The sequence below is a fragment of the Streptomyces sp. NPDC054047 genome, assembly GCF_055585065.1.
The window spans coordinates 1076104-1177813 of sequence record NZ_JBVJKV010000002.1 but is presented as its reverse complement, the minus strand read 5'-3'; the positions used below and the strand labels follow the sequence as shown (position 1 = coordinate 1177813).

At 71.5% G+C, this 101710-nt stretch carries 81 protein-coding genes, 1 tRNA gene and 3 pseudogenes (1 of these 85 cut by a window edge); 38 read left to right on the top strand and 47 right to left on the bottom strand.

Annotation, left to right across the window (positions count from 1 at the left end):
- Positions 1-159 (top strand): annotated as a pseudogene (locus ACZ6ZP_RS11745) (electron transfer flavoprotein subunit alpha/FixB family protein); the annotation flags it as partial.
- A gap of 129 nt (positions 160-288) precedes the next feature.
- On the opposite strand, the gene ACZ6ZP_RS11740 reads toward ACZ6ZP_RS11745, so the two are convergent.
- The gene (locus ACZ6ZP_RS11740; RefSeq protein WP_469406541.1) at positions 289-2286 is read right to left on the bottom strand and encodes an AfsR/SARP family transcriptional regulator; all 1998 of its coding nucleotides are present in this window, start codon (positions 2284-2286) and stop codon (positions 289-291) included.
- Positions 2287-2401: 115 nt separating this feature from the next.
- On the opposite strand from ACZ6ZP_RS11740, the gene ACZ6ZP_RS11735 reads away from it, so the two are divergent.
- A complete protein-coding gene (locus tag ACZ6ZP_RS11735) occupies positions 2402-3280 on the top strand; it encodes an alpha/beta fold hydrolase (RefSeq protein WP_469406540.1) in 879 nt (292 codons plus the stop codon).
- 106 nt (positions 3281-3386) lie between these two features.
- Here ACZ6ZP_RS11735 and ACZ6ZP_RS11730 read toward each other — a convergent pair whose 3' ends face one another.
- Positions 3387-4028: a TetR/AcrR family transcriptional regulator gene (locus ACZ6ZP_RS11730; RefSeq protein WP_469406539.1), complete on the bottom strand. Its 642-nt coding sequence runs from the start codon at positions 4026-4028 to the stop codon at positions 3387-3389.
- Positions 4025-5422, bottom strand: a complete 1398-nt coding sequence (locus tag ACZ6ZP_RS11725) for a M14 family zinc carboxypeptidase (protein ID WP_469406538.1) — start codon at positions 5420-5422, stop codon at positions 4025-4027. Before ACZ6ZP_RS11725 ends, ACZ6ZP_RS11730 begins: the two co-directional genes overlap by 4 nt.
- A 185-nt stretch (positions 5423-5607) precedes the next feature.
- Here ACZ6ZP_RS11725 and ACZ6ZP_RS11720 point away from each other — a divergent pair, with 185 nt between their 5' ends.
- Both ACZ6ZP_RS11720 and ACZ6ZP_RS11715 read left to right on the top strand, forming a co-directional pair.
- Positions 5608-7269 carry a sigma-70 family RNA polymerase sigma factor gene (locus ACZ6ZP_RS11720; RefSeq protein WP_383827135.1) on the top strand — a complete coding sequence of 554 codons (1662 nt, stop codon included), beginning with the start codon at positions 5608-5610 and terminating at the stop codon, positions 7267-7269.
- Between the two features lie 114 nt (positions 7270-7383).
- Positions 7384-8172: a VOC family protein gene (locus tag ACZ6ZP_RS11715; protein WP_351173760.1), complete on the top strand. Its 789-nt coding sequence runs from the start codon at positions 7384-7386 to the stop codon at positions 8170-8172.
- Between the two features lie 47 nt (positions 8173-8219).
- On the opposite strand, the gene ACZ6ZP_RS11710 is transcribed toward ACZ6ZP_RS11715, so the two are convergent.
- Positions 8220-9176: a GlxA family transcriptional regulator gene (locus tag ACZ6ZP_RS11710; RefSeq protein WP_469406537.1), complete on the bottom strand. Its 957-nt coding sequence runs from the start codon at positions 9174-9176 to the stop codon at positions 8220-8222.
- Positions 9177-9267: 91 nt separating this feature from the next.
- Between ACZ6ZP_RS11710 and ACZ6ZP_RS11705 the strand changes: the two genes are divergently transcribed.
- Positions 9268-9963, top strand: coding sequence for an MBL fold metallo-hydrolase (locus ACZ6ZP_RS11705; RefSeq protein ID WP_469406536.1), 696 nt, complete (start codon positions 9268-9270; stop codon positions 9961-9963).
- 35 nt (positions 9964-9998) lie between these two features.
- Here ACZ6ZP_RS11705 and ACZ6ZP_RS11700 read toward each other — a convergent pair whose 3' ends face one another.
- The 10 genes from ACZ6ZP_RS11700 to ACZ6ZP_RS11655 all read right to left on the bottom strand — a co-directional run bounded on the left by ACZ6ZP_RS11700 (position 9999) and on the right by ACZ6ZP_RS11655 (position 20469).
- Positions 9999-10832 (bottom strand): DUF1206 domain-containing protein, encoded by an 834-nt coding sequence (locus tag ACZ6ZP_RS11700; RefSeq protein ID WP_351173752.1) that lies wholly within the window; start codon positions 10830-10832, stop codon positions 9999-10001.
- 97 nt (positions 10833-10929) lie between these two features.
- Positions 10930-11631 (bottom strand): hypothetical protein, encoded by a 702-nt coding sequence (locus ACZ6ZP_RS11695; protein ID WP_469406534.1) that lies wholly within the window; start codon positions 11629-11631, stop codon positions 10930-10932.
- Between the two features lie 43 nt (positions 11632-11674).
- Complete coding sequence (locus tag ACZ6ZP_RS11690; protein ID WP_469406533.1) at positions 11675-12082, bottom strand: hypothetical protein; 408 nt, start codon at positions 12080-12082, stop codon at positions 11675-11677.
- Positions 12083-12233: 151 nt separating this feature from the next.
- Positions 12234-13256: a hemolysin family protein gene (locus tag ACZ6ZP_RS11685; RefSeq protein WP_351173743.1), complete on the bottom strand. Its 1023-nt coding sequence runs from the start codon at positions 13254-13256 to the stop codon at positions 12234-12236.
- Entirely contained in the window at positions 13253-14596 is a 1344-nt protein-coding gene (locus ACZ6ZP_RS11680; protein WP_469406573.1) for a hemolysin family protein, read from the bottom strand. Before ACZ6ZP_RS11680 ends, ACZ6ZP_RS11685 begins: the two co-directional genes overlap by 4 nt.
- 192 nt (positions 14597-14788) lie before the next feature.
- Complete coding sequence (locus ACZ6ZP_RS11675) at positions 14789-15613, bottom strand: ABC transporter permease (RefSeq protein ID WP_469406532.1); 825 nt, start codon at positions 15611-15613, stop codon at positions 14789-14791.
- The gene (locus tag ACZ6ZP_RS11670) at positions 15610-16569 is read right to left on the bottom strand and encodes an ATP-binding cassette domain-containing protein (protein ID WP_361473729.1); all 960 of its coding nucleotides are present in this window, start codon (positions 16567-16569) and stop codon (positions 15610-15612) included. The genes ACZ6ZP_RS11675 and ACZ6ZP_RS11670 overlap by 4 nt, the downstream gene beginning before the upstream one ends.
- Before the next feature lie 225 nt (positions 16570-16794).
- Positions 16795-17472: a response regulator transcription factor gene (locus ACZ6ZP_RS11665; RefSeq protein WP_351173734.1), complete on the bottom strand. Its 678-nt coding sequence runs from the start codon at positions 17470-17472 to the stop codon at positions 16795-16797.
- Positions 17469-18809: a sensor histidine kinase gene (locus tag ACZ6ZP_RS11660; protein WP_469406531.1), complete on the bottom strand. Its 1341-nt coding sequence runs from the start codon at positions 18807-18809 to the stop codon at positions 17469-17471. The genes ACZ6ZP_RS11665 and ACZ6ZP_RS11660 overlap by 4 nt, the downstream gene beginning before the upstream one ends.
- Positions 18810-18915: 106 nt before the next feature.
- Positions 18916-20469: a serine hydrolase domain-containing protein gene (locus ACZ6ZP_RS11655; protein WP_469406529.1), complete on the bottom strand. Its 1554-nt coding sequence runs from the start codon at positions 20467-20469 to the stop codon at positions 18916-18918.
- Positions 20470-20581: 112 nt separating this feature from the next.
- On the opposite strand from ACZ6ZP_RS11655, the gene ACZ6ZP_RS11650 reads away from it, so the two are divergent.
- On the top strand, positions 20582-21208 hold the full coding sequence (locus ACZ6ZP_RS11650; protein ID WP_351173725.1) for a TetR/AcrR family transcriptional regulator: 627 nt from the start codon (positions 20582-20584) through the stop codon (positions 21206-21208).
- Between the two features lie 9 nt (positions 21209-21217).
- On the opposite strand, the gene ACZ6ZP_RS11645 is transcribed toward ACZ6ZP_RS11650, so the two are convergent.
- The 9 genes from ACZ6ZP_RS11645 to ACZ6ZP_RS11605 all read right to left on the bottom strand — a co-directional run bounded on the left by ACZ6ZP_RS11645 (position 21218) and on the right by ACZ6ZP_RS11605 (position 31455).
- Positions 21218-21604 (bottom strand): hypothetical protein, encoded by a 387-nt coding sequence (locus ACZ6ZP_RS11645; protein WP_351173722.1) that lies wholly within the window; start codon positions 21602-21604, stop codon positions 21218-21220.
- A 105-nt stretch (positions 21605-21709) separates the two neighbouring features.
- The gene (locus ACZ6ZP_RS11640) at positions 21710-22498 is read right to left on the bottom strand and encodes an endo alpha-1,4 polygalactosaminidase (protein WP_366464464.1); all 789 of its coding nucleotides are present in this window, start codon (positions 22496-22498) and stop codon (positions 21710-21712) included.
- Complete coding sequence (locus tag ACZ6ZP_RS11635; RefSeq protein WP_351173717.1) at positions 22495-23160, bottom strand: spherulation-specific family 4 protein; 666 nt, start codon at positions 23158-23160, stop codon at positions 22495-22497. The genes ACZ6ZP_RS11640 and ACZ6ZP_RS11635 overlap by 4 nt, the downstream gene beginning before the upstream one ends.
- Complete coding sequence (locus tag ACZ6ZP_RS11630) at positions 23157-24113, bottom strand: NAD-dependent epimerase/dehydratase family protein (protein ID WP_351173715.1); 957 nt, start codon at positions 24111-24113, stop codon at positions 23157-23159. Before ACZ6ZP_RS11630 ends, ACZ6ZP_RS11635 begins: the two co-directional genes overlap by 4 nt.
- Before the next feature lie 7 nt (positions 24114-24120).
- The gene (locus ACZ6ZP_RS11625) at positions 24121-24834 is read right to left on the bottom strand and encodes a nucleotidyltransferase family protein (protein ID WP_351173713.1); all 714 of its coding nucleotides are present in this window, start codon (positions 24832-24834) and stop codon (positions 24121-24123) included.
- A gap of 101 nt (positions 24835-24935) precedes the next feature.
- The gene (locus tag ACZ6ZP_RS11620; protein WP_351173710.1) at positions 24936-25937 is read right to left on the bottom strand and encodes an SDR family NAD(P)-dependent oxidoreductase; all 1002 of its coding nucleotides are present in this window, start codon (positions 25935-25937) and stop codon (positions 24936-24938) included.
- A gap of 141 nt (positions 25938-26078) precedes the next feature.
- A complete protein-coding gene (locus tag ACZ6ZP_RS11615) occupies positions 26079-27518 on the bottom strand; it encodes a hypothetical protein (RefSeq protein ID WP_469406526.1) in 1440 nt (479 codons plus the stop codon).
- Positions 27515-29053, bottom strand: coding sequence for a GT4 family glycosyltransferase PelF (gene pelF, locus ACZ6ZP_RS11610; protein WP_351173704.1), 1539 nt, complete (start codon positions 29051-29053; stop codon positions 27515-27517). The genes ACZ6ZP_RS11615 and pelF overlap by 4 nt, the downstream gene beginning before the upstream one ends.
- Positions 29054-29295: 242 nt before the next feature.
- On the bottom strand, positions 29296-31455 hold the full coding sequence (locus ACZ6ZP_RS11605; protein WP_383827179.1) for a hypothetical protein: 2160 nt from the start codon (positions 31453-31455) through the stop codon (positions 29296-29298).
- Positions 31456-32294: 839 nt separating this feature from the next.
- Here ACZ6ZP_RS11605 and ACZ6ZP_RS11600 point away from each other — a divergent pair.
- From ACZ6ZP_RS11600 to ACZ6ZP_RS11540, 13 genes are all read left to right on the top strand, one after another.
- On the top strand, positions 32295-34271 hold the full coding sequence (locus ACZ6ZP_RS11600) for a hypothetical protein (protein WP_469406524.1): 1977 nt from the start codon (positions 32295-32297) through the stop codon (positions 34269-34271).
- Positions 34272-34325: 54 nt separating this feature from the next.
- Positions 34326-35015, top strand: coding sequence for an alpha/beta fold hydrolase (locus ACZ6ZP_RS11595; RefSeq protein WP_351161655.1), 690 nt, complete (start codon positions 34326-34328; stop codon positions 35013-35015).
- Positions 35016-35111: 96 nt separating this feature from the next.
- Positions 35112-36401: an NAD(P)/FAD-dependent oxidoreductase gene (locus ACZ6ZP_RS11590; RefSeq protein WP_469406522.1), complete on the top strand. Its 1290-nt coding sequence runs from the start codon at positions 35112-35114 to the stop codon at positions 36399-36401.
- On the top strand, positions 36395-37141 hold the full coding sequence (locus tag ACZ6ZP_RS11585) for a DUF1365 domain-containing protein (RefSeq protein WP_399974401.1): 747 nt from the start codon (positions 36395-36397) through the stop codon (positions 37139-37141). Before ACZ6ZP_RS11590 ends, ACZ6ZP_RS11585 begins: the two co-directional genes overlap by 7 nt.
- On the top strand, positions 37138-38421 hold the full coding sequence (locus ACZ6ZP_RS11580; RefSeq protein ID WP_399974285.1) for a class I SAM-dependent methyltransferase: 1284 nt from the start codon (positions 37138-37140) through the stop codon (positions 38419-38421). Before ACZ6ZP_RS11585 ends, ACZ6ZP_RS11580 begins: the two co-directional genes overlap by 4 nt.
- On the top strand, positions 38418-39230 hold the full coding sequence (locus tag ACZ6ZP_RS11575) for a DUF1295 domain-containing protein (RefSeq protein WP_469406520.1): 813 nt from the start codon (positions 38418-38420) through the stop codon (positions 39228-39230). Before ACZ6ZP_RS11580 ends, ACZ6ZP_RS11575 begins: the two co-directional genes overlap by 4 nt.
- Positions 39231-39547: 317 nt before the next feature.
- Complete coding sequence (locus ACZ6ZP_RS11570) at positions 39548-40297, top strand: ANTAR domain-containing protein (RefSeq protein ID WP_399974279.1); 750 nt, start codon at positions 39548-39550, stop codon at positions 40295-40297.
- A 330-nt stretch (positions 40298-40627) separates the two neighbouring features.
- On the top strand, positions 40628-41398 hold the full coding sequence (locus ACZ6ZP_RS11565; protein ID WP_469406518.1) for a GntR family transcriptional regulator: 771 nt from the start codon (positions 40628-40630) through the stop codon (positions 41396-41398).
- Positions 41399-41474: 76 nt separating this feature from the next.
- Complete coding sequence (locus ACZ6ZP_RS11560) at positions 41475-41702, top strand: 4Fe-4S dicluster domain-containing protein (RefSeq protein ID WP_190086068.1); 228 nt, start codon at positions 41475-41477, stop codon at positions 41700-41702.
- A gap of 14 nt (positions 41703-41716) precedes the next feature.
- The gene (locus ACZ6ZP_RS11555; RefSeq protein ID WP_469406516.1) at positions 41717-43081 is read left to right on the top strand and encodes an ABC transporter substrate-binding protein; all 1365 of its coding nucleotides are present in this window, start codon (positions 41717-41719) and stop codon (positions 43079-43081) included.
- On the top strand, positions 43078-43914 hold the full coding sequence (locus tag ACZ6ZP_RS11550) for an ABC transporter permease (RefSeq protein WP_469406514.1): 837 nt from the start codon (positions 43078-43080) through the stop codon (positions 43912-43914). The genes ACZ6ZP_RS11555 and ACZ6ZP_RS11550 overlap by 4 nt, the downstream gene beginning before the upstream one ends.
- A gap of 4 nt (positions 43915-43918) precedes the next feature.
- A complete protein-coding gene (locus ACZ6ZP_RS11545) occupies positions 43919-44725 on the top strand; it encodes an ABC transporter ATP-binding protein (RefSeq protein WP_361460973.1) in 807 nt (268 codons plus the stop codon).
- A gap of 14 nt (positions 44726-44739) precedes the next feature.
- Complete coding sequence (locus ACZ6ZP_RS11540) at positions 44740-47442, top strand: fumarate reductase/succinate dehydrogenase flavoprotein subunit (RefSeq protein ID WP_469406511.1); 2703 nt, start codon at positions 44740-44742, stop codon at positions 47440-47442.
- Between the two features lie 261 nt (positions 47443-47703).
- Here the strand turns inward: ACZ6ZP_RS11540 and ACZ6ZP_RS11535 are convergent, their stop codons facing one another.
- Entirely contained in the window at positions 47704-49806 is a 2103-nt protein-coding gene (locus ACZ6ZP_RS11535) for a glycoside hydrolase (RefSeq protein ID WP_469406510.1), read from the bottom strand.
- An 86-nt stretch (positions 49807-49892) separates the two neighbouring features.
- Between ACZ6ZP_RS11535 and ACZ6ZP_RS11530 the strand changes: the two genes are divergently transcribed.
- Together ACZ6ZP_RS11530 and ACZ6ZP_RS11525 are read left to right on the top strand one after the other, a co-directional pair.
- A complete protein-coding gene (locus ACZ6ZP_RS11530) occupies positions 49893-51428 on the top strand; it encodes a hypothetical protein (protein WP_469406509.1) in 1536 nt (511 codons plus the stop codon).
- A gap of 472 nt (positions 51429-51900) precedes the next feature.
- Positions 51901-53181: a YeeE/YedE family protein gene (locus tag ACZ6ZP_RS11525; protein ID WP_469406507.1), complete on the top strand. Its 1281-nt coding sequence runs from the start codon at positions 51901-51903 to the stop codon at positions 53179-53181.
- A gap of 68 nt (positions 53182-53249) precedes the next feature.
- Here ACZ6ZP_RS11525 and ACZ6ZP_RS11520 read toward each other — a convergent pair whose 3' ends face one another.
- The 4 genes and pseudogenes from ACZ6ZP_RS11520 to ACZ6ZP_RS11505 form a co-directional block, all read right to left on the bottom strand.
- Positions 53250-53948, bottom strand: coding sequence for a HEAT repeat domain-containing protein (locus ACZ6ZP_RS11520; RefSeq protein WP_469406505.1), 699 nt, complete (start codon positions 53946-53948; stop codon positions 53250-53252).
- Between the two features lie 151 nt (positions 53949-54099).
- A complete protein-coding gene (locus ACZ6ZP_RS11515) occupies positions 54100-54729 on the bottom strand; it encodes a TetR/AcrR family transcriptional regulator (RefSeq protein WP_351161627.1) in 630 nt (209 codons plus the stop codon).
- A gap of 14 nt (positions 54730-54743) precedes the next feature.
- Positions 54744-56393, bottom strand: coding sequence for a DHA2 family efflux MFS transporter permease subunit (locus ACZ6ZP_RS11510; RefSeq protein ID WP_469406503.1), 1650 nt, complete (start codon positions 56391-56393; stop codon positions 54744-54746).
- Positions 56394-56403: 10 nt separating this feature from the next.
- A pseudogene (locus tag ACZ6ZP_RS11505) lies at positions 56404-56700 on the bottom strand (chorismate-binding protein); the annotation flags it as partial.
- Positions 56701-57527: 827 nt separating this feature from the next.
- On the opposite strand from ACZ6ZP_RS11505, the gene ACZ6ZP_RS11500 reads away from it, so the two are divergent.
- Positions 57528-58094, top strand: coding sequence for a hypothetical protein (locus ACZ6ZP_RS11500; protein WP_469406502.1), 567 nt, complete (start codon positions 57528-57530; stop codon positions 58092-58094).
- Positions 58095-58115: 21 nt separating this feature from the next.
- Positions 58116-60581, top strand: a complete 2466-nt coding sequence (locus ACZ6ZP_RS11495; protein ID WP_469406500.1) for a hypothetical protein — start codon at positions 58116-58118, stop codon at positions 60579-60581.
- Between the two features lie 335 nt (positions 60582-60916).
- Here ACZ6ZP_RS11495 and ACZ6ZP_RS11490 read toward each other — a convergent pair whose 3' ends face one another.
- Positions 60917-61369, bottom strand: a complete 453-nt coding sequence (locus ACZ6ZP_RS11490; protein WP_469406497.1) for a hypothetical protein — start codon at positions 61367-61369, stop codon at positions 60917-60919.
- A gap of 181 nt (positions 61370-61550) precedes the next feature.
- On the opposite strand from ACZ6ZP_RS11490, the gene ACZ6ZP_RS11485 reads away from it, so the two are divergent.
- Together ACZ6ZP_RS11485 and ACZ6ZP_RS11480 are read left to right on the top strand one after the other, a co-directional pair.
- Positions 61551-65111: a WD40 repeat domain-containing protein gene (locus ACZ6ZP_RS11485; RefSeq protein WP_469406495.1), complete on the top strand. Its 3561-nt coding sequence runs from the start codon at positions 61551-61553 to the stop codon at positions 65109-65111.
- Positions 65112-65391: 280 nt separating this feature from the next.
- Positions 65392-65619 (top strand): annotated as a pseudogene (locus tag ACZ6ZP_RS11480) (tyrosine-type recombinase/integrase); the annotation flags it as partial.
- Positions 65620-65718: 99 nt separating this feature from the next.
- Here ACZ6ZP_RS11480 and ACZ6ZP_RS11475 read toward each other — a convergent pair.
- Positions 65719-65792: transfer RNA gene (locus ACZ6ZP_RS11475), tRNA-Pro, on the bottom strand.
- 108 nt (positions 65793-65900) lie between these two features.
- Here ACZ6ZP_RS11475 and ACZ6ZP_RS11470 point away from each other — a divergent pair.
- From ACZ6ZP_RS11470 to ACZ6ZP_RS11460, 3 genes are all read left to right on the top strand, one after another.
- Positions 65901-66416 (top strand): DUF309 domain-containing protein, encoded by a 516-nt coding sequence (locus tag ACZ6ZP_RS11470; protein WP_469406493.1) that lies wholly within the window; start codon positions 65901-65903, stop codon positions 66414-66416.
- Positions 66417-66446: 30 nt separating this feature from the next.
- Positions 66447-67247: a precorrin-6A synthase (deacetylating) gene (gene cobF / locus ACZ6ZP_RS11465; RefSeq protein WP_469406492.1), complete on the top strand. Its 801-nt coding sequence runs from the start codon at positions 66447-66449 to the stop codon at positions 67245-67247.
- 88 nt (positions 67248-67335) lie between these two features.
- Entirely contained in the window at positions 67336-69420 is a 2085-nt protein-coding gene (locus ACZ6ZP_RS11460) for an MDR family MFS transporter (RefSeq protein WP_469406491.1), read from the top strand.
- Positions 69421-69477: 57 nt separating this feature from the next.
- Here ACZ6ZP_RS11460 and ACZ6ZP_RS11455 read toward each other — a convergent pair whose 3' ends face one another.
- The 6 genes from ACZ6ZP_RS11455 to ACZ6ZP_RS11430 all read right to left on the bottom strand — a co-directional run bounded on the left by ACZ6ZP_RS11455 (position 69478) and on the right by ACZ6ZP_RS11430 (position 77619).
- Positions 69478-70245, bottom strand: coding sequence for a sulfite exporter TauE/SafE family protein (locus ACZ6ZP_RS11455; RefSeq protein WP_383823556.1), 768 nt, complete (start codon positions 70243-70245; stop codon positions 69478-69480).
- A 79-nt stretch (positions 70246-70324) separates the two neighbouring features.
- The gene (locus ACZ6ZP_RS11450) at positions 70325-71842 is read right to left on the bottom strand and encodes a long-chain-fatty-acid--CoA ligase (RefSeq protein ID WP_469406490.1); all 1518 of its coding nucleotides are present in this window, start codon (positions 71840-71842) and stop codon (positions 70325-70327) included.
- Positions 71843-71958: 116 nt separating this feature from the next.
- Positions 71959-73146, bottom strand: a complete 1188-nt coding sequence (locus ACZ6ZP_RS11445; protein ID WP_351161577.1) for a thiolase family protein — start codon at positions 73144-73146, stop codon at positions 71959-71961.
- A gap of 341 nt (positions 73147-73487) precedes the next feature.
- A complete protein-coding gene (locus tag ACZ6ZP_RS11440) occupies positions 73488-74708 on the bottom strand; it encodes an FAD-dependent oxidoreductase (RefSeq protein WP_469406489.1) in 1221 nt (406 codons plus the stop codon).
- Positions 74705-76150, bottom strand: a complete 1446-nt coding sequence (locus ACZ6ZP_RS11435; protein ID WP_469406486.1) for an FAD-dependent oxidoreductase — start codon at positions 76148-76150, stop codon at positions 74705-74707. The genes ACZ6ZP_RS11440 and ACZ6ZP_RS11435 overlap by 4 nt, the downstream gene beginning before the upstream one ends.
- A complete protein-coding gene (locus ACZ6ZP_RS11430) occupies positions 76147-77619 on the bottom strand; it encodes an FGGY family carbohydrate kinase (protein ID WP_351161569.1) in 1473 nt (490 codons plus the stop codon). Before ACZ6ZP_RS11430 ends, ACZ6ZP_RS11435 begins: the two co-directional genes overlap by 4 nt.
- 244 nt (positions 77620-77863) lie before the next feature.
- Here ACZ6ZP_RS11430 and ACZ6ZP_RS11425 point away from each other — a divergent pair, with 244 nt between their 5' ends.
- A complete protein-coding gene (locus ACZ6ZP_RS11425) occupies positions 77864-78856 on the top strand; it encodes a hypothetical protein (protein WP_351161566.1) in 993 nt (330 codons plus the stop codon).
- A gap of 88 nt (positions 78857-78944) precedes the next feature.
- A complete protein-coding gene (locus tag ACZ6ZP_RS11420; protein ID WP_351161563.1) occupies positions 78945-80474 on the top strand; it encodes an amino acid permease in 1530 nt (509 codons plus the stop codon).
- Positions 80475-80520: 46 nt separating this feature from the next.
- On the opposite strand, the gene ACZ6ZP_RS11415 is transcribed toward ACZ6ZP_RS11420, so the two are convergent.
- The 4 genes from ACZ6ZP_RS11415 to ACZ6ZP_RS11400 all read right to left on the bottom strand — a co-directional run bounded on the left by ACZ6ZP_RS11415 (position 80521) and on the right by ACZ6ZP_RS11400 (position 83940).
- Positions 80521-81075 carry a GNAT family N-acetyltransferase gene (locus tag ACZ6ZP_RS11415; protein ID WP_361461099.1) on the bottom strand — a complete coding sequence of 185 codons (555 nt, stop codon included), beginning with the start codon at positions 81073-81075 and terminating at the stop codon, positions 80521-80523.
- Positions 81076-81146: 71 nt separating this feature from the next.
- On the bottom strand, positions 81147-81896 hold the full coding sequence (locus ACZ6ZP_RS11410; protein ID WP_469406482.1) for an SDR family oxidoreductase: 750 nt from the start codon (positions 81894-81896) through the stop codon (positions 81147-81149).
- Positions 81897-81985: 89 nt separating this feature from the next.
- Positions 81986-82876: an NAD(P)H-binding protein gene (locus ACZ6ZP_RS11405; protein WP_366462777.1), complete on the bottom strand. Its 891-nt coding sequence runs from the start codon at positions 82874-82876 to the stop codon at positions 81986-81988.
- On the bottom strand, positions 82873-83940 hold the full coding sequence (locus ACZ6ZP_RS11400) for a saccharopine dehydrogenase NADP-binding domain-containing protein (RefSeq protein ID WP_469406481.1): 1068 nt from the start codon (positions 83938-83940) through the stop codon (positions 82873-82875). The genes ACZ6ZP_RS11405 and ACZ6ZP_RS11400 overlap by 4 nt, the downstream gene beginning before the upstream one ends.
- 82 nt (positions 83941-84022) lie before the next feature.
- Here ACZ6ZP_RS11400 and ACZ6ZP_RS11395 point away from each other — a divergent pair, with 82 nt between their 5' ends.
- Positions 84023-84637, top strand: coding sequence for a TetR/AcrR family transcriptional regulator (locus ACZ6ZP_RS11395; protein ID WP_469406479.1), 615 nt, complete (start codon positions 84023-84025; stop codon positions 84635-84637).
- On the opposite strand, the gene ACZ6ZP_RS11390 is transcribed toward ACZ6ZP_RS11395, so the two are convergent.
- Complete coding sequence (locus ACZ6ZP_RS11390) at positions 84634-85986, bottom strand: radical SAM protein (RefSeq protein WP_351161546.1); 1353 nt, start codon at positions 85984-85986, stop codon at positions 84634-84636. The genes ACZ6ZP_RS11395 and ACZ6ZP_RS11390 overlap by 4 nt on opposite strands.
- Positions 85987-86167: 181 nt before the next feature.
- Between ACZ6ZP_RS11390 and ACZ6ZP_RS11385 the strand changes: the two genes are divergently transcribed.
- Complete coding sequence (locus ACZ6ZP_RS11385) at positions 86168-87517, top strand: CAP domain-containing protein (RefSeq protein WP_469406478.1); 1350 nt, start codon at positions 86168-86170, stop codon at positions 87515-87517.
- A gap of 71 nt (positions 87518-87588) precedes the next feature.
- On the opposite strand, the gene ACZ6ZP_RS11380 is transcribed toward ACZ6ZP_RS11385, so the two are convergent.
- The 6 genes from ACZ6ZP_RS11380 to ACZ6ZP_RS11355 all read right to left on the bottom strand — a co-directional run bounded on the left by ACZ6ZP_RS11380 (position 87589) and on the right by ACZ6ZP_RS11355 (position 94073).
- Positions 87589-88602: a Gfo/Idh/MocA family protein gene (locus tag ACZ6ZP_RS11380; protein ID WP_351161542.1), complete on the bottom strand. Its 1014-nt coding sequence runs from the start codon at positions 88600-88602 to the stop codon at positions 87589-87591.
- A complete protein-coding gene (locus ACZ6ZP_RS11375; protein ID WP_469406476.1) occupies positions 88599-89651 on the bottom strand; it encodes a Gfo/Idh/MocA family protein in 1053 nt (350 codons plus the stop codon). The genes ACZ6ZP_RS11380 and ACZ6ZP_RS11375 overlap by 4 nt, the downstream gene beginning before the upstream one ends.
- 60 nt (positions 89652-89711) lie before the next feature.
- Entirely contained in the window at positions 89712-90629 is a 918-nt protein-coding gene (locus tag ACZ6ZP_RS11370) for a carbohydrate ABC transporter permease (RefSeq protein WP_366462783.1), read from the bottom strand.
- Positions 90622-91572: a carbohydrate ABC transporter permease gene (locus ACZ6ZP_RS11365; protein ID WP_351161534.1), complete on the bottom strand. Its 951-nt coding sequence runs from the start codon at positions 91570-91572 to the stop codon at positions 90622-90624. The genes ACZ6ZP_RS11370 and ACZ6ZP_RS11365 overlap by 8 nt, the downstream gene beginning before the upstream one ends.
- Positions 91569-92825, bottom strand: coding sequence for an ABC transporter substrate-binding protein (locus ACZ6ZP_RS11360; RefSeq protein ID WP_366462784.1), 1257 nt, complete (start codon positions 92823-92825; stop codon positions 91569-91571). Before ACZ6ZP_RS11360 ends, ACZ6ZP_RS11365 begins: the two co-directional genes overlap by 4 nt.
- Before the next feature lie 108 nt (positions 92826-92933).
- The gene (locus ACZ6ZP_RS11355; RefSeq protein WP_469406472.1) at positions 92934-94073 is read right to left on the bottom strand and encodes an ROK family protein; all 1140 of its coding nucleotides are present in this window, start codon (positions 94071-94073) and stop codon (positions 92934-92936) included.
- Positions 94074-94491: 418 nt separating this feature from the next.
- Here ACZ6ZP_RS11355 and ACZ6ZP_RS11350 point away from each other — a divergent pair, with 418 nt between their 5' ends.
- From ACZ6ZP_RS11350 to ACZ6ZP_RS11325, 6 genes are all read left to right on the top strand, one after another.
- Positions 94492-95523, top strand: a complete 1032-nt coding sequence (locus ACZ6ZP_RS11350; protein ID WP_366462786.1) for a 2,5-dihydroxypyridine 5,6-dioxygenase NicX family protein — start codon at positions 94492-94494, stop codon at positions 95521-95523.
- 44 nt (positions 95524-95567) lie between these two features.
- On the top strand, positions 95568-96839 hold the full coding sequence (locus ACZ6ZP_RS11345) for an FAD-dependent monooxygenase (RefSeq protein ID WP_469406470.1): 1272 nt from the start codon (positions 95568-95570) through the stop codon (positions 96837-96839).
- 34 nt (positions 96840-96873) lie between these two features.
- On the top strand, positions 96874-98277 hold the full coding sequence (locus ACZ6ZP_RS11340) for an MFS transporter (RefSeq protein ID WP_469406467.1): 1404 nt from the start codon (positions 96874-96876) through the stop codon (positions 98275-98277).
- 79 nt (positions 98278-98356) lie between these two features.
- The gene (locus tag ACZ6ZP_RS11335) at positions 98357-99205 is read left to right on the top strand and encodes an FAD binding domain-containing protein (protein WP_351161519.1); all 849 of its coding nucleotides are present in this window, start codon (positions 98357-98359) and stop codon (positions 99203-99205) included.
- Entirely contained in the window at positions 99202-101562 is a 2361-nt protein-coding gene (locus tag ACZ6ZP_RS11330; RefSeq protein WP_469406466.1) for a xanthine dehydrogenase family protein molybdopterin-binding subunit, read from the top strand. Before ACZ6ZP_RS11335 ends, ACZ6ZP_RS11330 begins: the two co-directional genes overlap by 4 nt.
- Positions 101559-101710: the 5' portion of a (2Fe-2S)-binding protein gene (locus ACZ6ZP_RS11325; protein WP_469406465.1), read on the top strand. Its footprint extends 409 nt past the window's final position; the window shows 152 of its 561 coding nt (coding positions 1-152); the start codon lies at positions 101559-101561; the stop codon falls past the right edge of the window. Before ACZ6ZP_RS11330 ends, ACZ6ZP_RS11325 begins: the two co-directional genes overlap by 4 nt.

Sequence of the window (101710 nt, the reverse complement as noted above, 5' to 3'; positions counted from 1 at the left end):
ATCCAGCACCGGGCGGGCATGCAGACCTCCAAGACGATCGTGGCGATCAACAAGGACGCCGAGGCCCCGATCTTCGACCTGGTCGACTACGGCGTCGTCGGCGACCTCTTCGACGTCGTCCCCCAGCTCACCGAAGAGGTCAACACCCGCAAGGGCTGACCCACTTCACGTAGCGCACAGCGGGCCTGATCGGCAGTCTTGCCGATCAGGCCCGCTGTGCGGCGCGGAACGTACGAGATGTGGTCGCCGGTGAAGGCGAGTGAACGCTAGCCGAGGACAGCGGGGCGCTCACCGGGGGCGCCGGAGGGCCGACGCGAGGTCTTCCAGGTGCTGTGCCACCGGGCCGACGGTGAGCAGGCCGCTGCCCGCTCCCGCCAACTCTCCTGCTGCCGGAGTCAGTTCGGCATGGGCTCGCTCCATCGTCTCGCGGTCACCCAGCTCGATCGCGGCTCGCCCTGCCAGGCACCACAAGGCTTCGAGCAGCAAATCCCGTGGCGGGTCCGGGAGTTGGCGCAGCACCTGCGCCGCCTCGGTGCGCCGGTCCTGGGAGAGCAGCACCAAGGGGCGGGCCCAGGGCTCGTAGGGCCCCCAGTCCGTGGCCTCGTCCAGTGGCCCGTCGATCCGTACGTCGGTCCTGGCGGACTGTCCGTGTCGGAGGCGCAGGCACAGCAGGGCGAGCGGCAGCAGGCCGCGCTCCAGGCCGGGCATGCCCGCTCCGTCCAGTCGCGCGGCGGCCTCCCGGTAGGCGGCCTCGGCTGCCGGTGCCTGCCCGGTCGCGGCCAGGCGCAGCGCCACGTACCACTGGGTGAACACGCCCACCAGCGGCAGTTCGTGACGGTCCGCCAGCAGATCGGCGGCTGCCGCGTGGCCGTCGGCGCCCGGGAAGTCCGCGAGCGCGCTGCGGGCCTGGAGGCGGATCAGGTGGCCCAGGACCTCGTAGGTGGCCAGGCCGTGCCGGGCGGACAGGGCGACGAGTTCGGCGCCGATCGCGTCCCGGTCCGCCGCCAGACCCGTGCGGTGGAAGGTCTGCATGAACTGGCCGTTGAGGGCGAACGCGAGGAGCGCGGGGTCGTCGAGGCGGCGGGCGATCTCCTCGGCCTGCCGGGCGGCCTGGGGCCCGCGCGCCGAGCTGGTGCCGCGTGACTCCAGGGCGATGGTGGCGAGGAGGCGGGCCCGCGCCGCCGGGTGCGCGTCCGGCCGGAGCGCGGCCAGGGTGCGTTCGGCCGCCGCCACGACCTGCGCTGCCTGGTGCGGGTCGTCGACGCGGGTCCAGATCGCCGGGACGTCGTACGCGCCGATCACGCGGGCGGTGAGGTCGGCGTCGCCCAGCTCCTCCGCCGCCTCGACGGCCGCCACGCGGTGCTCGCGGGCCGCTTCGAGGCCGCCGCCTCCGGTCACCGCCAGGTTGCGCAGCAGGCCCACCGTCGAGTCCAGCCGGGCGCGGGCGCCTGCCGCCACGGTCCGGTCATAGGCGGTGGCGGCCTGGGCCCACACCCGTTCCGCGGCGCCAGGGGCCCGGGGCGGCGCGGGGTCGAGATGGCGGGCCTGGCCGAGGATGTCCGCCTCCAGGCGGCGCAGCGCCGGGCCGGGGTCCACGCCCAGCTGCTCCACGAGGAGCGCGCGGGCCCGGCGCAGGACGGCGAGCGCGTCGCCCTGGCGGCCGGTGCGGTAGAGCGCCAGGGCGAGGAGCCGCCAGGCGTCCTCGCGCCAGGGGTGCTCGGCCACGTGGGCGTCCAGGTCGGGCACCGCGTCGGCGGCGCGTCCCAGATCGAGGCGCGCCTCGGCCCGGCGCTCGACGGCATGCAGGCGCAGTTCGCCCAGGCGGGAGCGCTCGGCGCGGGCCCAGGTCTCCTCGGGGAAGTCGGCGTAGGCGGGCCCGCGCCACCACCCCAGCGCCTCCTCCAGGCGGTCGAGGGCGTCCTGCGGCGGCAGGGTCGCCGCGTCGGTCACCGCCTGCTCGAAGCGCCAGGCGTCCACCGCGGCGGGCTCGGCGCGCAGGGCGTATCCCGGGCCCTCGGTGACGAGGAGCCGGGCGGGCGTGCGGGGCGGGCGCTCCGGTTCCAGGGCGCGGCGCAGCGCGGCGACGAAGGTGCGTACCGCCCCGACCGCGTCCTGGGGCGGGTCCACCCACAGGTCGTCGACCAGGCGGGCCACGGGGACGACGCGGCGGCGGGCGACGATCAGCCGGGCGAGCACCGCGCGGTGCCGCGGCCCCTTCAGCGCGACGGCTCCCCCGGCGCCGTCCCAGGCCACCACCGGCCCAAGGACCCCGAATGCGACCGGCACCCTGAACCACCCTTCCGTGAGCATCGTCCCTGGTCACGGTAGCGCGCTCATCGGATGCTCATCGGCGCCCCGCAGGCTCGGAGGCACCTGTTCCGGCGCTGCGAAGGACGCGACCATGACCCCTGCCATCGAGAACTTCACCCACCGGCGCGTGCCCGTCGCGGAAGGCGTCAGCCTGCACGTGGCCGTCGGCGGTTCGGGTCCGCCGGTCGTGCTGCTGCACGGTTTCCCGCAGACCCATCTGATGTGGCGGCACGTCGCCGCCGATCTCGCCGTCGACCACACGGTGATCTGCCCGGACCTGCGCGGCTACGGGGCGAGCGACAAACCCGCGGAGACGGACGGAACGACGTACTCCAAGCGCACGATGGCCGCCGACGTCGTCGCCGTGGCGCGCGCCCTTGGACACGACCGCTTCGCGCTGGCGGGGCACGACCGCGGCGCCCTCGTCGCGTTCCGCGCCGGGCTCGACCATCCCGGCATGATCACGCACCTGGCCTGCCTCGACGTGCTGCCCACGCTGGACATGTGGGACGTGATGCACGGCGTCACCGCCGCCGTCGGCTTCCACCTCTACCTGATGGCCCAACCCCCGGGCCTGCCCGAGCAGTTGATCGGCGCCGCCCCTGACGCGTTCTTCGGCCACTTCCTCGACGTCTGGACGAACGACCCGGGGGCGATCCCCGCCGACGTACGCGCCGCCTATCTGGACGCCTGCCGCGCCGCGGTGCCCTCGATCGTCGCCGACTACCGCGCCTCCGCCGGTGTCGACGTCGACCACGACCGGACCGACCGGGACACCGGCAGCCTGCTGCGGATGCCGGTCACCGTGCTCCAGCAGGACTGGGGCTCGGCGCTCGGTTTCGACGCGGCGGCCCTGTGGAGCGCCTGGGCGCCCGACCTGCACCACACGCCCGTCACCTGCGGCCACTTCATGGCCGAGGAATCCCCCGCCGAGATCGCCGGGGCGCTGCGCGGCCTCCTGGCCCGCTGAAGCCCCGTCACCGACGCGCCGCGCGGCCTTCCGCCGGGCCCTCCTGGTCGGGCTTTCCCGGCCTGGGCGCACGCAGCAGGCTGAGGCAGTCGTCTCCTTCGCCCCGTCAAGGGCTCGCGCGCCCTGCCGGGCCGTGGTCGAGCAAGTGGGCCAGGGCGGCGGCCGCGTCGGCGGCGTAGCGGCCGGTGAGGGTGCCGGGGGCGTGGATCGCCTGCTGGGCCAGGCCCGCGGTCAGGGCGCGGACCGCGGGGGCCAGGTGCGCCGCCTGTTCGGGAGTGGTGCGGGCCGGCGTCGGGGCGGCGGGGTCGATGACCCGGTCGGTCAGAATTCCGCGGACCAGGTCCGTGATCTCGCCCGTGTGCCGGGCGAGGGTCCCGGCGAGCTCGGGATCACGCAACGCCAGGGACGCCGCCTCCACTTCGAAGGCGTACCACTGCGCGGCCGGTTCTTCCGCGGCGGCGCGATGCATCACCGTGGCGAGGCCCCGGAGCACCTCGCGCAGGGAGAGGTCCTGCCTGGCGGCGAGTTCTTCGAGGCCGGACCGCAGGCGGTGTGCCAGGTGTTCGACGGCTGCGGCGAGCAGGCGGTGCTTGCTGCCGAAGAGGGAGTACACGGCGCCCGTCGTCAGGCCCGCGCGGGCGGCGATGTCCTCCAGGCGCGCCGCCGCGTAGCCGTGCGCCGCCATTTCGGTCAGGGCCGCGTCGAGGAGGGCGGTGGTGTTGCGCTGCCGGGCCTCGGCTCGTTTCATGGGGTGTCTCCTGAGGGCCTGTTGTCCGTGGAGTCATCTTCGGGCGAGCCGAGGCCCAGTCGCCGTACCGTCGCCAGCGCGGCGCCGATCTGTACGGCCACCAGGCGGCGCAGCGGGAACGGCTCGGCCCGCAGGGCGCCTTCCGCGCTCGCGCACCAGGAGTCGAAGAGGGCGTCCGCCTCCTCCGCGGCGGCGCGTATCGCCGGTGGCCGGTTGCCCGCGGCCTGCTCGACGGCGAGCTGGCGCCGGAGCTGCCCCGCACCCCTCAGCCGCAGCATGTGCACCAGGCTCCGCACCCCGAACACCTCACCCACGGAGGCCTCTTGGCCGTCGTACGTCGCGGACAGGGCCTCGTGTGCGGACGCCAGCACGGCGCTCTGCTCCAGGATGTCGGCGATGGCCGGACGCATCGGCGACGGCACGGTCAGACGCGGCAGCACCCGCTCGTACAGGTCACCGAGTCTGCGTGCGCCGTCCCGGAGCTGGCCCGCGCTCCCGGTCAGCACGGCGGCATGGGCGCGTCCGCTGCCGGACGCGTCGCCCGCCCTCGGGTCGTGCCACAGGGGCACTTCGGTGATCAGTGTGGTCGTGCCGTGGCGTTCGCCGTAGTGCGCGCTGGAACCGCCGTGGCGGGCCTCGCCGCCGCCGTGCGCGGCGGTCGCGGCCGCCAACTGGCGCGCGGTGGGCATCAGATGGACGCCGGGGCCCGCCTCGGGCCAGCCCGCCGTGTCGACCGGGCTCAGCGCGAGCGGCATCTCCTGGGCCGCGGCCACGGCCGCGAGGTCCTGGGCCGCGCCCGGCACGTCGTGGCTGAGGATGAAGAACGCCCCGCCGAAGTCGGCGTTGTGCAGCGAGTACTGGAACTCCGGGCGCAGTTCGTCGATGACCCGGGCCAGGGCCTGGGTCTCGGGCAGCGTCCGGTCGAACCAGCCCTCTTCGTCCAGGACCGGGAAGGTCCACTCCGGCTGGTCGGCGAAGGCGGGCCGGAAGAAGTGCGTGTGGTAGTGGCGGATCGTGTAAGGCCCGCCGAACCAGGCTTCGTTGAGGCGGGTGCCGTCCGGGTCGATGCAGGGGATGAAGTTCCAGGTGCACCCGGCGTCCTCCCGCAGGGCGGGCGTGGCGGCGACGAGGCGGGCCAGATGCAGGACGGTGAGCAGGCCGACGGGCTCGTTGGGGTGCGGGCCGCCGACGATCAGGGCGTGCCGGGGGCCGTGGCCCACCGACAGCATCCGCAGCGGATCGCCCAGGCGCGAGGTGCCGATCCGGCGGAGCCGGCAGACGCCGGGGTGTTCGTGCGCCAGTCGGGCGACTGCCGCGTTCAGCTCGTCGACCGTGCGGAACCGGTCGATGTCCGGTAAGCCGGACAGATGGCTGTTGGCTCCACTCTCGACCATGACCACTCTCCAGTAATCTCGATTATTCCCATAATCCATATTACTGAATTCGCTTCCGGGGACGACCGGGTGCGTATGCTCGCCGCAGATTTCTGTTCGCGGATTTCTGTTATCTCCGTGCGCTCACGCGATCTCCCAGGTGTAAGGCCACAACGTGCCGACGAAGAAAGCGAGTGAGGCAGTCCATGATCGGTGAACACGATCCTCTGGTGACGGCGGCGCAGACCGGGGACCAGCAGGCGCAGGACGAGCTGGTGGCCGGATATCTGCCGCTGGTCTACAACATCGTCGGGCGGGCGCTCGACGGCCATGCCGACGTCGACGACGTGGTGCAGGAAACGATGCTGCGGGCCCTGGCGGGCCTCGCGTCGCTCCGCGACCCGGCGAGCTTCCGGTCCTGGCTCGTGGCCATCGCCATGAACGAGATCCGCAGGCACTGGCAGCAGCGCGCGTCCGGGCAGAAGGCCCCGAGCCCGCTCCACGAGGCGTACGACGTCGTGGACCCGGGCGCGGACTTCGTCGACCTGACGATCATCCGGCTCGGCCTGGTGGGGCAGCGCCGCGAGGTGGCCGAGGCCACCCGCTGGCTGGACACCGACGACCGCGCGCTCCTGTCGCTGTGGTGGCTGGAGGTCTCCGGCGAGCTCACCCGGGCCGAGGTCGCGACCGCCATGGAGCTGCCGACGCAGCACGCCACCGTCCGGGTGCAGCGGATGAAGACGCAGCTGGAGACGGCCCGGATCGTGGTCCGCGCGCTGGCCGCGGAGCCCCGTTGCCCGTATCTGAGCGAGGTGGTGGCCCCGTGGGACGGCACGCCGTCCGGCCTCTGGCGCAAGCGCCTGGCCCGGCACGTCCGTGACTGCGCCGTGTGCTCGGGCCACGGCGCGGGCCTGGTGCTCGCCGAGCGGCTGCTCGTGGGCGTCGCCCTGGTGCCGCCGACCGCCGCGCTGGCCGCCCCCGGCGCGATACGCGCGGCGAACGCGGCACACACGCAGTACCTCACGGCCGACCCGCACCACCTGGCCGCCGACGCGCCGCACATACCGGCCGACGCACACGCCACTGCCCCGAACACGTACGAGATATCCGGCTCCCGGAGCGCGGGCGCCCCGGCGAGACATGCCGCGCAGCGCCGCCGGGCACCCCGCAAGGGCCGCACGGTGGCCGCGGGCATCGCCGTGCTCGTCGTCGCGACCGGGGTCATCTACTCGGCCACCCGCCCCACGGACGACGAACAGACCGAGGCGCAGTCCCTCACCGCCTCGCAGCCGCCCTCCTCGGCGGCTCCCTCCACCACGGCCCCGGCGAAGAAGCCCAGCAAGTCCCCCTCCGCCTCCCCCAGCAAGAAGCGGAAGCCGTCCCCCAAGCCCACGCCGTCGAAGACCAAGACGGCGAAGCCCGAGGCGACCACCCCGAAGCCCACCCGCACCAGCAGCGCGCCCCAGGCGCCGCAGGCCCCGGCGGGCAACTCCTACAGCGCGGAGGTCACCCGGCTCGCCAACGCCGAGCGCGCCAAAAGCGGCTGCGGCCCGCTGACGCTCAACAGCAAGCTGGGCGACGCGGCTCAGGGCCACTCCGACGACATGGCCGAGCGCGACTTCTTCGACCACACGAACCCCGACGGCGAGGACCCCGGCGACCGGGTCACGGACGCCGGCTACAAGTGGAGCACCTACGGCGAGAACATCGCCGCGGGTCAGCGCACCCCGGCCGCGGTCATGGACTCCTGGATGAACAGCTCCGGCCACCGCGCCAACATCCTCAACTGTTCCTTCAAGGAGATCGGCATCGGCTACCGGCAGGGCAGCGGAGGCCCCTGGTGGACGCAGAACTTCGGCGCGCGCTGAGGGCGCGGTGAGCACCGGCCGCGGAGGTCGGCGGGGCCAGGGTTCGACGGGCGCGAGCGCCTGCGTTCGAATAGCGTGAAATCAACAGGAATCCCCCAGAAGGAGGCCCTCGCGATGTCCGCGCACCCGGAAGGAACGCCCTGCTGGGCGGACGCGATGTTCCCCGACGTGGAGGCCGCGAAGAGCTTCTACGGCGAGGTCCTCGGCTGGACGTTCGACAGCGGCTCGGAGGAGTTCGGCGGCTATACGCAGGCACGCTCGGACGGCAAGGCCGTGGCCGCGGTCGTCCCGCAGATGGGGGGCGTGGAGGGCCCCGCCGCCTGGAACCTCTACCTCGCCACGCCCGACGCCGCCGCGACGGCCGCCAAGATCCGCGACAACGGCGGAACGCTCGCCATGGAACCGACGCAGGTCGGCGACTTCGGCACCATGGTGACGGCCAAGGAGCCCAGCGGCGCGTACTTCAGCGTCTGGCAGCCGGGCACCCACAAGGGCTTCGAGAAGATCGGTGAGGCGGGCGCGTACTGCTGGGCGGAGCTGACCACACGGGACCCGGCGGCGACGGACGCGTTCCTGCCCGCCGTCTTCCCCTTCGACGTGAAGTCGATGGACGTCGACGACGTCGACTTCAGCGTCTTCCAGGTCGGTGACCAGCCCGTGCTCGGCCGGCTCAAGATGACCGACGACTTCCCGCCGGACGTGCCGCCGTTCGTCAACGTGCACTTCGCCGTCGACAACTGCGACGCCGCGATCGCCACCATCACCAAGCTCGGCGGCCAGCTGCTCTTCGGCCCGATGGACAGCCCCTTCGGCCGCTTCGCCACGGTCGCCGACCAGCAGGGCGCCATCTTCAGCATCATCGACCTGATGACCACGGAGGGCGAGATGCCCTCGTTCACCTAGGCCGTCCCGAAGCTCTGGTCCTCCCGTGGCTCCGGACCGTCCCGAAGCTACGGCGCTCGCGTGAACGCCCGGCGGTAGGACCTCGGCGGCACGCCCCGGCGGCGTACGAACTGCTCACGCAGGACGGCCGCGCTGCCGTACCCGACCCGGCGGGCGATCTCCTCCACCGGCAGGTCCGTGGTCTCCAAGAGCTCCTCGGCGCCGCTCAGCCGCAGGTTCACGAGCCAGGCGTGCGGAGTGGTGCCGGTCGCGGCGGTGAAGCGGCGGGCGAAGGAACGCCTGCTCATCAGGGCGCGGCGGGCCAACTCCGCGACCGGCAGCGGCTCGTGCAGATGCTCGCGGGCCCAGGCGAGCACCTCGGCGAGCCGCTCGTCCCGGCAGTCCTCCGGCACGGGGGCGGCGAGGTACTGGGCCTGTCCGCCGTCGCGGTGGGAGGGCAAAACCAAGTCCCTGGCGATGGTGTTGGCCGTGGCGGCGCCGTACTCGCGTCTGAGCAGATGCAGGCTGAGGTCGAAGCCCGCGGCCGCCCCCGCGCCCGTGACGACCTGCCCCTCGTCGATGTACAGCGCCTCGGCCTCGACGGTGACGTCCGGGTGGCGCCGGGCGAGGAGCTCGGCGAAGCGCCAGTGGGTGGTGGCACGCCGCCCGTCGAGCAGCCCCGCCGCGGCCAGGGCGAACGCGCCGACACAGTGCCCTGCCACCAGCGCGCCCCGCTCGTGCGCGGCGGTGAACGCGTCGAGCACGGCGGGCGCGGGCGGCGTGCGGAAGTCGGCCCAGGGCAGGGCGATCACGAGGTCGGCGGAGGCGAGCCGCTCCAGGCCGTGCTCCACGGTGATCGGCAGCCCGGCGTCGGAGCGCACCTGCCCCGGCCGGTCGGTGCACAGGGCGAAGTCGAAGCGGGGCAGTCCGGAGCCCCGCTCGTCGAACACCTCGGAGACGATGCCGGCGCCGAGGATGCCGACGCCCGTCGGGGCGTAGGCGGCGATGGTCACGAAAGGCGGCATACGGGAGTGTGGCACAGCGTGGCACGTTTCCTGCGATCAGTGGCAGAAGGGCCACTTTCCGCGGATAGCCCCGCCCGGAAGACTCATGGTCATGACGAACACACAGACGGACGCGAACACACAGACGGACGCACAGACGGACACGCGGACAGACGCACAGGCGGACGCCGTGGCGGACACGGTGGCTGACGCACAGACAGACGCCCCGCTCGGCAGCAGCGCCGTGTACACGATCCTGACCACCGGCTACACGGGCTCCACCGGCCCCGGAGTCGCCGCCACCGTCTCCTACATCCGCGACGCGGACCGGCACGTGATCGTCGACCCGGGCATGGTGGCGAGCCGCAGCCGGATCCTGGACCCGCTCGCGGAGTTGGGCCTCGGCCCGGACGACATCACCGACGTGGTGCTCAGCCACCACCACCCGGACAACACCATGAACGTGGGCCTGTTCGGCCGGGCCCGGGTCCACGACCACAAGGCGATCTACGAGAACGACCAGTGGACCGACCGGGACGCCGAGGGCTACGAACTCGCCCCGTCCCTGCGGCTGATCCGCACGCCGGGCCACAGCCGCGAGGACATCACGCTGCTCGCGGGCACCGCCGAGGGCACGATCGCGTTCGTGGGCGACCTGTGGTGGCGGCCGAACGGCCCGGTCGACGACCCGGTCGCCCCGGACCACACGGTGCTGCGGACGTCACGTCAGCGGGTCCTTGCCGCCGCCGACGTGATCGTGCCGGGCCACGGTGGCGCCTTCAAGGCCGACGAGTCGGCGCCGCTCTAGCCGCACCGGCCCCACCGTCTTCCTGATCCCCGCCTTCACAGGCGCCGCCAGCGCGCGGAGGCGAAGGAGAAGACCCCGAAGAGGATGAGCCCGGCCGCCACGGCGGCCAGGAGCCAGGGGCCGACGGGGGTGTGCGAGAAGCTGCGGAGCGTCGCGTCCACGCCCTTGGCCTCGTCGGCGTCGTACTGGACGGCCGCCGTCACGATGAAGACGCCCGCCGCGGCGAACACGGCGCCGCGCGCGACACCGCCGGCCACCCCCAGGCCGGTGACGGTCTGCCGGGTACGGCCGGTGAGGGAGCCGAGGTCGAGCTGCCGCAGGAAGCGGCGCATCATCGCCCGTACGGCGAGCACGACGCCGACGCCTATCAGCACGCAGCCGCCGACCCCCACCAGGATCCTGCCGTAGGGAAGTTCCAGTGCGGTCGCCGTCCAGTCCTTGGACTTGGCGTCGCCGCTGGAACCCCGGCTCCCGGCGGCGTACGTGGCGGTCGCCCAGCAGACGAAGGCGTAGAAGATCGCCCTGCCGCCGTCGAGGGCCCGCGACGCGGGCTTGCGGCGCGGCCCGCGCTTCAGCACCGCGCGCGAGCCGCGCCACAGCGCCATGCAGCCGAAGCCGACGACCAGCGCCCACAGCATCACCTCGCCGAAGGGCTGCTCGGCGACCTGGGCCAACGCACCCTCCCGGTCGGCCTGTTCGCCGCCGCTGCCGAGGGCTATCTGCAGGGCCAGCGCACCGATGAGGACATAGACGACGCCGCGGGCGACGAAGCCCGCCCGGCCGGCCGCCGTCAGTGATTCGTTCTCCGCCGAGCGGCGGACCGCGGCCTTCTTCGTCCGGCCGCGTGTGTGCACTCGAGACGGCGTCATCGTGTCCTCCCAGAAACGTGGGCGCGCGGTACGCGCCCGGTCCCCGAGTGCCCCGGTCAGCGGTCGGTCATGCCTGGTGGCCCGTGTCCCGGCAACCTCAGATGGCGCCCGAGAGCAGGAAGGCGGCCACCAGCAGGCCGAAGCCCACCGGCGCGACCACGAGAAGCGACAGCATCGGAACCCATCCGATGAACCCCTCGCGGATGGTGCGGCCCGCCTTGAGGCGGCCGTGCGGGCGGCTCACCTCCGTTCGCAGGTCGAGGCGTTCGGCGGCGCGGTCCGACACGACCACGCCCGCGCCCCGCGGCCTGCTCAGCAGAGCCCTGCGGACCAGGGCGTCGACCGTCTCCTCCCCGCCCGCGAGCTTGTCCAGGACGAGCCGCACGCCGTGCGCGTCGGTGAGGATCAGCCGGTCGTCGGTCCTGGTCTGGCCGGGCACCTCCATGCGGCCGACCTTGGTGAGGCGGGCGAGGTCGAGGGTGTGCCGCCCGGTCAGGGTGCGGGCGGACAGCAGGTCGCCGTCGTGTGGGCGGGCGCGCCATCCCATGTGGGCGTAGGCCGCCACCAAGGCGCTGATGAAGAGCGAGACCAGGTTGAGGAAGAGGTATCCGTCGTCGATCAGGCGGGCCCGGATCAGCAGCACGGGCACCACGAACATCAGGGGCGGCGTCAGGAGGACGACGCCGTCGGCGACGCGCCGCGCCGTTCGTCCTTGTCCGGCGGACACCTCCGCGTCTCCGGCGGACACGTCCGCGTCTCCGGCGGCGTCTGCGGTGCTCCCACGAGAGTTGATCGTCACGGCGGCGACGCTATCGCGTGCGGATCGCCGGTCGACGGGCGCCTCAGAGCAGCGCTCCGCCGGACCTGGCTCCCGACGGCGGCGCGGTGATGTGCGGACACCCCACGGCTCCCGGCACGAAGTCCATGCCGCACTCCTCCGCCATCACGGCGAAGAACTTCCGGCCGTCGGTGGACTGCCGCGAGGTGGTCCAGGCGTACGTGGACCAGGGGTCGGCGGCGCGGTGAAGCGCCTCGCGTCCCAGGCCTATGCCCTGCCAGGGCCCGGCGATCGCGATCGTGTTGATGCGGGCGGCGGCGCAGGAGTGGCACACCTGGTAGTCGACGTGCCCGATGTCGCGGCCCCTGCCGTCCAGGAGCGTGATGACCTGGTGGCCCGCGGGCACCGTCGCCGGGGCGGACCGGTAGACGACCGCCTGCGGGCAAGGCGGAGGCGGCCTTCGGAACTTCACCGCGGCGCCGCGCGCACGCGGGCTGCCGGGTGACGACACGTGACTTCGTCGGCACGGGACATGGCGAGCACAGTAGACACAGGACACGCCGCCCGTACATCCCCGTAGGGGGTGGCGTTTCCTGCCTGGCGAAGCGGCATCGGACGGGCCATCAGACCGGCTTTCGCGGTTCCATCAGGTGGGCGAGCAGGTCGTCCAGGCTGACCAGGCCGGTGAGGCGGCCCGACGCGTCGCAGAGCACGGCCAGCGAGGCACGGCGGCGGCGCAGCTCCTCGACGGCGTGGGCGACGGTGTCGTCGGCGGCGAGCTCCGGGACGGGGCGCGCCAGCTCGCGGGCGGTCAGGGCGCGGCTGCGGGCCCGCGCCACCAGGGCGTCACGGGCGTGCACCGAGCCCAGGACGGTGGCGCCGTCCGTGACGAGCAGCCGGGTGCGGTCGCTCGCCGCTGCCACCTCCAGCACCTCGTCGATGCTCGCGTCGGCGGGGACGGAGGTGATCTGTGCGGCAGCGGTCCGGAGGTCGCCGACCGCCGTCAGCGGCGCGGTGAGCGAGGTGGTGATCAGGCCCGAGTCGGCCTCGCTGATCAGCCCGAGCCGCCACGACTCCTGGACCAGGTGGCCGAGTTGCTCGCGGTTGTGGACCGAGGTGAGCTCGTCGCGCGGGGTGACCTTGCACAGGCGTACGAGCGCGTTGCTGACCTTGTTGAGGAGGCCGAGCAGGGGGCGTACGGCCTTGACCACGGCCCGGAAGGGCGGGGTGAGCAGCATCGCCGAGCGCTCGGGGTGGGCGATGGCCCAGGACTTGGGGGCCATCTCGCCGACGACCATGTGCAGGAACACCACGACGACCATGGCGAGCGCGAAGGCGATGCCGTAGCTGAGCCCGGCGGGCAGGCCCAGTTTCTCCAGGAGCGGGTCGAGTTCATGGGAGATGGCGGGCTTGGAGACCGATCCGAGCCCCAAGGTGCAGACGGTGATGCCGAGTTGGGCGCCGGCGAGCATCAGGGACAGCTCCCGCATGCCCGCGAGCGCGGATTTGGCGCCGCGCTGTCCGGCGGCGACCGCGCGCTCCATGCGGTGCCGCTTGGCGGCGACCAGGGCGAACTCCGCGGCGACGAAGAAGCCGCTGGCGATCAGCAGCAGGACGGTGACGAAGAGGGCCAGGGGGAAGCTCATGCGGTGGTCTCCTCGGCGGTCGGCACGTCCGCCACCGGCAGGCGCTCGATCCGTACGCGCTCCGGGACGTGGCGGTCGAGGCCGAGTACGGCGACGGACACCCGGCTGCCGTCGGACAGCTCCACGGTCAGCCGGTCGCCGATGGCCGGGAAGCGGCCGAGCCGGTCGACGACGAGTCCGGCCACGGTGTCGTAGTCGTTCTCCTCGGGCAGGTCGATGCCGGTCGCGTCGGCCACCTCGTCCAGGCGGCGGCCCGCGTCGACGAACCAGCCGCCGCCGTCGGCCACAGCGAGTTCGACGACGGTGTCGGACTCGTCGGCGATGTCCCCGACCAGTTCCTCGGCGATGTCCTCGTACGTCACGATGCCCGCCACGCCCCCGTGCTCGTCGAGGACGACGGCGAACTCGTCGTCCCGCTCGCGCATCTGCGCCACCGCGCCCGGCAGCGGCAGCGTGTCGGGCAGCAGCAGCGGGCGCCGGGCCTGTTCGCCCGCCGTGGTGCGGCCGAAACGTCCGGCGGGCAGCCGCATCAGCTCGCGCACCCCGAGCACGCCCGCGACGTCGTCGGGGTGGTCGCCCATGACGGGGTAGTTCGAGTGTCCGTGCGCGGCGATGAGCCGCACGGCCTCGTCCGCCGTGGCGTCCTTGCGCACGAAGGTGACGTCCGCCCGGGGCACCATCACCTCGTCCAGGGTGCGCTCGGAGAACTCCAGGGCGTGGTCGAGGAGTTCGGCACTCTCGCGCGGGATCTGGCCGTGCTCGTGGGACTCGCCGATGAGGTGGCTGAGCTCTTCGAGCGTGGCGCCGTGGTGCAGTTCCTCGACGGGCTCGATGCCGATGGCGCGCAGCAGCCGGTTGGCGGCGCCGTCGAAGACGCGGACGACCGGGCCGACGACCTTCAGGTACGCCAGCGTGGAGGCGGCCAGGGACTTCGCGAGCCGCTCGGGGACGGCGAGCGCGAGGTTCTTGGGGGCGAGCTCGCCGAGGACCATCTGGAGGACGGTGGCGAAGACGAAGCCCAGGACCACGGAGAGGGCGGAGACGGCGCCGTCCGAGAGGCCGGTGCCGTCCAGGGCGGGCTTCAGGAGTCCGGACACGGACGGCTCGGCGAGGAAGCCGACGACCAGGCCGGTGACGGTGATCCCCAGCTGGGCGCCCGACAGCATGAACGAGAGCCGCCCGAGGACCTGCACGGCACGGGCCGCCCGCCGGTCCCCCGCTTCCGCCTCGCGGGCGAGAGCGAGGCGGTCCGCGGCCACGTACGCGAACTCCTGCGCGACGAAGTAGCCGGTGCCCGCGGTCAGGACGAGGACGGCGAGCAGGCCGAGTACGGCGGACAGCAACAGTGGCTCCGTTCCGATGAAGGGGCGTGCCGGTCGTTGTGGTCGTTGTCGGGGGCGTGCCGGTCATTCTCGGCGCGGCCGGGGCATCCCGCCACGCGTCGGGCGAGCACCCCGGCCGCACGACGACAGTGGGTGTAGAAGTATGGCTAACTTCTACACCCACTGTAAAAGAATCGCAAAGCCGAGTGGTCAGACGTCACGTCGGCGCAGGCGCCACGCGGCCACGCCGACGAGCAGCAGCGTGTACGCGGCGACCAGGCCGAGCGAGGGCCAGGCGCCGAGGCTGCCGACCGTCTCCGGGCTCGCGTCCGAGGTCTGCGTGAGCTTCTCCAGGGCCGCCGTCGGCGTCGCCCCCGCCACCCAGCGCTGGAGGTCGCCGAGCAGCGGTCCGAACAGGGACGGCAGCAGCAGGACGCCGACCACCGTGACGATGGCCCCGGCCGCGTGCTTCAGGAGGGTGCCGACCGCCAGGCCGAGCAGGCCCACGAGCGCGAAGAGCCCGGCGATGCCGAACAGCGCGGGCAGAGGTTCCCCGGGGGCGTAGGTGCCGTCCTCCAGGATCGCGCCGCCGAGGAGATACGCCGCCGCGCAGGAGACGAGCCCGGTGGCGTACAGCAGGCAGACCAGCAGCGCCGCCTTGGCGGCGAGCACCCGGCCGCGGCGCGGTACGGCGGTGAGGGTGGCGGCGATGGTGCCGCTCGCGTACTCGCCGCACACGGTCAGCGCGCCCACCGCGCCCGCGACCATCAGCGAGACGACGCTGAGGGTGAGGCTGCCGCCGAGCACCGTGTCGTCGGGCTGCAGGCTGCCGCTCAGGCCGACGAACACGGCACCGACCACCGTCAGTGCGCCGGTCACCAGGAGGGTCCAGCGGGTGGAGCGCAGGCCCGCGAACTTGGTCCACTCGAAGGCGAGGGCCTCGCGGAAGCCGGGGACGCCCGGGCTCGTCGTCGCTGTCGTGGCCGCCGTCGTGGCGTGTGTCGTCGTTGCTGTCTTCGTCACTGGCTTCGTCATCGGACCGGTTCCTTTGCCTCGTCCCGCGCATGGGACTCGTACGTCGTCGCCGTGCCCCGGTACTCCACCGAGGCCCGCGTCATGTCGGTGTAGACCTCCTCCAAGGAGGAGAAGACCGGCGTGAGTTCGTGGATCGCCAGGCCTTGGGTGCGGGCCAGTTCGCCGATCTCGGCGGGTGTCAGGCCGCCGACCCGCCAGCCGCCGCGCGCGTCCAGGCGCACGGACGCGCCCGCCGTCTCAAGGAGGGTCCGCATCCGCTGCGCCTCGGCGTCGGGCGTACGCAGCAGGGTGGCGCCCTGGGAGTTGGTCTCGATGAAGTCCCTCATGTCCGTGTCCGCGAGGAGCCGGCCGCGGCCGATCACGATCAGGTGATCGGCGGTCAGCTCCATCTCGCTCATGAGGTGGCTGGAGAGGAACACCGTCCTGCCGTCCGCGGCAAGGGACTTGAGCAGGTCGCGGATCCAGCGGATGCCTTCGGTGTCCAGGCCGTTGACCGGCTCGTCGAGGATGAGCACGCCGGGGTCGCCGAGCAGCGCGGCCGCGATGCCCAGGCGCTGGCCCATGCCGAGCGAGAGCCCCTTGGCGCGCTGACCGGCGACGTCGGTGAGGCCCACCGCTCCGAGGACCTCGTCGACCCGTCGTGCGCCGATTCCGTTGCTGCGCGCCAGGCCCAGGAGGTGCTGTCGCGCGGTGCGTCCGCCGTGCACCGCCCTGGCGTCCAGGAGCGAGCCGACCTCGCGCAGGGGCGCCGCGAGGCGGTCGTAGCGCCGGCCGTCGACCGTGACCGCGCCGCCGCTGGGCGCGTCGAGGCCCAGGATCATGCGCATGGTGGTCGACTTCCCGGCGCCGTTCGGGCCCAGGAAGCCGGTCACGCGGCCTGGGCGGACGGTGAAGGTGAGCCGGTCGACGGCCGCCTTGCCGCCGTACCGCTTGGTGAGTTCCCGTGCTTCGATCATGCCGTCGACGCTACGGAGGCCGGGCACCCCGGACATCTGCCGACGGGAGTCGGTGGCTACTCCCCCGGGAGTAGCCACCGCGGGCCATCAGGAGCAGCAGCCATAGGACCCGGGGCAGCCACCGCGGACCCTAGGGAGCAGCCGCCACAGGGCCCAGGGGCCCTCAGGAACAGCCGCACCGCAACGGGGGCAGCCGCCATCGGGCCCGGGAAGCGCCGCCCGCCGTCAGCCCTCGCCCGCGCGCACCAGGCCGGTCTCGTACGCGAGGACCACCAGCTGCGCCCTGTCCCGCGCCCCGAGCTTCGTCATCGCCCGGCTGACGTGCGTCTTCGCGGTGAGCGGCGACATGAGCAGACGTGCGCCGATCTCGTCGTTGGCCAGCCCGCGGCCGACCAGCGCGAGCACCTCGCGCTCCCGGTCGGTCAGCGGATCGAGGAGCCGCAGCGCCTCGGCCTCGGGCGCCTTGAGGCGGGCGAACTCCTCGATCACCCGGCGGGTGACACCGGGCGACAGGAGGCTCTGCCCGGCGGCGACGGTGCGGATCGCGGTGCGCAGGTCGTCCGGTTCGATGTCCTTGAGCAGGAAGCCCGCGGCTCCTGAGCGCAGCGCCTCGAAGACGTACTCGTCGGCCTCGAAGGTCGTCAGGACCAGGACGCGTACGGCGTCGAGCGTGCGGTCGGCGACGATGCGCCGGGTGGCTTCGAGGCCGTCGGCACGCGGCATGCGGATGTCCATCAGGACGACGTCGGGGCGGGTGGTGCGGGTCAGCTCCACGGCCGCGATGCCGTCCGCGGCCTCGCCGACCACCGCCAGGTCGTCGGTGAGGTCGAGCAGGGCGCGGAAGCCCGCGCGGACGACGGTCTGGTCGTCGGCGAGAAGCACCCTGATCCGCCGGTCGCTCATGCCGCCCCTCCCTCGGGTCCCTCGGGGAACGTTGCTCCGCGCTCGGCGTGCGACGCCCCTCCGCCCTCGCCAGACAGCGCCCCTCCGCCCTCGACGCACGACGTCGCTCCGTCCTCGGCGGACGGCGTCGCTCCGCTCTCGACGGGGAGCACCGCACGCACCCGCCACCCGCCGCCCCGCAGCGGCCCCGCTTCGAGGTCGCCGCCCATCGCGGTGGCCCGCTCCCGCATGCCGATCAGGCCGTACCCCTCCCCCGGACCCTCGGCGGTCGCGGGCCCGTCGTCGGTGACCTCCACGGCGAGCCTGCCGCCCGCGACAACCACCGACACCGCCACGTGCCGGGCCTCCGCGTGCTTGATCACGTTGGTCAGCGCCTCCTGGACGATGCGGTACGCCGCCAACTCCACCAGCCGCGGCAGCTCCCGGCCACCGGTGCCCGCGCCCGAATCGGTGGCGGTGTCGGTGTCGGTGTCGGCATGCAGGGACACCCGGAGGCCGGTACCGCGCACCCCCTCCACCAGTTCGTCGAGCTGCGCGAGGCGGGGCGCCGGGTCGACGGAGGCCTCGCGCCCCTCGCGCAGCACGCCCACCGTGGCGCGCAGCTCGCGCACGGCCTCCTTGCCCGATGTCCGCACCTGCCGCATCGCCGTCCGCGCCACCTCCGGCCTGCTGTCGAGCGCGTCCAGGGCCAGGCCCGCCTGGACGGTCATCGCCGACACGGTGTGGGCGACCACGTCGTGCAGTTCCCGCGCGATGCGCACCCGCTCCTGGTCGACCTTGCGCCGCGCCTCCCGCTCCCGGTCGGCCTCGGCACGCTCGGCCCGTCCGGCGTACTCCCGCATCAACTCGCGCCGTCCGCGCACCACCTCACCGAGGAGCAGGGGTACGAGGGGCCAGAGCATCTCCAGGAGCGGGGCACCCTGGGGCTGCGCCACGTCTTTGCCCGCGATGACCGACACCACCCCCGAGACGAGGGCGGCGACCACGGCGGTACGCAGCGTGCGGCGCCGGTCGCCCTGCACGGCGATGGCGTACAGCGCGACCATCACCGGCAGATTGAGCAGTTCCCCGATGTGTCCGTGGAGCGCCCAGCCCGCGCAGGCCGCCCCGGTGACGACGGTGACGGCGACCGGCCACCGGCTGCGCACCAGGAGGGCGGCGACGGACACGGCGAACAGCAGCCACGTCAGCCAGTCGGCCTGGCGGTGCCCGGAGTCGTTGACCGCAGCGTCCAGGCCCGTGAGGAGCGCGACGACCGCGGCCACGGCCAGGTCCGTGAGCTGCGGCGGCAGCGGCCACGGGATGCGCCGCTGCCCGGGGCGGGAGGTGGGGGTCACGGAACTCACGATAGGAGCAGCGCGCGCAAGGTGCGTACGACAACGGGAGTACCCCTGAGGCCCCGACCCCGACCCCGGCCCCGACACGCGAACCGGCCTGACCGGTCTACCCGCCGCCGCGCAGTCGCCACAGGTCCACGGCCGCGAGGACCGTACGCTCCACCGCCAGCAGCAAGGCGAGCGCGATGGCGGCGATCAGCCCCCACCCCACGTCGGGCAGCCACAGCAGCGCCATCGGCAGCGTGCCCCCGAGGGCCGACGGCAGCCGCCACAGGAGCGCCGCGACGCCCAGCGCGGCGGTGACCGACGCGACGGTGGCCACCACGATCCTGCGCCGGGAGCGGCCACGCACCGCGGCCCGCCGTCCGGGCAGCCGGCGCAGGGCCGGGGCGGCCACGCCCAGGAGCAGCGCCCCGGCGAGGGCTGCCGCGGCCCAGGGCAGGGCGACGGCGATCGGGTCGACCGGCGTGCGGCGGGGGTCCGCGCCAGCCAGCAACTGCGCCGCCCCGAACGCGGCGTCGCCGAACTCCTCGGCCCGCAGCTGGTGGTAGGCGTTCTGCAGGACGATCACGGCCCGGTCGCTGTCGGGCAGCATGACCACCATGGCCTGGAAGCCGGGCAGCGCCCCGTCGTGCCAGACCATGCGCTCCCCCGTGCCCTTGAGCGTGCCGACCGACCAGCCGAGGCCGTAGCGGTCGGCGCTGCTGTCGACGTGGCCGCGCTGGGTGTCGGCGATTCCCTTCGCCGACAGCACCTGTCGGCCGTGCAGCTTTCCTCCGCCCAGCTCGGCGAGGGCTAGGCGGGCCAAGTCCCTTGCGCTGCCGCCTACATGGCCGTAGGGAACGCCCGAGGTGTCGTAGGGCGCGTCGAACGGGACAGGGGTGCCGAAGAGGGAGCGGTGGCCGGGCGCCACCCGCTCTCGCGTGAAGTCTCCCTCGGTGGCGACGGCGTGCTCCATCCCGAGCGGGTCGAGGATCTCCTCGTGCAGATAGGTGCCGAACGGGCGCCCTGACACCTTTTCGACCAGTGCGCCGAGTACGGCGTAACCGGCGCTGGAGTAGGCGAAGGAGCCGCCGGGCCGGTCGGCGGGCTCGACGCGTGCCAGGTCGCGGGCCGCGTCGGCCAGAGCGCCTGGCGCGTTGTCGTAGCGGTCGCCGATCTCGCCGGACGCGGCGGTGGGGATGCCGCTGGTGTGGGTGAGCAGGTGCCGGACCGTGATGCGGTCGGACGCGTCCCGGTCGGCGAGCCGGAACCACGGAAGGTATCCGCGCACCGGCGCGTCGAGGTCCACGCGGCCGGCCTCCACCTGCTGCATCACGGCGAGGCCGGTGACCGGCTTGGAGACCGAGCCCCACAGGAACGGAGTGTCGGGCGTGACCGTCCGGCCCCGGCCGTCCTCGCCGAAACCCTTCTCGTGCACGACGCGGCCGTCCTCGATCACCGCGAGCGCGGCGCCGGGCGTATCCGTCGCGTCGAGTCGGCCGCCGACGAACGCGTCCACCTCCGACCACTCCCCCGCGTGCCCCTCCTCGGCGGCGGCGACGGGTGCCGCGAGGCCCGCGCCCGCGGCCGTCACCGTGCCCGCCAGGAGCACCGCACACGTCAACTGCCGTAATCGCGCCCGCCTTTGGCGTCTCTTCGCCTTCACTGCCACTGCCATGTCCGCAGTCACCCCTTGATCGACGGTCCGCTGATCGACGGCCCAGCGTTTTTACCATATGAGCATATGGTAAAAACGTTCCGCAAGGCCCACCGGCGGATACCCTGACGGCATGCCGAAGGTCGTCGATCACCAAGCAAGGCGCATCCAGGTCGCCGACGCCGTACAGAAATTGGTCACCGAAGAGGGGCTCGACAGAGTCACCGTGGCGCGGACCGCCGCGACGGCGGGCTGCTCCGTCGGCCATGTGCAGCACTACTTCCCGACCAAGGACGAGATGCTGCTGTTCACCCACGAACGCGTCGTCCAGCAGATCCTCGACCGGGTCTCCGCCCTGGGGGAACGCGCCACGCGCCGGCGGCTGCCGATCCGTGACGTCGTCGTCGATGGACTGGCCGAATGGCTCCCGGCGGACCCGCGCCGCCGCTCGGCCCACCGGGTGGTGCTCGCCTTCCTGGGCCGCACCGTCGACAACCCCCGCCTGGCCCGGTCCCACGCCGAGACGGGCCGGCTCATCCGCTCGATGCTCGCCACGGCGGTCCACAACGGCAAGGAGTGCGGCGAGGTCCCGGCCGACACCGACCCGGACCTCGCCGCACTCGAACTCCACTGTCTGACCGAGGGCCTGGCCCTGCAGCTCGGCTCCGACCCCGACACCGCCGCATCGCGGGCCGCCCTCGCCCTCGTCACCGCGCGCGTCCGGGCCGTCTTCCCCGGGCGCTGTCGTCAGTACGGCTGACCGGCGGGGTCAGTCGGTGAGCGTGACGCAGGGCAGGCCCACGCTGGCCCCGCCCCGGAAGCCCTCCGCGCACAGCCGGGTGCCCGCGGGGAAGTGGCGCTGCGGGTAGGCCTGGTCCCGGTAGGTCCGGAACTTGGCGACGTCCTCCACCTTGGTGTTGGCGCTCCAGCCGTTGGTGGTCCACACGCGCGCGCTGATCCGGTTCGGCTGGTTGGTGTTGGTGACCGACACCTCCACCCGGCCGAGGTAGGTGCCGCTGTCGTAGGTCTCGATGCAGACCGAGTGGTTGCACCACTTGCCGTCGGCCGCCGCCGAAGGACCGGTGACGACGACGCAGCCGAGCGCCGCGGCCATGGCGCCGACGCCCGCGGCGATCTTCCTGGTGATGTCGTGCATGATGAGTGCCCCTCAAGCCTTCGTCATGGCCCGGCCCACATTGCCGGGCCCCGGCAGACCAACGCGAGGGCAAGATCGTCCGTTACGCGGCGTCCCCCGATCGACTCAGCAGGGCCTGCGCCACGTGTCCAGGTTCAGCTTCTTGCTCATCGAGGACAGGCCGAGGCGGCGCGCCTGGGCGCAGAACTTCTCGTTGGGCACGGCGTACTCGACGTGCAGGACCGCCTTGCCCGCCTTGATGAAGGGGGTCAGCGACGCGCACTCGTCGTACTGGGCGCACTCCTCGTTGACGGCGAAGTCGAAGTCCCGCACGAGTTGCGGGATCTGCGGGAGGTCGTTCTTCAGGCCGACGGACATGCCGCGGTCGTGTGCGAGGCGGGCGACCATCCGGTTGAAGGCCAGTTGATGGCGTGCGGTCAGGGGGAAACCGGTGCGGTTGAGATAGCTGTCCAGGAGGTCCGGCTCGACCGCGTCGAACCCCTTGCGGCGGCACATGTCGAAGCGCTCCGCGAGCAGCGGGCGCAGCACGTCCAGGCGCCGGATGTCGAGCCAGCGCTCTCCCTTCCAGCCGTTGGGGCGCCCGAGGACGGACGCGGGGTAGTCGTCGCTGTCCGGGCGGAAGGACTCCCAGGCACCGGCGTTGACGTAACAGATGACGCGGCGGCCGTCGCGGTGCAGCCGGGCCACGTCGGACGCGCGGTTCTCGAACCCGTCGATGTCGTAGACGGGCACGTTCACGCGCGGGTCGACGCGGCCGTTGAGCTGCCACTGCCAGGTGGTGCCGGGCCGGGGCCGCCACCGGTCCGGGGTGCCTTCCTCCTGCGGCGCCGACGAGCACCCGGCGAGCAGCAGGACGGCGGCGAGCACCGGGCCGAGCAGGCGGCGGTGCCTCACGACATTCCTCCGGCCGTGGTCAGGGGCGGCGGTTGGGTCCAGGGGTTGGGCCCCGCGCCGGGCACCGCGCAGTGCACGCCCGCGCCCCGCTGTACGGCGGTGCGTCCGGCGAGGCGTGTCAGCGCGGGCGGCACCCCGTAGACGAGGTGACAGAAGTGCTCGGGCGGGTGCCTGGCCGTCCAGGACGGGGCGGTGAACGAGTGCAGATACGTCGTCCAGTGCCCCTCGAACGTGACGAGCAGATCGGCGGCGCGGGCGTACCCGGGCGCCGGATGCACACCCGGGTTGAGGACCACCGTGCCCGCGCCCCTCCCCCGTGCCGAGCGGACCAGGCGTCGGCAGTGTCGCAGTTCGCGGCGGCCCGGCGAGACCTGGTCGAAGAAGCAGCCGTCCACGTCGTACCACGCGCGGTGCCGGTCCAGGTCGTCGGTGACGGCCGCGATCGACCGCTGTCCGTACGCCGTGTCGACGTACCCCAGGACGCGCACCCCCGCCTCGCGCAGTGTCCGCGATGCGGCGGTGAACGCGGGGTCGGGGGCCGCGCCCGGGCCGTCGGCGGCGTTCAGGACGACGCCGTACAGCTGGGGCGCGGCCGCCACGAGCGCCTCCCAGGCCGCGGGGTCCGCGGCCGGGTGCACGTACAACGGCACGAGCAGGGTCATCGCGGCTCCCCGGCGGCGGGCGCAAGGCGCGACCTGTCCTCATCTGCGAGGCGGGCGTGCGGCGCGCCGTCGGCCTCCCACAGCGCGGTCACGGAATCGCGCAGGGAGTACGTCGGCGTCCAGCCCAACTCCCGTTCCGCGGCGCCGATGTCGGCGCACTGCCACGGCACGGCCACCGAGCGGCCCACCTTGCCGAGCGACTCCTCCACCCGCCCGGTGAAGCCCGCGGCGCCGACCAGGCCATGCACCAGGTCGCGCACCGGCACGGCACGGCCGCTGCCGATATTGAGCAGCCGCGGCAGCCGCCCCGGCAGGGCAAGGGCGAGCTCGACGGCGTGCGCCACATCGCGTACGTCGACGAAGTCCCGGTACGCGGACAGGTCGCCGACCTGGACGCCGCCGTGCGGGGTCCGGGTCACCGCGCGGCCCAGCTCGGCGGTGAGCCGCCCCGGCAGTCCGGCCCGGGGAGCCCGGGGGCCCACCGGGTTCGTGACCCGCAGCACGAGCGCGTCGAGCTCCGTGGCGAGCACCGTGAGGGTGCCCGCCAGCTTCGTGGCGCCGTACGGGGCGACCGGGCGGGCGGGGGCTTCCTCCGCCGTCCGTTCGCCCATGCCGGTCGGCCCGTACTCGGCCGCCGAGCCCAGGTGCACAAGGCGCGCGGCGGGCGCCGCCGTGCGCAGGGCCTCGCACAGGGCCGCGGGGCCCCGGGAGTTGGCCTCGGCGAGGGTCAGCGCGCTGCCGCCGACCGCGCCCACGCAGTTGACCACGGCGTCGGGCTCGGCCCGGGTCAGCTGCTCGGCCAGTGCGGCGGGCGTCATGGCGGCGAGGTCGACCCGCAGGTCGTCCGCGGGGGCGCGGCCGCCGCGGAGCAGCCGCACGCCCGGCAGGGCGTGCAGCCGCTCGGCGATGTGCCCGCCCAGGTATCCGGTGGAGCCCAGGACGAGAATGCGCACGGCCCCGTCACGCTCCCTTGAGGAGAAGGGAGCGGTGCGTGGTGAACTCCGCGTTCGCGCGGTCGTAGTCGTCCGGGCGTCCGATGTCGAGCCAGTAGCCGTCGAACGCGTAGGCGTGCGGCGGGGTCTTGGACTTCAGCAGGTCGAGGACGAGCTCGTCGAAGCCGAGCGGCAGGCCGGGCGTGTAGTGGGCGAGCGTGTCGCGCGAGAGCCCGTACACGCCCATGGAGACGCGGTAGTCGATGCTCGGCTTCTCCGTGAAGGCGACCACGCGCTCCGATTCGGTGGTGAGCACGCCGAAGTCGATGCGCACCTCGCGTGCGTACGTCGCGATGGTCAGCGGCGCCCCGGACGCGGTGTGGCTGTTCAGGACGTCCGAGTAGTCCAGGTCGGTGAGGATGTCGCCGTTCATCACGAGGAAGTGCTCGGGCAGCCGGTCCATCATCGTCAGGAGCGGGCCCATGGTGCCCAGCGGGCTGTCCTCGGTGGAGTAGCCCACGCGCAGGCCCCAGCGGGCGCCGTTGCCGACGTAGGCGCGGATGATGTGGCCGAGGTGGCCGATCGCGATGGTGCAGCTGGTGAAGCCGGCGGTCGCCAGCTGGCGCAGCACGATCTCCAGGATCGCGTGCTGGTCGCCGATCGGGACCAGCGGCTTGGGCAGCGCGGTGGTGTACGGCCGGAGCCGGACGCCCTTGCCGCCGGCGAGAATGACTGCGTGCATGGTTCGTCTCCCCTGTGGGTGACCCGAAGTGGTCAAGTGGCCTGATGAGCAGAGCGGTTGACGATCAGGTGACGGTCGGTTGACGGCCGGTCAGGGATGGCTCAGATGTTGTAGATGTCCGTCTTGTAGCGGGCCAGGTTGGCCGGGTCGCGGAAGAACTCGACGGTGCGGGCCAGGCCCTGCTCCAGGTCGTGCCCGGGGGTCCAGCCGGTGGCCGCGCGCAGCCTGCTCGCGTCGGCGACCAGGCGCATCACCTCGGAGGCGGTGGGACGGATGCGCTGCTCGTCCTCGCGCACGTCGAGATCGGCCTCCATCACCTTGCCGATGAGCCGCACCAGGTCACCGACGGAGATCTCGCCGCCCGTCCCGGAGTTGAAGGTGCGGCCGACGACGGCCTCCGCCGGCGCGGTACCGACCGCGATGAAGGCCTGCGCGGTGTCCGCGACGAAGGTGAAGTCGCGGGTCGGCCGCAGGTCGCCGAGGGTGATCTCCCTTGAGCCCGAGGCGACTTGGCCGATGACGGTGGGGATGACCGCACGCATCGACTGGCGAGGGCCGAAGGTGTTGAAGGGGCGCAGGGTGACCACGGGCGTCTCGAAGCTCGCGTGGTAGCTGTCGGCGAGCCGGTCGCCGCCCGCCTTCGAAGCGGCGTACGGGGACTGGGTGTTGATGGGGTGGTCCTCGGTGATCGGCACGGTCTGCGCGGTGCCGTAGGTCTCGCTGGTCGAGGTGTGCACCATGCGCGGGATCTCCAGGTGGCGCACGGCTTCCAGGACGTTGAGGGTGCCGGTGACGTTCGTGTCCACGTAGCTGTGCGGGGCCTGGTAGGAGTACGGGATCGCGATGAGGGCGGCCAGGTGGTAGACGGTCTCGGCGCCGGTGACCAGGCCGCGGACCGAGCCCGGGTCACGCACGTCGCCCAGGACGATCTCGACCTCGGCGAGCACCTCGGGCGCGAGGGTCTCCAGCCAGCCGTAGGAGGAGAAGGAGTTGTACTGCGCCATCGCGCGGACCCGGTGGCCCGAGGCGACCAGGGCCTCGGTCAGGTGCGAGCCGATGAAGCCCTCGGCTCCGGTGACGGCGACGAGTGGTGCGGATGCCATGAGTGCTCCTGATGTGGCTGATGAACCGATGACGGATGACCGGTGACTGATGACTGATGACTGATGACGGGACGGTGACGCGGTGGTGCGACGGGCGGGGGCCGGGCCCGGTGAAGGGGGCGCCGAGCGGCGCGGGGCGGCTCAGGCGTGCGCCGTCGGCCTGCCCAAGTGGTGGACGGCGACGGCGAGGAGCGCCAGGACCGCGGCGCTACAGCCGATGAGTTGCGCGATGGGCACCGAGACCATGCCGGTGAGCGGAAGCGCCGTGGCGGTGGCCGCGGCGGCCAGGCAGGGCGCGGCGGACGGCCAGGCCGCGCCGAACGCCTGGAGGAGCAGCGCGAGCCACAGCACGGCGCCCAGCAGGACGAGCCGGGCCGCGCTCGCCCCGACGAGTACGGCGCCCAGGGCGAGCGGGACGAGATAGGCGACGCCGCACACCGCAAGCGCACGCGTGGCGCGCAGCCTGAAGCCCCGGGGGGTGGTCGAGGCGTGCAGGGCGGCCACGGCCAGTCCGCGGTAGCGGTAGAGCAGCCACTCGGCGGGGCCCATGCTCAGCGTCAGCACGATGACGGCGTACGGCTCCTGATGTCCTGCCACCGCGGTCAGCGTCCCGGCCGCGAGACCGAAGAGACCGTACGGAAGGGAGCCCACCAGGCGCGGTGCGGGCCCCGGCGCGGGAGGCGCCCGAAGCGCCGAGCGCAGTGCGTGTCCCGCGGCCGCCGTCGCCAACAGCACGGTCAGCAGCGGCAGGCCGGTCCGCAGGAGCTGCGGCGGCTGCCACCACGGCTGGGCGGCCGCGGCCAGCACGACCGGAAGGAGCGCCGCCGCAAGGATCTTCTCGCGGCCCAGCACGAGCAGCAACCCGGCCGCGGCGAGATAGCAGGACTGCCCGACGGCGAACAGCGCGGCGGCCCCAGGACCCGCGACCAGCAGCCCGGTCGCCGACGCGGCCACGGCGCCCAGCGGGGCTCCGACCAGCAGGGTGCGCCCGGCCTCGTGCCGCCCGGCCGCGAGCCGGCTGTAGGCCCGGTGGCTCAGCGCCTGGGACCAGGCCCAGGACACCAGGGCCGCGGCGATCAGCCCGTACAGCCCGGTGGTCGAACCCCACGCGCCCTGCGCCAGTACGTAGGCCGTGCCGGGGAGCGCGAAGAGCAGCCCGCGCAGGGCGCAGCGCAGATGGTCGGGCCGCCAGGGGTCGGGCGGCACAGGCGGCTTCGGATGGCTGCGCGGAACCCGCCGGAAGACGGCGTCGGCCAGCGAGAACAGATCGGGGTGCCCATAGGTCTCCTGGATCCGGTCGCCGGTCAGGCCCTGCGACTCCAGGAGCGCGGCGACTTCGTAGGCGTGCACGGCCGCGCCCGCGTCGTCGGCGAGTTCGGCGGCGAGCCGGTCGACGGGGTCGTCGAGCCTGGCGGGGCGCAGTGCGACGCCGGGGCGTGTGCGGGGTCTGCCGTCGTCGTGGACGGTGCGGGGCGGGCGTGCCAGGCGCAGCGCGAGGGTGTCCTCCGCGCTGGAGGCACCGTCGGTCTCCGCCCAGCGGGGGGCGCGGCGGCGCGGCCCGAGAGGGAGGGGGCCGCTCATCCCGCCACCTCGTCCGTGATGAGGTGGTCGGCGAACTCCGCCTGTACAGCGTCTGGTTGGCCGGTCGTGGCCAGTTCCTCGTAGATCGCGCGGAACGCGTCCACCGTCTGGCGGAGCGTGAACTGCTCGATCACCCGCAGCCGGGCCGCCTCGCCCATCGCGGCGCGCCGCGCGGGGTCGCGGAGCAGTTCGACGACGGCCCGCGCCATGGCCTCCGGTGCGCGCGGCGGCACGACGAGGCCGGTGGGGCCCACGGCCTCGCGCACGCCGCCGACATCCGTGGAGACGGTGGCCCGGCCGCAGGACATGGCCTCGATCAGGGTGAAGGGGAAGCCCTCGCTGATGCTGGAGAGCATCACGACGTTGCCCGCCGAGTAGGCGTCCTTGATGTGCTCGACGCGGCCCTCGAAGACCACCGCGTCGCCGTGGCCCAGCTCGGCGGCCAGTGCCTCACAGCGCTCGCGGTAGGCCTCGCCGCCGCGCGGTGTGCCGCCGAACAGGCGCAGCCGTGCGTCCGGGATCTCCTGCCTGACCAGGGCGAAGCAACGGATCAGGGTCTCCAGGTCCTTGATCGGGTCGACCCGGCCCGCCCAGCTCAGGGTGGGGCTCTGCGGCTCGGGGCCCGCGGGCGGGAACGCCTCGGGGTCCACGCCGTTGTAGACGGTGCGGATGAGGGCGGGGTCCGCGCCGCCGCGCTCCTCCCAGAGGCGGTTGTAGCGGTTGCCCGGGGTGATCAGGGCGGCCTGGCGGTACGTTTCTTCGGCGAGCAGCCGGAAGAAGCCGAGCAGCAGGGCCTTCACGGGCCAGCTGTACGGTCCGGTGCGGTAGCCGAGGTAGCGCTCGCGCAGATACACGCCGTGCTCGGTCAACAGCAATGGCACGCCGTGGAGTTGGCGTCCCACCAGGCCGGGCAGGGCCGCGATGCCGCCGCTGACCGCGTGTGCGACGCCGTGCTCGGGCGGCCGGGCCGCGAGGGGCCGCAGCGCGTGTTCGAGCAGGCCGGTGGCGGTGACCGCGTCGTGCAGCGTGGGCCGCGCCTCGGCGGTCGCGCGGCCGGGGACGTTCCACACCGAGCTCAGGACGTGCACCGCGCGGTCGGTGCGCAGCGCGGGGGCCAGGGCGCCGTCGCGGGCGTGCCGGGCGAGGTCGTGGAGTGCGGGGGCGAAGCCGTCCTCGGCGGCCGGGTCGAGCAGCGCGGCGAGGAACTGCTCGTAGGAGCCGAGGAGTTGGCGTCGACGGCGGCCGCGCGGGGCGTGTCCGGCGGGGGTCGGGCCCCACATGGGCAGGCAGACGGGAGCGTCGACGTGCGGCGGGAGCTCCCAGGCGAGGCTCTCGCTGCCGGTGCCGGTGACGGCGAGCACGCCGAAGTCGATGTCGGGCATGCCGCGCACGAGTTGGTCGCACCAGACGCTGACGCCACCGTGGCTGTGCGGGTAGGTGCCTTCGGTCAGCAGGGTGACGCGGGTCCGTGCGGGGCGGGGCGACGGCAGGGAGAAGGGCGCCGGTATCGGCACCGGTGAGGGTGAGTCGGGCATGGCGGGGCTCCGCGGGTGAGATACGAACGCGAGGGAGCCGACGGCGGCGCCCGACCCGGTGGACCGGGGCTGGGCGTGTTCCGTGAACGGCGACGTGCGGGACGTACGGGCGCGGGGGGAGGTGGTGCGGTGTGCGGCCCCGGGACGGCGGGGCGGGGTGCGACGACGAAGGCGTGCCGCGCGCGGTGTGAACCCGGGGCCGGTCGGGAGGGGCCGGCCGGCCGCCGGGTGCGACCGGAAGGTCAGCGCCGGGTGGGCAGCGCGCGTGGCGTGTGGCCGTCGGCGCCCGGCTTCACGTACCGGGTGACGCCGGAGGGGACGGGCAGTTTCTTGGCCGCCTTCGGGACGTCGGCCCGCTCGGCCGCCGCCGTGCCCACGGTGGGGGCGGACGGCAGGTCGAGCGTGACCCGGCTCTGGAGCAGCCCCGGGGACGCCCAGCCGGAGGTTCTTCCGGCGTAGGCGGACCCGAACGGGCCGGTGCCCAGGAGGAGTTGCTGGACGGTGCCGGTGGGCATGGTGGCGCGGGCGGCCACGCCGGACGGGGCCTGGACCGTCACCTTGTCGCCGATCCGGTAGGCGGTGACCTTGCCGGCCTTGACGGCCGTGTCCCAGGCCGCGCGGGAGCGCAGCTCGCCGCCGATGTCGGCCATCCGCAGGTTGACCACGGGCGCGCTGTCCGCGAACAGCGCGCCGTACGCGTCGAGGACCGAGCCGAGCACGGGGTAGGCGATGCGGTCCTCGGCGAGGTTCGACTGGTGGATGAAGTGCGGCCGCGGGTCGTTGCCCAGGACGTGCCCGAGCGCGATCGTCGACTCGACCGGCACGATGTGGTCCTGGTAGCCGGTGACGGAGTCGAGCGGGCTCTCCAGGCAGGTGGCGACGGAGGAGTTCTCACAGACGCCGCTGCCGCCGTCCGCCTTGCGGGTGTAGATCCAGTTGTACTCGTCGATCTGCTCGCCCGCGCGGCCCGCGTTGTAGAAGACGTTCATCGGGAAGCGCGGCACGGTCAGCGCGGGGCCCACCTGGCGCTGCCCCCGGTCCCGGGAGTTGTCCGAGCCGAGCCAGGTCACGCCGTTGTCCCGCAGGGCCGTGCCCAGGTTCGGGTTGTCGTCGGGCTGCTGCGGGAGCACCTTGAGCCCGGAGTGCTCACCGGTGACCAACTCGCCGTTCTGGAGCGGGAGTCCGGCGCGCTGGCCCCAGTTGCGGTTGTCGGAGATCTGCTGGGAGATCTCGGCGCGGGTGGTGTATCGCGTGCTGCCGTCCGCGTTCTTCGCGCAGGTCCACGGCACGGTGCTGACGTCCTGGACGCAGCCGAGGAAGGGGTGGTTGTACGTGTGGTTGATCCAGCGGTGCTCGGCGCGGTCGGCGATCAGCCGGTCCGCCAGCGGGTCCGCGCCGCCGTTCTCCTCGCGGTAGAGCTCGCTGCCGCCGCCGTTGAAGGCCATGTCGAGCGGGAACTTGCGGCCCTTGGACCACTGGGCCGCGTAGGCCGCATCGTCCGCCGTCATCCGGATCGGGTCGGGCGTGCCCTGGCCGGGCGGGCAGTCCACGTCGCCCGGCGTGCAGTTGAGCTCGGTGTCCCAGCGGTCGTCGGCGCCGAAGACGTCGTCGACGTGCACGGCGAAGTAGTTGCGGGACGAGCCGAGCTGGACGCCCTGGGTCATCCAGTCGACGATGCCGCGGGCGAGGAGGCGGAACTGCTGCTGGTGCTGGTTGTAGACGAAGGTCACCACCAGCTCGCGCCGCCCGTCGTGGCGGTACTCGCCCACGAGCGAGCCACGGCCGGAGGCGCCGGGTATCGGTGCGTCCACGTAACTCGTGAAGTCGGCGCCCGGTGCGGGCTCGGCGAGGAACCCGTAGCTCTCGCCGACGGAGGGCGCGTTGTCCTCGAAGGGCACCTGCCCGGCGAGATAGCCGAAGGGGCCGCTCTTGCCCGATGCGGTCACCTGGGCCCGCACCCCGTCGAGCGAGCCGCTGAACTCCGGTGTCCGCAGGCCCGCTTCGGGCCTGGCGTAGGTGTAGGCGTCGACCTGCGGGATGGCGTAGGTCTGCTCGTAGGAGGCCAGGGCCGCCATCTCGGCGGAACCGGCCCCGAACGGATTGTCGTTGGGCAGCACGACGGCCTGGAACTTGGCGCGGGCCCGGCCGTCCACACGGTCGGCCAGGAACGCGGCGTCGATCACCGGCCGCCCGCTCTGCCGCAGGTCGACGGTGGTGTACGGCGTCCCCTGGGTGTCGAGTTCGGCGGTGAGCGCGGCGGTGGCAGGACCGCCGTCGGTCACCACCAGGACGCGCAGGTCGATGCGTGGCAGCTCGGCCGCCGAGGCCGGAGCGCCGGGCAGCGAGAGCGCGAGAAGCAGAGCGCCGGCGCCGAGAGCCGCCGCTCGCGCGGTGTGATTCATGCGGTGTGTGGTCCCCTCCCGGTCGAGCGCAGGGGGTGTCTCCACCCCATGGCCCGCCCCCCAACGACGCGGTCACACATCGCAGTGTGTGTCCGTGTCGCTCTGACGCGTCACATAGTGCGTCCCACCTGGGGGGTCTGTGCGGATTCTGTGAAACCTGGCGGAAAAATGCTGGCCAACCCTTAGGGGTACGAAATGAGAGACACGGGACGGGAGATGACACTGCGGAAGCAGGTGCTCCAGGACACCGTGGCCGCTCAGAGGGGTCGTCGGCCCCCGAGTGGACGGTAGGTGCCAGATACACACGCCGGTCCCGGATCCGTTCACCGGCCATCGGAATCGGGGTCGTGCAGAACCGAGCCGATTCAGCCAAGCGAGAGAGACCCGCGCCACCCCACCTTCTTCTGGAAAGCGCGTTCTGACCTGCACGGCAAGCGCGTTCCATGAACATCAGGGGGCGCAATTCAGGGCGTGATGGGGGGCGTGCGGAGGGGCGCTCTTGCATTCCTGGCGCCGAAGGGGGCGTGAAGCGAACGCGCAACAGAACCAATCCAGCACGCCGTCCCCGACGAATGACGGGTGTCCGAAGGGGTCGTGGGGGACCTCGGACACACGGAGGTGGTGACGGAAGCAAGTGGTCCCGGTGGAGTGTCGAGGCAGAGCCTCCTCCGCCCGGACGCTGCCGTCGCCACCTCCATCTCCGCGTCCACGTCCACGTCCACCACAGCGACGCAATGGCCAGAGCCGGGATGCCGGGATGCCTGTGACCATCGCACGATTCACTCGTTTGAACCTGGTCAGGACGCAACGTCGTCAGCCTTTGGAAGGCTTCTTGATCGATGAGCACATCGCAACGGCCCTCGGCGAAGGTGTCCGGGCGGGTGGCCCTTGACCAGGCCGAAGCCGTCATCGTCGACCAGTACACCCGTCTCGTACGCCTCGCCTACCTCACGCTCCCCCACACCCTCAGCAGGCATCGGCGAGTCCTCGTCGCCCACGCTCTGGTACAGCGCGCCCTGCCCGGATTCCGCATCGGGCGGCCCGCGCCCCGTGTGCCCGAGCAGCGAAGGGGCAGACCCGACCCCGCGGTCGCCGGCACGCGGGCGCGCGTCCTGCGCTCGGCGCTGGCCCACGACCGCCGTCCGCGCGGCTGGCCCGGCTTCCTTCCGCCTCCGCGCACGCTGCGCCCCATGCTCCCGATGGTCTGGGGGCTGCGGCTGTTCCCGCGCGCCGGGGGCGGCGAGGAGATCGCGCTGGGGCAGGTCCTCTCCGAGGTACCCGCGCCCGCCCGTGCGGCCTTCGTGCTGCTCCAGCTGGAAGGTCTTTCGCGCTCCGAGGTCGTCGAGCTGCTCGCCGCCGCCGATGTTCCTCGGCCGGAGCGGGCAGTCGACACCGCGGGCGACTTGGAGGCGGCCGCTGGCGAGACGACGGAAACGCTGCTGCGTTCACGGGAGTTCGACGCCTGTTCCGTACAGACCCGCCCGACCGATCTGCTGCGCCGCAGGCGCCGGTACCAGCTCTCCTGGCTCGCCGCGGGCCTCGTCGCCCTCTGCTGCGCGATACTGCTGACCGGCGTCGGGGCCGCTCCCCCCGGCGAGCGCGACCGAACGGCCGACGTCCAACTAGCCGTTACGCCGGATCAGTTGGTCCGGACCCCGCCCGACGCCTGGGCCGACACCTCGCGCGTGGACTTCACCGCATGGCCCGCACGCGGTGCGCGCGCCGACGACGACGAGCTGATCACTCGCGCGCTCGCCACCTGGACCGATCCGCCACGCGGCACCCGCATCGGCGTCGCCAGGTCCACCAGCGCCGAACCGCCGCCCGGCCAGACCCAGTTGCTGTACGCGGGTGACGTCGGCCGGGAGGCGGTCGTGCTGTTCCACGACGGCCGACGCGTCGTCCGCTACGCCGAAGCGGTCTCATCGCCGAGCGGCTCCGCGTCCCTGACCGTCTCCCGCTCCGACGAGGCCGACGTGACCACGGCGGCCGCGCTCGTCGTCAGCCGCGCGTCGGGCAAGATCCGCTACCTGACCGCCCCTTGGATCGCCGAGGCGCAGACGCGCGACCTGCTGACCCCCGACTCCCCCGGCCGCCCGCTCGACATGTCGGACGAAGGCGTCACCGATGCCGTCGCCCAGCCGCCGGGCAAGGGGCCGTGCGACAGCCTGCCGGTCCTGCAGCTGCGCTCCTCCGGCAAGATCGTGGAGAAGCACGCCTTCCTCGTCACCGACCTGGGCGGCCTCGCTCCCGCGCATCTCAGCTACACCCCCCTGCCCGGCACCGGAGCGCCGCCCCGCCAGCCGCGCGAGGCCACCAGCGGCGCGGCGCTGCGGAGCTGGGCCCGCACCGCGTGCCGACTCCCCGAGCTGCGGCACAGCGGCGTGCGGGCCGTCAACCAATGGGACTTCGCCGAGCAGGACCTGCCCGAACAAGGAGGCAAGGCAGTGTGGTCCTGCACCCGCGCGTCCACCTGGCGCGGCCCCGGCGACGTCCTCGTACAGTTCCGCGCGCCCACGACGTCCGCCACCGCACCGGCGAAGCTCGTCGGGCAGGCACGGTCGACCGCTGCCTGTAGCCGGTTCGGCCAGCACATCGTGGCCGCCACCCCCTGGACCGCGGGCTCCGGGCGCCGCTATCTCCTCGCCGCGGGCAGCCGCGAGGTCACCGGGATCGAGGTGACCGGCGAGGTCGACGCGACCGAGCGGGGCCGCACCCTGGCCGTCAGGGCGCCCAAGGACCCCGATGTGACCGTGCGGGCCCGGCTGTCCGACGGTGAGACCCTGGACGAGGTCGGCTCGCGCACCGCGCGCTAGGCGGGCCGGACGGGGCCGACGGGCGGCCGGTCACCGACATGTCGAGGAGTTCCTGTGCCCTTCCGCGATGGCCACCGCTCAGCGCTGGAGCTGAGCGGGCGGGTCGAGAAGCCCCGTGCCGCGGTGCTCCTGCTGCACGGCGGCCGCGAGCACGGGACCGCCGCGCCGCCACCGTGGAATCTGCCGGACGCGCGGCTGCGGCTCTTCGAGGGCGCGATCCGTCGGTCCACGTCGGGAGGCGACGTGCTGATGGGGCGGGTGCGTTATCGCTGCCGCGGCTGGAACGGCGATCGGGAGGACGCGGCGCAGGACGCCTGCCGGGCCCTGCGCGAGCTGGAGCTGCTCACCGGTGAGGTGCCGATCATCCTGGTGGGGCACTCGATGGGGGCCCGCGCCGCGCTGCGGGCCGCCGGGCATCCGCTGGTGCGCGGGGTGGTCGGCCTCGCGCCCTGGTGCCCCACCGGCGAACCGGTGGCGCACCTGCGCGGCCGCCGCGTGGTGCTGCTGCACGGCGACCAGGACCGTACGACCGATCCCAGGTCCTCCGTGGACTTCGCGGCGCGGGCGGGCGCCGCGGGCGCCGAGACGGCCACCGTGCCGATGTACGGCAGCGGCCACGCCATGCTGCGCCGGGCCGCCGCGTGGCACGGCCTGACCGGCGGGGCGGTCGCCGGGCTGCTGGGCCTGGCCGAGCTGCCTCCCGTGATCGCCGACCAGCTTCCTCCCGCCAGTACGTCCTGGTGACGGAGTCCCCGGCGTTCTTGACCAAGCCACGGAGTGTCCCGCTCCGAATCATCTTCAGAGCACGTCCGGCAGGTCCGGACGAGGAGATGGGACGGCATGAGAGAACAGCGACGGCGTACGGCGGTGGTGGGCTCCGGGGTGGCGGGGCTCACCGCCGCCCACATCCTGCGATCCGTACATGATGTGACCCTCTACGAGGCCGACGACCGCCTCGGAGGGCACGCGCACACCCATGACGTCCCGGGGGCGGACGGCCGGACGCACGCCGTGGACTCCGGCTTCATCGTGCACAACGACCGCACCTATCCGCATCTGCTCCGCCTGTTCCGGGAACTGGCCGTCACCTCGCAGCCGACGGAGATGAGCATGTCCGTGCGGTGCGAGGGGTGCGGCCTCGAATACGCGGGCGCGCGCGGCCCGCGAGGCTTGTTCGCGCAGCCGCACAACGCGCTGCGCGGCCCGTTCCTGCGGATGCTCTCCGAGATACCGCGCTTCCACCGCAGGGCGGCGCAGTCCCTGGCGGCAGGCGGGCAGGGCGCGGACGGCACGGAACCCGACGGCGGCACGTTCGGCGCGTTCCTCACCCGCCACGGCTTCTCGCACTACTTCGTGCGGCACTTCGCCGTGCCCCTCGTGTCGGCGGTGTGGTCCTGCCCGCCGGGTACGGCCCTGCGCTATCCGGCCCGCCATCTGTTCCGGTTCCTGGACCACCACGGAATGCTCACGGTGTCCGGATCTCCCACCTGGCGCACGGTGGCGGGCGGTTCGCGGCAGTACGTGGAACGGGTCGGCAAGCAGCTCCAGTCCGTGCGCACCTCGACGCCGGTGCGGTCGGTGCGCCGCGGCGAGGGCCGCGTGACGCTCACCACCGAGGACGGCACGACCGACACGTACGACTCCGTGGTCGTCGCGGTCCATCCGGACCAGGCGCTGCGTCTGCTGGCCGACGCGTCCGCTCAGGAGCGCGAGATCCTGGGGGCCTTCCCCTACTCCCGCAACCCCGCCCTGCTGCACACCGACACCACGGTGCTGCCGCACAGCCGGGCCGCCCGCGCCTCGTGGAACTATCTGCTCCCTTCGTGCGGCGCCACGACCGACCACGTGCGGGTCAGCTACGACATGAGCCGTCTGCAGCGGCTCGACGCCCCCGAGACGTACGTGGTGACCCTGGGCAGCGACGAGCGGATCGGCCCCGACCGGGTGCTCGCCCGGATGGCGTACGAACACCCCGTCTACACCCCGGAGTCGGTCGCCGCGCAGCGACGTCTCCCCTCCCTGAGCGGGCCCGTCACCGCCTTCGCGGGCGCCTATCACGGCTGGGGGTTCCACGAGGACGGCTGCCGCTCGGGGGTCGAGGCGGCCCAGGCGTTGGGAGTGCGCTGGTGAACGTCTCCCCCGGTCCGGCGCCGGCGCTGTATCCGAGCGTCATCACCCATGTCCGGACGAGCCCGCGCCACTACAAGCTCACCCACCGCACGTACCTGTGGCTGATCGACCTGGACGCGCCTCCCCGACTGCCCCGCATGCTGCGCCCGTTGGCCGGATTCGACGGACGCGACCACTTCGGCGGCGGGAGCACCGGCATCAAGACGGGGCTCGATGCCTTCCTCGCCACGCGCGGGATCACCCTGGACGGCGGGCGCGTGCTGATGCTCGCCCATGCCCGGGTCCTGGGGTACGTCTTCAACCCGCTGTCCCTGTACTGGTGCCACGGCCCCGGCGGCGAGCTGCGCTGTGTCGTGGCCGAGGTGCACAACACCTACGGCGAGCGGCACTGCTATCTCCTGGGCCCCGATGCCGCGCGGAGCGCGGACGTGGCCAAGGAGTTCTACGTCTCGCCGTTCTTCCCCGTCGATGGTGAGTACCGGATGCGGCTTCCCGTGCCGGGCGAACGCCTCGGCGTCACGCTGCACTTCGACCAGGGCGGCCACCGGATGTTCACGGCGACCGTGCGCGGCGAGCGCCGTCCCGCGTCCGCCGGGGTGCTGCTGCGGGCGGCCGTCCGTCACCCCTGGTCCACGGTGGCCGTCTCGGCGGCCATCCGGCGGCACGGCATCGCCTTGTGGCTGCGCGGTCTGCCCGTGCGGAAGCGACCCCGGCACCGTCCCCAGGAGGGCTTGAAGTGAGTACGTCCGTATCCGATGCGTCCGGCGTGTCCGGTGCCCCCGGCCTCTCCCGTCCGCAGGACGCGATCGACGCCGAGCGGTGGCCCGATGTCGTGGCCGTACCGCGCTGCTCCGCGGCGCGCCGCGCGCTGGCCCGGGCCGTCGTCCGACACGCCCTGAACGGATTGCCGCTGAAGGTGGCGATGGGCGACGGTGAAGTCCTGGGCCGAGGCGGCCCGTTGCTGGAGATCCATGATCCCGACAGCCTTCTGCGGCGTGTCGCGACGCACGGACTGGTCGGCTTCGGCGAGTCGTACATGGCGCACGAGTGGGAGGCGCGGGACCTGGTCGCGGTGCTGACCGTGTTCGCCGAGCACGCGGCCACGCTGGTGCCGCCCCCGCTCCAGCGGCTGCGCGCCCTGTGGGCGCCCAGGAAGCCGGCCGAACAGCGCAACACGCCGAGCGGCGCGCAGGCCAACATCCAGCACCACTACGACCTGTCGAACGACCTGTTCGCGCTGTTCCTCGACGCGTCCCTGAGCTACTCCGCCGCGCTGTTCGACCAACTGCCCGCGGCCTGGCCCGATCTGGAGGCGGGCCAGCACCGCAAGATCGACCGGATGCTCGACCTGTGCGGCGTGGGGCCCGGGACGCGGCTGCTGGAGATCGGGACCGGCTGGGGAGCCCTGGCCATCCGCGCGGCGGAGCGGGGCGCGAGCGTCCACTCGGTCACCCTCTCCGCCGAGCAGCGCGACCTCGCCCGGCAACGGGTGCGTGCCGCGGGCCACGAGGACCGCGTCCGCATCGAGCTGTGCGACTACCGCGAGGTGCGCGGGCAGTACGACGCGATCGCGAGCGTGGAGATGATCGAGGCGGTCGGGGCGGAGTACTGGCCCACGTTCTTCCGCGCCCTGGACTCCCTGCTCGCGCCGGGCGGCTCGGTGGCGCTCCAGGCGATCACCATGCCGCACGACCGCATGCTCGCCGGCCGGAACACCTACACCTGGGTGCAGAAGTACATCTTCCCCGGCGGTCAGCTGCCCTCCGTCCGCGCCGTCGAGGAGACCGCGCGCGCCCACACCGGGCTACGGGTCACCGCATGCGACGGCTTCGGCGCGCACTACGCGCGGACGCTGGCGCTGTGGCGCGAGCGCTTCGCCCAACAGGAGGAGAAGGTGGGTCAGTTGGGTTTCGACGCCACCTTCCGGCGCATGTGGGACTTCTACCTGGCCTACTCCGAAGCGGGCTTCCGCTCCGGCTACCTCGACGTGCACCAGATCCGACTGGACGGTGCGTCGTGAACGGCTTCGCCTGGGGCGCGTTCGGCGTCAATCTCGCCTTCGCCGCGCTCACCGCCCTGGCCGTGCTCCTGGCCACCTTCGCGTTCGCGCTGCGCCGCGGGCCGCACCGCGTCGTGGACATCGCCTGGGGGGTCGCCTTCGCTGCCGTCGCCCTCGTGACGTACGCCCTTTCGGCGGGGCACGGCGACGAGGGGCGACGGCTCCTCGTGACGGCCCTGACGGTGGTGTGGGGCCTGCGGCTCGCGGGACACATCGCCTGGCGGGCCCGGGGCCACGGCGAGGATCCGCGCTACGAGCGGCTGCTGTCCAAGGCTCCGGGCAGCAAGAACGCGTACGCCCTGCGCATGGTCTATCTGCTGCAGGGGGCGCTGGTGTGGCTGGTGTCCCTGCCCGTGCAGGCCGCCGCGTACATCTCCGGGCCGCTGGGGGCGCTCGCTGCCGTTGGAGGGCTCCTGTGGCTGACCGGCCTGGTCTTCGAGGCGGTCGGCGACCACCAGCTCGCCCGGTTCAAGGCGGACCCCGCCAACAAGGGCCGCCTCATGGACCGCGGTCTGTGGTCCTGGACGCGCCATCCGAACTATTTCGGTGACTTCTGCGTCTGGTGGGGCCTGTTCCTCATCACGTGCGAAGCGCCCGCGGCGGCCGCCGCCACGGTCGTCGGGCCCCTGGTCATGGCGTATCTGCTGACGCGGGGCAGCGGCAAGGCGCTCCTCGAACGGCACATGGCGGACCGGCCGGGCTACGCCGCCTACCGGAAGCGCACCAGCGGATTCTTTCCCCGGCCGCCTCGGTCGACGGAAAGGCCGTGACGGACCGAGGAGGTTGACAGGAATTCAATCCTGCTTTCAACAGAGCGAAAGAGGGGCGGTTAATTGCGGTTCTTGCGATCCTGGGACCACATCCGATCGGCGTGTGTCTGATATGAGACGAACAATCGCGGTAGCGTGGAGAAGATTCCGTGAATTCCTCAACTGGAGCATGAACGCGGTTCTGTTGCTGGTACTGGGCGACCGTCGGGAAGGGGAGCAGTGGTTCCGTCGCCAGCGGGACATGTCTCCCGGCCCCCTGCGGCCGGACCCCTCACACCGGCCGCTGTGGACGGTGTGTCACGGAGAGGAGAGGCGGCATGACCGCCATGTCCGAGAGGCAGCGCGAGGACCGGCTGGCGTCCGCGTTCGTGGATCTCGCGGCGCCACTGGTGCGAGACGTGAGCGTCCCCGATGTCCTGCAGACCCTGGCCGAACACTGTGTGGACCTGCTGGACGTCTCGGCTGCCGGCGTCCTGCTGGACGTTCCGCTCGGTCAGGTCGTGGAGGTCGTGGCCTCCGACGAGTACACCCGCGCCCTGGAGCTCTTCGGCCTCGAATGGGACGAGGGGCCGTGCCGGGACTGCTGTCGCTCCCAGGCGGGCATCTCTGAACTCAGGCTGGACGACGAGGCCGCCTGTGAACGGTGGCCCCGGTTCGCGCCGCGTGCCCTCCTCCTCGGTTTCACCTCGGTCGCCACGGTCCCCCTGCGGCGCCAGGACACGGTGGTCGGCGCCCTGAACCTGCTCCACGACCGGCCGAGACCGCTGGACGAAGCCGCTTTGCGGACGGCCCAGGCGCTGGCGGACACCGCCACGATGTGCGTGATCCAGCAGCAGGTGATGCAAGGACAGAAGACGCAGATCGCACGGCTCCAGAGCTCGCTCGACGCACGGATCGTCATCGAGCAGGCCAAGGGGTTTCTCTCCAACTCCCGTGGATGCAGCGCCGACCAGGCACTCATCCGCATGCGGACCTATGCCCGCAACCGGCAGCTCAAGCTCTCCGATGTGGCCCGCCAGGTCCTGAGCGGTTCCGTCGCGCATACGCTGCTCGACCCCGAACGCTGACCGGCCTCTGCCTTCACCGCGGCCTCACCGCGGCCGTTGAAAGATCCTTCGCCAATACGGGCGGAAATACCTTTCCGGCAACGGCAGACAAGGGCAGGCACCGGCAGACAAGGGTGAGCGAATTGAAGTCGCTCCCGGTTTGGGCCTGCGCGGAATTCCCGCCGACGGCGCCTTGTGCGGTCCTACAGCTGTCGTACAGCTGACGCACAACTGGCAGATCTTCCCGGCAGCCTGGCGAACCCGCAGGTCAGCGGCGGTACACGCGGTCTGTCGAGTGGCGCAATACTCCGGCAACACCACGGCCCCGGCCCCGTCGGTATGGTCCCTCGCATGCCAGCCGAACGTATCCGCGAGCACACAGTGCCGGTCGCCGCCGCCCGACGGCGTCGGCTGCGCGCGGACCAGGCACGACAGCTCGCCGACCTGCTGCGCCACCAGGTGCGCACCGGGGGCTTTCCCAGCGGTGTGCTGCCGCTGGAGGGCACGCTCGGCAGGGATTACCACGTGTCGCGGAACACCGTCCGGCAGGCGCTCGACCTGCTCCGTACGGAAGGACTGCTCGAACGGCAGCCGGGCGTCGGCACCGTCGTGGTGGCCGAGAAGTATCCGCACGGCCTGAACCGGCTACAGGGCCTCGCCGAGACCCTGCACGAACACGGCGACGTCACCAACGAAGTCCGTACGGTCGGTCCCGTCCCGGCGCCCGCACCCGTGGCCCGGCGGCTCGGCCTTGTGGAGCACACCGACGTGCTCTACATCGAGCGCCTTCGCCGCCTCAACGGCCTGCCGCTCTCCCTCGACCTCACCTACGTCCCGATGGACATCGGCTCCGGTCTCATCGGCTGCGACCTGGAGAACACCGATGTGTTCCGGCTGCTCGAGACCCTGACCGGGCAGTCGCTCGGCACGGCCGAGATCACCCTGGAGGCCGTCAACGCCGACGTGCACTCCGCCGCCGTTCTCGAGGCCCCGCGCGGGGTCGCCGTGCTCATGCTCGAACGCCTCACCTCGTTGGCCGACGGGCGCCCCGTGGACCTGGAGTTCATCCGCTTCCGCGGTGACCGCATCAGCATGAGCGGGCTGCTCCACCGCGCGCTCTGACCCGCAGGCCCCCGTGGGCCCCCGTCCCCGCGGGCCCACTGACATCTCACCCGCCACCTCTTTCCGGGAGACAGCCATGCCTCTGGCCCCCCAGCGCGCCGACGTGCCCGTGACCATCGACGAGTCGAAGTGCATCGACGGCTGCACCCTCTGTGTCGACATGTGCCCGCTCGACTCGCTCGCGATCAACCCGGAGAGCGGCAAGGCCTTCATGCACGTCGACGAGTGCTGGTACTGCGGGCCGTGCGCGGCCCGCTGCCCCACGGACGCGGTCACGGTCAACATGCCCTACCTGCTCCGGTGAAGGCGGTGAACCCCATGAAACGCACGAGGAAACGCACGTCTCTCACCGCTGTCCTGGCAGCCGCCCTGCTGAGCATCCCCCTGGCGGGCTGCGGCGGGGCGCGCGCGGGCGATCCCGGTACCGTCACCGTGACCATCGGCTATCAGTCCAAGACCATCAACACCGTCACCGCGGGCACGCTGCTGCGGTCGCTCGGCTACTTCGAGCGCGAACTCGCCGCCCGCGGCGAGCGTGAGGGCGTCACCTACAAGGTGAAGTGGCAGGACTACGCCACCGGCGCGCCGATCACCGCGCAGATGACCGCCGGGAAGATCGACATCGGCTCGATGGGCGACTTCCCCCTCCTGATCAACGCCGCCCGCGGCACCCAGCTGAACCGGCCGACGAAGCTCGTCTCCGTCACCGGCTACAACCTCCGCGGCGGCCTCAACACCATTGTCACCGGCACCGGTTCGAAGCTCTCGGCGCTGAAGGACCTGCGCGGCAAGAAGGTCTCCACGAGCGTCGGCTCGGCCGCCGACGGCACTCTCGTACGGGCGCTGCGGCAGGCGGACATCGACCCCGAGAAGGACATCCGCAAGCTCAACCAGCAGCCCGCCGTGGGTGCTTCGGCGCTCCAGGCGGGCAGCGCGGACGCGCTCTCGCAGTTCGTGGCGTGGCCGGGTCTTCTCGCCTTCCAGGACCGGGCCCGTGCACTGTACGACGGTGCGGAACTGGACCTGCCGACCTTCCACGGGGTCACCGCGCGGGAGGACTTCGCGAAGAAGCGGCCCGGCGTCCTGGGAGACTTCCTGCGCGCGCAGGCCAAGGCGACCGCCTATCTCAACGAGCGGCCGGTCGCGGCCGCCGAGTCGGTGGCGAAGGCCACCGGTCTGCCGCCCGAGGTCGTCTACCTCTACAACGGCGCACACGGCATCGCCACCTTCGACACCACGATCAAGCCCGCGCTGGTGGCCGCGCTGAAGAAGGACGTGCCCGTCCTGAAATCGGCGAAGCTGGTGGGCGACGTGGACGTGGACCGCTTCGTCGACGATCGGTACGTGAAGAAGGCGTACGGCGACGACTACGCCACCGCGCTCACCACTGCCCCCGGGCCGCCCCGCAGCGAGCTCTGGCTGAAGGGCGAGAACAAGACCCGGTCCTTCGCCACCCCGGCCGGGTTGCTGCGCCACGCAGCCGCACAGCAGGGCAAGGTGCGCGCCGCGTACGTACCCGACACCACCACCGGGACGCCCTGGTTCGCCGACAAGGCGGTGTGGTTGGCCGACGGCACGAAGCTGCTGCCCTTCGTCACGCCCTCCGCCGCCCGCGCCTACGCCGAGGCACATCCGGGCGCTCGTACCGTCTCGTACAACCAGGCCCTGAAGCAGGCGTCATGACGTGGCGTCACCTCCTGCGCGTTCTGTCGATCGCCGGAGCGCTCGGCCTGTGGCAGCTGCTGACCGCCTTCGACGTCCAACTGTGGCTGCGCTTCGAGCAGTTCCCCACGGTCGTCGACGTGACGCGGGAGCTCGGGCAGCGCATCGGCAGCGACGCCTACTGGCAGGACCTCACCGACAGCCTCAGCCGCATCGTCACCGGCTTCGCGCTGGCCGCCGTCGCGGGGGTGGCCGTCGGCACGGCGATCGCCCGCTCGCGCCTGGCCGCCGATCTGCTCGGCCCCGTCCTCGAAGTGCTGCGGCCCATACCGGCGATCGCCCTGGTGCCGGTGGCGATCCTGCTCTTCCCCAGCAACGAGCAGGGCATCGTCTTCATCACCTTCACCGCGGCGTTCTTCCCCGTCATGGTCTCCACCCGGCACGCGGTGCGCGCCCTGACCCCGGTCTGGGAGGAGGCGGTCCTCACGATGGGCGGCGGCCGGTGGCGCGTCCTCGGCTCGGTGGTCCTGCCGGGGGCGCTGCCCGGCATCCTCGGCGGGCTCTCCGTGGGCATCGGCGTGTCGTGGATCTGTGTGATCTCGGCGGAGATGATCTCCGGCGAGTACGGCGTGGGCTACCGCACCTGGCAGGACTACACGGTGGTCGACTACCCCGGCGTCCTCGTCGGCATGGTGACGATCGGCGCGCTGGGGTGGATGACGTCGACGGCGGTGGAGGTACTGGGCCGCCGGGTGACGCGGTGGCTGCCACGGACGGAGTCCCGCGTCGAGACGCCCGTGCGACCGCGCCGATCCGTTCGTATGCGCCGAACCGGCGTCCACAAGGAGGCGTGACCCCATGACCACTCCCCCCGAAGTGACCACGACGACCCCCGAATCCGCCCTCGCCCCCGTCATCGCCCCGCCGCGCGGCACCCGGCTCACCCTGCGCGACGCGTCGATCGGGCGGGAGGGGACCGCCGTCATCGACGGGCTCGGACTGGACGTCGCGCCCGGCGAGATCCTCACCGTCGTCGGCCCTTCCGGCTGCGGGAAGTCCACCCTCCTGCGCACCCTCGCCGGGCTGCTGCCTCCGCTCGGCGGAGAGGTCGCCCAGGACGGGGAGCCCATCACCGCGCCGCACGCCGAGCGGGCACTGATCTTCCAGGACGACGCGCTGCTGCCGTGGCGCACCCTGCGGGCCAACGTCGAACTGCCGCTCGCCATCAAGGGGTTGAGGCGGACCGAGCGTCGCGCCCTGGCCGACGAGTGGCTGGAGCGTGTCGGCCTCGGCGGGCACGGCGCCAGACTCCCGCACCGCGTCTCGGGCGGACAGCGCCAGCGGGTCCAGCTCGCCCGCGCCCTCGTGGGCGAGCCGCGGGCCGTCCTCATGGACGAGCCGTTCGGCGCGCTGGACGCGCAGACCCGGGCCGGGATGCAGCAGTTGCTGGCCGACGTGCTGCGCGGCACGGGCGCGACCGTCGTCTTCGTCACCCACGACGTGGACGAGGCGCTCTTCCTCGGCGACCGCGTCGCGCTCCTGGGGGCGGGCCCGGGACGCGTCCTGCGCGTACTGGACGTCCCGCGCCCCCGCGACCGTACGTCCCACGGCGACCCCGCCACCGTCGAGCTGCGCCGCACCGTTCTGACGTCCCTCGGCACCTGAGAGGCCCTCCTTCCATGCAGATCCCCGCAGTCTCCGACGCCCAGGAGCTCTCCTGCGACGTCCTCGTCATCGGCGGTGGAACGGCCGGCACGATGGCGGCTCTCACCGCTGCCGAGCAGGGCCGGAACGTCCTCCTCCTGGAGAAGGCCCACGTCCGCCACTCCGGCGCCCTCGCCATGGGCATGGACGGCGTGAACAACGCAGTGATCCCAGGCCGCGCCGAACCCGACGACTACGTGGCCGAGATCACCCGCGCCAACGACGGCATCGTCGACCAGTCCACCGTCCGCCAGACCGCGACCCGCGGCTTCTCGATGGTGCGGCGCCTGGAGTCCTACGGCGTGAAGTTCGAGAAGGACGAGCACGGCGAGTACGCGGTGCGCCAGGTGCACCGCTCCGGCTCGTACGTGCTGCCGATGCCCGAGGGCAAGGACGTCAAGAAGGTCCTCTACCGGCAGCTGCGCCGCCGCGAGATGCGCGAGCGCATCCGCATCGAGAACCGCGTGATGCCGGTGCGGGTGCTCACGGCGGACGGCAGGGCGGTCGGCGCGGCCGGATTCAACACGCGTACGGGCGAGTTCGTGACCGTGCGCGCCGGTGCCGTGATCCTCGCGACCGGCCCCTGCGGCCGCCTCGGCCTGCCCGCCAGCGGCTACCTCTACGGGACGTACGAGAACCCCACCAACGCGGGTGACGGCTACGCCATGGCCTACCACGCGGGCGCCGAACTCACCGGCATCGAATGCTTCCAGATCAACCCGCTGATGAAGGACTACAACGGCCCCGCCTGCGCCTACGTCGCCAACCCCTTCGGCGGCTATCAGGTCAACCGGCACGGCGAGCGGTTCGTCGACTCCGACTACTGGTCGGGCCAGATGATGTCGGAGTTCGCGGCCGAACTCGCCTCCGACCGCGGGCCGGTCTATCTCAAGCTCAGCCATCTGCCGGAAGAGTCCATCAGCGCGCTGGAGAACATCCTGCACTCCACCGAGCGCCCGACCCGCGGCACCTTCCACGCGAACCGCGGTCACGACTACCGCACCCACGACATCGAGATGCACATCTCCGAGATCGGCCTGTGCGGCGGCCACTCGGCGTCGGGCGTCCGCGTGGACGACCACGCCCGCACCACCGTGCCCGGTCTGTACGCGGCCGGGGACCTGGCCTGCGTACCGCACAACTACATGATCGGCGCGTTCGTCTTCGGCGATCTGGCGGGCTCGGACGCCTCCCGATTCACCGCGTACGAGGGAGAGTTGCCCTCCGATCAGGTGCGGGACGCGCATGAACTGATCTACCGCCCCCTGCGCAACCCGGACGGCCCTCCGCAGCCGCAGGTCGAGTACAAACTGCGCCGCTTCGTGAACGACTACGTCGCCCCGCCCAAGTCGGGTGCCCGGCTCTCCCTGGCCGTGGACCACTTCGAGCGGATGCGCGGCGAGATCGACGCGATGGGCGCGCAGACCCCGCACGAGCTGATGCGCTGCGCCGAGGTGCACTTCATCCGGGACTGCGCCGAGATGGCGGCCCGCTCCTCCCTCGCCCGCACGGAGTCCCGCTGGGGGCTCTACCACGAGCGCACGGATCACCCGAAGCGCGACGACGACGGCTGGCTGCACCACCTGGACCTCCGCAAATCCCCTTCCGGGGCGATGGAGTTCACGGCACGCCCGGTGGCGCCGTACCTGGTCCCGGTGGAGGAGTTCACGCCGGGCGGCGGCGCGTCACGCCATCTGGGAGAGGTGCACCCGGAGCAGGTGGCCACGGCCGGGCAGCGGGACCTCGCCCCCGTGGGTTCGGGAACCATCCGCACCGACACCACTACGTCACGGGAGACGGCCGTGGCCTCCCACTCCCCCCGCATCCTGGAGCTGCTCGCCCTCACCGAGAACGAACCCGAACTCCCGCTGCTGCGCCCGTTCTTGACCGATCCGGACCCCGCCGTGCGTCGGGCGGCCGTGGCCGCACTCACCGAGACCGTCCCCACGGGTACGGGCCCGGCGCTCGCCGGGACGCTCGCGGACCCCGATCCGGCGGTGCGCGGCGCGGCTGCCGCGTCTCTGCGCGAACTGGTCGAAGTCCTCGTCGCCGAGCCGGAGTTGTCCGACGCCCTGCACGCCGCCCTTTTCCTTGAGGACGCCCTGGTCCGGGCGACCGCCCTGGACGTCCTGCGCGCCCTGCGCCTCGGTGAAGCCACCGCCTACGCCCGTGCGCTCGCCGACCCGGACATCGAGGTCCGTATCGCGTCGGTCCGCGCCCTGGTCTCGGTCGGTGCCCTCGACGCCGTCGCCCGCGCCCGCACGGACCCGGCCCGCGAGGTCCGTGTCACGGTGGCGCGCGGCCTGGACACGCCGGAGGCACTGTCTCCTCTGCTCCACGACACGGACGTCCTGGTCCGCGCGGCCGCGTTCACCGCGCTGGCGTCCGCGGGCTGCCCCACGCCGTACGACGCCACGGCGGTGGAGGCTCTCTCCGCCCCGCCCTGGCAGGTCCGCGCGGGTGCGGCCTCGGCACTGGGAGCGGCCGATCCCCACCGCGCCGTACCCGCCCTGTCCGGGGCACTGGGCGACCCCAACGCCGACGTCCGCAAGGCCGCGGTCCTGGCCCTCCTCCGCCACGGGGCAACCGAGGACGCCCGCACGGCACTCGCCACGGCGGTCCTGGACCCGGACGCAGACGTCCGCGCCTACGCGGCTCGGGCGGCCGCGCCTGCCTGATCGATGAGGCCGAGCGGGTCGGCGCCGAGCAGGTCGGCGCCGCCTGGGAGCAGTTGACCGGCTGGCCGCGCGTACGCGCCCCCACCTCGTTCGCCTCGCTGCTCAACTCCACGGCCAGCCCATACCCGACGTACCGCATCAGCAGGGCATCGACGGAGCGGATCTCCTGGTCCGTGGCAGGCCGAACCCGTCGATGCCTGGACGACGCCCTCGGGCACTGGACACCCATCCACTGAGCGGTCACCCGCCACCTGTCGGTCGTCAGCCGTCGGCCGGGCAGAGGCGACGCGGCTGCGGGTCCGCCTTCAACTCGGCGTCCACGCAACCCGCCGGGAGGCTTCCGTGCCGCTTCGTACCGAAGTTGGCCGTCACCGTCAGGGCGCCGTCGCCGAAGACCGAGCGCTGGACCATGTGGTCCTTGGTGAGCCGGCGGAAGTCGGTCATCCGTTCCGTGCCCGCCGCCTTGTGCAGCGGGGCGAAGTACCGCTGGAGTACGGCCATCTCCTTGCCCGTGGTCTCCAGATTCTTCTCGCCGAGAACGAAGTTGAGCGGCGTGTTGTAGAGCACGGACATCAGCGCGCGGTCCTTCTTCTGCGCGGGGAACTTGTTGTAGGGCATTTCCCAGCGGTCGGTGCTGATGAGGGAGTCGTGCAGCGCGGTCTGGTACAGCGGCACACGGTAGGCGGGGTCGTACATCGACTTCGCCAGCGACGCGGGAAGCGTGGTGGGCTTGAAGAAGAACCCGGGGGCGTCGTCCGGGTAGTAGGCGCCCCACTCCTTTTCCTTCTGGTACGGCCACAGGGTGTCGTTCACCGGCGTCTGAGATCCGTGCGAGAACGCGAGTGCCGGTGCCGACCAGGAGACGGCGGATTCCGATCCCAGGACGAAACCGTCCTCGTCGGCGAGCGTGCGCATGCGTTCCATGCGGTTGGCCCGGTCCTGCTTCTTGGTCATTGGGTGGTTCTCGGAGAAGTCCGCGAAGAGTTCTCCCGCCGCGTCGACGTCGAGGAAGACGCTGTTGACGCCGTTCTCGGTCATTTCCTCGACGTGCCGGGCGAGATAGGGATGATCGGCGGCGGACTTGGCGAACGCCTCCGAGCTGAGATAGCAGCCGCGGCCCCCGAAGCCCGTCTTGATCTCACCCTTCCAGTCGCGCACGCAGAAGTCGGGGTAGACCTTGTCCGGCCACTTCGACACCGGAGTGTCGGCGGTTTCCGGGTCCTGGCCGTTGGCGTAGGTGTCGTACGGGCCGACGAGATAGCCCTGCCGTTCGGCCTGTGCCACCGCTTCCTCGCTCATGGGGCTGCCGTCGGCGTCATAGCCGAGCCACAGCCGGGTGTTCCCCTGCTTGCGCAGCCTCTCGACGGCCTTGGTCCCGCGGGCGCCGCCCCACAGATAAGCGTGCTGGGCCCCGAGCAGCTTCTTGATCTCGGGGTTCTCGGTGATCTTCCGCTTGAGGGTGCGCAGTTCGCCGTGCTGACGCAGCCATCGGTGGTAGTCCCTGCCCGGCGCGATGGGGGAACCAGAGGTGAGGGCGAAGGTGACGGTGTAGCCGAGGGTCTTCTCCCGCCGGGAGAACGCGTGCTTGGCCGTCGCGCTCAACCGGCCGCCCGTCGATGCGAAGGCCAGTGAGCTGCCGATGCTCTCCGGCACGAGGTAGCTGACGCCGTGGCCGCCCGCGCTGTATCCCCACAGCGGCAGGGTCAGGGAGCCGGTGGCCAGTTCCGCCTCGGTGCCGGCCAGACCCGCCGCCTTCGAGTTCCAGAATCGGTCCGTGGCCGGCACGGAAAGTCCCTCGCCCCGGGGAATCTGCAGCGAGGCGTTCGCGGCCTCGGCGCCCCGCCCCTTGCCGTTGACGTCACCGGTGACGGGCCAGGCGAGGGTGCCGTCCTTCTCGGCCCGGACCGTCATCCGCAGCCGCCCCGCCTCACTGACCGCGGTGACCTGCAAACCCTTGGCGGGATACGACCACCGGGCGCGAGGCCCCTCCACTCGCACCCGGCCCGGCCTGCCCAAGTCGTCGGCCGCGGCGGCGGAGACGGGGACGAGCGCACCGCCCGCGGCCCGCCCCGTCACCCGCAGCGTGCCGGTGTCGACCGTGGTGGTGCCGCCTGCCACCTCGAAGTCCACGGCTCCGCCGTGCACCTCGGGGGGCCTGGCCTGCGCGGACTTGTCATCGGCGGCCACGACGACGGCGTACCCGGCCGATGCGGTGGTCCCGGTGACCACGAGCGCGACGGCCATTCCGAGACAGCGACGGCGTCTCCTGCGCCCGACGACGGCAGCGTCCCGGTGCCGTCCGCGGTCCGGCTCTCCGTGGCCTCCATCGCTCTTCCCCTGCGGGGCGTTCTTGGATTGGTCCATGATCGTGAGTATCCGAGGGGCACTTAAGAGGCTTCTAAGAGTCGATCCCCGCTCCAGCAGGCCCGACCGCACGAGACGGAGGCTCAGTGGCTCCCCGAAGCCCGGACTGTACGGTGACGACCCTCGTCGAGCTGCAAGGCGGCCGTCCGCAGTGGGAGAAGGCGCAGCGCCGGCTGGACGAACTGGGCTGGCCGTGCCACGAGTTGACGCCGAAGGAACGGCGCGTCGCCCGCCGGGCCCTCGATGCCGACCCCGCAGTGAGTGAGTTCCGCTGGGTGGAGGTGCCGGTCATCGGTTCCTCTTGGCGCGCGGACCGTGAAGCGGCGTGGCGCGTCACGGAACTGAGCAAGTCGGCACAGGCAGTCGTCTACGGCCGGCTGTTCCAGCGGGACGAGACAGACCGGCTCATGGAACCGGAGTGGCAGGTGTATGCGGCGGGGCGCCCGGCCGGGGATGCGGCCCGTCGAGCGCCAACTCGACGCCTTCTCGCGGCGGGACGCTGGATGGCCGCACGGTCGGGGTTGCTCGACGACCACGTCCGTGTGCACGCGGGCAGGGACGCCGCCCTGCACCTCGCCCGTCACATGCACCCGGATGGTCCCCGCGCGGATCTGTACGTGCGTCCCCTCGACGGACGCGGGCGAACGGGGACGGTCCAGCACCGGGAGGACGCCCTCAACCGGGCCCTCGCGCTGTTCATGGGACCGCTGTTCGCGATGGCGCTCTTTGTGACACTGGCCCGGCACACCCAGTCCACGACGGCCGTGGTGTGCTGGTTCCTGGCGCTCGTGTGCGCGGTCCCCGCCTGGTGGACGGCCTTCGCGCTGCCGCTGTCACGCACCCGGCTCCGCTGCCTGGCGGCCTCCGCCGTCGCGACCCTGGGCATGGCCTGCTACGCGCTGGGCGTCCCCGGGCTCTCCGACGGACTGCACCCGAAGTACGCGCTGACGGCCGCGGGCGTCGCCTTCTACGCGACCGGACTTGTCCTGCTGGGCCGTCGTCGGCGCTGGCAGGTCCTGTCCGCGGGTGCGCTGCCGCTCCTTGCCACCTTGCTCGTCGCCGCTCTCCCGCTCACCGGGCGAATCCTGCAGGACGGTTACGCCGACGAGCTGTCCCTGACTCCCGAGGAGACGGCGGTCAGCGGCGTATGGCAGATCGTCTCGGCGGTGAAGCTGCTGTGGCCCACGATCGGGGCGATCCTCTTCGTGGCCGCCACCTGGGGAATCATGCGCTACTTCCACTTCATACGCCCCAGGAGCCTGTTCGCCGCGACCTGCGCCGCCCTCTTCCTGGTCCTGGGCGTGACCCTGTCCGTCGACGCGACGCTCTCGTCACCGCAGCGGGCAGCCGAGCTCCTGAGAAAGGCCGCCGTCCAACACACGGCGGCCCCGGGGTACTTCGGCATCTCCACGGACTGGGCCTGCGTCCGGCCAACCGTGCCGGCCCGCTCCCTCAACGAGCAGGGCGGCACCCTGTCGCCCGACACCCCCTACCTCTCGTTCGGCGTCGCGGACGGCAGCGTCGTGCTGTGGAACCCCTCGGCCGAACAGCCGCTGCGCGTCCCGGCCGGGCAGGTGAAGCTCCTTCTCCCGGGCAAGCCGGGCCGCACCTGCACGCCGTGAGGGCCTGCTGCCGACACCTTTCGCAGCTTGCGCCGTCAGGCCAGCTCCTGGGTGGGAGCTGTTCCAGTCCGCCGGGGGCCGGGGCGGGTCGCGCCCCCCTCGCGGCGCCCTCGCGGCGCCCGGCCAGGAGGGCGTCCGGCCAGGAGGGGCGTCCAGCCGGGAGGGCGCCCGGCCAGGAGGGCGTCCGGCCAGGAGGGCGTCCGGCCGGGAGGGCGTCCAGGACGCATGTGCTCTCCCTGGGTGCTCCTTGTGTGTGCTCCCCATGTGTGCTCTCTATGTGAGACGGCGTTCCAGGATTTCCGGCGGGATGCCTAGGGTGGTGCGCATGTTCGGACCCGCTCGTCAGCTCGCTCTCGCGCTCTTCGCGGCCACGCCGTGGAGCGTCGACGACGCGCTCTGTCGCCGCTGACGCCTCGCCGCGCGCTCAGCGGCCATCGCCCGTCCGACCCCCCTCCCGTTCCCGGAGACACCCTTGACCACCGCTCCCGAAGCCGGGGCGCCGCCCCGCACCGCCGTGCTCGCCCCTGCCCCCACCTCCGTCTCCGCCCCTCCGGCCGAGGCCTTGCCGCCGGTCCGGCGCGTTCCGCTGGGAGTCGCGGGCGCCATCGGTGTCGCGCTCGCCGGCTACGTCTTCGCGGAGCACGGGGCGAAGCCCGGCGTCCTGCTGCTGCTCGGGATCGGCCTCGGGTTCGGCCTGTTCCACTCCCGGTTCGGCTTCACCTCCGCCTGGCGGCAGCTGGTGGCCGTCGGCAACGGCACCGGGCTGCGGGCCCACACCCTGCTGCTCGGCACCACGGCGACGCTCTTCGCCCTGATCATCGGCACCGGCAGCGGTCTGTTCGGTTCGGTGCCCGCGCCCAGTGCCGGGCCGATCGGAGTGGCGCTGCTCATCGGCGCCTTCCTCTTCGCCATCGGCATGCAGCTCGGCGGCGCCTGCGCCTCCGGGACCCTCTTCGCCGTCGGCTCCGGCCAGGGCACCATCGTGCTCACCCTCCTGGGCTTCATCACCGGCTCCACCCTCGCCGCCTGGCAGTTCGGCCTCTGGAACGAGCTGCCCGCGCTCGACCCGTACGTGCTGTCCGACCACATCGGCTGGTTCGGCTCCTGGGCGGTGACGATCGCCGCGCTCGCCGCGATCTGGTTCACCGCCCGCGCCGTGCAGGCCCGCCGCACTCCCCCGCCGGTCGGCACCCCGCCGTCGGCGCGCGGCGCCCTCCGCCGTACGGTGCGCGGTTCCTGGCCGCTGGCGGCGGGGGCCCTGGTCCTCGCGGTACTCGGCGCCGGCGTACTGCTCGTCTCGGGTGGTGCCTGGGGCGTCACCAGCGCGTTCGCCCTGTGGGGCTCGAAGGTCGTGGGCGCACTGGGCGGCATGCCGGAGACCTGGACGTTCTGGCAGCAGCCCGGCAGCGCGGCTCAGCTGTCGGGGCCGGTGCTCGCCGACAAGAACAGCCTCACCGACATCGGCATCATGGTCGGCGCGGCCGTCGCGGCGGCCGCCGGCGGCGTGTGGCGGCTGCACCGCACCATCCCCGCCCGTACGGCGCTCGCCGCGGTCATCGGCGGCATCCTGATGGGCGTCGGCGCCCGCCTGGCCGGCGGCTGCAACATCGGCGCCTACCTCGCGGGCATCGCCTCCGGATCCCTCCACGGCTGGATCTGGGCCGTCGTGGCCATCCTCGGCACCTGGGCGGGCCTGCGCCTGCGCCCGCTGTTCGGCCTGACCAACCCGAAGCCGACGGACAGCGTCTGCTGACCTGCCGACGCCCCGGCCCTCATCCCCGACTGCCCTCTCCCGGGTCAGCCACGGACGAGCTACGCGAGCTACGGAAGGACAGCACCGCCGGGCGGTCGGCCCTCGCCCCGGGCGGCGGCCCGCTTCGCCTTCTCGGTGGCTTCCCGGAGAGCGGCCTGACGGGTCTTCAGGAGCAGCTTGGTGGCGGCGGCGTGTTCGGCCACCGCAGGGTCGGGGTCGCCGGCGGCCTTGTCCAGGGCGGGTTCGACCACGTCGCCGAGGTCGACCAGGGCCCGGCTCAGGCTCAGTCGCAGACTGCGGTTGCCGCGGCCGAGCTGCCTGACCAGTTCGTCGGTCAGGTCCTGCTCCTCACCTTCGGGCACCAGGGAGACCGCGACGCGCCAGGCGGTCCGAGCGGTCTCGTCGTCGGCGTCACGCAGCATGTCGCGCGTGATCCAGTCCCACGCCCCCTTGTCGCCGATCTTGGAGAGGGTGTGCAACGCCTGACTACGGGCCTGGGCGCGCTCGGAGTCGAGTTCCCGGCGGATCCGCGGCAGGGTGATCTCCGGCGAGTAGCGCATCAGCGCCCAGGACAGCGTGTCCCGCACGAAGAGGTCCGGCTCGACCGCGCACCGCTCGACGAGCGTCTCCAGGAATCCGGGGTCGGGGGTCGAGCCGACCGCCATGGCAGCCTGAAGCCGGACCGACGGGTCCTCGGCGCTCAGGGCGTTGACCACGCGGGTGTGCCGCGGGGTTTCGTTCGTGTCGATCGAGTTGATCGGGACCACCTCTTACGTCGGCTCTTGCGTCGGCTCTTACTCGGCTCTTGCGGCTGGCGAGAAAACTTGTCGATGCGGCAGGGGCGGGGCCTCCTACGGGACCCCGGCCCCGATCCGGCTGCTCCGGTGTCGGGACGGGACGCCCCGTACGTACGGAGCGTCAGGATGAGGCGGGCGTCCGCAACATCGACGACAGTGTGCTGTCGAGGATGTCGGGGACGTCTTTGACCTTGAGGTGTCGTGCGTCGGCCTCGGCCGCCGCGGCGTGCAACAGGCTGTAGAAGGTGGTCACCAGCCAGGACAGCGGGAGGTCCGTGCGGAACACGCCCTCCTCCTGTCCGCGGACCAGGACCCGCTCCACCCGCGCGAGGACCTTCTCGTGGTGACTGCGGCGCCGGGCCGGGGCGATGACGCCCTCGGACGCGGCGAGCAGGAACGCATGGCGCTCGAGAATGCGCCAGCCGGACCGGACGAGCCGCGAGAAGGCCTCGTCGGCCGGTCCCTCGTCGAGCGCCTGGCTCTGCAGCGCCCCGTCCGCCTGCTCGACGGAGTGCGCGAGCACCGCGTCGAGCAGGTCCTCCCGGGACGGGAAGTGGGCGTACAGCGTGACCCGGCTGACCCCGGCCGCGACGGCGACCGCGGACAGGCTGACCTTGGGGTCCTTGCGGAAGCAATCGAGCGCGGCAGTGACGATGGACGCGATGCTGCGCTCCGCGTCCGCGCGTCGGCGGGGCTCTCCTCCTGGGGCACGACCGCCGGGGCGGCGTACCTTCTCATGCGGCGTGGACATGATGGGAGCGTAGGTCACCCCCTCTGACCAGGGGCCAGGTGCCGATCCGTGGCTTCGACGGGCTCGGCCGCGGACGGAGCATCGGACTGTTCCGGCACCCTCGCACCGCGCGCGTCACCGACCTTGCCCTGGGGGAACAGCAGCACCGCGACAACGATGCCGACGACGGTGACGGCGGCCCCGGTGAACATCGAGGGCGCCATCCCGGAGACGAAGGCGGAGCGCGCCAGATCGGCGAACGCCTCCCCCGCCTGGCCCGGCATCTCCCCGGCGACGGTGAGGGCGCCGCCGACGGAGTCACCCGCGGCGTCCAGGGCCGCGTCCGGGAGACCGGCGGCGGCCTTGCCGTCCGTCAGTTCGCTGCGGTAGGTGCCGGCCAGCAGGCTGCCGAGCACGGCCACACCGAGCGCCGACCCCAGTTGCACGGCCGCGCTGTTGGTGGCGGAGCCGACGCCCAGGTCGTCGTCGGAGAGGGACCCGACGATGGCGTCGCTCGTCGGGCCGATGATGAACCCTGCCCCGAAGCCGAGGAACAGCATCGCGGCCAGCGCCCGGCCGTAGCCGTCGCCGTCGCCGGTGGTCGCGAGGATCAGCAGGGAGACCCCGGCGAACGCGAGGCCGGTCGCCGCCAGCCGGCGGGTGCCCACCTTCTGGCCGAGGAAGGACGCGAGCGGGGCGGCGATCAGGATGATCAGGGCGGTGGGTGCGATGCGCAGTCCGGTCTCCCCCGCGTCGTAACCGAGGACGAACTGTAGGTACTGGACGATCACGAACAGCGCACCGAGCAGCGAGAGCAGTCCGAGGAAGACCAGGATGTTCCCGATGGCCAGGCGCCGGTGGGCGAAGATCCCCAGCGGCAGCATCGGCTCCTTCGCGGTGTGCTCGCGGCCGAGGAAGGCGGCCAGGAACAGCACGGCGACGGCGAAGCCGATCAGCACCGGCGCACTGGTCCAGCCCTTGGACGGGCCCTCGATGGTCGCCCAGAGGAGGGTGCCGATGCCCAGGACGGAGAGCAGGGCGCCCGGCAGGTCAAGTCGCCGGGCGACGGCGGCCCTGGAGTTCGGGACCATCGTGAACGCCGCGGCCAGGGCGAGGATGCCGATGGGTACGTTGATCAGGAAGACGGACCCCCACCAGAACTGCCCGAGCAACCAGCCGCCGACCAGCGGGCCCATGGCGAGGCCGACCCCGATCATCGCGGACCAGAGGCCGATCGCCTTCATCCGCTCCTTGGGGTCGGTGAAGACGACACCGATGATGGAGAGCGTCGCGGGCATGATCAGGGCTTCGCCGACACCCATGACCCCGCGGGCGATCATGAGCTGGGTCGTGCTGCCGGAGAACGCCGCGACGGCGGAGGCGCCGGTGAACAGGACCAGGCCGGAGAGGAAGACCGGCTTGCGGCCGTAGCGGTCGGCGAGGCTGCCGGCGAAGAGCATCAGACCGGCGGCCATGAGGCTGTAGATGTCGACCAGCCACTGCAACTCGCTGGTGGACGCCCCGAGTTCGCCGACGAGTGTGGGCAGGGCGACGTTCAGTACGGTGACGTCGAGCCCCACGATCAGCAGGCTCAGGCACAGCACCACCAGAATCGGCCGGCGCAGGGGGTGCCCGGCCACTCCCGGCGGGGCGCCGGTCGAGATCGGGGGCGACGCTGCAGTCACGACACGCTCCTTAACTTGAACACCACTGTTCAGTTTGAGGGTAGCGCGGGGCGAGCCTTACGTCGAACAATGCCGTAAAGGTTAGGTGGCTGGCGGTCGGTCGGGCGACGTGCGATCGCCACCGCCCCTGGGCCCGCACGAGCGTGCGCGAGACGCTCCGCGGCTTCTCGCAGGCCTCCTCGAACTCCCGCTCCGACAGCGACTGGTCGACGATGCCGCCGCCCGCCCGCAGCCACGTCCGCTCGTGCCGTCGGAAGACCGCGCGCAGCACGAGCGCGGCGAGCGACAACGCGGAACGGACCAGGCCGAGTTCACCGCGGAAGCCGGGCGTTACTTGCCGCTCTACTGGCGCCGCCGCCTCTCCTGGCCCGCGACTTCATCGAGACCGTCACTCTGAACGGAGGGCCAGTACATCCTCGCGGTCATCGAACACACCACCCGCCGTGTTCGCATCCTCGGCACCACCGCACACCCCACTGCGGCCTGGGTCGCCCAGGCCACCCGGAACCCGATGATGGACCTGACGGCCGCCCACGCCACCGTTGCTTGGAGTCTCGGCAGGCGCACAGCCGTCACCCCCCGACTGACGTCGCTCCCAGACTCCCGCTCCCAGGGAGCGCAGGGAGCGGCTCCCAGAATTGCCCCAAACACGAAATAGGGGCCATCCGAAGATGGCCCCTACCTGCGACGTTTCCGTCGGTACGACAGGATTTGAACCTGCGACCCCTTGACCTCCCAGGAGTAGGAGTCAGGGTACTTTCTGGACATAACATGCTTAATCGGGGTGGATAATGTGCATAACGGGCTCCGTCGTGCATCATCGCGCACACCGCGTGGTCCCCAACTGGTCCCCAACCCATCCCCGTAGAACCCTGCAACGGGACCCAGACCTCGCCGCGCTCTCGCCAGGCTGGCACCACAGCGCCACTGACCGCTCGCTCACTCGCACAGCAGCCGCGACTTCGAGCTGCCTCATCCGCCGGGCCCCTCTCGGCCCTGACGCGGTCACGCGTCACGTCTGCCCGCCCCGATCGTGGGTGGGCGGCTGCTCCACCGCGCACAGAAGATCGGGGCTCACAACGTTCCCGCCCACAGCAAGCGCCCGTTGTCAGTGGTGTGGGAGAGAATCCTTGTGTGGCGACTTTCCCTGAAACCGAACGCTATATCCAGTTTCTGCTTGAGCAGTTGGCGGGCCGCAACGAGCACCATGTGTTCGAGCAGATCGTGTTTCAGATTTCGCTGCGCCGGCTGAGCAGCAACATCGTGCCGGCTACCGGTCCGGTGAGTGCCGGCGGGGACCAGGGACGTGACGCCGAGTCGCACTACACAAACCTGCCACACGAGCTGCCCGGGGCGGGCGGGTTCATCGGGCGTGCCACCACGGAGCCCTGGGTCCTGGCGGCATCCGTGCAGAAGCCGCCGTTGGACGGGAAGATCCGCGACGACCTGAAGTCGATCTGCAGCCGAGGCGAACCCGTGCGCAGGGTGGCCTTCTTCGCGGTGCACGAAATCCCGGTGGCGGCACGGCACCGGCTGCAGCAACACGCGCGGGATACCTACGACGTCGCCCTGGACGTGTTCGACGGGCAGGCTGTGGCCGGCATGCTCACCCAGGGCGACCTGGTCTGGATCGCCCAGCGGTTTCTGGATCTGCCCTCGGCGATGATCCCGGACGAGCCGGCCGAGGCACATCCGGACTGATACTGCTCCACCCTGACCGCTTTGCGGGAGCGGCCGGGCAAGCGTCTGACGCCGGGAGCCCTGTCCGAGGTCCGGGACGGTTTGCGGCATGCGACCTTCGACGACGAGGCGCGGGTGGACCTGCCCGAGTGGCTCGGCTACGTCGGGGAATTCATCGACGCCGGGGACGGAGAGCTTGCCCTGCGGGCGCGCTACGAACGGGTGTTGGCCGAGCTGCGCGGGAAGAACAGCCTGGACGGTGTCGAAGCGGATATCCGGGCGGTCATCGACGCCGCCCTGTCCTCGGAGCGTGTCGCGCTCCTGGATGACGCGGGCCAACTGCTGCTGTACTGGGGCGGCGCCTGGCTGCGTCACATGGGTACGACGAACGCCGAGGAACTGCGCGAGCTGGACCTGCGCCTGCGGCAGCGTGTGGCCGTCTTGATCGAGGACACCGACGCCGCTGTCTACCCGGTACGCAAGGCGTCGCTCCTCGACGTGGCCGCCCGTCTGTGTCTGCACCCGCGCTGGCCGCAGGTCACACGCCCGGCCGCAGGGGTGCTACCCACCCCGCAGGAGACGACACGGCTGCGGCTGGCGGGTGAGATCGTGCCCGATGTCAGCCCGGCCAGCCGCCCGGTGGACGTCACCGAGGCGATGGACTGTCTGGACCAGCTGGTCGACCTGCTGCCGCAGGCCCGTGCCTTCCCGGTCGGCGGTGTGAGCGAGACGTTCCAGATGTTCGCACCCGCCCTCACCGAAGACCCTCGCTACGAGAAAATCCGCGACGCGCTGGACGCCGCGCAGGCAGACCTCACAGGCGACAGCAGTGTCGCTGCACGCTGCCGGGACCGTGCGATGGCATTCCTGCGCGCGGGCAGACCGTTGGACGCGCTGCACGAACTGCACGAGGTCAAAATCAATTGGTGGCACGGCGACACCCTGCGCGGCGCGCTGCTGACCATGCGCATGATCGGGAAGATCTACGGCGACCTGGACCTGCAGCAAGCCGCCCGGCAGTACGCACTGACCGCCGCCGCCGTCGCAGCCTCACCCACGGGCCAAGAACATGCAGACCTGCTGCCCGCCACATTGGCCCAAGCCATGGCCCATACCCACGCGGCGGGCCACTGGGGCGACGCCCTCGCTCTCGGCGGACTCGCCTTCATGGCCCACCACCTGTTCGCCGACACCCCGGAGGACTACCCCTCTCACGGCTACATCCAGCAACTCGACTTCCACGCCAGCATGGTGATGCTCAGCGCAGAGCGGTTCCGCCCCGCGCTCCTGCCGACCTTGCGCGAGCTCACCGATGCGGACTACCTGGCCGACCTGGACGAACACCTCCCGCTGATCCGGCCCAGCTTCGCGCAGACCGAGCAGCAGTTCATCCAGAACGCAGACGACCAGCTCACCGGAAGACCGTTCTCGGACGTGGGAGCACACCGAGATCTGAACTTCGCAACCCTGGGCACGACATGGCGGATCCGATGCGACAACACCCGCGCCACCGTCCTGGCAGCCGAGCGTTTCACCGCCGCGGTCCAGATCTCGCTTGCGGAACTCGCCCCGCACGATCCTCTGTTCTTTCCCCAGGACATCCTGGTCCGGGTGATCACGGGCACACCACTGAGCGGAGGGGACAGAGTCACCTTCCGGCCCAACAATCACGCCGTCGACTGCACCGTCATTCTCAGCCCCTACAACGCCTCTACCGACCACACAGCCTTCGAACACGAACTGTCCGCCACGGTGGTGCACCTGCTGGCCCACCTCAGCGCCAGGCCCACCGAGGCGTTCATGTCCCTGGTGGAGACAACATTCGCCCGCGGACTCCTGCACAAACTGATCAGCGGCCGCCCCTACGACGAAGCTGCCGGTCTGCTGACCGAGGCCCACTACGACGCTCTGCGGCAAACCGCTATGCCGCCGTGGTCGGACACGGCATTCCAGCCGCCCACCGCCCCGCAACTCTCCCAGCCCACGACACCGGGACCCGGCTACGACCGAACCAGAGCACTCGACATGATCCACGACAACTACACCGACCTGCCCCAGGTACTCAGCGAGACACTGCCCCGTGTCCTGGCCGACCCGGACACCCGCACAGGACTGCAGGAACTGCGCGAGGAAGGATGGCTCGACTGGCAGATCCTGGTGGCCCTGGCCAACATCGCCGCTAACCTGCGACTGCAGCAGGCCAGCCCGGACAGCATTCCCCGGGACTATCCCACCCGCTTCTTCCGGACACCGGAAAGTCACTACGCAACCGCACTGTCCCTGAACGCCTTCACCGCTGACAGCCTGCGCAAACAGATGGACGTGACTCTGCTGGCCGTCGCCCAACGCCGCTGGAATCTGGGCTCCGCTATGACGACCCCCAACCCGCAGGCGTTCAAGGAGCTGTTGACCACCCGCTACAACTACGCGACAGATGACGTTCCGCACCGCGACCTGCTCAACAGCGCCCCGGACGAGCGCGGGGTCCTGCTTCCTCCGGGTACCTGAGGAATGACCGGGTGAGATGCCCCAAGTTCGGTACGCGAAAGTGCGCCCTCTCATGGATGAGAGAACGGCCTCCGACCTGCGTTTCCGCATGATCGGGACGACAGGGTTTGAACCTGCGCCACGTCATCAATCAGGAGGTCGACGTGCTGGGCGCATCCGTCCGCTTCCCGGATCTTCACCACGGTCGACGCTACGATCAAGGTCCCTGCGCAGACCACTGGTCCCCAGAGCTGGTCCCCAAGTCAACCTCGCCGAGCTTTCGGACCAGTTGGAGGAGACGCTTGTGTCATCGCCGACGGGGCATCCGCGACGCACGTCCGAGGACCGCCGCCTGGTCAGGAGGCGGGTTCGCCAGGGACGGTCTTGGTGTGAGAACTCGCGACCCGCCGCCTGAGCTCGCGGATGGTGTCCTGCAATTGCCTGGAATCACTGCCGCACCACTCTGCTTCACTCTCCGGTTGCCAGGCCACCAGTTCGTCCAGGCGAGCGATCACCGTGGAGATCTCGGTTTCGGAGGTTCCGGTCCCGCGGTCGAATCGCCTTTTGGTGTCGTGCAGTTGGTGAGCCGCCCGATAGTAGGACAGTTGAGTTTCGCTGAGCCTGCGCATGGCGTAGCCGCCGCACTTGCTGCACCAGCCGAAGTCGGTGCGCGCCATGAGGTCGGCGACCGTGAGGAGGTCGTCGCCGGCCACGACCGCGCGTTCGTGGGCGTGTCGGCACAGCGGCGAGTGGCCCTTGCTCTCGACCAGAGGGCTGGCGTTGGTGGTGTAGAGCTGGGCTGCGGCCAAGGGACCCAGAGGGAGTCCACTGCCGCTTCGCCAACGGTCGCTGCCGGGAAGGCGCGAGGCTGCGGCCACCGCACTGGCACTGTTGACCCTGGACCGACGTCTCGACTGAGCACGTCTCAAGCATGACTCAGGAGCTGCTGATGGATAACGTGCCACCAAATCTAGGGGCGAGGGGGGATCAGTGACCAGACTGCGGGGGGTAGCGATCGGGCTGACGGTCGCTGTGGCTGTGTCGACTGCCCTGCTCGCCCTTGCGAGTAATTCGGCGACTGAGGACGCTCACTGGCCGGGCATTCTTGATGCGTTACGAGAGCATCCATGGCCAGCAGTTGCCGTCATGCTCACGGTGGCGACGGTGGCGACCATCTTGCTGACCACCGTTTCAACGCGCCTGTCCGCCGTCGAGGAAGATCCGCCAGCCCCTGGGCCGGCCGAGATACCAAACTGGGTAATCGGTCGCTCCCAAACCGAACAGGCCATCGCCGCCGTGTGTTCCTCCCGACGGGGAGCCGCCGGCATCACTGCGGTGCTTGAGGGCGCTGGCGGGTTCGGCAAGTCTACGATTGCCGATCTGGTCTGCGCGAACCGCAGGGTGCAGCGGCGCTTCCGCGGCCGAGTCTTTCGGGTCACGGTGGGACGTGACGTCCGCGGACGTGCAGCGATTTCGGCCAAGGTTGGTGAGGTCACACGCTTCATCACGGGCAATACCGAGGTGTTCCAGGACCCGGAGATGGCAGGTGCGCACCTTGGTCGCTTGCTGCAAAAACACTCCCGGACCCTTCTTGTGCTTGACGATGTGTGGGAGGCAGAGCAGCTCAGACCGTTCGTGATCGGTGGCAGCAATTGTGTCCGGCTGGTTACCACGCGTCGTCCGGCGATACTTCCCGGGGCGGGCCATCGAATCGTGGTTGATGAGATGTCCCCGGCGCAGGCACGTCAGGTGCTGCTGCGCGAACTCCCGCCGCTGCCTCCGGAATGTGTGGAGGAACTCCTGAGAGCAACGGGCCGTTGGCCTCTGTTGCTGCGTCTGATCAACAGGGCGGTATTTGCCGAGAGTAGCTTCGTCACTGACGAAGGCGAACCTTCCAGAATGACGGCAGCTGCGGCAGCATCACAACGCATTTTGCGGGAGATGCGCGCAGCGGGGCCGACGGCGGTCGACGACCCGTGGGAACTCATCGAGCTGGACGACCCGAGGCATCGGGCCAAAGCGGTGCGGGCCACCATCGAGGCCGCTGCCGGGTTGCTGCCGGAGCACGGCGGGGATCGATTTGCTGAACTGTCCGTGTTCGCTGCGGATGATGCCATCCCTCCGGCGCTGGTGGAAGCCTTATGGCAGAGAACCGCGGGGTTGAGCTCTACCGCTTCCCAAGCTCTACTCGGGAAGATTACAGGGCTATCTCTTGCCAATCCCGTTCAGGGGGCGACAGGGTCGCTGGCCCTGCACGATGTCGTACGCGACTATCTGCGAGCCGAACTCGGCTCTGAGCGTCTGACGCAGACCAACGAGACATTTCTGGACGCGTGCGCCGCCCTCCTGCCGTCTGATAATTCAGACCCGTCGGACAGCGCCCCTAGTGGACGTCAGTGGTGGCAGACGGGATATGGATATATCCATGACAATATCCTGGACCACTTGCTGATGGCCGGGCGGACTACTGAGGCCGAGGCAACGAGTGGCGACTTGCGCTGGGTGGAATCACGCCTCTTACAGCGGGGAGCGGCCGCTGCACAGAACGATTGCCTCCGTGTCCCTACGGAGGGCTCACGCCAGCGAGCTCGCGACATCGCGCGGATCGCCCACCTTCTGACGCCTACGAACCCGGCGCACGCTGTCGTGGGAATCCTTCATGACCGCCTTAGCCACCTCCCTGCCTGGCGCGAACAGATCGTCTTGCGTCGCGCCCAGGGAGTGAATCCCGTTCTAGTCAGTTCCTTCGAGCTGCCGGACCTCCCCGGCTCGGTCTCTGAACGTGCCCTCAATGGTCATAAAAACTGGGTCCACTCTCTTGCATTCTCACCCGATGGCACGCGACTGGCCACCGCCGGCGACGACAGATCCATCCGGTTCTGGGATCCGTCGAGCGGCATGACCATGAGCTCGCTACGGGTGAAGACGCTCGACCGCATCTGCGACCTTGCCTATTCACCAGACGGAGCGCAGCTGGCCACTGTCGGGACGCGAGTACGGCTCTGGAACATCGCCACCGGTAAAGTCGCCCACACCCTTCCCCGGCGGCACACACGCAAAGGCCGCCGCGTGGCATATTCACCCGTTGGCGGCCAACTCGCTACGGCTGGCTGTGACGAGACGGTGCGGATCTGGGATCCGGCCACTGGGGCCTCCATCGGCATCCTGACCGGACACACCGACAGGGTCCGCGCCGTGGCCTACTCGCCCGACGGTGCACAAATCGCTACGGCCGGCTACGACGAAACAGTGCGGATCTGGGATCCGCTCACCAGCGCCTCCATCGGCGTCTTGACTGGACATACCAACAAGGTCCGTACGGTGGTCTACTCCCCCGACGGAGCACTGATCGCTGCTGCGGGGAATCAGGGCGTCGCGTGGATTTGGGACGTGGCCAGCAGGTCTCTGGTCCATACACTCGACGGCCACACGGGCGCGGTCTCAAGAGTGGCCTTCGCACCCGCCGGAGGACAGCTGGCTACTACGGGCCATGACGGAAAAGTGCAGATCTGGGACCTGGCCACCGGCGTCATCTCCCAGACACTGACCCGTCACACTGGGAATCTGTACGCAATGGCGTACTCTCCCGACGGACGACGCCTTGCAACCGCCGGCAAGGACGGTGCCGTGCTGCTCTGGGACCCGAACGGCTCGTTCGACGACTCCCGCTCCGCATGTGTGAGGGCCCTCGCCGTTGCACCCGATGGCACTCAGGCCGCTCTCGCTTTTCCCGGCCCAAACCATGCACTGCACGTTTACGAACTGGCTACCGACACGCTCCGCGCTTTCGCTGAACACCCTGATCGGGTACGCACGGTGGCCTACGCACCTGTCGAAAGCCATGTCGCGACCGGTTGCGACGACCATATTGTTCGTATCTGGAACCAAGAATCTGGCACCCTGGTACGTTCCCTCACAGGGCATACCGATTGGGTGAACGCGGTGACCTACGCCCCGAATGGAACCCAACTCGCCAGCGGGGGCGATGACTCCATGCAGCTATGGGACCTCGCCACAGGATCCGCCAAGACCCGCGTAAGGGCCAAAGTACTCGCGTTGGCATACTCCCCCGACGGAAGCCAGCTTGCTGTTGCAGTCGGCTTCCGCATTTTGATCATCGCTCCGGACTCCGGCAAGCCCAAGTACCGTCTCCGCCACCCCGGCAAGGTGAAGGCTCTGGCCTATTCGCCCGATGGCACCCGACTTGCTTCCGGAGACAAGGACGGCTATGTGCGGGTGTGGGACGCAGTAGCACCTGCGAGACCTACCTGTCTCCTCGAAATTCGCGGCCACAATAATCATTTGAGCCGAGTTTCAGATTTCGTCAATTCTTCGGTCACTGTAAGAGCCCTAGCCTACTCACCTGATGGCGCCTATTTGGCAACAGTCAGTGACGACCACTCCGTGCGGATCTGGGATCAACACGGGGTGTCGATCGCCATGACACGAACCGAACAGACACTCACTTCTCTCGCCTGGATCGGGGGTACTTCCTCTCGCCGCCTCATAGGTGGCGGCCGGGCTGGCGCGTATATCTGGGACTTGCTGTAACCCTCATAAGGGCGTGCAGAGAATTGACTTGCGGATTGGTGCCCAAGACCGGCCCGGCGGCCCCGCGTCGGAGCGCAACCCGCATTGATCCGCCCAAACCGGCTCCACCTTGTCCACTCCGACTCTGTCGGCCGTGGCAGGGCACTCCTCGTCCAGCCAGGTCCTCACCTGTCCGTCGCGCTGTCGACCTAGCCACCGCTGCCCACTGCAAGAAGCCTCCGTCGCTCAGTACCCGGGGCATTCCTGCACAGCCCGGAGCGTTCGATTGCGACAACGGCCGATGCGCCGTCACGACCTCCGGCACACCGGCCTGACCTGGTTCGCCGACGCCGGAGTGCAGATCCACATCCTGCGACGCATCGCCGGCCACGGATCGCTGACCACCACCCAGCGCTACCTGCACCCGGACATACACAAGATCTCGGCTGCCGGAACCGCACTCACCGCACACCTCGGCGCGTTGTGCGCCCCACGTACCCTGCCGAGCCCGCACGCCCTCACTCGTTGACACCGGTCAAGGAACGCCGGTCCTCAAGTGGTCCCCAAAAACGATTAAGGGCCGGTTTCGGATTGCTCCGAAACCGGCCCTGACCTCGACTCTCTCGAGTCGGGACGACAGGATTTGAACCTGCGACCCCTTGACCCCCAGTCAAGTGCGCTACCAAGCTGCGCCACGTCCCGATGCGCGTGTCTCGCGGTGTTCTGCGTGATCGCGCAAACAGAACTTTACCCCACGTTCGGGGGTGGTCCGCTCCCCCCGGCGGACGCCTGGCGAGGGACAATCGGCGTATGAGCACCGCACCCCGACCCGATGACCGTGACCGTGACCGTGACGAGGAAGGGCGGGCCCGCAACGCGCGGCCGCGTGATGGGCTCGGGCGGCCGTTGCCGTACGGCACCGAGGGGGTGGAGCGGCAGCCCGAAGGGGTGACGCGTACGCCGGAGGAGACAGTCGCGCAGGCGCAGGCCCTGCTCGACGCGGGGCGGCCCTTTCACGCGCACGAGGTCTTCGAGGACGCCTGGAAGTCGGGGCCCGAGGAAGAGCGCGACTTGTGGAAGGGGCTCGCTCAGCTGGCCGTTGGGCTGACCCACTCCGCCCGCGGCAACATCACGGGCGGGGCCCGGCTGCTGCTCAGGGGCGCGGGTGCGATCGGCGCGGGGACGTGGGGGGAGCGGCCCCACGGGATTGATCTGGACGGACTGGTGGTGTGGGCGCGGGAGTTGGCACGGTCCTTGGAAGGGGACGGGCCCACGATCGACGCGGCCGAGCACGCCCCACGGCTGCGCGGGGCCGGCAGCGCGTGACGCCGTAGGGCCGGGTGGCAGACTTTCGCCGTGCGAAAGATTCATGTCATCGGCATCGGTGCGGGCGACCCCGACCAGTTGACCCTTCAGGCCGTCAAGGCCCTCAAAAGCACCGACGTGTTCTTCATCCTCGACAAGGGCGAGGAGAAGGACGACCTCGTCCGGCTGCGGCGTGACATCCTCGACGCGCACTGCGGTGACGGCGGTGGCGGCAGTGACGGCGCCTACCGCGCCGTCGAGGTGCGGGACCCCGCGCGTGACCGGAAGGCGGGCGGTGCGGACTACTCCCCCGCCGTCGCCGAGTGGCGCAGCCGCCGCGCGGACATCTACGAGCGGCTCATCGGCGACGAGCTGGGCGATGACGAGTCAGGCGCGTTCCTGGTGTGGGGCGATCCCGCGCTGTACGACAGCACGCTCGGCATTCTGGAGGAGATCCTCGACCGGGGTGCGGTGACCTTCTCGTACGACGTCGTGCCGGGCATCAGCAGTGTCTCCTCGCTCGCCGCCAGGCACCGCACCGGCCTGAACCGCGTCGGCCGCCCCGTGCAGATCACCACCGGGCGCCGCCTCGCCGACGGCGGCTTTCCCGAGGGTGTCGACGATGTCGTGGTGATGCTCGATGCCCAGCAGGCCTTCCGGCAGTACCAAGAAGGTCACGCAGGTGGCCGCCTGTACATCTACTGGGGTGCCTATCTCGGGACCCCCGACGAGATCCTCGTCTCCGGGCCGCTCGACGAGGCCGCTCCCCGCATCGAGGCCCTCCGGGCCGAGGCGCGCGAGCGCAAGGGGTGGATCATGGACACCTATCTGCTGCGCCGCAACCTGGACTGACCGAATGGGCGCGGTCGGCCCGTCCCCGCGTCACCGGACCGGACCGGCCCCGCATGCACGGGCCCGGGCGCGGTGTGAGGGTGACCGTGTGACCACCACCGCCGAGCCCGCCGCCGAGGCCCCTGAGCAGGGGCCGCCCGTCCTGGACAAGCGCCGCCGCAACATCGTCTTCGTGACGATCATGCTCGGGATGCTGCTCGCCGCACTCGACCAGACCATCGTGGGCACCGCACTGCCCACGATCGTGGCGGATCTGGGCGGCGCCGAGCACATGTCGTGGGTCGTGACGTCGTATCTGCTCGCGGAGACCGTCGCCACCGTGCTCGTCGGGAAGTTCGGCGACCTCTTCGGGCGGAAGATCGTCTTTCAGGTGTCGGCGATCGTCTTCATCACCGGCTCGTTCCTGTGCGGCCTGTCGACGAACATGACGCTGCTCATCGCCTGGCGCGCCCTCCAGGGCATCGGCGCCGGCGGGCTCATGGTGACCTCGATGGCGTTGATCGCCGATGTGATCCCGCTGCGCGAGCGCGGCAAGTACCAGGGGGCGATCGGCGCCGTGTTCGGCGTCGCCACCGTGATCGGACCGCTGCTCGGCGGGCTCTTCACCGACCATCTGACCTGGCGCTGGGCCTTCTACGTCAACGTACCCATCGCGATCGTCGTGGTGATCGCCGCGGCCCGCACGATCCCCGTCGTGCGATCGGCGGTGCGTCCCGTCATCGACTATCTCGGCATCGCGTTCGTCGCGATCGGCGCCAGCGCGCTGATTCTGGCGACGAGTTGGGGCGGCAACCAGTACGCGTGGGGTTCGGGCACCATCATCGCGCTGTTCGTGGGCGGCGCGATCGCGCTCGCGCTGTTCTGTGTGGTCGAGACGCGGGCCGCCGAGCCGATGCTGCCGATGCGCCTGTTCGCCAACCCCGTCTTCACGGTCTGCTCGATCCTCAGCTTCATCGTCGGCTTCGCGATGCTGGGCGCGATGACGTTCCTGCCGACCTATCTGCAGTACGTCGACGGGGACTCGGCCACGATCTCGGGCGTGCGGACGCTGCCCATGGTGATCGGGCTGCTCATCGCCTCGATCTTCAGCGGCAACGTGGTGAGCAAGACCGGGACGTATCGAATCTTTCCCATCATCGGCGCCTTGGTCATGGCGCTCGGGCTCTATCTGCTCTCCCTCATGGGCAGCGAGACCAGCACCTGGCTCGAATCGCTGTACATGTTCGTCCTCGGTACCGGTATCGGGCTCTGCATGCAGGTCCTGACGATCGCCGTGCAGAACACCGTCGTCTACTCGGACCTGGGCACGGCGACCTCCGGAGTCACCTTCTTCCGTACACTCGGCAGTTCCTTCGGCACCGCCGTGTTCGGCACCATCTACGCCAACACGCTGAAGCCGAATCTCGCGGACGGCGTCGCCGCCGCGGCCAAGGCGGGGGCCGCCGATCCCGCTGTCGTCGCCAAGGCCGCGCAGAGTCCGCAGGGGCTGCACGACCTTCCCCCGGAAGCCGCCGCGCCCATCATCAAGGCGTACGCCGACACGCTGCACACCGTGTTCCTGTGGACGGTTCCCGTGGCGCTGCTGGGGTTCGTGGTGGCCCTCTTCCTCAAGCAGGTGCAGCTGCGCGACAGCGCGCGGATGAGCTCCGCGGACATGGGCGAGGGCTTCGCGTCACCGACGTCGAGCGGCAGCTCGGACCAGGTGCTCGAACTGGCGGTCGGCAACATCATCCGCAGTACCGGTATGGACACCGCGCGTCGTGTCATCCGTGATTCCGACACCCGGCTCGACATCGCGGGCGCGTGGGCCGTGATGCAGGTGTCGCTCTTCGACCGGATGGTCGGTCACGCGAGTCTCGGCCTCATTGCCGCCCGGCGGCAGCTGCCGTACGAAGTCCTGGTCCCGGTCTTCGACCGGATGGTCGAGGAGGGCTTCCTCACCCGCTCCGGCCTGCTCTTCTCGCACACGCCCGCGGGTGAGCGCGAGGCCGACGTGATCGGCAAGGCGTGGGCCAAGTGGCTGGGCGAGCAGGTGGAGAAGGACAGCGGCCGGCCCGCGGACCAGGACCTCGTCAAGGCCGTCGACGCGATCGCGAAGCGGCTGCTCGTGGAGGACCTGGAGCACGGCCTCGCCCCCGAGGCGCGGGGGCCCGTCCCGCTGAGCAAGGCCTAGGCCGGCGGCCGGGCCTGGACCGACGGCCGGGCCCGGACCGACGGCCGGGGCCCGCGCTCAGCGCAGCAGCAGCTGGAGGCCGCCGAGGACCGTGGCCCCGATCACCAGCTGCTCGAAGAGACGCTGGTTGATCCGGTGCACGACCGCCCTGCCGATGAGGGCGCCCGGGACGACGAAGAGCACGAGCGCCGCGTCGAGCAGCAGCGAGTGCGCGTCGATCAGACCGAGGCCCACGCTGAACGGCACCTTCGAGGTGTTGACGATGAGGAAGAACCACGCCGACGTGCCCAGGAAGCTCAGCTTCCGGAAGCCCGCGGAGAGGAGATACATCGACATCACCGGGCCGCCCGCGTTGGCGACCATCGTGGTGAAGCCGCCGAGCACGCCGTAGGAGGGGGCCTTGAGCCGGGCTCCGCGCGAGGACGCCGGCTCCTCCGCTTCGTCCGCGGGCGCCCGGCGGCGCCACAGCGTGACCGCCGCCATCAGGAGCAGGATCGCCCCGATCGACGTACGGACGACGGCGTCGTCGGCCCACATCAGGAAGACCGCGCCCACCACCACGCCGCCCGCGACGGCGGGGAACAGCCGCCACAGGGTGGGCCAGTGGGCATGGCGGCGGTAGGTGAGGACGGCCAGTACGTCGCCCGCGATCAGGACGGGCAGCAGGACGCCCGTCGACTCGCGGGCCGGAAGGACCGCGGCGAAGACGGCGAGGCTGACCGTGTTGGCCCCGCTGACGGCGGTCTTGGAGAAGCCGACCAGCACCGCGGCCGCGGCGAGCGCGGCGTATTCCCAGAGGGATACGTCCATCAGAGATATGTCCATGCCAGCAACAGATGCTAGGCCCAACTATCTCCGCGCCGTCAGCGGCGGCCACATCCTGGACGCCCGGACCGCCGGGGGCCTACGCCCCGCTGTAGGTGACCCGCAGCTCCCGCTTGAGGACCTTCATGCTCGGTCCGAGCGGCAGCTCGCCGGTGAACTCCACGCGGCGCGGGTACTTGTGGCGGCCCAGGTGCTCCTTGGACCACTCGGTGATCCGCGCGGCGTCCGGCGCGGAGCCGGGCGCCGCGACGACGACGGCGCAGATCTCCTCGCCGTGCACCTCGTCGGGCAGACCGATCACGGCGACGTGCGCGACGTCGGGGTGGCGCATGAGCACCTCCTCGACCTCGCGCGGGTAGACGTTGAACCCGCCGCGGATGATGACGTCCTTCTTGCGGTCGACGATCGCCAGGAACCCGTCGGCGTCCTTGGTGCCGAGGTCCCCGGTGCGGAACCAGCCGTCGACGACGGCCTCGGCGGTCGCCTCCGGGCGTCCCAGGTAGCCGGAGAAGACGTTGTGCCCGCGGATCACGACCTCCCCCAGCTCCCCGGTGGGCAGCAGCTCGATCCGCCCCTCGACGTCGGCGCGGGCGATCTCCACGTCCACGCCCCACAGCGGGTGGCCGATGCTGCCCGCCCTGGTGCCGAAGACGGGCTGGTTCACGGAGGCGGTGGGCGAGGTCTCGGAGAGCCCGTACCCCTCGTAGACCGGTACGCCGAAGGCCGCCTCGAAGCGCTCCAGTACGGCTACGGGCAGCGAGGCACCGCCGGAGATCGCGAGCCGCAGCGCGGGCAGCTCGGCGGCCGTCGCCGCGGCCGCCACCAGGTTCACGTACATCGTCGGCACCCCGTGGAAGGTGTTGACGCCCTCCGCCGCCATCAGCGCGATGGCCCGCGCGGCGTCGAAGCGCGGCAGGAGGACGAGCGTGGCGCCGGCGCGCCAGGTGGCGTTCATGGAGACGGTCTGGCCGAACGCGTGGAAGAGCGGGAGCGCGCCGAGCGCGACGTCGTCGCCGCGCACGTCGTGGGCGTCGAAGGCGCAGACCGTCGCGTTCATCACCAGGTTGAGGTGGCTGAGCACGGCGCCCTTGGGCACGCCCGTGGTGCCGCTGGTGTAGAAGACGACGGCGGGGTCGTCGGCCTCGCGGGTGACGTAGCTGGTGAGCGGCTGGGCCGCGTGCGCCAGGGTGTCGAGCTCGCCGTCCGCGCCGAGGGTCAGCATCCGTACGCCGGTCGCCGCGGCGGCGGCCTTGCCCGTCTCGGCCTGCGCGGGGTGACACAGCAGCAGGGTGGCGCCGCTGTCCCGCAGGACGTGCTCGACCTCCTCGGCGGAGAGCAGGAGGTGTACGGGGACGACGACGCCGCCCGCGGCGAGGATCGCGTAGTAGGCGCGCGGGAACTCGGCGGTGTTGGGCGCCATCAGGGCCACCCGGTCCCCCGGCCCGACCCCGAGCTCCCCGAGCGCCGCCGCCTGCGTGCGGGCCTGCTCCCACAACTCGCCGAAGGAGAGCCGCAGTTCACCCTCGACGAGGGCGGTGCGGTCCGGGTGACGGCGGGCGGGCTCGGCGAGGATCGCGGCGAGGGACAGCGTGGCCATGGGTGATGCTCCGATTCCTTGCGTTCCGTGCGGCCTGGGTGGGCTGTGCCGCCTGGGGCTGTGCGGCCTGGGTGGGCTGTGCCGCCTGGGGCCGTGCGGCCTGGGGGCTGTGGGATTCAGCCGCGTTCGACGAGCAGCGCGCTGCCCTGGCCGACGCCCACGCACATGGTGGCGAGGCCGCGGGCCGCGCCGGTGCGGCGCATGCGGTGCAGCAGCGTGGTGAGGATGCGGGCGCCGGAGCAGCCGAGGGGGTGACCGATGGCGATGGCGCCGCCGGTCGGGTTCACCAGCTCCGGGTCGATGCCCAGGGCGTCGACGCAGGCCAGGGCCTGGGCCGCGAACGCCTCGTTGAACTCGGCCTCCTGGAGGTCGCCGATGGACCAGCCGACGCGGGTGAGCGCCTTCTGGGTGGCGGGGACGGGCCCGATGCCCATGACGTCCGGATGCACGCCGGCGGAGGCGCCCGCGACGTACCGCCCGAGGGATTCGAGCCCGAACTCGTTCAGGGCTTCCTCGCTGACCAGGAGGAGCCCGGCCGCGCCGTCGTTCATCGGCGACGCGTTGCCCGCGGTGACGGTGCCGCCCTTGCGGAAGACGGGGCGCAGGCCGCTGAGCTTCTCGTACGAGGTGTCCTCACGGACGCATTCGTCGCGCTCGAAGAGGGTGCCGTCGGGCAGGGTGACGGGGAGGATCTCGGCGTCGAAGTGGCCGTTCTTGCGGGCCTCGGCGGCGCGGTGGTGGCTGCGGAGGGCGAAGGTGTCCTGGCGCTCGCGGGAGACGCCGTGGCGCTGCGCCACTTCCTCCGCGGTCTCACCCATGGCGAGGACGCCGTGCAGGTCCTTCATCGCGGGATTCACCAGGCGCCACCCGAGGCGGGTGTCGACGGTCTCCATCTTGTGCGGCAGCGCTTCGTCGGGGCGGGGCAGGACGAAGGGGGCGCGGCTCATCGACTCGGAGCCGCCCGCGAGGACGACGTCGGCCTCGCCGGACGCGATGGTGCGGGCGGCTGCGGTGACGGCTTCCATGCCGGAGGCGCAGAGGCGGTTCACGGTGGCGCCGGGCACGGATTCCGGGAGCCCTGCGAGGAGGGCGGCCATGCGGGCCACGTTGCGGTTGTCCTCGCCCGCCTGGTTGGCGGCGCCCCAGTAGACGTCGTCGATCCGGGCGGGGTCCAGCTCGGGGGTCCCCGCGAGGAGACCGCGTACGACGGTGGCGGCGAGGTCGTCCGGGCGGACGGAGGAGAGGGTGCCGCGGAGTTTGCCGATGGGGGTGCGGCGGGCTGCGGCGAAGTGGACTGGGCGCACGATACGGCTCCGGATCGTTTGCGGTCGTCGTCTGCGGGGTTGCGGCGCAACGGCGTGACGTAAATTAGCACTGCTAGTTTTGGAGTGTACGGGCAGCGAGCGCCGGGCGGAAGAGCGATCTTTCCCATATACCGCGCCTGGGCCCTGGACCTACCGGGGGCTCCGCCCCCAGACCCCCGCTCCTCAAACGCCGGAGGGGCTGAACATTCCGGCCGGTGCTGGAAAGTCCTAGCCCGTCCGGCGTTTGAGGACGAGCTCGGCGGAGCCGGTGATGACGGCAACCAAGGCTCCCGCGCCGAGCGGGTTTGTGGGAAGGGGTGGGGTTGGGGACGGGAAAGGCCCTACCCGACCGCCACCCGCACCGGACCGCCCCCCGCATCCACCCTCCCCACCCATCCCCCCAAGAGAGACAACCCCCGGTGGGCCGGCACCCTCCGCAGCACCCGTTCCCGGTGCAGGCACCGCCCGTCCTGCGTCACCACCAGGACAGGACAGACCACGGCCTCCGCCGTCTGCAGGAGGAAGCGACCGCCCTGAGCGCCGGGCGCGAGCCGGTTCGGCGCCACCCACCGCAGGGGGGCGTCCACCACCACCGGCACGCCGGACGGCCACCCCGCACCCTCCAGATGCCCCCGCACCGCGCGAGCGACCCGCGCACCCTCCCCCGCGGCCACCCCCGCCGGCTCCACCGCATGTACCCCGCTGCCCACCGCGAAGACTCCCTCCGAAGCCGTGCGGAAGGAACCGTCCACCGCCGGGCCCCGCGTCCCGGGGTCGAGCAGCACGCCCCCGCGCCGCGCCAGCTCGTGGTCGGGGACGAAGTCTCCGGTGAACACCACCGTGTCGCAGGCCAGCACGCTCTCCCGCCCGTCGGACCGCCGCAGCCGCACCCCCGACAGCCGCCCACGCCCCAGGAGTTCGGCCACCAGCGCCCCGGTCAGCAGCGGCACTTGGTCCACCCCGAGCCGAGTCACCGCGGCCCGCGCCCACCCCACCTGCGCCCGCGCCTCCTCCGTGACGAGCGCGGCGACCTCCACCCCCGCGCGCCGCAGCGCGGACAGCGCCGCGTAGCTCACCGGCTCCGCCCCCACGACCACCGCCCGGGTCCCGATCTCCTGCCCGTAGACGTGCACCGCCTGCTGGAGCTCCCCCGTGGTGAACACCCCCGCCGGGCGTGTCCCTGGCACGAGCCGTGCCGTCCGCGGCCGTTCCCGCGCGCCGGTGGCCAGGACCACGGCCCGCGCAGTGATCCGCTCCAGGCCGTGCGGTCCCGTCGTGTCCACACAGAGCGGCCCGGCCCATCCGGTGGCGCTCACCCCGGTCCGTACCGCCGCTCCCGCGCCGAGCGCGGCCTCGACGAGGCCCTCCGCGTACTGCGGCCCCCTCACTCCCCAGCGCCCGAACCCTCCGTGGTCGCAGTGGCGCGGCACCCCGCCGGCCCGCGCCTCCCGTTCGAGGACCTCCACCGCGCCCGCGCCCAAGGCCCTGAGGCGCTCGGCCGCGGCGAGCCCCGCGGGGCCCGCGCCGACGACGAGTACGTCCACGCTCCGCCGCCGCCTCATCGCGCCGCCCCCGACTCGCCCCAGCCGTCGAAGAGTTCGCGTACCGCGGGCCCGCAGTAGAACCCCTGGCAGCGTCCGCCGCGCGCCCGGGTCCGGCGCCGCAGGCCCTCCAGCGAGCCGGGCGGGACCGTGCTGATGAGGGCGTCCCTGATCTCGCCGCGGGTCACGCGTTCGCAGTGGCAGACGATGCTGCCGTACGCGGGGTCGGTCGCGATGAGGTCGGCACGCTGGTAGGGGCGGGGGAACGCCTCTCCGAGGTTCGGCATGCGGACGGGCTCCAGGTTTCCGGCCGCCGTCAGGTCGAGGTCGGGGCCCGCCGCGTCGGCGAGCAGGCCGACGACGTACTCCGCGATCGCCATCGACGCGGTGAGACCCGTGGACCGGATGCCCCCGACGGTGATGTACCGCTCCTCCGGTGAACTGTGGATCTGGTAGTCGTCGTGCTCGGTGGCCGCCCGCAGCCCCGCGTAGACAGCGGTGACCTCCTCGTCGAGCAGGGAGGGCAGGATGCGCCGGCCCTTGGCACGCAGCCCGGCGAGGCCTTCCTCCGTCGTACCCGTCGCCATCTTGTCGTCCAACTCCTCGGCGGTGGGGCCGAGAAGGACGTTTCCGTACACGGTCGGCGCCACCAGGACCCCCTTCCCCAGTGCCGTCGGCACCGGCAGGAGGATGTGGCGGACCAGGTCGCGGGCGAGCTTGTCGAAGACGATGAGCTGGCCGCGGCGCGGGGTCACCGTGAACGCGCCCCGCCCGAGCAGTCCGCGGTCGAGCGCGTCGGCGTGCAGCCCCGCGGCGTTGATGAGGTAGCGGGTGCGTACGACGCCGCGGGGCGTGGTCAGCTCACGGCAGCCGCCGCCCGGCCCCGTGGGCGACGGACCGATCGTCTCCACCTCGCAGTTGAGGTGCAGGTCCACTCCCCCGCGCACGGCTTGGGTGGCGTACGCGAGTGTCGTCGTCCAGGGGCAGATGATGGACTCGCCGGGGACGTCGAGCGCGCCCAACGCGCCTTCACCGAGGTGGGGTTCGCGGGTCCGCACCTCGTCGGCGTCGATGATCCGGGCCTCGTCGTAGTCGTTGGCCTTCGCCTTCTTCAACAGGCCCGGCAAGGCCGCAAGTTGCTCCCCGTCCCAGGCCACGAGCAGCGCGCCGACCGGTTCGACCGGGATGCCGCTCGCGGCGGCGTACGCGGCGAGCAGGCGCTGCCCCTCGCGCACCAGGCGGGACTCCAGGGAGCCCGGCACGGCGTCGAAACCGGTGTGCAGGATCGCGGTGTTGGCCTTCGACGTGCCGTCGCCCACGTCGCCGGAGGCTTCGACCAGGGCGACCCGCAGGTGCTGGAATCCGGCCAGTTCACGGGCGATGGCGGAGCCGACCACCCCGGCGCCGACGACGGTCACGTCGTAGGGCTCGGAGGGCAGCGGCCCCTTGGTGGTGACGGTCATGACGACGGCACGGGCGCGCGGTCGAGGAGGGTATCGACCGCCGCGCGGAAGCCGCCGATGCGCTCGGCGGCCCGGGTGGCGTCGATCTTCGGCTCGTACACCGTGGCGGGCCGCCACCGGGAGACCGCGTCCCGCACCGTGAGCTTGGGGTCGAGGCCCATGCGGGCGACCGCGCCCACGCCGAGGGCGGTGACATCGGGCAACGCCGACACCTCGACCGGGATTTGGAGCAGGTCGGCCTGGGTCTGCATCAGCAGGGCCGAGCGGGTCAGACCGCCGTCGACGCGCAGGCTCGTCAGGGGCTCGCCCAGGTCGGCGGCGACCGCGTCGGCCAGGGAGGCGACCTGGGCCGCGATGCCCTCGCACAGGGCGCGGACCAGATGGCCGGGGGACGTGTCGAGGCCGAGGCCGGTGATCGAGCCGCGCAGGTCGCCGCGCCACCAGGGCGCCGCGAGCCCGGCGAGCGCGGGCACGAAGGTGACGCCGCCCGCGTCGGGCACCGACGAGCCCACGAGGTCGAGGTCCGCGGCCCCTTCGATCACCCCGAGGTCGGTGAGCCAGCGGACGGCGGAGGCGGCGGTGTAGACCTGCCCGTCCAGGCAGTAGCTGCTCTCCCCGCCGAGCCGCCAGGCGACACAGGTGACCAGGCCGGAGTCGCCCCTGCGCGGGCGTGAGCCGGTCTGGGCGAGCAGGAACGCGCCGGTGCCGTAGGTGCACTTGGCGGTGCCCGGCTCGGTCACGTCCTGGGCGAGCAGCGCGGCCTGCTGGTCGACGAGGAGGCCGGTCAAGGGGAGTTCGGGGCCGAACGCCTTGGTGGTGCCGACCGGGCCCGCCGCGTCGACCACGCGCGGCAGCCGCTCGTCGGCCAGGCCGAAGACGTCAAGGGCGCGCGGTGACCAGGTGACGTCGTCCAGGTCGAGGAGCTGGGTGCGTCCGGCGGTCGCCGCGTCGGTGACGAACTCGCCCGTGAGCCGGTGGACCAGCCAGGCGTCGCTGGTGGTGACGACGCCTTCCCGGGTGAGGTTGCGGCGTATCCACGCCATCTTGGGCGCGGCGAAGTAGGGGTCGAGGGGCAGTCCCGTCAGGTGCCGCACCTCATCCGCGTACGGCGCGAGTTCGGCGCACAGCGGCTCCGCCCGCCGGTCGTGCCACACGATCGCCTCGGTCAGCGGGCGGCCGGACGCCGGGTCCCAGGCCAGCACGGTCTCGCCCTGGTTGGCCAGGCCGACCGCGGCGACCGGCTCTCCCGCGTCGGCCAGGGCGCGGCGTCCCGCGTCGACGACCGAGGCGAGCAGCGCCGCCGGATCTACCTCCACCCGGCCTCCGGGGAGGTGGCGCGGGCGTACGGGCGCGGTGCCGGAACCGATCACCCCGCGTTCCGGACAGAGGACGAGAGCCTTCGTGCCGGACGTGCCCTGGTCGATGGCGAGGACAGCCTCGCCGCGCGGTCCTCTGCCATTCGTGATCACCGCGGAAGCCTGCTACAGCGGCACGGAAGGCGTCAAGGGCCCCCTTCGCGCGCCGATCCCGACCCACTTGTCTCCCAAATTGCCAACCGGCGCGCCGAGTTGACCATAAGTCGATCCCAAAAGATCCACGAATCGCCCTGAGAACGGAAGTTGCGGATCTACACTGACCGCCGAAACAACATCAATGATTCACAGGCCAGTTCACGCCATCACCTGCCCTCCGCCCTCCCCCACAGAAGGATTCATGCCCACTCCGTCAGGCCGCCCCGTGTACCACCCGGCGGGCCACGACGAACAGTTGCGCGCCGTGCTCCAGGACCTCAAGACGGGTCGCTGGGTGTCGACGCGCAACCTGCTCGACTCGACTCCCGACTGGGGACTGTGGACGCAACGTACGCAGATCCTGGCGGCCGCCGTCGCCGGCTCCGACGTGGTCAGGGCCTGGCAGGCCGAGGAGCCGCACAGCGCCGCCGCTTCCGTCCTGCATACCCGGGTCCTGGTCGAGCGGACCCTGCGCGCCCATCGCGCCGGGCACCGCCACACCAACGAGCTGTGGCGCGAGGCGGCAGCCGCGTGCGGCGCCTCGATCGACGCCTCGCCCGAGGACCCCGTGCCGTGGGTCTGCCTGCTCGCCCTCGCCCAGCTCGACAAGGGGCAGCGGTGGGACGAGCACCGTGTGCCGGCCCCCGAGCCGATGCTGTTCCCCGGCCCCTGGCATCTCCTGGCCGAGGCAGACAAGCGCGACCCGGGCAACCGCGAGGCCTACCACCGGATGCTCCAGTTCGCGTACACCCGCCGCCCCGGAGGCCCGCTCACCGAAGCGGTCAACTTCGCCCACTGGGCGTCCGGTTCGGCCCACACGGGCTCGGCGCTCCACGTACTGCCCCTGTATGTGCGCGTCGAGCGGTACCGCAAGGACGGCGGCGCCGAGCACGCCCTGGATCTGCACTGGATAGGGGAGGACGCGACCCGCTCCGCCCTGCGCGCGCTGCACCTGTGGTTCGAGCACGCGCTGCCCGCCGCGACCTCGCTCCTCGACCTCAACTACGTGGCCCACGCCCTGTGGGGAGCGCATCAATTCCAGGACGCCACCCGGGTGTTCGAGGCACTCGACCCCTTCTACACCGTGGCGCCGTGGACGTATCGCACACGGTCGCCCGGTGACGCGGACGCGGCGGCCGAGGCATTCATGCAGGCACGTACGCGCTGTCTGAGCGCCGTACGCGATCCGGGCTGAGGCCCCCGACCCCGGCCTCCCCCATCGGCACCACCCCCATCGGCACCACCCGCTCCCCGATCGACCGCTCCCCGACGGAGGTACATCCGTGTCCCGCACCACCTGGTCGAGCCCAGCCTCGACCACCGCCCCGCTGCCCGACGAGGAACAGAGGCTCAGGGAGCTCGGCTACCAGCCGGTCCTGGCGCGCCGGATGGGCGGCTTCGGCAACTTCGCCATCAGCTTCTCGGTCATCTCGATCCTCTCCGGCTGCATGACCCTGTACGGCTTCGGCCTGGGCACGGGCGGCCCGGCCGTGATGCTCTGGGGCTGGGCGGGCGTCGGTCTCTTCGTGCTCTGCGTGGGCCTCGCACTCGCCGAGGTCACCAGCGCGTACCCCACGTCGGGGGCCCTCTACTACATGGCCGACCGGCTCGGCGGGCGCCGCTGGGGCTGGTACACCGGCTGGTTGAACCTGCTCGGCCTGCTCGGTGCGATAGCGGGCATCGACTACGGCGCCGCGCTGTTCACCGGGGCCTTTCTGAACCTCCAGTTCGGCTTCACGCCGACGCCGGAGAAGACCTTCCTGATCTTCCTCTGCATCCTGCTGCTGCACGCCGTCCTGAACCTCTTCAACGTACGTCTGGTCAGTCTGCTCAACTCGATCAGCGTGTGGTGGCACGTGGCCGGTGTCGCGGTCATCGTGGGCGTCCTCGCGATCGTGCCGGACCACCACCAGTCGCCGTCGTTCGTCTTCGGCGAGTTCGTCAACGACACCGGGTGGGACAACCCGCTCTACGTCACGGCGATCGGCCTGCTCCTCGCGCAGTACACGTTCTCCGGGTACGACGCGTCCGCGCACCTGTCGGAGGAGACCTCCAACGCGTCCGTCTCGGCGGCGCGCGGCATCGTGCGGGCCATCTGGGCCTCGTGGATCGCCGGTTTCATCCTGCTCGCCGGGCTGACCTTCGCGATCCAGGACTACGCGGGGGCGCAGAACACGGACACCGGGGTGCCACCCGCGCAGATCATGATCGACGCACTCGGCGAGTCCGGCGCGACGGCCCTGCTGCTCATCGTGATCGTGGCGCAGCTGTTCTGCGGCAACGCCGAGACGGCGGCGGCCAGCCGGATGGTCTTCGCGTTCAGCCGCGACAACGCGCTGCCCGGCTCGAAGATCTGGCGCAAGGTCAGCTCCCGCACGCAGGTGCCGGTGCCGGCCGTGTGGCTGTCGGTCGGTCTGGCAGCGGCCATCGCGCTGCCTTCCCTGTACTCGGCGACCGCGTACACGGCCGTGACCGCCATCAACGTCATCGGCATCACCCCCGCGTACGCCATCCCGATCTTCCTGCGGCTGCGGGCGGGCGACCGCTTCCAGCCAGGACCGTGGAACCTGGGCCGCTGGAGCAAGCCCATCGGCTGGATCGCCGTGCTCTGGGTGGCGTTCGTGACGGTCCTGTTCTGCCTGCCGCAGGTCTCGCCGGTGACGGTCGACACGATGAACTACGCGTCGATCGCGCTCGCCGTGGTGCTGATCCTCGCCACGGTGTGGTGGTTCGTGGCGCGGCGCTCCTACAGCACGCCGTCGGCGTACGGATCGGAGCGTGAGCAGGCGGAGATCGCGGAGGACATCATCTAGCCGTCCCTCCGTCGATCCCTCAACGACCGCACCCCCTGGGATCTCCTCAGGGGGTGCGGTCGTTGAGGATCCGCTGGAAGAGCCGGTGGTCGCGCCAGGCGCCGTTGATGTGCAGATAGCCCGGCGCGACACCGAACTCCTCGAATCCGCACTTGGTGAGGACGCGCTGCGAGGGGACGTTGTCGAGGAGGGTGCCCGCCTCGACGCGGTGCAGGCCCAGCTCGCTGTCGGCGGACGCGCAGGCCCGCGTCACGGCGGCGGTGGCGAGGCCGCGGCCGATGTGGTCCACGGCGATCCAGTAGCCGAGGGTTCCGCTGCGGAAGGGGCCGAGGGAGATGTTCGACAAGGTGACCGAGCCGGCCATCTCCCCCTCGCATTCGAGCACCCAGGGCGCCGCCCGCCCCGCCCTGCACTCCTCCAGCTGGCCACGGAGCCGGGCCGCCTGAGCGCGCGAGGTGAAGTAGTCCTCGGGCCGCACGGGCTCCCAGGGCTCCAGGTGGGCGCGGCTGCGCAGGCGGGCGCGGGCGAGACCGTCCGCGTCCTCCATGACGGCGGGGCGCATGACGACGTCCGGCGCGATCCGGACGGATTCGGTGATCATGCGCCAAGGGTAGGCACTGCGGCAGGCGCGAGCGCTGCCCACTCACCTTCCATCCACCCCCTCCCGCCCGCCTACCTTCCGCCCGCCACCCGCAGGATCGTGCCGCTCGTGTACGACGCGTCGGCCGAGAGCAGCCAGGAGACGGCCGCCGCGATCTCGTCGGGACGGCCCGAGCGCCCCAGGGGGATGTCCGACGCGAGCTTCGCCGGGCGCTCGGGGTCCGCGTGGAACTCGGTCCAGATCACGCCGGGGGCGACGGCGTTGACCCGGATGCCGTCCGCCGCCACCTCCTTCGACAGGCCGATCGTCATCGTGTCGACGGCTCCCTTGGCGGCTGCGTAGTGGACGTACTCGCCCGGGGCGCCGAGGGTCGCCGCCGCGGAGGAGATGTTCACGATGCCGCCGCCGGCGCCGGTCCGCGTCATGTCGCGGATCGCGCGGCGGGCGCAGAGGAGATAACCGAGTACGTTCACGTCGAGCGCGCGGCGCATGGCGGCGACGTCGGCGTCCGCGAGGGGGCCCACCGGGGCGCCGATCCCGGCGTTGTTCACCAGCCCCGTGACCGGGCCGAGGTCCGCGGCGGCGGTCTCGAAGAGGCGGTCGACGTCCGCCTCGTCGGCGGTGTCCATGCGGATGGTGACGCAGCGGACGCCCGCGTCCGCGCCGGTCGCGCGGACTTCCGCCGCCACCTTTTCGGCGGCGGTGGCGTCGGAGTGGTAGCCGAGGGCGATGTGATGGCCCTCCGCGGCGAGGCGGGTGGCGATGGCTGCGCCGATGCCGCGGCTGCCGCCGGTCACTACCGTGACGGGGTGGTGTTGCACGTGATCCTCCGGAGGTGCGGGGTGGGCGGGATTGCCGTTTGATCGATCATTCCCCCACCCCGCCCCTTCCCGAACCGCCGGAGCGAGCCTCAGCCCCGACGGTCCCGCACGAACTCCCGCAGCGTCCCCGGCTCCCTCCCCCCGAACCGTTCGATCGCCTCCGTCACCTGGTACAGCTCGTGGTGGGAGCCGATCAGGCGGAACAGTTCCCAGAGCTTGTCCAGGTGGGCCACCACATGCGCGTCGCCGTACAGGCCCCTGGCCCGCTCGCGCCACTCCTCGGGGGACGCGTCCACGTACTTCAGGCCGCCGCCGAACGTCTCCACCACCTCACCGACCGACAGCACCTGCCCGGTCAGCAGCACCACGGGGTCCGGGCACTCCGGCAGCGGGTCGGTGAGGAGCCCGGTTCCGACCCGGGCCACGTCCGCCCCCGCTATCAGCGGAAGCACGGTGCTCGGGGAGCCCAGCGGCATCACCAGCTCACGTTCGCCGCCCGCCCGCACCAGGAAGTCGATGTTCTCGAAGAACACCCCGGCCCGCAGATGCACCGCCCCGACCCCCGCCCGGTCGAAGACCTCCTCGGCGACCCAGTGCTGCCGCATCCGGGGCGTCCCCGCGTCCGGCGCCGCCGCCAGCTGGGACACCTCGACGACGCGTTCGAGACCCTCGCGCCTGGCCGCCGCGGCGAAGGCGCCGGTCGCCTCCAGCAGGCCGTCGGTCACCGGGTAGGTGAAGAAGGCGCGGCGTACGCCCCGTACCGCCGCGAGCACGTCCGTGATCTCGCGCAGGTCGCCGACGACCACCTCCGCGCCCATCCTCCGCAGCCCGGCGGCGCGCTCGTCGTCGGTGCGCACGAAGGCTCGTACCGCCTGACCCCGGTCGAGCAGCAGCCGGACCACATGGCGGCCGGTGGAACCCTGCTGTCCGCCCGCCGCTCCGGTGACGAGGACCGGTGCGTCCTTCGGCGTCCCGCTCACTTTTCGCCACCTCCTCCGCCCTGTCCGCCCTCTCCACGCCGCAGCGTGAGCGTGAACGCGCCCTGGCGCACCAGTTCCCGCAGGAACGGCTCCGCCGAGAACGCCTCTCCGGGGGCGAGGACCCCTGTCTTCGTCGGGCCTCTGCCCTCGGCGATCCGCACCGCCGCTTCCACCGAGGCCAGTGCTCCGGCCCGCCACAGGTCGTGGCCCGTCAGCTGCCCGGCCGCGCTGCCCCCGTCCCACATCGCCTGGACGGCGACGGTGAAGTCGGTGCCCGCCCGCTCCGCGGCGCCGATGTGTTCGCTCTCGAAGGCGTCCTTGGCCTCGAAGGTGCTGGTGCTGAGCATCAGGTCGATGTTGCGGACGGGGACGTGGCGCGGCACCGTCACGACCTCGCTCGACGGGAACGGCGCGATCATCGAGCGCGGGCCGAGCGGCGGCGGGAAGGGGAAGACCGCGTTGCGCGGTTCGACGTAGCCCGCGTGCAGGGCGCCGTCGCTGAAGGTGAGGCGTTCGGTCTCGGCGAAGAGGTGGGTCGCGGTGTTCTTGGCGCCGGTGGTCAGGCGCCAGCCGTTCACCGCGTACGCGACGACGATCCGGTCGATGCCCGCGATGCCGTCCGACACCGCACCCGCCAGGAGGTCGCCGAGGCCTCCGTAGAAGCTGAGGCTGGGGATCATGACGGCGCCGGTGCGCTGCGCCGTGGCCTGCGCGGTGTCGAAGACGCGTTTCACGTGGTGGGGTTCGAGGGCGTGGTCGACGTAGTGGCAGCCCGCCTCCGCGGCGGCGGTGGCGACGGGTGCGCCGGTGACGGCGAAGGGGCCCGCGCACTGGATCAGGACCTCGGCGTCCGTCATCACCTCGCGCAGTGCCGCGGTGTCGTCCACGGCCGCGGCGCTTGTCCGTACCCGGTCTCCCGCGTCGAGTTCGTCGGCCAGCGTGCGCAACGCCTCGGCGTTGCGGCCTACCAAGAGCAACTCCCCACCTCTGGCGCGGAGTTCGGAGGCCACCAGGCGTCCGGTGTGTCCATAGGCTCCGTAGATGGCGAAGAGCGAATTCGTCATGCTCGACTCGCTTCCATACCGAAGGTATGCAACTGGTGCGGAACCTACGTACCCTGAGTACGTCCGTCAAGAGGAGCCGACCATGTTCCCGCCCCCGCACCCAACTGCCCGTCGTACACAGGCGGAACGCTCCGACGCGACCACCGCGCAGCTGATCACCGCGGCGCAGCGGCTCTTCGGCAGGGACGGGTACGCGACGACCTCGATCGTCGCCGTGGCGGCCGACGCCGGGGTCACCAAGGGCGCGGCCTATCACCACTTCGAGGGCAAGGCGGCGCTCTTCCGCGCGGTGTTCGTCCGCGAACAGGAGGAGATCGCGGCGGAGTTGGAGCGGGCGGCGGCGCGGGAGCCCGATGCCTGGTCCACGCTGCGGCGCGGCTGCCGCCGCTTCCTGGAGCACTGCCTCGACCCCGGGTTCCGGCGGATCGTGCTGCTCGACGCGCCCGCGGTCCTCGGCTGGGAGACCGTCCGCGAGATCCAATACACCCATACGCTGCGGGTGTTGACCGGCGGCATGCGTGCGGCGGCGGCCGCGGGCCACATCGGCGACGGGGATCTGGACGTGCGCTGCCAGCTGATGTTCGGCGCGCTGTGCGAGGCGGGCATGCTCCTGGCCCGCTCGCCCGATCCGGCCTCCGCCCTCACCTCGGTGACGGCGGAGGCCGAACGTCTGCTGTCGGCGCTGGCCGCGCCCTAGCCCGCCACCGTCTCCCCGACCTCCTCGGCAGCCTCGTCGGGGGCCAGGCTGTCCATGAACGAGGAGACGGAGAACACCGCGCGCCCCGGCCCGGCGGGACCGTATCCGGGCGGCGACGTCAGGCCGTTGGCCTCCATCGTCGCGCGGTACGCCTCAAGCAGGCGGACGTGGTACTCCAGCGGGGCGCCCAGCGGGTTGGCCTTGCCCAGCGGCGTCGTGGGCTCGGGGCACCAGGTGGTGAAGCGGGGCGTGATGCCGCGCGACATGAAGTACTGCAGGCCCTCGACGGTGGAGTCGATGGCCTCGCCGACCGTCTTGAACCCGAACGGCTCGGCCATCTCCACGCCCGCCACGAAGTTCGGGATGACGTTGCGCGGCCCGAAGACGTCGGCGGAGTCAAGGATGCGGCGGTGCCACTCGTCACGGCCGACGTAGCGCTCCTTGCCGGGGCAGTACCGCTCGAACAGGTAGGGGTCCCACACCTCGTAGTTGGGGTGGTAGATCCGCACTCCGTAGTCGTGGAAGCGCTGGACGTCCGCCTTGGGCAGCGCCTGCGCGACGACCTTGCCGATCCAGCGGCCCGGGAAGCGCTCCTCGATGGCCTTCGCGTACTGCCCGTAGAAGTCGGCCTCGTCCTTGCCCTGGAGCCGCGAGGTGATGGCGCCGCCGGTGAGCGTGTACGCGGTGGAGGACTTCGCGGTGTCGTACTTGTCGATGATGGCGAGGGCCTCGAGGACCTCGTCCATCGGCTTCACGCCCGTGTAGGGGCGGCCCGCCGCCTTCTGCTGGCGCCAGTTGTGGTTGATGTCGCAGTACCCGCACTCCTCCTTGGCACCGAAGTACTGGCAGACCCGGAAGACCGTCAGGTAGATCAGGTAGCCCCACTGGATGGTGGGCGCCACCTCCATGACGGACTTGCCGTTCTCCAGCGTGTGCCGGTAGTAGTCCGGCATCGGCGGCAGGCCGACGTCGGAGATGCGGACGCCGTCCAGGTAGAGGCCGAGTACGCCGTTGTCGTCGGCGGCCACGCGGTACGGCGACGAGGGGTTCACGCGGACCGAGACGACCGTGCGGCGCAGGTCGTAGGGGCCGCCGGTGAGGACGATCTCCTCGGGCGGGCGGCGCAGGGCGGCGGCGCCGAGCTCGGGGAGCGTGCTGTGGTCGAAGGAGAAGATGAAGTACGACTTCGGCTTGACCTCGCCGCCCTCGTTGTCGCTGAGCGCGGACTCGTCGAACGCCATGCCTCCCCTGAGCAGGTCCTCCTTGATCACCGCCTCCCGCGGAACCTGCGGGAACCGCTCCATGAGTCCCTCGACGAGCTGGGTACGGCTCTCGCTGCGGCTTGCCATCTGCCGGGCACCTCGGATCCTGTCGGTGAATTGTGCTTTCCCGTGACCCCCACGCTAATACGCGGCTTTCGCGGCGCGGATCCGCCTCCGGTCTCAGGCGCCCTCCGCCGGATGGCGGTGCCCGCTCGGCCGGGCCTTCCCGGGTGGGAACCCGGCGGCGGCGGTCTCGCGTTGTCCCTGCATGGACGAGCTGGTTGCCGGGGGGAACGTGCCGCTGCCGGACGGGGCCGTCACCCTCCGGGTGCCCGGCCCCTTCGACCTGTCCGTGATCGTGACGGGCGACAGCGGGAAGGTCGCGGGCGACGGCGACTTCGTCTTCTACAACCAGCCCGCCACGTCCGGCGCCCGGCTCCAGGGCGACACGGTCACGGTCGACGGGCGGCGCCTGCGTGCCGGTGCGAGCCGGGTGACCGTCGCCGTCAGCCCCGCCGAGCCGGGCACGCCCCTGGGCCGGCTGCCCGCCATCGCGCTCCAGGTGCACGGGCCCGGCGGCCGCCTCGTGGCGCGATTCACACCGCCGCGCCCCGACCGCGAGACGGTCCTGCTGCTCGCGGAGATCTACCGCCGGGGTCCGGGGTGGAAGCTGCGGGCGCTGGGTCAGGGGTACGCGGACGGGCTCGCGGGCGTGGCGCGGGACTTCGGGGTGGACGTGGCGGAGGACGAAGCAGCGCAGCCGCCAGGTGCCGGACCGCTGCCGAGCGCGCCCGGCGGTGCGTCTCCTTCCTCCGCTCCCTCCGCTCCCTCCCCTCCCTCCTCCCTCGACGGCTTCCTTCCGCTGGTCAACGCCGCGCGGGCTTCGGTGGGCGCGCCTCCCGTCGCCTTCGACGCACGGCTGGCCGCTGCCGCGGGCGCGCATGCCGCCGGGATGGCGGCGCGGTCCGCGCTCGGTTCGCAGGACGCGGACGGCACGTCCCTCTACCAGCGCGTCGTCGCGGGCGGGTACGCGTACCTGGCCATCGGGGAGCATCTGGTCTCGGGGCCGCGCACGCCCGCCGACTTCGTGGAGTACTGCCTCTCCGGGGAGCAGTCACGGCGAACGGTGCACAGCCGCGCGTACACGCAGGTCGGGGTGGGCCACACCACCGACGCACGCTCCGGCGACGTCTACTGGACGGCGCTGTGGGCCACTCCGTTCACCCAGCGGGGCCTCGCCGAGTGGGCAGCCGCCGTGCTCCGCCTCACCAACGCCGAACGGACGGCGCAGGGCCTGCGCCCCCTCTCCCCCGACCCGCTCCTGACCGTGGCGGCGCAGGGCCACAGCGCGCACATGGTCGCCCGCGCCTTCTACTCCCACACATCGCCCGACGGCGGCGAGCCCTGGCACCGCGCGTCCGCCGCGGGCAGCACGCACCGCGCGATCGGCGAGAACATCGCCTGCGGGCAGCGCACCCCCGCCGAGGTGGTGGACGGCTGGATGAACAGCCCCGGCCACCGGGCCAACATCCTCAAGCCCTCCTTCACCCACCTGGGAGTCGGCTTCGCGGGCGGCGGCTCGGCGGGCACGTACTGGACACAGCTGTTCGGCGGCTGAAGGTTGAGACGGCGGGCGGCCCCACCGCCTCAGCCCACCGCCCTCAGCCCATCACCTTCAGCCCATCACCCTCAGCCCACCGCCACCGGCACCCCGCTCCTGGCCGACGCGTAGCCCGCCGTCACGATCTTCAATGTCCGCAGTCCGCCCTCGCCGTCCGCCACGTCCATGCCGCCCTCCTCCGGTCCGTACAGGAACGCCCGCAGCATGCGCTCGTCCAGGTCGGCGCCGAAGGGGACTTCGAGGCCCTGGCGGTGGCGTTCGCTGTAGCCGTGGACCGACTGGTCGAAGGCGTCCATCTCCAGGGTCGCCCGCTCGCCGACCACGGTGAGTTCGAGGCCGCCCCAGGAGTGGTGGGAGCGGGGGTGCGACCAGCTGCAGTCGATCGTGGCCACCGAGCCGTTGTCGTAGGTGACAGTGACCAGGCCGCTGGTCTCCGCGTCGACCTCGCCCTCGTACATGCGGTTGTTCGTCTGGGCGTACACGTCGACGGGGCGGGCCTCGCCGAAGAGGTCGTCCAGGAGGTCGGCGATGTGGACCGTGTGGTCCATCAGGGCGCCGCCGCCCGCGAGTTCGGGATCGGCGAACCAGCGCCGGGACGAGGTCGGCATGGAGCCGTTGTTCGAGCCGGACACGGTCAGGACCCGGCCCGCCTCGCCCGACGTGACCGCCGCCTTGACGGCCTCGTACGCGGGGCTGAAGCGGACCGGGAAGGCGACCGCGAGCCGCACTCCGGCCGCCCGGCAGGCCGCCAGCATCGCCTCCCCGTCCGCGACCGTCGTGGCCAGCGGCTTCTCGCACAGGACGGCCACGCCGTGGGACGCGGCGAGCTCCACCAGCGGTCGGTGGCGCGCGTTCTCGGAGCAGACGATCACCGCGTCCGGGCCCCAGGCGAAGACCTCCTCGTACGTCTCGGCGTACGCGACCCCCATCTCGTCGGCGAACGCCCGCCCCCGCACCTCGCCGGGCGCGGCCGACCCGGTGTCCGGGTCGCTGCCGATCACCTCGACACCCGGCATCCGGGAGAGGAGCCGCAGATACCCGGCCGCGTGGACATGGGCGAACGACAGCACGGCGACCTTCATCGCGTGACCTCCTTGGTACCCGTCCGGACCTCGGCCGCCCGGCCGCTCGTCGTGATCTCGACCGCCCGGCCGGTACGGCTCGACTCCACCGCCGCCTCGGCGATCCGCACCGCCTCGATCCCGTCCCGCGCGCTGACCCTCGGCGCGCCGCCGCCCTCCTCCCACGAGGCCGCGAACTCCCGCAGCTCGGCCAGGTAGGGGCTCTCCGCCATCGGGCTGGAAGGGATGCCCTCATTGGCCGCGCGCACGCCCTGCGCGGTGATCCGGTAGCCGGGCACGGACGTGGAGTCGTGCCGCAGCAGACCGTCGCTGCCCGCGATCCGGAACGTCGTACGGAACTGCTGGTCCGGAAGGCCCCAGAGACCGGTGATGTGACTGATCGCGCCGGAGGCGTGGGTGAGGACGGCGGTCGCCGAGACGACCTCGGCCTCCGTGCCGCCCGTGGTCCGCTCGACGCCTCGCGTCTGCGCGTGCACGCGGACGACGTCACCCGCGATCCAGCGGGCGATGTCGATGTCGTGCACCATCAGGTCCATGATGACGCCGCCGGACTTGGCGGGGTCACCGAACCAGGGCGCCCACTGCGGTCGCGCACCGCCCCGCGTGAACCGCAGCACCGCGAGGTCGCCCAACTCGCCATGCTCGACGGCTCGTTGCATCGCCGCGTACGCCGGGAAGTAGCGGACGACATGGGCGGGGTGCAGCCGCACCCCCGCCGCTTCGGCGGCTGCCGCGATCTCCTCGGCGTCCGCCGCGCCGAGCGCGAGGGGCTTCTCGCAGACGACGTGCCGGCCCGCGGCGACGGCCGCCAGGGCGAGCTCCTTGTGGGTGGGGGTGGGGGTGCAGATGTCGACGGCCGCGCAGTCGGCGAGCAGTTCGCCGAGGCTCGCCACCGCGGCGACCTCGCGCCCCGCGTACTCGGCGGCGAGCTTCTCCGCCGAGCCGTCGACGGTGTACACGCTGACGCGCGCACCCAGTTCCAGCCAGCCGGGAAGATGGGCGCGGGCGATGCCGCCCGCGCCGATCAGGCCGATGTGAAGCGGTCGCATGAAGGGGGTCACCTTTCCTGGTTCCTGAGACAGGGTCAGCCACTGGAGGCTGGAGGAGGGTCAGCTCTTGGATCCGGAGAGCGCGACGCTCTGCACGAAGTGCCGCTGCAGGAAGACGTAGACGACGAGCATGGGCAGGCTCGCGATGAGCGAACCGGCCATCATCACCGGGTAGTTGGTCTCGAACTGCCCCTCCAGCGAGGTGAGGCCGGCACTGATCGGCATCTTCTGCGGGTCGGTGTTCACGATCAGCGGCCACAGGAGGTCGTTCCACGACCACATCGCGGTGATGACGGCGAGCGCGGCGAGCGCGGGCCGCACCAGCGGCAGCATGATCGACCAGAAGATGCGGAAGGAACTCGCGCCGTCGATCCGCGCCGCCTCCTCCAGCTCCTTGGGGAGCGTGAGGAAGAACTGCCGCAGCATGAAGGTCCCGAACGCGCTGAACATGCCCGGCAGGAACAGCGCGGGAGCCGAGTTCAGCAGACCGAGGCTCTGGATGATGTCGTACTGCGGAAGCACGAGCAGCGAGCTCGGCACCATCAGGACGGAGAGGAAGAGCGCGAACAGGACGTTGCGGCCCCGGAATTGCATGCGCGCGAAGGCGTAGGCGGCGAGCGAGCAGAACACCAGCTGCCCGACCGTGCGCCCCACGGTGTTGAAGACGCTGTTGAAGAGCATTTCCCGGAAGGGCAGCGCGGTGAAGACCTCTTCGAAGCTCGACCAGTTCCAGGTGTCGGGCAGGAAGGTCGGCGGCACCTTTGCCGTCTCGGCGAGGGACTTGGCGGCGGTGAGCAGCTGCCACAGGAAGGGGAAGACCATCACCAGGGCGCCGAGCGAGAGCACCGTGTGGGTGGCCACCGATCCGCCGTTGAAGCGGCGGCGCCTCGCGGGTCGTACGGAGGACTCGGCGGACGCGACGGACGCGACGGACTCAGCGGACGCGGCGGACTTGGCAGACTCGGATGACTCACGCATAGTGCACCCACCTCTTCTGCAGCCTGAACTGCATCAGTGTCAGCGCCGCGATGATCAGCATGAGCAGGAAGGCGAGCGCGGCGGCGGCGCCCTGGGCGTTCTCGACGAAGGCCCATTTGTAGAAGAGGCTCACCACGGACTGGGTGTCGCCGATCGCCGGATTCTTCTCGGCCATCATGATGTAGATGAGATCGAAGGTCTGCAGTGAGTTGATCATGCAGATGATGGACGCGAAGAAGATCGTCGGGCTGAGCAGCGGCAGCGTGATGGTGAAGAAGCGGCGCAGGGGACCGGCGCCGTCCAACTCGGCCGCCTCGTAGTAGTCCTGCGGGATTCCCTTGATGCCCGCCATGAAGATGATCAAGTAGTAGCCGGTGGTCGACCAGACCATGACGGTGCCGATCGCGTACACCGCGGTCGAGGGGTCGGAGACCCAGTAGCGGCGGTCCGCGCCGAACCACTCGAAGACCTCGTTGATCAGGCCGTAGTCGCCGTTGTAGAGCCAGTTCCAGACGAGTCCGACGGCGACGGGCAGCGTCACGAACGGGATGAAGTACAGGGCGCGGTAGAGCGAGACGCCGCGCAGGCCACGCCGGTTGAGCAGCGCCGCGACGCCGATCGCGATCGGCAGGGCCAGCAGGCCGATGACGCAGTAGATCAGCGTGTTGCCGAGCGCCTGCCAGACGGTGACGTCCTTGAGGACGCGCACGTAGTTGTCCGTGCCGATCCAGGTGTGGCCGCCGAACGCCCCGAACTCGGTGAAGCTGAAGTAGAAGGTCTGGAGCAACGGCCAGAAGTAGAAGACGGCGAAGCCGATGCCCAGCGGCGCGACGAAGAGGTAAGCGGCGCGCTGGCCACGGGGCCTGGGCGGGGAGCCCGCCGCCGGTTTCCCGCGCCCCGCCGCCTTCTTCGCCGCCGCCGTGGAGGGAAAGACACTCATCATGCGCGCTCCTCCTTCAGGGCCCGGTCCATCTGCTCGCCCAGCGTGCGGGCGGCGCTCTCGATGCCGCCCTTGCCGCTGAACGCGGCGCCCAGGAGCGGGTATTGGAGGTTCTCCCAGACCGCGGTGTTCTTCGAGCTCGGGTACGGCACGGCGTACTGCTGCATCTCGACGAAGACCTTCAGGTCGAACTCGGGCATCGACTTGAACCAGGCGTCCTGCGTCCCCTCGTACGAGGAGAGCGTGACGCCCGAGGACGCCTGGATCTCGGCGGCCCTGCGACCGGCCATGAAGTGGACGAACTTCCAGGCGGCCGCCTTCTTACGGCTCTTGGCGGAGATGACGTTGGCGAGGCCGTGGATGATCGTGGCGCGCTCGCGGCCCTTGGGCAGGACGGTGACGCCGCCGTGGTCCTTGATCGCGGGGGTGGCGTGCATCTGCCCGGAGAACGCGGATATCTCGTAGACCATGGCGGCCTTCTCCGACCAGAAGCGGTTGCGGGCCTTGGACTCGACCATCGCGCTCTGCGGCGGTGACCAGCCGCGGTCGATCATGTCGGTCCAGTAGCGCAGGCCCTCGATGGAGCGCTCGTCACCGAAACCGGACTTCCCGTCCTTGAGGACGTAGCCGCCCGCTCCGTGGATGGCGGGGTAGATCTGGGCCTGGCGGTCCATCTCGGCGGCCATGCCGTGCACGCGCTCGCGCGGGTTGGTCAGTTCGGCGGCGGCGTCGCGCACGTCGTCCCACGTCCACGTCCTGTCGGGGTACTTGATGCCCGCCTTGTCGAAGAGCGCCTTGTTGTACCAGAGGCCGATGGTGTCGAAGTCCTTGGGAATGCCGTACTGCGTGCCCTGATAGGCGTAGATCTGCACGAGTGACTCGGGATGGCGGTCCACGGGGGTCGCGTCGCTCTTGATGTGGCCGCTCAGGGGTTCGAGGACGCCGCTGGAGGCGTACAGCTGGAGGTTGACCGCGTTCATCCAGAACACGTCGGGGGCGGTGCCGCCGCGCATCGCGGTCTTCAGGGTGGTCCAGTAGCTGGACCACGGCGTGAGCTCTATGCGCACGGATATGCCGGGGTTCTCCTTCTCGAAGGCGTCGATCACCTTCTGGAGCCCCGGCACATGGGCCACGTCCCACACGCCGTACGAGAGGGTGGTCCGGCCACCGCTCTCCTTGCCGTCGTCACTCCGACCGGAGCAGGCGGCGAGCAGGGGCGCCGCCATCGCTCCGTACAGCAGAGTCCTCCTGCGCATGGGTGCCTCCGTTTCCGGGTTCTTCCGCGGTGTCCTGAGTCCGGGGTCTGCTGCGGTGTCCTGAGTCCGGGTTCTGCTGCGGTGTCCTGGAGCTCTTCCAGAGCCTTTCTAGAGCGCCGAATCCGCCAGGAGATCGGATTCGACCTGGTCAAGTGCCTTGCGTACGGCGCCGATCGCGACGCCTTGTTCGCCGAGCGTGCTCAGCGCGATGCGGGGGACGTGCAGGGTCAGCGGGCGCAGTCTGTCCTCGATCAGCGGCACGAGATGGCCGCCCAGCGGGGTCGCGCCGCCGGTGAGCACCACGAGCTCCGGGTCGACGGCGAGGGCGAGGGCGGCGATGCCCGGCGCGATGCGGTCGGCGAAGTCCGCCACGGCCGCCAGGGCGCGCCTGTCGGCGGTGTCGGCGGCGCGGGCGAGTGCGGCCACTTCAGACTCGCCGTCGCGCCGGTCGCCCTTCCAGCTGAGCGCGTCCTGCGCGGTGTTCATGCCGAGCAGTGGCAGCAGGCCCAGCTCGCCCGCGCCGCCGCGCCGCCCCCGGTGCAGCCGCCCGCCGATGGTGAGGCTGCAGGCCACGCGGTGTCCGGTCAGGACGCAGACGACGTCACCGGCGAGGGTGGCCGCGCCTTGCCAGCGCTCGGCCAGCACGGCGAGGTTCACGTCGTTCTCGACGACGGTGTGGCCCGGCTCCCCCTCGGCGAGCAGCCGCCCCATGTCCACGCCGGACCACTCGGGGATGACGTGCGACGTGATGGTGCCGCCCGCGTCGACGACGCCGGGTACGCCCACGCAGCGGGCGAGGACGTCGCCGCGCCGTACGGAGTGTGCGTCCAGGAAGGCTTCGAGTCCCTTCCGCAGGAGTGTGAGCCGCTTGGCTCCGCCCAGCTCCGGGTCGATGTCCTCGCGGTGCGCGGCGAGCACCGTCCCGCCGAGGTCGGCCAGGAGCAGCACCATCTTGTGCAGGCCTATGTCGGCGCCCACGACGCGGCCCGCCTCCGCGCGGAAGCGGAACCGGCGGGCGGGGCGCCCCGGTGTGCGCTCGCCGTCGTCGTCACGCTCGGCCTCGCCCGCCCAGCCGTGGGCGGCCAGTTCCTCGACGGCGGATTCCACGGTGGGCCGGGAGAGTCCGGTGCCGGCGGCGAGCTCGGCGAGCGTCTGCGGGCTGCGGCGGTGCAGGGCGCGCAGGACCACGGTGGTGTTCAACCGGCGCAGCGAGGCGAGGTCGTGCCCCCGCGTTCCGTTCCGCAACACTTCTTCACCCCATGTCGAGGGCGGGGCAGCCCTGTTGACCAGTGGGTCGACGGCCGCTCCCGGAGATTAAGGAGGAGACTTGCATATCCATGACCGACGGGGAACCCCCTTCGCAGAGGCAGAAACCATGCGGCCGATGCGCCGGGCTGCCGTCGCATTTCCTGATGGCCCGTCAGGAAACACCCGGGTTAACTCCGTGCGCGACCCCTTGCCAAGGCAGATCGTACGTGTTCGGATTATCTCAGTCGGGCGGCCACCCACCGCCTCGTATCCGCAGCTCAGACCCTGTACGGCGGGCCAGTCAGGCCTGCCTGAGCACCCGAAAGCTCCCCCACAACTCCCCTCGCACGATGTGTCCGGAGTCGTGCTGCCCGCATGCCTCCGGCAGTCCGTGGCAGCCCGAAAGAAGGGATCCCCCGTGTTCGATCTTTCGTCCGTCGATCTGCTCGACGCGTTCACCCGCGAACTGCGGCTGTGCAAGCTCCGCGAGGGCGAGCACGTCGTCGTCCTCTCCGAGCCCGGCAGCCGCGGCGACTACGTGGCGGCCGCGTTCGGCGCCGCCAAGACGTGCGGCGCCCATGTCATCGCCGCCACCGTCCCCGGCGGCAGCCCCGCCCCGATGCCGAGCACCCACACCGGCGCGGGCCCCGGCCTCGTCTCGGTGCTCAACGACTCCACCGCGCAGGACCTGCTGAAGTCCGCCGACCTGGTCGTCGACCTCACCCGCGAGGGCTTCATCCACGCACCCGTACAGCAGGAGATCCTGCGCGCGGGCACCCGCATCATCTTCGTCTGCGACGCCCCCGACGTCCTCATCCGCAATCTGCCCAAGGAGGCCGACAAGGACGAGGTGCTCGAAGGCGTCCAGCTGCTCAAGCGGTCGTCCGTCATGCAGGTCACCTCGGACGCGGGCACGGACCTGACCGTGCAACTCGCGGGCTCCAAGCCCGAGTTCCAGTGCGGCTTCGCCGACGACCCGGGCCGCTGGGACCACTGGCCGAGCACGATGGTGCTGTGCTGGCCGGAGATCTCCGACGGGCAGATCGTGCTCGCCGAGGGCGACATCCTGCTGCCCTTCAAGGAGTACGTGCGCCAGCCGGTGACCCTGCAGATCGCGGGCGGCCAGATCGAGAAGGTGTCGGGCGGCGCCGACGCCGAGCTCCTGAACACGTTCTTCGAGGACGCGAACGACCAGTGGGCGCGCAGCCTCTCCCACATGGGCTGGGGCCTGATGCGTACGGCCGACTGGTTCGCCACCGCGATGTACGGCAAGGACGACCTGATGGGCATGGACGCCCGCGCCTTCGCCGGGAACTTCCTGTGGTCCACCGGACCGCACCCCGTCCTGGGGCGCGAGTCGTACGCGCATCTGGACATCGCCATGCGCGGCTGCACGGTCACGGTCGACGGCACCGAGGTCGTGACGGGCGGCCGTCTCACCGAGCGCTGACCGGCGCTCCAACTGCTCGTCCGGAGAAGGAAGATGGAGGAAGCGTGGCGTCCAGCCAGTCGTACGAAGTCACCGTCGTCGGAGGCGGCCTCGGTGGTCTGACCGCCGCCCTGGCGCTGCGGCACCGCGGTCTGCGGGTCACCGTGCTCGAACAGGCGGCGCAGCTCGGCGAGGTGGGCGCGGGCATCCAGACGGCGCCGAACGCCAGCCGCGTCCTGCTCGGCCTCGGCCTGCGCCGCCAGTTGGAGGCCATCCACACCGAGCCGCTCGACCAGGTGCGGCGGCGCTGGAAGGACGGCAGCGTCGTCGGCCTGACCTCGCTGGGCCGGCGCTGCAAGGAGCAGTTCAACGCGCCGTACTGGCACTATCACCGGGCCGATCTGCACCGCGTCCTCATGGACGCCTGCGTCGACCCGGCAGGTCCTGGCCCCGTCGTCGCGCTGCACACCGCGAGCAAGGTCGCCGAGCTCGACCGCACGGACCCCGCGCGCCCGGTGGCGATCACCGACGACGGGCGGCGGTACGTGTCCGACGTCGTCATCGGCGCCGACGGCATCCGCTCCCAGGTGCGCGACCTGATGGGCGCCCCGGACACGCTCCTCTTCTCCGGCGAGATGGCCTACCGGGCGCTCATACCGGGCGAGTTGATCGCGGCCGACCCGGCGACGCGCTGGCTGGTGGACCGCTACCAGTCCACGATCTGGTACGGCCCCGACCGCCACCTGGTCCACTACATGATCCGCGGCGGCGAGTACCTCAACATCGTGGCCTGCGTGCCCTGCACGGACGAGGTCGCACAGAAGTGGTCCGTCGCCGCCACCGCGCAGGACCTCGTCGACGCCTTCCCCGGCTGGGACGACCGCGTCCCCGCGATGCTCTCCAAGGCGAAGGAGGACGTCTCCTGCTTCGCGCTCTACCACCGGCGCCGCGACCCGGTGTGGCAGGACGGCCGGGTCGCCCTGCTCGGCGACGCCTGCCACGCGATGCTGCCCTACCAGGCGCAGGGCGCCTCGCAGGCCATGGAGGACGCCGCGGTGCTCGCCGAGGAGCTGGGCGCGGTCACGGCGGAGGGCATCGAGGCGGCGCTGCGCCGCTATGTCGACCGGCGCGCCAAGCACGCCGGGATGGTCCAGGACGCCTCGCTGCAGAACAAGACCTTCTACCACTTCCCCGACGGTCCCGAGCAGCGGGCCAGGGACGAGAAGCTCCGCCGGGACTTCGACGGCGAGTCCGATCTCTCGTACGACTGGCTCTGGGGCGGCAGCCCGCTCAACGACCCCGATCTCGGGGCGTTCTCCTACCAGTTCACCCGCTGAGCCAGTTCACCCGCTGAGCCCCTTTGGAGCGAACGTGAAAACAGGCGATCAGATCGTTCAGGAACTCCCCTGGAGATGGTCGGTCCAGGGCAAGATCTTCATCATCGGCGGCCTCGGCTACCTCTTCGACGCGTACGACATCGCCTTGAACGGCTTCCTCATGCCGCTCCTGGGCAAGCACTTCGACCTCTCGCTCAGCGAGCGCGGGCTCGTCGCCACCGCGAACCTGGTGGGGATGGCCGTCGGCGCCGTCGCCTGGGGCGCGGTCGCCGACCGGATCGGGCGCAAGAAGGCGTTCAGCGTCACACTGCTGATCTTCGCCATGTTCTCGGTGCTCGGTGCGCTCGCGCCGACGTATCCGGTCTTCCTCGCGCTGCGGTTCCTCGCGGGTGTGGGGCTCGGCGGCTGCATCCCCGTGGACTACGCCCTGGTGGGCGAGTTCTCGCCGCGCAAGTGCCGGGGGCGCATCCTGACCGCGCTCGACGCGTGGTGGCCGGTGGGCGTGACCCTGTGCGGGCTCGTCTCGACGGCGATGCTGACCCTGGACGGCAACTGGCGGTGGATGCTGGCGACGATGGTGCTGCCCGCGCTCCTGCTCTTCTGGGCCCGGCGCGGCATCCCCGAGTCGCCCATCTATCTGTCGAAGAAGGGCCGCGAGGCCGAGGCGCGCAAGGTCATCGACGACCTGGTGGCGCGCACCGGAGCTCCCGTGGAGCCCTACGTCATCCCCGAGCCGGCGGTGGACGACGGGCCGCGCGGTGTGGCCGCCGCCGTCGACCAGCTGCGCCGCATCTGGCGCTTCAGCCCGCGCATCACCTCCGCGGCCTGGCTGCTCTTCTCCACGATCATGCTCGTCTACTACGCGGCGCTGAGCTGGATGCCCTCGATCCTCAAGGAGGAGGGCCAGGGCGACACGGCCGCGTTCATGAGCACCACCCTGATGAGCGGCGTCGGCATCGTCGGCGTCCTGGTCTCCACCGCCCTGGTCGACCTCGTCGGCCGCAAGTGGCTGATCGGCGTCTCGGCCCCGGTCGCCTCGCTCGCCCTGGTCGTCTTCGCCCTGGTGCGGGACCTGCCGACCGGCTCGGTCGTGGCGATCGGCGTCTTCGGCTTCCTGGCCCAGCTGGCCATCCCCGCCCTGTACGCGTACGTGTCCGAGCTCTACCCCACTCCCCTGCGCGCCAGCGGCTTCGGCTGGGCCTCCTCGGTCAGCCGGGTGCTCACCGGCTTCGCACCGCTGCTCTTCGGATCGGTGATGTGGCCGCTGCTCGGCCTGCCGCTGACGTTCGCCGTGCTCGGCGGGACCGTGCTGGTCGCCGTCGCCTGGATGGCGGTGGCGGCGCCGGAGACGAAGGGACGGGAGCTGGACGGGGACGAGGAGCCCCCGGTACCCGCGTCGGCGTCACCCCTGCCGGTCACCGAGCAGGCGGCACTCTGACCGCGGCCGTACGGCCGCTCCGTACGGCCGCTCCGTACGGCCGCTCGGCGCACGACCGCTCACGTACGACAGGAGGACCATGAAGCCCGCCCCCTTCGCCTATCACCGGGCCCGCGACCTCGACGGCGCCACGCGGCTGCTCGCCGAGCTCGGCGACGAAGCCAAGGTCGTCGCCGGTGGCCAGAGCCTGGTCGCGATGATGAACTTCCGTCTTGCCCGGCCCCGGCACCTGGTCGACATCGGCGGCCTGCGCGAGCTCGACCGGCTGCGCACCGACCCGGCGGGCGGGCTGCGCATAGGGGCGCTCACCACGCATCACACGGTGGAGAGGGACCCGGCGGGGCGGCTCGGGGCGGACTTCGCCGTGCTGCGCGAGGCCATGCCGTGGATCGGGCATCTGCCGATCCGCACCCGCGGCACGGTCGGCGGCAGCATCGCGCACGCCGACGCCACCGCCGAGTGGTGCCTGCTGGCGGTGGCGCTGGACGCCGAGTTCGTGGCCCGCGGGCCGCGCGGCGAGCGCAGGATCGCGGCCGGGGACTTCTTCCACGGCTACTACACCACCGCCCTCGACTTCGACGAGATCCTCGTCGAGATCGTCTTCCCGCGTCCGGCACCGCACGCCGCCCTGGCCGAGTTCGCCGAGCGGCAGGGGGACTTCGCGATCGTCTCCGCCGTCGTGGACCTCGACGTCGCGGGCGGTTCGGTGCGCGGCGGGCGCGTCGCGCTCGGCGGGGTCGCCGCCCGCGTGGTGCGGGTGCCGGAGGCGGAAGCCGTCCTCGCGGCCGGGGGCTCCTTCGCCGAGTGCGCGACCGCGGCGGCGCACTTTGTCGATCCCCCGGCCGACGCGTCCGGCAGCACGCACTACCGCAAGCAGCTCGTCCGCACGCTGGTCCGGCGTGCCTGTGAGGAGGCGATGGCCCGATGAACGAGCTTGACACGACAGGGCAGTTGGTGGGCCGATCCGTGGCCCGGCGCGAGGATCCCCGGCTGCTCACCGGGCGCGGCCGGTTCGTCGACGACATCGCGCTGCCGGGCATGCTGCACGCCCAGTTCGTGCGCAGCACGGTCGCGCACGGCGAGATCACCTCGATCGACCTGACGGCGGTGCGCGACGTGCCGGGTGTCGTCGCGGCGTTCACGGCCGACGACCTGGAGCTGACCGACATCACCGCCCAACTGGGCCGTCCGCTGACGGAGTTCGTGCCGACCGCGATGCCCGTCCTGGCCCGTGACCGGGTCCGCTATGTAGGGGAGCCCGTCGCGATCGTAGTGGCGAAGGACGCGTACGCCGCGGAGGACGGCCTGGAGGCCGCCAAGGTCAGTTACGCGGCCCTTCCGCCGGTCACCTCCGAGGAGACGGCCCTGGCGCCCGGCGCACCCCTGCTCCACGAAGAGGCCGCGCGCAACACCCTCGTGGACGTCTCACTCTTCGCCACGGACGGCATCGACGCGATCTTCGACGCCGCCGCCTGCGTTGTCCATGTCGCCTCGCGGACCGGGCGGCAGAACGCCCTGCCGCTGGAGACGCGCGGTGTCGTCGCCCACTGGGACGACCGCGAGGAACAGCTCGTCCTGCAGACCTGCACCCAAGTCCCGCACCAGGTGCGGACGGTGGCTTCCCGCTGTCTGCGCCTGGACGAACGGGCCGTGCGGGTCGTGGTGCCCGACATGGGCGGCGGCTTCGGCCAGAAGTGCGTCGTCGGGCGCGAGGAGATCGCGGCGGCGGCCGCGGCGCTGCGCCTTCGCAGGCCGGTGAAGTGGATCGAGGACCGCAAGGACGCCCTGTCCGCCTCCTTCCTCGCCCGCGAGCAGCACTACGACGTGCGCGCGGCCTTCGACGCCGAGGGCAGAATCCTCGGCCTCGACGCCGATGTGGTGTGCGACATGGGCGCCTACTCCTGCTATCCGTTCACGGCGGGCATCGAGCCGCTGATGGCGTCGGCGGAGATGCCGGGCGTCTACCAGGTGCCCGCCTACCGGGTGCGCGGCCGGGCGGTCGCCACCAACAAGGCGCCCACCGCGCCCTATCGGGGGGTGAGCCGTCCGCAGTACGTGATGGTGGTGGAGCGGCTCTTCGAGCGGGCCGCGCGGGAACTGGGCCTGGACGCCGTCGAGATCCGCCGCCGCAACGTCATCACCGATTTCCCCTACACGGGCGTCAACAACATCACGTACGACCCGGGCTCCTATCTGGAGTCGCTGAACCTGTGCGAGCGGCTCGTCAAGGACGAGGGCTGGTACGAGAAGCGGTCCGCGGCGGCAGCCGAGGGGCGGCACATCGGCATCGGCTACGCCTGCTTCAGCGAGCGCACCGGCTACGGCTCCGCGGCCTTCGCCCAGCGCAAGATGCGGGTCGTCCCCGGCTTCGACATCTCCGAGGTCAAGATGGACACCAGCGGCGCGGTGACCGTCACCACCGGCACCATGAGCCACGGACAGAGCCACGAGACGACGATGGCCCAGATCGTCGCCGACGAACTGCGTCTGGACATGGCCAAGGTGAAGCTCCATCAGGGCGACACCGAGCGCATCACCTACGGCTGGGGCACCTTCGCGAGCCGCTCCATCACGGTGGGCGGCAGCGCGGTGCGGCTCGCGGCGGCCAAGCTCGGCGAGAAGCTGCGGCGGATCGCGGCGGCCCGCTGGGAGGTCGGGCCGCAGGACGTGGAGATCGCGCGAGGAGGCGTACGGCGCCGTGACGGCACCACCCTCACGTACGAAGAACTGGCCGACATCGCCTATCTCCAGGCGCACCTGCTGCCCAAGGACATCGAGCCCGGCCTGAGCGCCACCGCCACCTTCGACGTCTTCAACGACGGCACCTTCTCGAACGCCACCCACGGCGTGGTCGTCGAACTGCACGAAGGCACCGGGCAGGTGGAGATCCTGCGGTACGTCTGCGTCGAGGACTGCGGTGTGGCGATCAACCCGCAGGTCGTGGAGGGCCAGTGCCGGGGCGGCATCGCGCAGGGCATCGCGGGCGCGCTCTTCGAGCAGGTGACGTACGACGCGATGGGCGAGCCATCGGCCACCAGTTTCATGGACTACAAGGTGCCCACCGCCCACGAGATCCCCGACGTCCTGATCCACCATCTGGAGACGCCGTGCGCGTTCACCGAGACCGGCGCGAAGGGCGCGGGCGAGGGCGGCACCATCGGGGCGCCGGCCGCCGTGCTCAACGCCGTCAACGACGCGCTGCGGCCCACGGGCGTCGAGCTCGACCACACCCCCATCACCCCGGAGACGGTGCACCGCGCCCTGAACCTGGAGCTCTCCTCATGACCGACACCGACACCGGCGCTCACACCGGCACTCACACCAGCACTCGCACCAGTACTCGCAGCGACAACGCCGCCGACGTTCTGCTGCTCACCCTCGACGTCAACGGCGAGCGGCACGAAGTGATCACCGAGCCGCGCCGCACCCTGGT

Excerpts from the sequence above, each read along its gene's own strand:
- ACZ6ZP_RS11725 (WP_469406538.1), bottom strand. The coding sequence starts at position 5,422 with ATGGTCGAGAGTGGAGCCAACAGCCATCTGTCCGGCTTACCGGACATC.
- ACZ6ZP_RS11450 (WP_469406490.1), bottom strand. The coding sequence starts at position 71,842 with ATGGCCACGCTGTCCCTCGCCGCGATCCTCGCCGAGCCCGCCCGCCGT.
- ACZ6ZP_RS11665 (WP_351173734.1), bottom strand. The coding sequence starts at position 17,472 with ATGAGCGACCGGCGGATCAGGGTGCTTCTCGCCGACGACCAGACCGTC.
- ACZ6ZP_RS11715 (WP_351173760.1), top strand. The coding sequence starts at position 7,384 with ATGTCCGCGCACCCGGAAGGAACGCCCTGCTGGGCGGACGCGATGTTC.
- ACZ6ZP_RS11415 (WP_361461099.1), bottom strand. The coding sequence starts at position 81,075 with ATGATCACCGAATCCGTCCGGATCGCGCCGGACGTCGTCATGCGCCCC.
- ACZ6ZP_RS11390 (WP_351161546.1), bottom strand. The coding sequence starts at position 85,986 with ATGGCAAGCCGCAGCGAGAGCCGTACCCAGCTCGTCGAGGGACTCATG.
- ACZ6ZP_RS11330 (WP_469406466.1), top strand. The coding sequence starts at position 99,202 with ATGAACGAGCTTGACACGACAGGGCAGTTGGTGGGCCGATCCGTGGCC.
- ACZ6ZP_RS11370 (WP_366462783.1), bottom strand. The coding sequence starts at position 90,629 with ATGCGTGAGTCATCCGAGTCTGCCAAGTCCGCCGCGTCCGCTGAGTCC.
- ACZ6ZP_RS11555 (WP_469406516.1), top strand. The coding sequence starts at position 41,717 with ATGAAACGCACGAGGAAACGCACGTCTCTCACCGCTGTCCTGGCAGCC.
- ACZ6ZP_RS11455 (WP_383823556.1), bottom strand. The coding sequence starts at position 70,245 with ATGGACATATCTCTGATGGACGTATCCCTCTGGGAATACGCCGCGCTC.
- ACZ6ZP_RS11600 (WP_469406524.1), top strand. The coding sequence starts at position 32,295 with ATGAGCACATCGCAACGGCCCTCGGCGAAGGTGTCCGGGCGGGTGGCC.
- ACZ6ZP_RS11615 (WP_469406526.1), bottom strand. The coding sequence starts at position 27,518 with ATGAGCGGCCCCCTCCCTCTCGGGCCGCGCCGCCGCGCCCCCCGCTGG.
- ACZ6ZP_RS11440 (WP_469406489.1), bottom strand. The coding sequence starts at position 74,708 with ATGAGGCGGCGGCGGAGCGTGGACGTACTCGTCGTCGGCGCGGGCCCC.
- ACZ6ZP_RS11625 (WP_351173713.1), bottom strand. The coding sequence starts at position 24,834 with ATGCACGCAGTCATTCTCGCCGGCGGCAAGGGCGTCCGGCTCCGGCCG.
- ACZ6ZP_RS11655 (WP_469406529.1), bottom strand. The coding sequence starts at position 20,469 with ATGGCAGTGGCAGTGAAGGCGAAGAGACGCCAAAGGCGGGCGCGATTA.
- ACZ6ZP_RS11650 (WP_351173725.1), top strand. The coding sequence starts at position 20,582 with ATGCCGAAGGTCGTCGATCACCAAGCAAGGCGCATCCAGGTCGCCGAC.
- ACZ6ZP_RS11425 (WP_351161566.1), top strand. The coding sequence starts at position 77,864 with ATGCCCACTCCGTCAGGCCGCCCCGTGTACCACCCGGCGGGCCACGAC.
- ACZ6ZP_RS11620 (WP_351173710.1), bottom strand. The coding sequence starts at position 25,937 with ATGGCATCCGCACCACTCGTCGCCGTCACCGGAGCCGAGGGCTTCATC.
- ACZ6ZP_RS11605 (WP_383827179.1), bottom strand. The coding sequence starts at position 31,455 with ATGAATCACACCGCGCGAGCGGCGGCTCTCGGCGCCGGCGCTCTGCTT.
- ACZ6ZP_RS11515 (WP_351161627.1), bottom strand. The coding sequence starts at position 54,729 with ATGTCCACGCCGCATGAGAAGGTACGCCGCCCCGGCGGTCGTGCCCCA.
- ACZ6ZP_RS11635 (WP_351173717.1), bottom strand. The coding sequence starts at position 23,160 with ATGACCCTGCTCGTGCCGTTGTACGTGCACCCGGCCGCGGACCCCGCG.
- ACZ6ZP_RS11735 (WP_469406540.1), top strand. The coding sequence starts at position 2,402 with ATGACCCCTGCCATCGAGAACTTCACCCACCGGCGCGTGCCCGTCGCG.
- ACZ6ZP_RS11365 (WP_351161534.1), bottom strand. The coding sequence starts at position 91,572 with ATGATGAGTGTCTTTCCCTCCACGGCGGCGGCGAAGAAGGCGGCGGGG.
- ACZ6ZP_RS11380 (WP_351161542.1), bottom strand. The coding sequence starts at position 88,602 with ATGAAGGTCGCCGTGCTGTCGTTCGCCCATGTCCACGCGGCCGGGTAT.
- ACZ6ZP_RS11675 (WP_469406532.1), bottom strand. The coding sequence starts at position 15,613 with ATGACGAAGCCAGTGACGAAGACAGCAACGACGACACACGCCACGACG.
- ACZ6ZP_RS11470 (WP_469406493.1), top strand. The coding sequence starts at position 65,901 with ATGAGCACCGCACCCCGACCCGATGACCGTGACCGTGACCGTGACGAG.
- pelF (WP_351173704.1), bottom strand. The coding sequence starts at position 29,053 with ATGCCCGACTCACCCTCACCGGTGCCGATACCGGCGCCCTTCTCCCTG.
- ACZ6ZP_RS11375 (WP_469406476.1), bottom strand. The coding sequence starts at position 89,651 with ATGCGACCGCTTCACATCGGCCTGATCGGCGCGGGCGGCATCGCCCGC.
- ACZ6ZP_RS11335 (WP_351161519.1), top strand. The coding sequence starts at position 98,357 with ATGAAGCCCGCCCCCTTCGCCTATCACCGGGCCCGCGACCTCGACGGC.
- ACZ6ZP_RS11590 (WP_469406522.1), top strand. The coding sequence starts at position 35,112 with ATGAGAGAACAGCGACGGCGTACGGCGGTGGTGGGCTCCGGGGTGGCG.
- ACZ6ZP_RS11545 (WP_361460973.1), top strand. The coding sequence starts at position 43,919 with ATGACCACTCCCCCCGAAGTGACCACGACGACCCCCGAATCCGCCCTC.
- ACZ6ZP_RS11400 (WP_469406481.1), bottom strand. The coding sequence starts at position 83,940 with ATGACGAATTCGCTCTTCGCCATCTACGGAGCCTATGGACACACCGGA.
- ACZ6ZP_RS11570 (WP_399974279.1), top strand. The coding sequence starts at position 39,548 with ATGACCGCCATGTCCGAGAGGCAGCGCGAGGACCGGCTGGCGTCCGCG.
- ACZ6ZP_RS11550 (WP_469406514.1), top strand. The coding sequence starts at position 43,078 with ATGACGTGGCGTCACCTCCTGCGCGTTCTGTCGATCGCCGGAGCGCTC.
- ACZ6ZP_RS11385 (WP_469406478.1), top strand. The coding sequence starts at position 86,168 with ATGGACGAGCTGGTTGCCGGGGGGAACGTGCCGCTGCCGGACGGGGCC.
- ACZ6ZP_RS11540 (WP_469406511.1), top strand. The coding sequence starts at position 44,740 with ATGCAGATCCCCGCAGTCTCCGACGCCCAGGAGCTCTCCTGCGACGTC.
- ACZ6ZP_RS11670 (WP_361473729.1), bottom strand. The coding sequence starts at position 16,569 with ATGATCGAAGCACGGGAACTCACCAAGCGGTACGGCGGCAAGGCGGCC.
- ACZ6ZP_RS11535 (WP_469406510.1), bottom strand. The coding sequence starts at position 49,806 with ATGGACCAATCCAAGAACGCCCCGCAGGGGAAGAGCGATGGAGGCCAC.
- ACZ6ZP_RS11645 (WP_351173722.1), bottom strand. The coding sequence starts at position 21,604 with ATGCACGACATCACCAGGAAGATCGCCGCGGGCGTCGGCGCCATGGCC.
- ACZ6ZP_RS11395 (WP_469406479.1), top strand. The coding sequence starts at position 84,023 with ATGTTCCCGCCCCCGCACCCAACTGCCCGTCGTACACAGGCGGAACGC.
- ACZ6ZP_RS11565 (WP_469406518.1), top strand. The coding sequence starts at position 40,628 with ATGCCAGCCGAACGTATCCGCGAGCACACAGTGCCGGTCGCCGCCGCC.
- ACZ6ZP_RS11720 (WP_383827135.1), top strand. The coding sequence starts at position 5,608 with ATGATCGGTGAACACGATCCTCTGGTGACGGCGGCGCAGACCGGGGAC.
- ACZ6ZP_RS11700 (WP_351173752.1), bottom strand. The coding sequence starts at position 10,832 with ATGACGCCGTCTCGAGTGCACACACGCGGCCGGACGAAGAAGGCCGCG.
- ACZ6ZP_RS11685 (WP_351173743.1), bottom strand. The coding sequence starts at position 13,256 with ATGAGCTTCCCCCTGGCCCTCTTCGTCACCGTCCTGCTGCTGATCGCC.
- ACZ6ZP_RS11730 (WP_469406539.1), bottom strand. The coding sequence starts at position 4,028 with ATGAAACGAGCCGAGGCCCGGCAGCGCAACACCACCGCCCTCCTCGAC.
- ACZ6ZP_RS11435 (WP_469406486.1), bottom strand. The coding sequence starts at position 76,150 with ATGACCGTCACCACCAAGGGGCCGCTGCCCTCCGAGCCCTACGACGTG.
- ACZ6ZP_RS11710 (WP_469406537.1), bottom strand. The coding sequence starts at position 9,176 with ATGCCGCCTTTCGTGACCATCGCCGCCTACGCCCCGACGGGCGTCGGC.
- ACZ6ZP_RS11560 (WP_190086068.1), top strand. The coding sequence starts at position 41,475 with ATGCCTCTGGCCCCCCAGCGCGCCGACGTGCCCGTGACCATCGACGAG.
- ACZ6ZP_RS11360 (WP_366462784.1), bottom strand. The coding sequence starts at position 92,825 with ATGCGCAGGAGGACTCTGCTGTACGGAGCGATGGCGGCGCCCCTGCTC.
- ACZ6ZP_RS11705 (WP_469406536.1), top strand. The coding sequence starts at position 9,268 with ATGACGAACACACAGACGGACGCGAACACACAGACGGACGCACAGACG.